The following is a 113,985-nucleotide window of genomic DNA, read 5'->3' on the forward strand; positions in this document are numbered from 1 at the left end:
TTGCGCCGGCCGCCGCCCCCCGAAACCTTTGTATATTTCATTATTATTAATCAGGGTTTTTCTTTTATTGTATTGGAGGTCAGATTTTTTTTATCGAAGATAGTGAATGAATTAAATTTCCTCCTCTTCCGTACTGGTAGGATAATCTTCTACATTCCCCATATCAAAACTTAAATTGTCATAAGCTAATAATTCTTCTTCCCTCTGCAGAATTTCTTTCGTTGTAAATAAAAGGATTTCGTCATCGTCGTATTTTGTTTTTGCCAGTTTCCGGATAGAAGCCTTATCAATAGCCATAAATCTCTGGCCGAGACGTCGTGCAGCATATTTTCTCATTCCCGTTTCATGGAGTACATCTACGGCCATATCCACCGCTGTTCCTAAAGTTTCCCGGTAAATATTAGTGATCCCGTTGTTGAGGTAATCATAAGCATCGATCCTGTTTTTCGCACGTACAAAGATTTTTACTTTCGGATAATGTTCGCGGACCAGATCGGCAATGAACTTGTTATCATCCGGATCATCAAGACACAGAACCAGAATTTCAGCATCTTCAATGCCGGCTGCCCTTAAAATAGGGATCCTTGTTGCATCTCCGTAATAAACTTTAAAACCATAGCTTCTCAGCAGTTTTACACGATCCGAATCCCTGTCCAGAACGGTCGCTGAAATTTTATTGGCTTTTAAAAGACGTCCTACGGTGCTGCCGAAGTGTCCGAAACCGACAATAATGATCTTCTTCTGGCTCACGTTACTGTCAAGAATATTATAGTCATGTTCTCCTTCCGGAATTTCTTTAATGAATTTCGGGGTAATGAATTTATCGTTAATGATCAGAAGAACAGGAGTGATGCACATAGTAATGGCGGTAACGGCCATCATCTGTGCATTGAGCTCCGGGCCTAAAAGATAAAGATCAGATGCATAATTGATCAGTACAAAAGCAAATTCTCCAACCTGCGACAGGGCAAAAGCATAAAACAGACTCTGTGGCGTATCTATCCTGAAAAATTTTCCAATAGTATATAATACCATAAACTTTACCAACAATACAGCCAGTACCGTACTGAAAATAAACAAAGGGTCATTCTGAATAATATTAAAATTAATCGTTGATCCCACACTGACGAAGAAAACAGCAAGAAGAAGCCCTTTAAACGGATTGATCTGTGCTTCCAGCTCATGTCTGAATTCACTGTTGGCCAGCATGACTCCTGCGAGGAAGGCTCCCAGAGCGGGTGAAAGCCCGATCGCAACCATCAGTTCAGAGACTCCGATCACGAGAAACAGGGAAGAGGCGGTAAGAAGTTCCGTCATTCCTGATTTGGAAACATAGCGTAAGAACGGCACGAATACATATCTGCCTAAAAGAATCAGAAAAGCAACGCCAAAGATTACGGTTCCGGCCTGAAGCCATTCCGGAAGTTTCTGAATCAGGATCTGGATTTCATTATCGTGATGACTGGCTTTATAATTGGCAATAATCGGCAGAACGGCAAGAATAGGGATCACAGCAATATCCTGAAAGAGAAGGGTAGAGAAGGAAGCTTCTCCTGCAGTTGTTTTAAGGTTGTTTTTCTCCTGAAGTGTCTGCAGAACAATGGCCGTAGAAGACAATGCAAAGCACATGGCAACGGCAACTGCTTTGTCTATCCTCCATCCGGCACTTATAAAAACAAGAAACAGCAGCGATATGGTCAGGACCATCTGCGTCAGCCCCAGACCCATGATTTTCTTCCGCATTTCCCAGAACTTCCGGGGTTCCAGTTCCAGTCCCACAAGGAAGAGAAGCATGATAACTCCGAATTCACTGGCATGCATAATATCGTTAACATCTTTTCCCGTAAGTCTTAAAACGTAAGGTCCGATAATGATGCCGCCCAGAATATAGCCGATCACAGAACTCAGCCCGAATTTCCTGGCAAGAGGAACCATAATGATGGCCACTCCCAGGAAAATTAATGTGTTCATTGCTAAGCTGGATTCCATAGGCTACTGATTCAAAAGTTCTGAAAATTCTTTTTTATGTAGGATAATTTGTTTTTTACTGAGCTTGTTGGCTTCGTATACAATTTTGATGTGTTTAATATCTGCTTTGAAAACCTTTAAAGAGACGATCAGTCCGCTGATCAGCTCATCAACAGTATACCGGTAGGTTCCGTTTTTGCTGAAAGATCTTTCTTTCCCCCCGGTGGTGACGAGGATATAAACTTCTTTGCCTTCCAGCGGATTTTCTTCATTCTCCTTCAGCCATTCCCTGTTGAAAACTTCATCAATCCACAATCTCAGCAGAGGAGGCATTCCGAACCAGATGAGCGGGAACTGGAAAATAAAGCGGTCATAGTTTTTCAGGCGTTTCCTTTCCCTGAAAGCGGCAATATGAAAGTCAGGGTATTCTTCGTAAAGGTCTCTTAAAGTATAATGCTGGTGGCGCACATAGAAATTAATGAGCTCCACATTCGAATTGGAGTGCTCCAGATAAGGATGGGCAAAAACTACCAGCGTCTTCTTCATAAACCTGTTTTCAGTAAATATAATGAAAAAAAATTGAATTAAAACCAGTTTTTGTATTGGTTTGTTAATTTTTTAATATATAAAACTGAATTTAATGTTAAAAAGAATAAAGAAAGTTTTGTTTTTTAGTATTTTAAATAAAAATCGGACTGTTTAGCCCGATTATGTTGAATTTTAAATAGTGTTAAGTTACCATCCGCCGGATGCACCTCCGCCACCGAAGCTTCCGCCTCCACCGAAGCCGCCGAAACCTCCTCCGCCACCTCCGGAACTTCCTCCTCCAAAACCGCCACCTCCGAAGCCTCCCGGGAAAGGAAAGAATCCGCCGGGATAATTTCTGCGCCCGCGTCTGGTGATAATCACATCATCGTCATCATAATTTCCGCCGCCACGTCCTCCTCCTCCTTTATTTCCGAAGAGAATGGCGATGATGATAAAAATAACAAATGCAATGATGAGTATTTTCAAGGCACTTCCGCTGCCGGAAGATGATGAGGGCTCTGCTGGTTTGAACTTTCCTTCAACAGCTTCCATGATTGCTGAAGTACCGCGGTTAATCCCTTCATACCAGTTTCCCTGTCTGAAATGAGGGGTTACGATATAATCAATGATCTGTCCTGCTACTGAAGCGGTAAGATACTGTTCTACGGCTCTTCCCTGCTGGATGGCCATCGTACGGTCTTCCGATGCGATCAGAAAGACAACACCGTTATCCACCCCTTTTTTCCCGATTCCCCATTTCTCACCGAACATTGTTGCCAGAAAATTAATGTCTTCTCCTTTGGTAGACCGAATGATGACAACTTCAATTTCCGTTGAGGTGGAGTCTGCAAATTTAATCAGCTTATTGTTCAGCTCATTGATTTCCTGCCGGGTAAGCAGCCCGGCTTCATCTACAACAGGGTAAAGAACTGCCGGCTTGGGGGGAATGGTATACTGTGCTGATACAAAAGTGTAAAAGCAGAGCAGAATAAATGAAAATACTATTTTAAGAGAACGTAATTTCATTGGGGAGCTGGTTGGGGTTTTCTCCCTGTACGGGAAAATATTTTTTTAACTCAATACCGGTTTCCAGGATAGCGCTTTTCAGTGCTTTGTAATAATTTCCTTTGGCAAATTCAGTGGTGATATAATCATGAAGATGATCCCAGTAGGATTGGTGTACTTTATCATGAATCCCGATATCCCCGATAATGGTGAGGTATTTTTTCTCAAAATTCACATGAAAGAGCACAGCATTCCTGTCGGCCGTTTTATTCATACAGAGTTCCTTGAAAACCTCAAATGCAGTCTGTGCATTCCGGTCTTCGGTATTGGAGTCTATGTGCACTCTGATTTCACCCGTAGAATGTTCTTCTGCCGACTGTATGGCTTCCACAAGGGAACCAATCTGCTGATGGGTCAGGAATTTATTCATCTTTGAATACTTCAGGCGCTTTATTAGCTCCGGCTTCTGCCTTGAAATAAGGTTTTTCTTTAAAGTTGGTAAAATTGGCCAGAATGTTATTCGGGAACGTTTTGATGGAAGTGTTGTATTCTTTAGCGGCATCATTGTAATAAACCGTTTCGGTTCTGATGCTGTTTTCAATAGCTGTATACTCTCTCTGGAAGTTGATATATTGTTGGTCAGCTTTCAGGTTTGGATAAGATTCCACTACAGCCATCAGCCTGCTTAATGCTCCGGATAATTCTCCCTGTGCTGCCTGGAATTTAGCCATATCAGCTTCAGTCATATTCGTAGGGTCAATATTGATAGAAGTTGCCTTAGAACGGGCTTCCACTACTTTTGTTAAAGTTTCCTGTTCGAATTTGGAATACGATTTAATGGTTCTTTCCAGATTAGGAATAAGATTGGCTCTTTTCTGGTAAACAGTCTCAATATTGGACCATTTGGCATCTACATTCTGTTCTTTGTTAACGAAATTGTTGTAGCCGCTTTTTCCCCAGAAGAAAATAACTGCAACAATGATAAGCAGCGCGATACCGATAGTTCCTGCGCTCAGACAGCCTTTATTTTTCATAGTTTATTTTTTTAATTTTTTGTGCTAATCAAATATACAAATTATGTGCTAATTTTGCAGAAAATTATTAGAATGACAACAATCGTGGTAGCGATGGGACAGAAGAATGAGATCGGCTTTGATAACAAACTGCTCTGGCATCTTCCTAAAGATCTGAAACACTTTAAAGAAATTACTTCAGGACACCCTGTAATTATGGGAAGGAAAACATATGAAAGTATCGGAAAACCACTTCCCAACCGTACCAATATTGTTGTTTCCAGAAAAAACGACTGGTTTGAAGAAGGGATTCTTATTGTGGGTAGCATCAAAGAGGCTGTAAAATTTGCAAAAAAGATTGATGAGGATATTTTCATTATTGGTGGAGGAAATATTTATGAGCAGACGATGAATCTGGTAGACAGACTTGAAGTTACTCTGGTGAAAGCAGATCTGGAAGCCGATACTTTTTTTCCAAAGATAGATCCGAAAATCTGGATGAAAACAGATGAAACCTGCTATGAGAAGGATGAGAAAAATTCGTACGATTTCTGTTTTCAGACGTTTGAAAGAATCAGGACTGAAGAAGTGTAAAAATTCTAAGTTCCAAGTTCTGGGTTCTAACCTCTAAATTCTTTATCTTTGCACTTCTAAAATTGAATAATGAATAAATACATAAAAATTGTAATTGCGGCAGTTCTTATCCTTTTAGGACTTTATATGATGAAATTTACGAGAAGTTTAGGCTGGGGAATCGTTGTATTCCTTATGGCTTCACTGCCGATCTTACTTTTCTTTAAAAACGAATATATTCTCCTTGCTTTCTGGCAGCTGAGAAAACAGAATATGGAAAAAGCCGCTGAATGGTTAACGCATATCACGAATTACCAGACACAGCTTCATAAGTCCCAATACGGATACTATCATTATTTATTAGGTCTTACGCAGGCACAGGCACATCCTGCCAAAGTAGAGCCTTTAATGAAGAAAGCTCTGGAATATGGACTGAATATGAAGCATGACAGAGCGATGGCTACCTTAAACCTGGCTGCTGCTGCGATATCCAAAGGAAGAAAACAGGAAGGTCAGAAACTTCTGGACGAAGCCAAAAGATTAGACAGTGCAGGAATGATGACGGATCAGATCAAAATGATGAAAGACCAGCTGAAAATGCCTACCATGCAGAAGCATATGCATAATCCAAACATGAGACAGAGAGGAAAATTCTTCTAACAAATAAAACAAAAGCACCTGGACCCCAGGTGCTTTTTTATTTTGATTACACTGTGAATTACATTTCCGAGTTCTGATCATAGCCGTAAAACTTAGGCATCTGCCACTGATATTTTACCGCCAGTGTTCTGATGGCAACAATCAGTATAATGGTAAAGATCTGGATGAATGTATAGGATAATGAGGTGAATTTAGTCATCAGAAGAAATGATGCCCCGCCTACAATACATGCAGTCGCATAAATTTCTTTTCTGAAGATCAGAGGAATCCTGTTCAGCAGAATATCCCGGATAATCCCTCCGAAACATCCGGTAATGGTCCCCAGGGCAATACATATTAATGGATGGATCCCGGCGTTTAAACCTTTCTGAACTCCGATAATGGTGAAAAGACCCAATCCGAAACTGTCGAAGATAAACAGGGTAACTTTAAAATTCTTTTCAATGGATTTGAATACCATAGCAAAAATTCCGGTAATCAGAATCAGGGCACAGGTGAGGAGATCATGCATCCAGAAAACAGGAATATCGAGCAGAAGATCCCTTACTGTTCCTCCGCCTACGGATGTGACGAACGCAATAATGAGCACACCAAACGGATCAAGACGTTTCTGCATCGCTGCAAAACTCCCTGACATGGCAAAGGAAATAGTTCCGAGAACTTCTATGGCAAAATTGAACTGTTCGTGCATATAATGATGGGTAATGAGCAATGGGTAATAAAAATTATGCCATTTCATTCGGTGATCATTAGAATGGAATATTTTATAACCTTTACATTCTGCTTTTAAATGTAAGATTTTTTTCGGAAAATTACTTATTGCTCATTACCGATTACCATAAATAATGAGTAATGAGGAATAAGTAATGGGTAATAAAAACGATGTGTCTTTATATCTTAGATAGTTTGAATTTGTATTTAGTCATCACTTTCACCAGTTCTTCACACTCTGTTTTTAAATCCAATATTTTTTCATGACTCAGATATTGCATTTCTTCAATAATCTCGAGCCAGAATTGTGTTTCATCGATTTCTTCAACGACAATACAGATTTTGGCAAATTTTTCTTTGTCAGATCTTGATCTGCAAACAGCTCTGTAATTCGCAGCAACTGAGGTAGCCGATCTTATTACCTGTTTTCTTATCACCGAAATATCATCAGAATAAGGAAGAGAAGACAAAGCCTTAATGATACAAATGGCAAAGCTTTTAGTTCTATCTCTGAAAATCTGATTATATTCCATATGATGACCTCAAAATTACTTATTGCTCATTACCGATTACTCATTTCTCTACTCTCACCGAGTCCGGAACCAAAAGTTCGTATTCTCCTCCGTGGTTGATGATCTCCCGGACAATACTGCTGCTGATGAAGGATTTTCCGGATGAGGTTAAAAGGAATACGGTTTCCAGTTTTTTGTGGGCGAGTGTCCGGTTGGTGTGAGCGATGGCTTTTTCAAATTCAAAATCGGCGGGGTTTCTTAATCCCCTGATGATGAACTGGGCATTTTTTTCAAAACAGTAATCTACTGTTAAACCTTCAAAATAATCTACTTCTACATTCGGAAATTCCGCTACCGAGTTTTGGATGAATTCCATTCTTTTTTCAAGAGGGAACATATATTTTTTTTGGGAATTCTGCCCGATTGCAATAATTAATTTATCAAAAAGCGGAGCCGCTCTTTCTATAATATCATAATGTCCCAGGGTAATAGGATCAAATGATCCGGGGAAAACAGCAATTTTCATGTTGTATGAGTTATGAATTTTGAGTGATAAAGAACGGGCTGCATGTGTTTTTTACAGCATACCTATAATTTATCCCTACTACTTTCTATTTTTTAAGTAAAGCTTTTTCTACTTCGTTTCCGCAAAGATCCATGATAGAGATTCCGTAATGTCTTGCCTGTTGCGGCAGGATGCTGGCCGGAGAAAAACCTGGATTGGTATTCATTTCAAGCATGTATGGAATTCCGTCCATCAGGATAAATTCACTTCTTGAAAAACCACTCATTCCTAATGAGTTATAGGCTCTTTTTGCGATTTCTTCCACTCTCAGTCTGGTGGCATCATCAATTCTTGCGGGGGTTATTTCTTCGGAAGCGCCTTCATATTTGGCTTCATAATCAAAGAATTCATTGGTAGGAACAATTTCAGTGATTCCTAAAACGATGGTTTCTCCCTTGAAGTCAATAACTCCTACGGAAACTTCCATTCCGTTCAGGAAGCTTTCGATAAGAATTTCGTTGTCTTCTTTGAAAGCAACTTCTGTGGCGGCAATCAGCTCAGATTTTTCCTTTACCTTGGAAATTCCGAGGGAAGATCCGGACTGGTTCGGCTTTACAAAAAGAGGAAGCCCCAGGCTTTCTGTGATCTCATCGATGTTGATGGCTTCTCCTTTTCTTAAATAGATGCTTTTGGCAGCAGGAATTCCGTATTTAGACAATACGGCCAGTGTGTCTTTTTTATTGAATGTTAAAGCACTCTGATAAAAGCCGCATCCGGTATATTTTTGTCCTATGGCATCCCAGTAGGCCTGAAGTATCCCGTTTTCACCCGGTGTACCGTGTATAATATTAAAGCAGACATCAAATTTCAGGATTTCACCGGTGTCTTCTGTTGTTACAGAGAAGTCTCCTCTGTTGATTTCATATTTTTTATCATTCTCGTCCAGGAAATACCATTCATCTTTAAGAATCACTACCTTATATACATTATACAGATTTCTGTCCAGAGAATCATAGATCAGCTGACCGCTTTTTAAAGAAACGACATATTCGTCAGAATAGCCTCCCATGACAACGGCAACACATTTTTTGCTCATAACCATATAGTATCAATTAAGGCAAATTTAAACATTTTATATATTGCAATAAGGGAAATCCTGAAATTTTAAAGACGAAAATGAAATGTGTTAAATAAAAAGCACATTCTAAAATTATTAGCTATATTTGCCGTTATAATTAAAGTATTTTTAAGTATGCTTAAATCACTTTTCAATTGGAAAGTTTTGCTGAACTTAGTAGTAGCCATCGGTGTTTTTGTGGGGTTGGTATGGCTTACGTTCCGCTGGCTGGAATACCACACCAATCATGGACAGGAGATTCCGGTTCCCAATGTTATTAATAAATCGGTATATGATGCTGTGAAAATATTAGAGGACACAGGCCTCGAATATGAAGTGGACAGTGCAGAATATAATCCTAAATTTAAGCCTTTTCAGGTTTTGAAGATGCACCCGCTATCCAGTTCCAGGGTAAAACCGGGATCATTGGTAAGAATTGTAGTGAACCCAAGAACCTGGGCACCTATTACCGTTCCGGATGTAATCAATAAGTATTCAGGACTGGCTTTCCAGAGACTGGATCAGGTGGGATTGAAGATCGGGGATACAATTTATGAGCCGAGTATTCAGAAAGATGCTCTTTTGAGGATATTATATAAAGGAAATGCAGTGAATCCGGGAGCCCGTCTTCCAAGATTCTCCATGATTGATGTTGTCGTAGGATCTGGTCCTATGAGAAATATCTCAATACCCAGCGTTATAGGATTAACTGTAAAGGAAGCAAGAGTGGTAATTGCAAAAAGCATGTTTGAAGTAGGTCTTGTGGAACATGAAGACGGAGGAAAAGACGAATCTGATATTATCTACTATCAGGATCCTGCATCCGGTGATGTAAGGGATCAGGGAATGCAGATCGATCTTTGGGCCAGTAAGAAAACACCTGCTGAACTGGGAGCTAAAATAAGCCAGCTGAATTCTATCTACCGCATGAAAGTGGATACTTCACTGCCGCCGGTACGTTATGAAGAAATTCCGGCTCATCCTACTCCTAGCTATGATGATCCGCCTGCGGCTGTTCCTGTTCCTAAAAGAGACGCGCCAAAGCCTGAGCCTGTGAAAACGGAGACTCCAAAAGCGGCAGCTCCTGCCAAACCGGCGGGATCTGCAACAGAGAAGCCTAAGACGTCTTCCGCTAATCCGTCAGCCGGAAATACAAATGCCAAACCGGCATCCTCTGCAACAGGGCAGCAACCCGCTCAAAAGCCAAAAGCTAAGAAGATGGTTATAGAATAATAATAACTTATTATAAAAAAATAGGGCTTCAACTGCAAAATGTTGAGGCCTTTTGCGTAAAAAATAAAACAATGGCAGAAGATAACGAAGATTTTTTTGACGAAGAATTACTGGATTCTGAAAATATAGACAGTGTTGAAAATATTGATATTGATGAAGAAAACAAAGGGCTGTATGAACATCTGAACATTACAGTAGACAGTAAGCAGGAACCTCTGCGTATTGATAAATTCCTGTTGATATACAGACAGAATTCTTCAAGAAACAAGATTTCCCAGACCTGCCGTGCCGGAAATGTGGTGGTAAACGGAACTCCGGTAAAACAGAACTATCGTGTGAAGCCCGGAGACCAGATTTCCGTATTGCTGGCGCATCCGCCAAGAGAAAATGTAATTATCCCGCAGGATATTCCTGTGAATATTATATACGAAGATGATGATCTTGTCGTTGTAGATAAAGAAGCAGGAATGGTGGTACATCCCGGTTTCGGAAACTGGGACGGAACACTGGTAAACGCACTGGCGTTTCATTTTGAAAAAAACGGAGAGAAATCTGATCTGGACAGGGTAGGACTTGTTCACAGAATTGATAAAGATACTTCAGGACTTCTGGTGATTGCCAAAAATGAATATGCCTTGAGCTTTCTGGCTAAACAGTTCTTCAACCGAACAACCAAAAGACTGTATTGGGCTTTTGTGTGGGGAAATATGCCGGAAGATGAAGGTACAATCAGAGGGCATATCGGAAGACATCCGAAAAACAGAATGCAGATGTCGGTATATGAAGACGGAAGCCAGGGAAAACACGCGGTTACCCATTATAAGGTATTGGAACGTTTTAAATATATGACCTGGGTGGAATGCAAGCTTGAAACAGGAAGAACACACCAGATCAGGGCACATTTCAGGCATATTGGCCATACTTTGTTTAACGATGAAAGATATGAAGGCCATACTCCTTTACGCGGTGTCAATCTGCCTAAGTATAAACAGTTTATAAAAAATGTTTTTGATATTCTGCCAAGACATGCGCTGCATGCTCATACCTTAGGTTTTATACATCCTACAACAAAGAAGGAATTGTATTTTGAAAGCCCAATGCCAAAAGATATGGCGGATGCTGTAAAAAAATGGAGAAATTATTTGGAAAACTAAAAATATATTGAGAATTTTTTTATATTTGTTGAATTGAAATCAAGATTTGTTATGAGAAAACTATATGCTATCGTATGTTTAGCTCTTTTGTCGAATGCATACAAAGCACAAGAATCACTACCATACTATCAGCAATATCTTTTGGATGGTGAGTTCCTGTTCAACCCAGCTCAATACGGAAAGACAGATTACGTACAGCTCAACGCCAATTATCACAAACAATTTGACAAGTTCAGCGACTCTCCAAATACGCAGTCTATCGGAATCAATGGAAACATTTTCGATAGAGTGGGAGCGGGACTTTCTATTTTCAGAGACAGCAACGGGCCTATCTCTGCAGGTGGTATTACTGCTGGTGCTTCTTACTTTATCCCACTAAGTAGTGAGGGGGAAAGAAAAGATCAGTTCTCTTTCGGTACCAGTGTAAGTTTCTATAACATGAATTTCGACTATACTTCAGTAAACGTTGAAGATGGCTATGATCCGTTATTGATTGGAAAAGAAGGAAATATCTTTATGGCTTATGCCAACTTCGGAGCTGCGGCTACTTATAGAAATATTTTTGCAGGAGTTTCTGTGAACGATATTGCTTTAAGTAACGATAAAGCAATCGTAAACGGAATTGAACCTTCACCAATCAAGTTCTTCCTTAATTTAGGATACAACTGGCATTTAGCAGATAATATTTTCCTGACACCGTCAGCTTTAATCAACTTAAATACGAACTCAACAAGAATGATCGATTATAACCTAATGGGTACATTCTTTAATGATATCAACTCTTTCTCTTTCGGGGTAAGCTATCGAACAGTACAGAACAGATTCGACAGCCAGGAACTTCAGGTTGCACCGGTAGTGAAAGTAAGATTTAATAAATTCATGGTTGGAGCAACCTATAACATCGGAATGTCTGATATCCAAACGTATGGAGGAAACAGCTTCATGATCAGTCTTGGGTATAACTTCGACAACTTTATTAATCATAGAGGATTTAGATATTAATCTGATTTAATTTAAATAAATTTGAGCTCTGAATTTTTTCAGAGCTTTTTTTATGATTTATATTCACGTTCCTTTCTGCAGACAGAAGTGCAGCTACTGTAATTTTCACTTTTCTACATCCCTGAACTTTAAGGATGAGATGATCCGTGCTATGAAAACGGAAATCATACTCAGGAAAGATGAACTTCAGGATAAAAATTTAAAATCCCTGTACTTTGGAGGCGGAACTCCTTCCATTCTTTCAGCAGATGAAATCGGTTCTCTGATTGATGAAGTGCTCCGGTATTTCAGTTTCGATAAAGATATTGAGATTACCCTCGAAGCCAATCCGGACGATCTGGACAAAAATTTTCTGAAACAGCTTTCAAAACTGCCGGTTAATCGTCTTTCCATTGGAACACAGAGCTTCTTTGATGAAGATTTAAAGCTGATGAACCGTGCACACAATGCTTCAGAAGCAGAAGGTTCCATCAAAAGAGCCCAGGATTCCGGCTTTGAAAATTTAAGCATTGACCTGATCTACGGCTCACCAACCTCTAATCTGGAAATCTGGAAAGAAAATTTAAATAAAACCATTGCTCTTGAAGTTCCTCACATTTCTTCCTACGCTTTGACCGTAGAACCTAAAACGGCCCTGGAAAACTGGATCTCAAAAGGAAAAGTGATCAGTCCGAAAGAAGAAGAACAGAACAGGGAGTTTTATTATTTATCCGATTTTCTGAAAGATAACGGATTTGAGCATTACGAAGTCTCGAATTTTGCAAAGCCGGGTTTTTATTCCAGACACAATTCTTCATACTGGAAATATAAAGAGTATCTTGGGATAGGTCCTTCAGCTCATTCCTACAACGGACATGATATCAGAAGCTGGAATGTAGCCAACAATCAGCAGTATATTAAAAAATTAAGCATTAAGAACCTTGCTAAAGAAGAGGAATTGCTTTCCCGGGAAGATCAGTTCAATGAAATGATCATGATCGGGCTTAGAACCATCTGGGGAGTAGATCTGGAAAGCCTTAGCAGTAAGTTTTCAGATCGTATTCTTGAACACTTTCAGAAAGAAATAAAAGCTAAACTGGAAGAAGGAATTTTAATAACAGAGAACAATCATCTGAAAATTCCTGAAAAACACTGGTTCATGGCAGACGGGATTGCTTCGGATTTGTTTATCGTATAATGGCTGATATATGCAGCCGTGCCATAAAATTCACTATTTTTGTATAAAATTTCAGTTCGTTTGAAAACTAAAAAACAAGATTACTCGCATCTTTCACCTGCCCAGCCGATCGGTATTTTCGACAGTGGGGTGGGTGGTCTTACCGTAGCCAAAGAAATTAAAAGACTCCTTCCGAATGAGGATCTGATCTATTTTGGAGATACCAAGCACCTTCCCTACGGCGAAAAGTCAAAAGAAGCGATCATAGAATATTCAACCAAGATCACCAGTTTTCTGCTGGAACAGAACTGTAAAGCGATTGTGGTTGCCTGTAACACCGCTACGGCCAATGCTCTGAACGAAGTTCTGCAGTCTGTTGCGGGAAGAGTTCCGGTAATTGATGTCATCAATCCTGTGGCTGAAAAAGTATCTTACGAAATCCACAATAATGTCGGGGTAATCGCTACGAAAGCTACCGTAAATTCGGGACTGTACAAAAAGAGCATCCGCAAGCATAATAAATGGATCAAAGTGGATGAACTGGCTACGCCGCTGCTGGTTCCTGCCATTGAGGAAGGTTTTAAAAACCATCCGATTACCCATGCGATCATCTATAATTATTTGAGCAACAGTAAGCTGAAGAATATAGAAACCCTGATCCTCGGCTGTACGCATTATCCGCTGCTGATTGATGAGATCAAGCAGTATTACGGAAACCGTGTCCGTGTGATTGATTCCCCGAATATCGTAGCCAATCATCTGAAGATCATTCTGGACAAATACAATCTCCTGAATGAAAATAATGTCAAACCTAATTATCATTTCTATCTTTCCGATCTTACCAAAAATTTTGAAAAGATCTCGAAAAAATTCTTCGGTAAGACGATCGATCTGGAATTGAAAGTATTATAAATTAAAAGGCTGTTTCATGATGAAAACAGCCTTTTTTGATTTTCAAACCCATTATTGGCTTACAGTGTTTCCAGAATGATTTTCTCCGCTTTCAGTCTGGACTTTGGACTGAATTTCGGCTGATTGGCATCCGTTTCCTCCTTAACTCCGATTGCTACGGCGAATAAGGTTTCATATTTTTCATTTTTCAGGATTTCATCGTACTGTTCCGGTTCAATCCCTTCCATCGGTGTGGAATCTATTCCCATATCGGCACAGGCAGAAAGCAGTATGCCTAATGATAAATAAACCTGATGGGCCAGCCATGATTTTACAGCAGCTTCGCCTTTGGGTTTCACCCTGTTCCGGTAATAATTCACGGCTCCTTCAGGAAGATTTTCTTCAATTTGTTTTTCAAAATCTTCAGTTTCCTTTATTACCTGGAAAATAATCAGATGGCTGCAGTCCAGCACTTTTTCTTTATTAATGAAAGAAACTTCTGCCAGCTGTTTTTTTAATTCAGGATTGCTGATGAAGATAAAATTCCATGGCTGGCTGTTGATGGAAGAAGGGCTCAGATTCAGAATTTCTTTCAGTTCACCAATTTGTTCTTCGCTGATGTTTGCCTGTGGGTTATACTTTTTTACTGTATACCTTGTTTTCATTTTTTCTAAAAAGCTCATAATTTATACTATCATTTTTATAGTTACAAAATTAATGTAAGTTTATTATCTTTGCAATAACGGTAAAAAAGGATAGTATAAAATGTATACGATAGACAATAAAAAATACCCGTGCTGTACGAGTGTGACCATGAGATTTATAGGGGGGAAATGGAAGGCTGTGATCTTATATCACCTGACAGACGGAGTTAAAAGATACAATGAGCTGCGAAAGCTCATTCCCACTATTACAGAAAGAACCCTGAGTCTCCAGCTGAAACAGTTGGAGGAAGATGACATTATCGAAAGAAAGGTCTTTACTGAAAAACCCCCTTTAATGGTGGAATACAGCCTGACCGGTTTCGGAAAAACACTGCTGCCGGTTCTGCATGCCATTACAGACTGGGGAAAAGAAGCTCCGGAGCTTACCAAAAAAATAATCAGGAATTAAAGTTCCTGATTATCATCTTTATTCGGTTTGAAAAAACTGAAACTCACATTTCCGTATTTCCGGGTATCCGTTAAATTGGGATGCTGAAGTTTCATACGGCTTTGGTGTTCTACGATCAGAACGCCGTTTTCTTTCAGGAATTTATTGTTGAGAACCAGGGAAATCAGTTCGTCATATTTTTTTTCCTCCATCTCAAAAGGAGCATCAGAGAATACAATCTCGAAACTCTTTTTATTTCTGAATTTCTTAAGCCAGTCGAATACATCTCCTCTCTGAACATTGATCTGTAAAGACATATCCAGTTCTGAAGCCGTAGAATTGATAAATCCGGTATGCTTCGGGTTCATCTCTACGGAAGTAACATCCTGGCAGCCTCTGGACGCAAATTCCAGTGAGATGGAGCCGATACCGGCAAAAAGATCCAGTACGGAAACAGACTGCATATCATACGTATTCTCCAGAATACTGAATAAAGCTTCCTTGGCAAAATCTGTCGTAGGTCTTACATCAAAATTTTTCGGAGCTGCTATTTTCTTGGCTTTCCATTTGCCGGATATTATTCTGAACATATTTTTTAGTTGTTAGCGGTCAGACCGCAGGCTGCTGAATCAGGGAATTCATTCCTGTACCCTGCCTGCTGGGTCTAGTTGAGTATAAAATTTTTATTGGGAACATTATCAAAAACAATTTTCAGGTTTCTGACGAATTTCTGAAGCTCAGAAATAAAAGTCTCATTTTCCGTTGTTTCACCATAAGCATAGAAATGGGTCTCATTGATACCAAACCCGATTTTACTTAAAGTAAACATAATGAAATAAAGAAAATCTACTTCCGAATTGACATCCAGGTTGTTATACAGGATGATTTTTTTATTGTCGATAGCAAAAAATTCACATTGATTATGATACAGATTGATGTGAATCTCCTTACCGGTTTTAATATTGATGGAATTTAAGAACTTTTCTCCTGAAAAATTAAAATGAACGGGAACTGCAATTTCTTTGATCTTTTTATAAAAGTTCTTCTGAAAAGTATAGTAAAACTGTACCCCGAATTTTTTATTGACGGAAAGCATAAGCTCCTCTTTATCCTTATCCGCGGGTGCATTGAATGCAATAAGATCAAACCCTGCCTCATGATCAGAATGTCCTTCCGGCATCAGGGTAAAATGATTCAGGGCCGAAACTACCTGTATTTCGTCAAATCTTTGCCTGATAAGCATTTCATCAAGCTTGTCCCCGATTAAATTTTCCGGCGTTTCTTCCGTAACGAAATAAGACTTTTCCTCCAGAACACTCTTGTTTTTAGTGATCTGGCAGATTAATCCGTCTTTGGTAAAAAGTAAATTAAGTACGTTCATATTTCTATTGGTGCAAATTTAGTGAAATTCTATCATAACGGCACCTGATTGATGGTGAAGTATTTCCTTATTATAGAAATCAATATCGGTCTGGCTTTCCAGAACGTTCCATACCATTTTCTGAAGGGTTCCGTCTCCGATGCCGTGAACAATTTCTAGTCTTTTCAAATGATGTTTTCTGCAGAATTCCAGAACTTCCGTCAGTTTTTCCTTTTGGATGAAAAGTCTTTCAAAACTGTCATAATCACCGGGATTTTTAACCAGATTATGAAAATGAAGATCCAGGACCATATGATTTTTCTGGTGTTTTTTGGAAATCATTTTCTCCGGTTCTGCTTTCTTTTCAATTCTTATATTCTCGTAAAGGTCAATATCTTTGGGCACAAGTTTTTCTTTTGGATACTGATGGGTGAATCCGTATTCATCCTTAAAAACCACAATATTTCCGTTCACGGAAGTAATAATCCCGCTTAAATCTTCATCTACAACAGAAACTTTGTTCCCGATCTTCATAATTCTTAACGTCTGTTTATCTTTAACCTCTGCTTCCCAGTTCAATCACTTCAAGATCCTTTACCTCCTTGCCGTCTACTGTAAAGCGCATCATGGTTCTCATCTTATGCCAGCCCTGCTGCCCGCAGGCACCGGGATTAAGGTGCAATAGGCTGTTCTTTTCATCATACATTGCCTTTAAAATATGAGAATGGCCTGAAATAAATAATTGGGGTGCTTTCTCAGCAATTTCTTTTTTGGTGAGCGGAGTATATTTTCCGGGATATCCGCCGATATGGATCATCAGAACCTCCAGATCTTCACAGAAAAACCTGTTCACTTCAGGGAATTCAGCCCGGATCCGGGCATTATCGATATTTCCGTAAACTCCTTTCAATGGTTTTATTTTTTCAAGCTGTTCAATCACGTCCATACTTCCGAAGTCGCCACAGTGCCATATTTCATCAGCTTGCCGGGCATATTCCAGGATTCTGTCATCTATATAGGAATGCGAATCGGAAAGGAGAAGGATTTTGGTCATAAAACTCTGAAATTTTTTGCAAAGTTAGGAAAGATTTAATTTTTCAATATTTAAAACGAAAAACTTTTATCATCCACAAAATAGGATCTCTTAATATTTAGTAAATTTGGGAGAAATATATAAAAAATGAAGCAGAAAATTTCTTTTTTCCTTTTTCTTTTGGCTGCGGGAATGTTTAATGCCCAGGTGGAAGAAAAAAAACTGGATGAACTGATCCTGAATACTCTTAAAACCTTCGATGTCCCTGGAATGTCTGTGGGAATTGTAAAAGACGGGAAACTGATCTATTCCAAAGGGTTTGGACAGCGTTCTTTAACGACAAAGCAGCCGATGGATGACCATACACTGGTAGGCATTGCTTCCAATTCCAAAGGTTTTACCTGTACGGCTCTGGCCATCCTGGCAGATGAAGGAAAACTGAACTGGGACGATAAAGTTTCTAAATATATTCCTGAATTTCAGATGTACGATCCGTATGTTTCCCAAAATGTAACGGTAAAAGACCTGGTAACCCACAGAGCAGGCCTGGGGCTGGGACAGGGGGATCTGATGTTCTTTCCGGAAGGAGGAAACCTGACCGTGAACGATATTGTTCACAACGTACGCTATCTGAAGCCGGAAAATCCTTTCAGAACAACATTGGATTATAACAATGTGATGTTCATTATTGCCGGTGAAGTGATCCACAGGATTTCCGGTTTAAGCTGGGCTGAATTTATTGAACAGAAAATCATGAAGCCGGTAGGAATGACTTCCAGCTACGGAAGCTATAACAGGGCGAAAGCAGTATCCAATAAGATTGATGCCCATGCTCCTGTAAACGGTAAAGCGGTAGCCGTTCCGCATGACTGGAATGAAACAGCCAATGCAGCCGGCGGAATTATGAGTAATATTAAGGACATGACCACCTGGGCTGAATGTCTTTTGAATAATTTCACCACCAGAGACGGTAAGAAACTGGTTTCAGATAAGAATGTACAGCAGCTTTGGAGTCTTCAGATCCCGGATAGGGTGGCGATGAAAAATCCATATGATACAAGCTTCTATGGATATGGGCTGGGCTGGTTTTTAAGTGATGTAAAAGGTCATAAGCAGGTACAGCACACAGGCGGACTGATAGGAACCGTTACTCAATTTACCCTCATCCCTGATCTGAAACTGGGAATTGTGGTACTTACGAATCAACAGTCAGGAGCAGCCTTCAATACCATTACCAATACCGTAAAAGATTCTTACCTGGGAATTGCAGACAGAAACTGGCTGAAAACTTACGGAGAAAGAATGGCAAAAATGAATGCCGAATACGAGAAGCAGAAAAAAGATGCTTTTGCGAAATCTGAAGCTTTCGGAAAAGATAAAACTATGCAGCCTAAAGCAGAGCAGTTTACCGGAAAATATAATGACCAATGGTTCGGAGACGTAGAAATTTCACAGCAGGGAGGCACATACAGAATCATCTGCAAAAACTCACCGAGGCTGAAAGGAGAACTGCTGCCTTATTCCAACAATACATTCATCATCAAATGGGACGACAGAAGTTATGATGCTGATGCCTACATTATTTTTGCCTATGATGAGAACGGAAAAGCAGAATCTGCAAAAATAAAGGCAATTTCAGATATTACAGATTTCAGCTTTGATTTTGATGACCTGGATCTGAAGAGAAAATAACAGAAAAGATTACCAGACTATTCAATAAAAACGGGCTTCGGTCCGTTTTTTTATATACTATTTCAATAGATTCCAATCGGCTTCAGCACGGGCAAGCTCGGTATTCAGATGTTGTTTTTCAAAGAATTGTTTCAGCCTGGTGAGACGTTTTTTAGGGTCGTAATGAATACTGGAGTTCAGTTTCTGCTGGCAAAGCGAACAGGCTCTTGCAAAATGAAAATCTGTTTCTGAAAGTGAATTGGTTCCGTTCATCACACAATTGGCATTCAGGCAGTGGCTGATGCCGAACATATGGCCGATTTCATGGGAACTTATTTTGATGAGTCTCAGAAGACTTTCATTAAAATTAGTATCTGTCAGGTTACCATTGGCAAACCTGTACAGGGAAGTCACGCCTACACCGTCTTCATAAGAGGCAAACCCGAAAACGTAATTCCATTCCGGTCTGGGATACAGGTCTTTTTCTGTGATCCCCATCAATATGACAGCGTCTTTGGGTTTTCTTCTGATCAGAATACTGTCCAGAACATAGCTTGCCAATACCTGTTCATGTCCATCCCGGGAAATTCTTCTGGCATTTTTGGCTATGATGGAATGGGGTAAAGCCGGAAGGACTTTTGTCTCCAGCTGGTAATAAGCATTTAAATAGTCCCGGGTAAGTTCTATTTCCTTTTGCTGGAGCTGATCGAAAGTTCCGACAGGCTGCAGGTAAATAATATTTTTGCCGGGTTCAGGGAGTATTTTTTTTGTTTTTTGAAAATCTTCAAATTTCTGAAATTTTTCATGGTGGCTGTACCGCCAGCTTCCAGGTTGGGGATAGGAAAGTTTTACATCATTACCGGCAATGGTTTCCAGATAAGACTGCTCCTTTTTCTGACAGGAAAAAAGAAAAATAAAAATAAAGGCATAAAAGACCGGTTTATATTTTGCCCGGTTCATAAAAAAACAGCAGCTTCTTTTTGGCGCCGTCGAATTCAGACCACGAATTGCAGTCTATCTCAAAGCCTGCCACTCCACAGGTTGGAAAGTGAAAAATATCTTCTGATATAGAATTGGCAAAATTAGAAATACCGTTGTTATGAGAAAACAGGGCAACAGAGTTCACCTGATCATCCAGACCGTAGATCACAGATTCAAAATTTCTTTCCGAAGGATTATACAGCTTATCGGCCGTGGAAATATTCAGCTGATAGGTTTGATTGAAAATTCTGCACGTATTCAGCGCACGTACTGCCGGACTGGATACGAAATAATCAATGGAAATGTTCTTGTCTTTCATGAATCTGGACATATTCATAGCGTCCTGCAACCCCTTGTCTGCCAGAGGTCTGTCAAAATCTTCCGTTTCTTCCGGCCAGTCGCTTTTCGCATGTCTTACGAGGATGAGTTTCTTCATACTTTCGTTTTTTGGAAGATTAAAATTATAAAAAAAATAATGGAATAAAACATGATTTTTATAAAAAAACTGCGTTATGAATAAAATCAGTAAATTTTACTAAATTTGCAGACTTATGGGACAGATCCTTGCAATAGATTATGGAAAAGCGCGCTGCGGAATTGCCGCAACAGATGATATGCAGATCATTGCGAGCGGTCTGGATACCGTGCAGACACCGCTGCTTATGGAGTTTCTGAAGACCTATTTCAGCGAAAACAAGGTAGATGAAACCGTGATAGGACTTCCCATAGATCTGAAAGGAAATATTTCCGAAGTGGAAACGGATATTCTGAAATTCATTGAAGGATTTCAACATGAATTTCCGGACATTAAGGTTCACCGCCTTGATGAAAGATTTACCTCGAAGATGGCTTCCTTTTTTATATCCCAGAGCGGGAAAAACAAAAAAAAGAGGCAGGAGAAAGGATTAATAGATAAAGTAAGTGCAACCATCATATTGCAGAATTTTTTAGAACAGAGAATAAGATGATTTTACCGATAAGAGCTTTTGGGGATCCCGTTTTGAGAAAAGTGGGGAAAGATATAGACAAAGATTATCCCGGATTACAGGAACTGATAGAGAATATGTTTGAGACGATGTACAGTGCCAATGGTATCGGACTGGCTGCACCTCAGATCGGGCTGGATATCCGTATGTTCGTCATCGACGTAACTCCGCTGGCTGAAGATGAAGATTATGAAGATATTAAAGATGAGCTGGCAGAATTCAAAAAAGTTTTCATCAATGCAAGAATCCTTGAAGAATCAGGTGAAGAATGGAAGTTCAATGAAGGATGCCTTTCTATTCCGGATGTAAGAGAAGATGTAAAAAGAAAGGGAACCATCGTTATTGAATATTATGACGAAAATTTTGTGAAACATACAGAAACTTTTTCCGATATTAGAGCCCGCGTAATTCAGCATGAGTATGACCACATCGAAGGGATCCTGTTTACCGATCACCTGAGTTCGTTGAAGAAAAAGCTGGTAAAAGGCAAGCTGACAAAGATTTCTCAGGGTGATGTAAGCATCAACTATAAAATGAGATTTCCAAAATAATTTTAAATAAGGATTAAAAAGAAAAAATAATACAGAGCAAAAAGCCCCGAGCTGATTGCAGAATTTACAAACAATATAATTATGCTGTTAGAAAAAATAATTTCAATTTCAGGAAAGCCAGGACTTTACAAATTAGTTTCTCAATTAAGAAACGGGTTTATTATTGAAGACGTTACAAACAAGAAAAAAGTAAGCATCGGAAACTCAAGCCAGGTAAGCTTATTAGACAATATTGCGATGTTTACAGTTGATAAAGAAGTTCCTTTGTTTGAAGTTTTTGAAAATATTGCAAAAAATCAGGATTACAAAGAAACAATCTCTCACAAATCATCCGATGCGGAGCTGAAAGAATTTATGACCGCTTCACTTCCTAATTATGATACGGAAAGAGTATATGCTTCTGATATCAAAAAGCTTGCTCAATGGTATAATATCCTTCAAAAGGCAGGCTATATTACTCCGGAAAGCTTCGTAAAAGCAGAGCCTGAAACTTTAGATCCTGCACAGGAAGAAGTAAGTATCGACAAGGATGCTCCTAAAAAAGCAGCTCCGAAAGCTGAAAAACCTGCCGCTCCGAAAGTAAAAGCTACTTCAGCAGCCAAAGCAGCTCCAAAAAGTACTCACAGAAAACAGGGATAATTAATCCTTACCTCTAAAAATATAAAGCCCCGTCAGTCCTGATGGGGTTTTTTGCTGAAGCTGCCTTATCCGGAATAATGGCAGACTGTTAAAAACCTGTATCTTTCATCTTTCACATTCCGGATTCATTCAATTTTAAATAAGAAGGTTTGCCGGAGAGTCCAAATAACCCTTACCTTTGTATAATATTGAACTCTCAACAAGTTATGAATACCAGACAGGAAAAATTAGAAGCTTTCGGAAGACTGCTTGATATTATGGATGATCTCCGGGAAAAATGCCCCTGGGACCGGAAACAGACCCTTCAGACTTTACGTCACCTCACGCTGGAGGAAACCTATGAACTTTCGGATGCTATTCTTCAGGAAGACTTACACGAGATAAAAAAAGAACTGGGAGATGTACTGCTTCACCTGGTCTTTTATGCTAAAATAGGTTCCGAAAAAGAGAGTTTTGATATAGCAGACGTTATTAATTCACTGAATGAGAAACTGATCTTCCGCCATCCTCATATTTATGGGGATACAGAAGTAAAAGACGAAGAAGAGGTAAAGCAGAACTGGGAAAAACTGAAACTGAAAGAAGGAAATAAATCCATCTTGGGCGGTGTTCCCAAAAGCCTTCCGAGCCTTGTAAAAGCTTACAGAATACAGGATAAGGTAAAAGGCATCGGGTTTGAATTTCATGATGCGGAAGATGCATGGAAAAAAGTGGACGAGGAGATACAGGAGTTTCATGAAGAAACAGATCCTGTCAAAAAGGAACAGGAGCTTGGAGATGTATTTTTCTCACTGATCAATTATGCAAGAATTTCAGGGATCAACCCGGATTCGGCATTGGAAAGAACGAATCTGAAGTTCATTTCGAGATTTCAGAAAATGGAGGGGCTTGCTGATGAAGCGGGACTGAAACTTGCTGATCTGTCGCTGGAGGAAATGGATGTTCTTTGGGAAAAGGCTAAACGCCTGCCTTAGACAGAAAAATTTATTTCGTTATCAGGAGATAATTAATAACTTAGATTAAAAATATAGGATCAGGCCTGAAAAAGGGTTAAGCGGGGAAAGTATTAATCAGATAAATGTATTACAATGAAAGCAGGGAAAGATGCAGGGCAACACCAGGTTTTGCATTACAAAAATAAGCGAAGCGGCTTTGTTATCTTAAAAAACATTCAGTTATTTTTTGTCCTTGCCTATCCTGTAATTAATTAGAAAGAATCAATTTTCCTTGTCTCCTGTCTTAAATATTCAGTATTTGTATTTCACTTTAAAAAATAAAATAGATATGTTACGGACTCTTATATTTTCAGCCTGCATTTTGTGGAGCTGTAATCCTAAGGCTCAGGATGCCCCTAAAAACGATGAATTAAAAGTGGAATTCTCTTTACCCAAAAAACTCAAGGAAGTTTCCGGAATAGCATTATCCAAAGATAAACAGACGATCTGGGCTATTGAAGACCAGGGAAATAAGAATAGGGTGTACGGCCTGGATATGAAAGGGCAGCAAGTTGCCGATGTTCTGGTAGAAAATGCAGAAAACACAGACTGGGAAGATATAACAGCCGATACACAGGGAAATATCTATATCGGTGATTTCGGAAATAATGACAATAACAGACAGGATCTTGCTATTCTGAAACTGGATCTGCAGAATACAGGACAAAAAACAACCAAAGCAGTGCAGACCACCAGGTTCCACTACGAAGGACAGACAGAATTTCCGCCTAAAAAATCGAACTGGCTCTACGATTGTGAAGCTTTTGTAGAAATGAACGGTAATTTCTATCTGTTTACGAAAAACAGAAGCAAAGGTTTTGACGGAACATTTCTGGTATTCCAGGTTCCTAACAGGGAAGGGGATTTTGAAGCTAAATTAATAGGAAAACTGAAGCTTAACGGAAAGTATAGCGATGCCGCCATCACATCCGCTGCCATTAACAGCACAAAAGATAAAATTGTTTTGCTGTCCCATAAGAATATTCATGTTCTTTCCGGATTTAAAGCGGATGATTTCAATACAGCAAAGATTGAAAAAATTTCTTTAAATCATAATTCCCAGAAGGAGTCGGTGGTGTTTCTCAATGACAAAACCCTGCTGATTGCTGACGAAAAAGACAAGGATACCGGAGGGAAGGTGTACCGGTTTTCTTTTTAGATGATAACAGACTTTTACGGAGTTAAATAGGAAATATGGATATTACCGGATGATAACCTGAAATTCTGCGTATAGACACACTGTACCCTAAAGGTTTCTCCGGTATTGAAATAGGTAATCGAAGAAAGGTTATGGTTGACTGCAAGGGTACGTTCACCGTGGCCGGTAGAGCTTGAAGCCAGTGTTTCTGTTGCCGGATTTATTTTCTGAACCGAAGACTTTGCTGTTCCTGCCGTATAACCGTTCCCGTTTAAGCTGAGATCATAAGTAACGTATGGAACGATATTATAAAACCCTGGCTTCACAACTGTGAACAATCCATTGGTAGAATTGTAGTTGAGGTAAGCATTGTCAATTTTATTGCTTACGTTATACACATAGGTCTTTACATAGCTTCCGTGGGTACTCACGGGGCTGCTTCCTGTTCCGGTATAGCTTCCGGATGCCGGGCTGATATCTGTTTTATTGCCCACAAAAACAACTTTTAAAAAATTCTCAGACTCGATATTCCGCCATACAGGAGGGGTTCCTGATCCGTTTGACATCAAAAATTCACCTCTGTTTCCTGAATTTCCTTTTGTTCCCGCGTCCCCTCCGATATTAATGTCTTTTACAACCTGGAGGCTGCCGTTCACGTGAAGTGTGTTCTGGGGAGTAGGAGTATGAATACCAATCTGAGCGTTTGCACTTAATGACATAGCAAATAAGGCCATGTAAAATAGCTTTTTTTTCATCGAAATGTTTTTTTTATTAAATAATTTTAATGCAAATATATATTCTTTTGAAAAAAATGAATTTTTTGAAAATAAATAAGCATATTAATCTATGGCTATTTACCGGCTGTATTGCAGTATATATGTTTCTTATTTTAAAACCGTATTTGTTTTATCTGTAATGATCTGCTAATCAGAATGGTCGGATATTAAATTTTCTTTATTTACATTTTTTATAAGAAAATGTTTTTTGTAGTTTAAAATTCAGGAGTTACAGGTCATAAAAACAGGAAAGGCTGCAACGGAATTGCAGCCTTTTTTTATATTTTATTTCAGGGAATCAGGGAGTCCGGAAGCAGATTTTTAGAAAGTCATCCCGACTCCGGCTGAAACTCTTCCGCCGTCTGAACCGTAAAAATAATTCAGCCTCGCGGAAAGCATCTCTACAACGCTCATCCAGAAACCTGCACCTACGGATTGATGCCATTTGGTGGAATTTTCGTTGTCGTTCCATACGCGGCCTATATCATATCCGATCAGTACGCCCATATTGGCAGGAACAATATTGTTTCTTACCCTTCCGAAATCCCAGCGAACCTCGGAATTGTTTGTGAAATAAGACCTTCCTGAGAACCTGTCGTTTCTGAAAGCCCGCATTCCGTTATTGCCTCCGATGCTTGCAGCCTGGTAGAATTCAAAATTATTATTGTTGATCCACATCACATTACTGGAATTGGCAAAAACGAAATTTCCTTTTTTATCAATCCTGTGGTCAATAGTCAAAGTTCCGTTTAAAGTGACGAAATTCTTTTCAAAGTTAGAGGTATTGGCTTTCCAGTCTGCATTGACAATGAACTCCAGTCCTAAAGTCGGGAACGCATTATTATCCATATTTTTGTAGCTGAACGTATAATTCGCTCCTAAGAATTCCTGACTTTTGAAGACTTCAGGGCGTACATCCGGTGACTGGTCTACAAAACGGTTACCTTTCCGCTGTACTTTATTGTCCTCAAACGTAAGCTGGAACTGATGCTGAAGATTCAGCCAGCTCTTTCTGGAGATGGAAGGGGCAAAATTGAATCTGGAAATTCTGGCCCGGTTGTATTCTCTTTCCGTATTTTCTTTATCGTAAGGACTCTCATTGGAAAGGCCAAAAAAGTTCCGGGAAAATCTCGGGGTCGTATAGCCTGCATCAATATTGAAATCCCATCCGGAAATGACTTTTTTAAAGATTCCTTTATACACCAGGTTAAATCCGGCCGTTGCCGTATAGAAATTGGCTTTAAGGCTGTGTTTCTGGGTATACGGATCGCGGATGAAATTGTTAACGGTATAATTGGCCAGAAAGCCGATAATCACTCCATCGTCAGGGTTGTAGTCAGCATTCGGATATCCTGCAAAATAATTGAATTTCGGATGCTTGTAATTGTAGGTATTGACGTCATAGTCATCAGAAATATTTTTTGTTGCAGATGCTGCATTATAGGTGTTTTTCTGAGATTTGAAATCATAAATTTTTACCCTGCTTCCGTTGGAAACATTATACACATCATGGTTGTAGCCACCTATCAGCCTGATCGTCATTTTAGGTTTTCCCTCTCCTGAAACTTCATAAATATCATCATCTTCCAGCCCATAAATCCAGAGTTCCTTTGTCTTGGAATCATCATAGTTTTTTTCGAAAACCAGTTCAGGATTTTCTTTGTTTTTATCTAATTTATACTGTTTTACATTAACGGAATTACCGGTTTTTGTGACTACGAATTTATCAGGATTCACAGTTCCGGCCAGCGGTACTTTTTTCTGAAGCACATCATAATACTGAGCGGCATAATTTTGCAGTCTTGTTTTCCGTATTTTCAGCTTGCTCTGAATATCGGCAATGGTTTCGTCTTTTACCTCTTTCGGGAGATTGTTAAAAGCTTCATCAATATCAGCGTCCGTAAGATGATCCTGGATGTATCTGGCCTGGGCTGCCCATTCCTCCCGGGTAGAACCTTTCAGGAAAATCAGATCCAGCGGATAAGGTTCCATATTCATCCATTTTACATTTTTAATATCATCTTTGAAAGTTTTCATATGCCGGATGGCCGGAACATTCATTATGATCCTGAATGCTGCCCCGTCATATTTGCTGAATGCCTGATCTCTGTCTTTCGGGACCGGTTTATAGACTACTTTATCGCCATCCTGGTATTCTGCCCATTTCCATTGGTCGGAATGTCTGTCCCAGTCACCGATAAACATGTCAAATATTCTGGCCCGGATGTAAGATTCACGGTCTACGGAGTATTTGTAATTTTTGGTGAAGTTTTTCAGAACATCATCTGTGGAAACAATGTCTCTGGCATTGTCCAGTGAGGCCAGGGTTTTAGGATCAGAAGAAAAGCGTTCTTCAATCATGTACATTTCATCCCCGTAATTTTTATTGTACTCTCCCAGAGTATACTGTTTGGGGATATAATATAATTTCGGATTGCTGTGGAAAATCCCCACTTTATCTGCCATATTCCCTACTGAAAAGGGGGTGAACGGATGGTTGGTCGTATAAAAATCCAGCAGGAACTTTTCCGGGAATGTGTTATTCAGTTCATTTCCGAAAGTGCTTTTTTTGAAAGCCATATTATTCAGAAAACGGACTGCACTTTTCTTCACGCCCCGCATTACAAATTCCTGGCCGTCTGCTGCCTTCAGTCTCAGGCTGTTCGACTGGTTTCCTCCGCCTTCCCGGAAAGGGGTAAAGCCTCCGTTCAGAGTGGCGAGATCAGCAGTAGGTGCTTCAACAGGAATTCCGTAATATTTTCTGTAATGCTCTCCCCACAGCCATCGGTAAACACTTCCTTTTTGGGTCAGTTCCACGGGATAAACCGTTGAGGTAGCCGTAGCGGGAAAAGTGCGGGGATAGTTATTGATGAATACATCGGGTTTCGAGATTACGGAAATATGGGTAAGCTTTTTAAGGCTGTTATCTTTGGTGGAAAAATATTCAACATCGGTGCTCTGGTCTTTTCTGAAATTCAGGACTGCAAAGCCGCTGCCTCCGTAAGAAAAATCGGTCTGCAGGGCAATTGTGGCCGGATCTGTTTTGGAGCCGGCCCCACTGATGATCTGCCGGATATTCCTGTCTTCATGATACTGAAGGTTATGATCATGCCCGGAAACAAAAATAATATTCTCTTTATCCTGAACAATACTTTTCAGACGGTTGGCCAGGTCAGCATAATGCCGGTTATTGATATCTTCGGGACTGGCACCGGAAGAGCTTCTCAGAATATTGATAAGACTTGCGACACCGGGAACAGGGATTTTGCTTTTCAGCGGGAAAAGATGGGATTTTGCCGAATTGAATCCGGCGTGGGTACCACTGCTGATGATGGGGTGATGCAGGGCAACGATGATCCTTTTATCCTGATTTTTGGTAACCAGATCCTTAAACTCCGTGAAAAAGTCTTCACGGGTTTTGATGGTACAGTTTTTATTTACCCCCGGGTAATTATCCCAGTTGGCCAATGCCCATTCCGTATCGACAACGATCAGCTTGATGTCTTTGGACAGATTCACATCATCAATAGGGCAGGAGTTTTTAGGCAGGAAAGCTTTTTTGTCGTTAAAATAGTTTTTCACGAAATCTTCCTGGGCCTTTAGGCCGTCCATTCCGTTATACCAATCGTGGTTTCCGGGAATGACGAGGGTTTTTCCTTTAAAATTTCCGGTAATGGCCAGCTGATCTTCCAGCTTCTGTTTGGCCAGTGCATAGTCTTTGTCGGACTCTTTCGGCATTCCGTTGGGGTAGATGTTATCTCCCAAAAAGATCAGCATCGAATTGCTGTCTGCAGAATCCAGTTTGTTTTTAAGGAGACCGAGTGTCTGCTGTGCCTGAATTTCATCTGCATTTCCGGCATCACCAATCAGGAAAACTTTAAAGTCATTTTCAGATTTTATATCAGAATTTTTTACTTCAAATAAGTTTTTACCCTTTTTTACGTTATATGTTGCGCAGGAATAAAGAACTCCGGCCGACAATACTGCTCTAAAGGCAATAGAAGTATTTTTTAGATGAGTTTTAAAGGATAAATTCATAAATTTACATTAACAAAAATTCAGGGATGAGTATTTTACACAAAGCCAAAGATTATGTTGAAATCTTATTCAAAGATAAGTTATCTTCTGTTTACTTTTACCATAATTTTATCCATACCACCTATACGGTCAACAAGGCTGAAGAGATTATGAAGAATACCCCGGTTTCGGAAGAAGACCAGGAAAAAGTGCTGCTTGCTCTCTGGTTTCATGATACCGGCTATATAGAGTGTGCCCAGAACCATGAAGAAAGAGGTGTTGAGATTCTGAAAGATTTTTTACAGAAGGAAAATTACCCTGAAGACTATATCCGCGATGTTTCCCAATTGATTCTGGCAACAAAAATCACTTATGAGCCGCAGAATCTCCTGGAAAAGATAGTAAAAGATGCAGACTGCAGTCATTTTGCAAGCCATGATTACAGTGATATTTCCGACTGCCTGAGAAAAGAATGGGAGCTGACGAATGTAAGATGTTTTTCCAATGAAGAATGGAATGCGGGAAACCTTGATATGCTGAAAAACAAGCATCACTACTACACGGAGTATGCAAAGGAAAACTGGGAACCTTTAAAGAAAAAGAATATTAAAAAAATAGAGAAAAAGCTGGAAAAAGAAGAGGATAAAAAAGATAATTCCGAGAATAAAAAAGAAAAGGAACCTAAATCTGACCGCAGTGTGGATACGCTGTTCAGGGTAACTCTGAATAACCATACCCGGCTGAGTGATATTGCCGACAGCAAAGCGAATATCCTTCTTTCCGTAAATGCGATCATTATTTCCGTATGTCTTTCCGTACTGGTTCCTAAGCTGGATACACCGAAAAATTCACACCTGATTATCCCGAGTTTTATTCTTCTGCTATCCAGTGTGCTGACGATTATATTTGCGATTTTATCCACAAAGCCGAATGTTACAAAAACGGTATTCACGGCTCAGGATATTGCAGACCGAAAAGTGAATCTGCTGTTTTTCGGGAACTTCCATCAAATGCTTTTCAATGATTATCATGATGCGATGAGGGATCTGATCAAAGACCGGGACTATATCTATGATTCTATGGTGAAAGACCTTTACTTCCTGGGAAAAGTGCTGGACAGGAAATATAAGCTTCTATCCATTACCTATAAGATCTTTATGGCCGGAATTATTATTTCTGTGCTTTCTTTCGGATATGCGTTTCTTTCGCTTTAACTGAAGGCTGAGGGAGGAATTGCAAAAGGTTATGATTCATCAACCGCCAGTGAAACCCTCAGGGCCAGCAGTCCTGTGATTCCCTGGAGATCCTCTACTTTCAGGAATTCCACGTCATGCTGCAGAATTCCTTTTTTCTGAAGTTTGGTAATGTATTCCAGGTATTCTTTCTGGTTTTCCATACCGAAATAGACGATGGTAATCTTTCCTGGACAGGTGATCCTTTCTGTGGAGTCTTTTATATGGGATTTGTCGAGACGTTTTTTAACAATTTCATAATAGGAATTGTAGGCACCGTCTACATCAAAGCGTTTTTCATCCATTCTGAAACGGATGTCTATTTTTTCGTTGTATACAAAGATCAGGGAAGCAATATCCAGCCGGATCGGAAGATCCTTTTTGAAGGTCTGGAATTCGCGTTCCATATTGCAGATGGTTTTCAGCTGCCAGTATCTTAATTTGTGAACGACTTTGGAGGAATAATGAAGATCCGGAGCAATCGTTTGCCCGATGTAAAGGTTATGTTCTACACCATCCGACTTGAATCTTTCATAGTAATGAGGAAAGATCTGCTGCGCTTTAATCTGGCTTTCATCCAGCATATCTGCCAGTTTCCTGTTGAGAAGGGTGATGGAATCGTCCAGACTTTTTCTGTTGGCGTAAAAGAGATCGGTCTGGGGAAATACCATTGAGAAATAATCTTTGATTTTAGCCTTTGCTTCTCCGGTGACTTTTACTTCCAGTTTCCCCTGCAGATAAGGATGAATTTCTTCTCTCAGAATTCTTTGGAACCGCTGTTCCGTATCGGCTTTGATCTCATTGTTCAGCTCATTTTCAAAAACGTCCAATGCCAGCAGGTATTTCTCCGAATCGGAGTTGATCAGGGTGAAAATATCATGAAGGGCCTCAATCTGCTGGTTGAGGTCTTCCAGCATCAGGTTAAAACGTTTGTCTGAAGAAGAACGGATATCTGAAAACCCAAACAGCGGAGTGAGATTTTTAAAAGAGATCTGCTTCAGGGTGTACATCTTTTTTGCCAGATAAGCATTGAAATACTTTTCCGCTTCGTTCCGGAATTTCCACACCACACTGTTGTGGATGGAAGTATATTCACGCTGAATAATGGCTTCTATCTGGTAATTTTTTTCAAAACTGAACCGGGTGAGGGAGAAGAGGATCATATCGGTAAAAAATTCCATTTTTTTCAGCTTCAGACCATTGAAGCTGTTGGCATGATGGGACGTAAATTCCATGATAGCCAGCAGTTCATTGTCTTTCATGATGGGGATCACCATAAAGCTGTTGATATTGTTATCCTTTAAAATACTGAATGAAGGAAGTGATTTTATATTTTCATCCAGATTGTTGACATTGGAGACGACAATCGGTTTTGAATTATGGCTTAAATTGTTGAAGGTGCTGATGCGTGTTTCTTCATCAAAGGCATTGATCCAGAAATCAAGAATATGGTTGCTGAAAAGACTTTCGTAGATCGGTAGTTTTTCCAGTTTCCGGCCTTTCTGGTCGAAAAGCATCAGTCCGAAGCTAAGGTCTGCCACATCAAAGTATGATTTGAAAATTTCCGTGAGGTTTTCGTCCGGGTTCAGATCTTCAGGATCGATTTCTATCATGCTTGATTTGAGATCGGATAATGCCACTTCCGAAGTACAGTCTACCAGCGAGATAATGGCAAATCCTTTCAAAATCCACGACTGTGAAGGGAAATATCTTTTCCAGAGTTTAAAATCATCGAGATTTTCCAGCAGCATATCAAGAACATCATCTTCAGGAATTTTTGCCTTTTCTGTGGGATATATTTCCGTAAAATCTGAATTGACCGTAATTTTATAATGTTTCATGATTCCCTGTTTATTCGGGATATCATAGTAAAACGGGATTGAACTTTTGATGTCTCTGTTGAAATAGGTCTGAAGGATCAGGCAGCAGCAGAATACATAAAACTCGTTGTCATCAATATTTCTGAGCTCTATTTCAAAATCCTTACCTGCATCTTTAAGGATGCTTTTAAATCTTTCGGTGTAATTGAATGTAATATTGGAAAGCGGAATACTGGCCGCCTTAATTTCGTTATGGGTAAGCCCGGTAGGGAAGAGGTCCGCAAGAAGCATCCTGATGAGGTCTTCATGTTTGTCCAGAAGGGAAACGTCCTGGAATCCGTCTCTCAGTTCCTGAAAATTTTTGGTACTGTCGATCAGAGATTCAGCGTAATTGACCCGGTATTCCAGGCGGTCGTTGTACCGGATATGTTCCAGCACATCCAAATATTTTTTGAATGAAATGTAAACCTGAAAGGGTGAGTCTTTTTTGTAAAGATTGGCCAAAAGCTGAAATTTAGAGTAAAGTTATGAAAAAAACAGAACTTCCCAACCGGATGGTATTGGCTAAAAATGAAGTTTTGAACCAGTTTCGCTTAATACCATTAAAAAAATTCCTGAAAGGATAAAAACATTATCTGTTTCTTCTTTTCTTTTTAAAAAAATCAACAGTTTTATGCAAAAGATTGGGATAAAAGTCTGCGGTTCCGATCTTTAATTCTTTGGTGACGGGAAACAGAAATTTCATCACAGGAATGGATAGCATCACCATACAGGGTAACAAAAGTATACCCGGGCCATTATTTTCTGCCGGATCCTTTTTTAGAAAAAGAACAAAAGCGGCTACCGATATGGAGATGAATAATGTGATAAGTATTTTTTTCATAAGATGATCAGCTTCTCAAATGTAGTGAATTTCCGGGACAGGCCTGCCATAAGTAAGGTGTTATTTTGCCGTAATACCACATAATTCTGTTATATCTGCCTTGTCCGGAAGGGTGGTGTCATATTTCAGAATTTCCGGTTCTTCCGGATCGAAGGTAATGTCCTGAAGCTTTTTTGTAGCAGGGAAAAATTCCAGCCAGCCCACAGCGTGATCGGTCATTTTTTTTACAGAGGCATCTTCGGAGGTATCATTGGTGACATACAGCTCAATAATGATTTTTTCTGAAGTTACTTCTTCTATTCTGATGTTAACATCTTTAAACGTTTTCAGCGAAGAAACATTGCTGGATTTTACCAAAGCTGTGATCAGTTCTTCGCATGATCTGAATGTTTTTTCTTGTTGAGCAGGAGCTTTCTTTTGAGCAGGCTGAGTTTTTTCAACTGCAGGTGACGCTGGTACTGAAACTGCTGTCTCCCTTTTCTTTTCACATGAAAAATTAAATAAAACTGCTGCTGTGAAGATCAGAATACGGTAGATTTTCATTGGGTTTTAAAAAGATTAAAGATAAGAGGTTTTATTGTGTTTCCGAACATCTAATTTTCCTGTTCCTCCATTATAGTTATCAGTATTTTTACTTCAGTCATATTTCTGTTAAAAAATAGAGGACATATTCTGTTTTTTATCTGAACGATGTTTTACGGATGATGAAACGGTATCCGGAAGATGGCTTCATTGTATACAGTTCCGTATCATAATACTGACCGGTGAGAATAACAGGGATGATGTTTTGTTTTCCGTTTTTAAATGTAATAAATTTATTGATTTCCATGGTATCTTCAATAGGTGCGATGTTTAGAATGGTTTTTTTTACCAGTTTTTCGTTGTCGAAATAGTAGAGTCTGTATCCATAGATGCCGGATTCGTCTTCTTCCTGAAGTAAAAGTATGCTTTCAGGGCCGTCAGTAAAAAGAAAAGGAGTGAAGACATAAGCATCAGATACAATAAAATCGGTTTCCCGGCTGTTAATATACAGTTTTTTTCCACCGATGTTTTCAGATTCGTTCAAATAACTTTTTAACTGTACCGTTAATCCTGTTTTCTGATAGGTTCCTTCTGCGTTGTCTGCTGTATTCCATTTTTCGTAAATGAAATAGGAATTATTCTGGTTTTCAGATTGATGAATATCTACCTTAGAAACCTTATTTTTTTCCGGGGAGGTATTGCCGGTGGGCTTTATACGGTCAGAACCTGATGAGGGCTGATAGGTTTGCTGCTTTGTTTCTTTGCAGGAGAATAAGCATAGAATTCCGGTTATAAAAAATATCTGTGCTTTTATCATTTTAGTGACATGGTTCAAGAATTAACGGGAGTTTACCGCCGTTTTCTTTTATGAGGAGAAAATCGTTACCCACAAACTCCAGTTTTTGTTTTTTCATATTATATAGGCCAATCCATTGCAGTTCAGCCTTTCCATTTTTTTGTAGAATCAGTTTTCCAATTACTTTATCTTTTGAGATTTCTCCATCTACGATTTTCAAATTCTCCTTATAATAATCTTGCTGAGAGGCCAAACCTGCATATTTTAGAAGATATTCATTTTTATTGGAGGATCTTTCTACTTTTAGGTTGATGTAAATAGCATTGAAATCATATAGTGACAAATAACCTTCGTTTTTATTGATCTCAAGTATTGTTAATTCATTCTGACAAATTACAGCCCATGTTCCTTTTAGGTCCGAAAGATATGTTTTTTCTTCAAGAGTCGCTTTATCCCTGTTTTTGTTTGAGTTTATTAAGTGAGCTGAACTATTTTTCTGTGTAATATTATTTATAGGTTGAAAGTTCCCCTTGAACTGATAAGAACCAATTTTTAATAAATATGAATTATTTTGTTCTGATAAAGTAGCTTTAGAGTCCACATATAATTGATGGATATCATCATGGGTTTCAAAATAAAAATGGCTCTCAGAAAACGTTTTCTTTAATTGATCATATTTTAATATCTGAAATGTTAAATACTCTTCAGTAATTGACGGAAATAAAAAAATGAGATTATTTTTATCATTGGCGAGAAGCTTAATTTCATCAATAGCATCTTTAGCGGTGATGTCATAGGTAAAATTAAGATCAGTAGTAATTTTTTGATTATCAATCTCTAAAATTGAAGTTTCCTTTTCTGAATCTAAGTTTAGAAAAATTTTCCCTATCTCTGAGGTCTTTAATTCATAGAGAATATTTTTTGAGTCTTCTTTTATTTTAACCTTTTCAACTTTAATTTCTGAATAAATATTGGAAACAGGGATGATCTTTTTAGTATCTATTTTATGCTCTTCTTTTTTACAGGAGAATAGGCATAGAATGGTAATTATAAAAAATATTTGTTTCTTTATCATTTTAGTGACTATGAACATTTTTTTAATAAAATCGGATTTTTACCACCACTTTCTCTAATTAGTGAGAAATCTTTATCACCATATATTGTATTTTTCTTTTTCATATTGTATAGACCGTTCCAATGCAGTTCTACATTACCATCTTTTTTTAAAAAGAATCTACCGATTATTTTATCTTTTGAGATGTCTGATTCACTTATTTTCAGAGATTCTTCAACCCAATCTTCCTGTGTCGCTATATTTTTGAATTTTAACATATATTCACTATCAGATACCTTCTCCACGAGTACATTAATAAATATTGAGTTTCCATACAATGATATAATATTTTCTTCTTTACCTATACTGAAGGTTGTTAGTCCGTTTTTACAGTCCACGGCCCATTCGCCTTCTAAATCAGATGGAAATGTTTTTTCATTCTTATTGAGTTGATTTTGTTGTGGAAATAAATTGGAAAAATGTGAAATAAAGAATTTATTGTCAGCATACGGAGGTAAGATTTCAGATGATTCCTTTTTTACCAAATCCCATTTTTTACTTTTTGAGTTATACAGATATATTTCAGCAACGGTATTTTTATTCAACCATATGTTTTCTAATGTACAATCATTATTAGAGCTTAGATATTCCTTTTTCACAAAATAAGAGAAAATGTTATAAGCCTCTAAATTATTTTTTATCAGAGACTCAATTTTTTTATTGTCTCTTTCAAATTCATAAGTATTAAAATCTGTGTTTTCATAATAGTCTTCTGACCAGAATAGTTGTAATTTTTTTTCCTTAGGAATAAAATGAACACTGAAGTATCCTTCATTTTTGCAATCTAAGTAACTGAAGTAAGGATGATCAGATAGGTTTGACTCGTCTATCGCTAAGTGATATCCAGTAAAATACTTTTTATTGAAAAAATTAATCTGTTTATCAATGGATTTGACGCTTTGATCATTTAGTGTTGATTGAATATTATCTTGCGCTGTTCCTTTGCAGGACAATAACAATAATATTCCGATTGTATATAATATTTTACTTAATTGCATTCCCATTGGTATCAAATTTTGTTTTCATATAATCTTCTGGTTGTAATCTGTCTTTTCCAAAGAAGGTTACTAAGTCGGCTCCGTTGGCACATGCTTCAATATGAACTTTATAAATGCCAATTATCATTTTAAAATGCTACTATTCCAGATTTATATTCCCGTGTATTTTTACAGGAGAATAAGATTAGAATATCAATTATAAAAATACATTACTTTCTAGGGATAAGATGTTTTTACCAATTTACCATCTTTAAAAAAAACAATTTTATCTACAGGGCCATCAGGAGAATAATTCCATTCTCCATTTTTTATTCCATTAATGTAATTACCATCTTCAATTACCGTTTTACCATAATCTGTTGAATATCTTTTTTCAATCCAATAACCATTTTTTAAATGGCCATTTGTTTTACCTTTTAATTGATATTCATATACAGTGTTAGAATGAATTACTTTTTTATTTCCCCATTGTCTATCTATGTTTTGAGTATCAAAGTAATCTAAAAACAGCCCATTATTAACTTGAAATTCTAAGTTTTTTGAAATTTTTTCTCGGGTAAATTCCAATATTACTTTATTACCCAAAATTCTGGTAATCCGTTGATATTTCTCTTCAGAAATGAGGTCTTCATATATAATCATACTGTTATAGATATTGTCTAAGGCTTCATTAACAAGCAATATACATTGGTATTTAGCATCTTCATAATGAATAGTTATGTAATATGACTTAAATAAAGTATTATTTATCATAAAATTTTTATAACGATGAAACTGTAATAAAGTATCATTGGATGAAGTGAAAATATCCCACATATATGGTCGCTCCACTTCTCTGTCAAAAGCCTTTGATAATAAATTTTTTAAACGATTTATGTTATTCGGATCTTCTATCCGGTCTTCTATAGCAGTTTTATCTACATTATTTATGGTATAATCTTCTATAATTTTATCATTTTGGGGTATATTCTGCGATATTTTTTTTTGAGTTGGGAGGGTTTCAGATTTACAGTCCACAGTCCATTCGCCTTCTAAATCAGATGGAAATGTTTTTTCATTCTTATTGAAGGATAACCATAAAAATCCGATTATAAAAAATATCTGTGCTTTTATCATTTTAGTGACATGGTTCAAGAATTAACGGGAGTTTACCGCCGTTTTCTTTTATGAGGAGAAAATCGTTACCCACAAACTCCAGTTTTTGTTTTTTCATATTATATAGGCCAATCCATTGCAGTTCAGCCTTTCCATTTTTTTGTAGAATCAGTTTTCCAATTACTTTATCTTTTGAGATTTCTTCATCTACAATTTTCAAATTCTCCTTATAGTAATCTTGCTGAGAGGCCAAACCTGCATATTTTAGAAGATATTCATTTTTATTGGATACCTTTTCAACCTTTAGATTGATGTAAATAGCATTGAAATCATAGAGGGATAAAAAGCCCTCGTTTTTATTAATTTTAAGTACTGTTAATTCATTCTGACAAATTACAGCCCACATTCCTTTTAAATCCGAAGGGGTTGTGTTAGTATTATAATCGGTGTTAGGTACTGCATCTTTTTTAGAAGAGCTATCATTTCCCAGAGTAGAAATATCATAGTTTTTATTATATAAGAATTTATTTCCTAGATAAATTGCACATTTTAATTCATCATCTTTTTTTATGATTTCTGCTTTGGGTAATTTAAATCCTTTGGTTTCCGGATTATCTTGAGTATAGTTGAGTGTATCATCTATTTCAATGATTTTATTTGTTTTGTTTTCGATGTAATATACTCCTAAATTACTACCATAGTAATCTCTACCTTCAATTAAGAGAACAATATCGTCAAGATTAGACTTATAAAGATGAAAAACAATTTCGGGATTTTCATAATAAAATTTCAATGTTTTTCTCGTTTCAATATTCCCCTTTTTAAAGATAAGTTCCTGATTGGAGGTGTTTGATTGTATTGAAATAGAATAACCGTTATATAAAGTTGTATACAATGGTTCTTCAGGTTTGTTGTTTGGTTTTACTAAACTGAAAATTTCTTTAATTTCAGTTTGTTTTACAGCCTTTTGCGGCTCGGATTCTTTTAATTTGGTGTTATTGCAATTTAATAATAAACCAAAAAAAGCAAATAGAAAAGTTAAATAAGTCAATCTCATTGTTTCCAGAATTTTGAATTTTTTCTTGCATCTTCCTGCTCAGCAATATCAGATGGTGTTAAACTATCTTCGTCTTTATAGGTTAAATATACGCCAGGATTACATTTTTTATTTAATCCTGACTGTCTTTCCACATTCATTATTTCAAAATGTAAATGTGGGTTTTTTGTTGAAAACGGAACACCATTATTACCCGATGTCCCTGTTAAGCCAATGACTTTACCAGCATCAACAGTATCACCTACATTTACTTTCCTTTCTTTTAAATGGGCATATACAAGATAAAATGGGCCATTATGATCAAAGTTCTGTGATTCAATTTCTGATTTGTGAGCATACTTTAAAGCAAAAGGATTTTTCCTTCTTGATTTTATAACGTCTACACCTTCATCAATAACTTGAAGAACTATCATCTGACCAAACATTGAGCTGTTAATTTCACTTCTTACTACTTTACTTTTTACACAAGCGTATACCTCTGCTCCTGGTTTTGCAAATAAATCCATTCCTGTATGTTTATTTACACCATCTCTAATAGTAGGACCAAAAGAACCATGCCATGGTTTTTTTGATTCTCCACCTTGTGAATATAAGCATAATTGAGGATTATCGACAGGATCATGCCATTTACCGTCTGAAGGAGCCTTTTCTACAGGACTACACTCATTAACCTTAAATACTTGTATCCCTTTTTCGAAATATTTTTTTGCATCTTTCCATCCAGCAATGCCTCCATTTACCTCCCCTCTAATCTTTTGAATACTATTATCATCAGACTTTTTTATTTCGTCTGCTACTTTCCAGACTTTATTGTTTTCCCAATAAGCGAGTGCCGAAAGAACCGCATATTTTACTTCTTTTACTTTATCAGGATTGGCTTCTAAATCAATATAATCTTCCGGGAATATTTCTTTAAGTTTAAGGGATGCTTTTCGGTAGTTTCCTCTTCCTGTTAACTGCTTCAGTCCTCTGCCCCTAAATTTATATCCATCTCCACTTGCCTCGTTTCCATTTCCGTTACCTTTTCCATTTTCAAGAGCATATAGGAAATTTAACAATTTTATTTGCGGTCTTTGGGCACAAAACTGTTCAATTTGCCCTCTCCTTTCTAACTTGCCACTTCTATCCCCAAATACACCTGTATTCCGAATGTTCGTTGGAGTGTATGGATTGATATCAGTTTCAACAATCCAGTCTGTATTAATTCCTAATGTTTCAGCTCCGACTTGGGCAAAGAAATGAGCTTTCCGTAAGCATGTATCCAAATGGATAGGTTGGTCTGTATTTTTTCTCTGTTGGATATACTGGTTGAGGTATTTTGCTACCTCTTCACGATAAGTAGTAGAGGCTGCATGAACTCCAAAAAGATCTTCTATCTGTTTCAGTGTAATCTCTGCTTCACATCTAGGACATTTTCCTCCACCTATCTGAAAATACGCCCCCTCCTTATTCAGAAACTCCTTATCATGTTGCTTCTCTCCCTGCGCTTTGGCGTGAAGATACAACAGTTCCGGAACTTTTTTCAGTAATTTAAAAGTAATCGTTTTTCCGGCTTCATAATTTTTTATTTCTAAAACTTTTTCTATTTCTTCTACACTGGAAGTTTTACCGTTTTCTATTTTAGGATTTTTAGAGTTGCCTTTTTTGGCATTGTCGAGGATAATCTGGGCAATGGATTTCTTTTTAGCTTGATCCGCAATGTTGGTGTTGCTTCCGAATGTATAGGTATACGTTCCGTCTTCTTTTCCTTTGGTGATTTTTTCTTTCCACTGTTTCAGTTCGTCGTCAGATTTTGGACGGAAATGGATTGGTATTTTAACCATATTGTTTTTTACAGTTCCTGAAAATTCGGCTTTTTCGGTTCCCGGTACCTGTCCGGCTGGGGCTTTCTGTTCCATCTGCTGTTCAGTTATTTCCAGGACCGGGAGAACTGCGCCTGCAGCACCTTTGATGACACCGTCTTTTTCTTTGATAGAAATTGTAACTTGCTTTCCATCAAGAAGCATTGTTCTCGCAACCAGATACAGTTTGTCTTCGAGTGGAGCATTGTCCACTCTTTTAAATTCGGGACCTAATTTAAAGGTCTTGAAGGTAACTGTCTTCGCATTGGTGGTGTCCTTGCCATAAGCGTCAGCCGTTAATGCAGCGGTAATTATTTCAGGTGTGGTATATTTTTTCTGGATTTTCAGGCTGTCTTTAATTTTATTGATAATGGTCCGGGCCACTTTGTTTTTCTCTTCGGCAGTAGATGTTTTATTATTCTGTTTGCTTCCTCCGAAGGTATAAGTGTGGGTTCCGTCTTCTTCTCCCGTTAGTTTTGTATATTCTTTTTTAGCAAAATATGCGTCAAGAAGATCTTCTGTTCTCTGTTCGTTAATGGTAGTAGGAGAGATTGCTCCCGGTGGTGGAGAAGCTGGCGGCTGGATAGCACTAGCTTGTCCGTGAGCTGTTTGAGGCTCAGGTAATGGAGTCGGCTGTGGCTGAACCGGTGGTTGTTGCGGACGGGGTTGAGCTGGCAGCTGTTGTGATTGTCCTGGTGAAATCCGGATCTCATCAGGTGTACTGACATTCACGTTATCCGTCGCATGCTTTTTATGAGCGTAATACTCCACAGTAACATAAAACTCCAGCTGCTTGGGATCAGTTTCGCCTTCCATAGCTTTTTTCATCAGCGCTTTGGTGAGTAGAAATTCGGTTCTGGCCACACCGTTTATCACCTTTGCTTTTTTGCTGTCTATTAAAAGGTTGGTGTTGCTGTGCCCTGAATTGGCGGCATCATCTTCCCAAAGTGTAAATTGCAGATACTGGCCTTCCAGATTCATGCATTTGGCTTCTGCCACCAGCTTTTCAGTGAAGCTGAACACTGTTCCGGGGGTATCGTCTATGTATTTCAGTTCAACTTTATTGATTCTTGGAACGTCGCTGGGCTGGGGTTGTATCTCAAGAGCCATAGGAGTTTTTCCTTCAGGATTATGAAGATAGGCTTCAATTCTGAAAGTATCTTTGTAAGCTGTTGTATTAAAGGTAAAGCTGCTTACTCCTTTTTTCCTGATATTGGTGGGAACAAATTTCCCGTTTACCCTTTTGAAAAGATGCCAGGTAACGAGTGCCGGATTTCTTTTTTCCAGCGGAGTGGCAGGATACCATTCATCAATTTTATAAGTAACCCGTTCTCCTACCTTTGGTTTGGTATTTCCCGATATTTTATAAATTCCTTGTTTAGACATGGCCGAAAAGTTTTTAATTAGTAGGCATCTGGTTCAGTATCCAGCATTTCCTTCTGAAATTCCTTGAAATTGATGAAAGGATTGATATGATGCTGTTCCTGGGGATCTGCTTTTTTTACATTTTGCTGAGTCATGGCTGCTGTTTGTCCATGTTCCATAATGGTGATCTTTCCGCCTGTGTAGCACATAAGTTCAGAGATTTCTGTAACACAGCTTTTGTTCATTACCTTTACTTTTTCATAAGTTTTCTGCCATTTTCCTGCGGGAGCGTAAGCGCAGGGAAGGTACCCTCCGGATGAAGGTTTCAGTTTGCATCTTCCGAAACTTGGACCCGGCGGATTGAACTGAAGATCATCTTCGGTTACGGCCAGATAATCGGTTTGGCCTTCTTCATTATTCCAGTAATGTTTCTGGTGAGAGGTTACTTTAAATTGCGGAAACTGGTCTCCCTGGTTACATTGAGCCTTTCCTTTCTGTATGACGAAGTGTTTTCCGTCATGTGGTGATGCGGGTCCGGACATATTTTGCGTTTTTTTGGTGTTGTTTCAAAGATAGTAAATTATTTTAATTGCTTTTCCAGTGTAAATACTTCTTTTTCAGTTACATTTCCGATCCGGATTTCAAAATTTCCCGTAATTTTCTGTACTTCCAGATCATTCCGGTTAATAGAGTATTCCGCTTCATGACGGCATACCACTGAATGTTCATGGAGAGATAATGATTCATGATATTCATCTTGAGTATCATACAACTGATCAAGGTTTCTGTAATCACAGGAAGTTCCTCTCTGGATAATCTTTAATACTTCGTGTGTATCCGGTTCTTTGGGTAAAATCCTGTTGTACAGCTCGAAACGGATGGGAGAAGCATTGGTAAGCCAGGGAAAAAACTCATGGTATATCCCGGAGTCTGTCCAATCTCCATATTTTGCTTTGTAGAAAGAGCCAAAGAGAAAGTGTACAGGCAGCATATGACGGATGTTTTCAAGAATCCCTGTCTTATCTTCTGCTTTCTTTTTCATCTGATCAATATAAGAGGCAGACCATTGATCTGTAAAGTATTTTTTTAATAATTCGAGTTCATTTTTAACCGCTGTTTCCGGCCGGCAAAATTCTGCACTGATAAGTTTTCCTGTTTCATTAGTCCTGATTTCCAAAGGAAAGATAATGGCTGCACAGGCTTTGGCGAGACTGGAAATCTTGCTGTCTGATTCGTGGCCGTCTTTCATAGAACCGAATATTTTTACTGTAAAAAAATGCTGATCTTTTTCACTTTTCAGATATTTCAATTCGGTCTCATATGAATAATTGTTCAGCAGGGTACTGTCCAGATATTTCTGATGTCTGATTGTATAACTGCCTTCCAGCAACGCGATCTTAAAAGGAATTTTTCCGTAAGGCGGATGATAGTAAAGGCTGTCACCGTTTTCGCTGATCTTCCTGTTGAGTTTTTTAATATCATCTCCGAACGGGATATGAAGAAGCATTCCGGCATGCAGCTGTACAGGTTCGGTTAGTCTGTCATGCAGGGCACAACAGGTATTGTGAAATTCCTTGAGATATACCGGATTTTCTACTTTCAGATCAGATGCAATCTTCTCTAAAGTATCGCCCGGAAGCGTCATGTAGGTAATCATGTGATGAGGTGTTTAATGTTTGATCAATCTCCGTTATAGTTCCATATAACAGGATTTATTTCTTACGATGTAATTTATAAAAAATCACACAAAAAAACCGTCCAACTCATATGAAAGGTTTATTAACAGAGCAATTATCCCTGAAAACAGGGAGTAATTTTATACATTGGACCTGCTTAACGCGGGTAGACATTTTCTTTATTTTGATTTATTTACCCAATAGTAATTTTTGGCTTCCACTTTAAAAAACAAATCAAAGATAAAAACTAATGGATACAAAAAAACCTCTCAGCTGCCTGAAAGGTTTTGTATTTTATATGTACTCAATATCCATTTATAATCCGAACTGCTTTGCAAACAGATCCGGGAAAACTCCCAGAAGGATAATGGATACAATAACGAATGCTGCTACAATATTATAAGTAACGGTTACTTTTTCTGAAGACTTGAATGTTGAATCTTTAAAGAAAAACATGGCAATAATCAGTCTCAGATAGTAGGCAATAGAAAGGGCGGAACCCAAAACTGCTACCAATACCAAGAAAACTCCGTGCTTTGAATTCATTGCCTGGGAGAACAGGGCAAATTTACCCATGAAACCTGCCGTTAAAGGAACTCCGGCCATAGACAGCATAGAAATAGCTGCTGCTGTTGCTAGTAAAGGTTCAGATTTAGCAAGACCTTTGAAAGCTCCGAATGACGTTTCTCTCTTCAGTTTTTCTACCCAGATCAGGCACATGAAAACACCTACGGTGGATAACGAATAGGCAAACAGGTAAAATGCAAGGTTATAGGTAGAAAGGGTGGTCATTCCGAAGAAAACCAATCCTATATATCCGGCGTGGGAAACAGAAGAATAAGCCAGCATTCTTTTTGCGTTGGTCTGTGCAAGCCCCATCACGTTGGCCAGAAGTAAGGTAATGATCAGGAATACTCCCAATACATTGATCCAGTCCTGGGTAACTCCTTCAAAACCGATGGTCATCAATCTGAACAGGGCAAAGAATCCTGAAATTTTTACCACACTCGCCATAAATGCCGTAATCAGGGAAGGAGAACCTGCGTATACATCAGGACTCCACATATGGAAAGGAGCTAAAGCTACTTTAAATGCCAGTGCACAAAGGATGAGTAATACCCCTAAAATAAACATAACATCGGTAGTATGAGCCATTCCGAATTCATGGATCTTATATAAATCAAAGCTTCCGGCACTTCCGTAGATGAATGCAATTCCGAAAAGCAGGAAACCTGTTGCGAATGCACCCATTAAGAAATACTTGATTGAAGCTTCATTGGATCTTAAATCAGTTTTGTTGGCTCCGGCCATCACATATAACGGGATGGAAAGGATTTCAACACCTAAGAACATCGTTACCAGGTTCTGGTATCCGAAAAGAACGATTCCACCACATAATGCAAACAGCATCAGGGCATATAATTCCGACTGGTGGCTTCTGTGGTTGCTGAATGCAAAACCTCCGAGGAAGAATAACAATAAGGTGGTTACGATTGATATTTTAGTGAACAACGCTGTATTAGCCGTGTATTCATACATATGTCTGTACTTTTCAAAGAAAGCACATTCTGGCATGAAACTTACGTACAATGCGACGATCAATCCCAAAATCCCAATGTATCTTGCGAATTTTCCCTGTTCAAAAACTCCTGAAAATAACGCAACAACTGCCGTTAGGAAAACAATAATTAAAACACTCATAATATAGATTTGAGATGTGAGATTTAAAGTTTAAAGTTTTGGGTTCAGAGTTAAAAGTTTCAGTTTCAAAAGTTCCTGTCTCTTATCTCTTCGTCTTTTATCTTTATTCTCTCTAATCTCTTATTTTTTAATTTTTAAATCTTTTAATTTTTTTAGTTAGCCATCGCTGTGTAGATAAACTTCACCGAACTGCCCACCATATCGATCACCGGCTGAGGATAAATACCCAACAGGATCACGAAAACCGCTAAACTTGCCAATACAGAGAATTCTACACCGGAAAGATCTTTTGCTGTGCTTAAAACCGCTTCATTACCTTCACCGAACATTGCTTTTCCGTAGAATCTCAATAAGTATACAGCACAAAGGATTACCGTAAGACCGGCAATTACCGCTGCCAATCCGTTGAAATCATATACTGCTTTTAACAGGATAAATTCCCCGATGAATCCATTGGTCAACGGAACTCCCATTGAACCTAATATAATGATCAGGAATAACACCGCAAATTTAGGAGCTACTTTCGCCAGCCCTCCCATCTGTCTGATGTCTCTCGATTTAAATCTCTTGTATAAAATATCACAGCAGTAGAATAGTCCCGCTACGTTGATACCGTGAGCAAAAGTCTGTACCAGAGCACCTTCAGCACCTTCAATATTAAATGTTCCCCTTAAAGTAATCACTGCTGAAGCAAAGATACCTGCTACCATCAATCCAACGTGTGAGAAAGATGAATACGCGATGATTCTCTTCATATCGGTCTGGATAATCGCGATCAGTGCTCCGTGAACAATTCCTACAATAGCAAGAATAATCACGATCTGTCCTGAAATTCCAGCAATCGGAACCGGGGTGATCGGAAGCAGATAACGCATTACCCCATACACCGCCATTTTAAGCATGATCCCTGATAAAAGCATGGATCCCTGGGTAGGAGAGTAGGTGTACGTATCAGGCTGCCAGGTGTGGAAAGGAAATACCGGTAGTTTCACAGCAAATGCAAAGAAAATGAACCAGAATACCACAGTCTGCTGGGTTTCGTTAAGCTGTGCATTATACAGGTCTGTTAAAGCGAATGATGCAGAGTGGTTGTACACATAGATCAATCCTGCCAGCATGAATAATGACCCAACGAATGTATAAACGAAGAATTTCGTAGTGAATTCAAATCTTTTATTTTCCTGGCCCCAAAGTCCGGCAATAAACCAGATTGGAATCAAGGTTACTTCCCAGAAAATGTAGAACAATAGTCCGTCTAAAGAAGTGAACACTCCCACAAGGCCGAACTGCATCAGCAGGATCAGACCATAGAATGTATTTCTGTAACTTACATTTTCGTTGAAAGATGATAAAATAATGATCGGCGTTAAAATGTTCGTCAGTATCAGAAGCAGCATGCTCATTCCGTCTATTCCGAAATGAAGGGTACTTTTAATGAACTGAGACCACGGGTATGTGATTTCGTACTGCAGCTTGCTGTCTACCGTCGGTGTAAAATCAAAATCCGACAGTGCATAGAAGGTAAGCAGCATCTGTACAAGAGCAATGCCCAGCGCCAAATATTTGCTGGATTTATTCTTCCAGGCAAAAACTAATCCCGAACCTACAAGAGGTAATAGTAATAATGTTAATAATAAACCAGACATTATTGTAATATAAAGTTAACAATCAGTATAATTCCCACAGCTAAAGACATGATAAGGATATAAGTCTCTACATTTCCGTTCTGGATACGCTTCATTGCTTTTCCGCTGTCTTCAGCGCCTTCGCCTACGAAGTCTACAAAACGGTCTAAGATCCCTTTATCAAACATCTTTCCTCCGCGTCCTAATCCTTCAACAGTTTTTACAATCAATGCATTGTAAAGTTCGTCTACATATAGTTTTTTAGCAGAAAGCTTTTCCCATCCGGTATAGCTTTCTTCGGCAAGAGCCATTTTTTTCTTTTTCACGTAGGTATTTCTTACGATAAACCATACGGAGAAGAACATAAGGACTGTTGCTGCCAGTAAGATCATTTCAGTATTGAAAGGTACTCCTGAAAGGGTAGCCTCCATCTGCTTGAAGCTTTGCTCGGTAAGAACCGGCTTCAGCCATTCCATCAGTCTGGCATAATGTCCGTGGCCGATGAAGTGCGGAAGGTTGATGAAACCTCCTACTACGGAAAGAATAGCCAATACGATCAATGGTAAGGTCATATTGGAAGGGCTTTCGTGTAAATGGTGTTTCTGTTCTTCAGTACCTCTGAATTCCCCGTGGAAAGTCAGATAATACAGTCTGAACATATAAGTTGCCGTCATTGCCGCTAAAACAAACAGGATCACCCAGTAGACTGGATTTTTAGCAAAAGCAGCGACTAAGATTTCGTCTTTAGAGATCATCCCCGATAATAAAGGGAAACCAGAGATGGCTAATGTTCCGATAAGGAAAGTAGCATGGGTAAGAGGAATATATTTTTTAAGACCTCCCATGAAACGCATATCCTGCTCGTTGCTCATGGCATGGATCACAGAACCGGCTCCCAAGAACAGTAAAGCTTTAAAGAACGCGTGTGTCATTACGTGGAACATCGCTGTTGTATAAGCTCCAAGACCTAAAGCAATGAACATGAATCCAAGCTGTGAAACGGTAGAGTAAGCCAATACTTTTTTGATGTCGTTCTGACGCAGTGCGTAGAACCCGGCCAAAGCAGCCGTTAAGAATCCGATGAATAAAATTCCTCCCTGTACCGTAGGGGCTAATGTAAATAAGAAGTTAGATCTTACTACCAGATAGATCCCTGCTGTAACCATCGTTGCCGCGTGGATCAGTGCTGATACAGGAGTTGGTCCGGCCATCGCGTCCGGTAACCAGGTATATAAAGGAACCTGAGCCGACTTACCGGTTGCACCGATGAATAAACTCGCTGTAATAAAGATAATTACTGTTCCGTCCAATTCAAAATTAGAAGAGTTCTGTGCTACCGTAAGATAATCCACAGCATTGGTCTGAGAAGCGATCATAAAGATACCGATCAGTAACGCAAGGTCACCGATTCTGTTCATGATGAAAGCTTTTCTTGCCGCTTTACCGTATTCTTCGTTGGTATACCAGAATCCGATCAGTAAATAAGAGCAAAGACCTACACCTTCCCATCCGATAAAAAGAATAAGGTAGTTGCTTCCCATTACCAAAAGTAACATAGAGAAGATGAAAAGATTCAGATAAGTAAAGAATTTATAGAACCCTTTATCGTGGCTCATATATCCGATAGAATATAAGTGGATCAGGGAACCGATACCTGTGATGATCATGACCATCATTAAAGAAAGCTGGTCGATCTGGAATCCGAAATTGATCTGAACCCCGTTTACTCTGAACCATTCAAAAGCTCTTACAATAACCGGCTGACTTTCTGAATCGAAATTCATGAAAAGGCTCACCGCAATACAGAATGATCCGAAAACCACTGCTGTTGCCAGAGATCCAACCACCATTTTGGGAAGATGTTTTCCGAATAAACCGTTAATAAGAAACCCTAAAAGTGGTAAAAGTACTATTGCATACACTAAATTTTCCATTCCTTATCCTCTTAATTTATTAAATATACTTACATCCACAGAACGGGTATTTCTATACAGCATAGCAATAATTGCAAGACCTACCGCTACTTCCGCGGCAGCCACTACCATAATGAAGAAAACTAAAAGCTGTCCGTCTCCGTTTCCTTTATACGCTGAAAAAGCAGCCAGTAAAAGGTTTACAGAATTCAGCATAAGCTCTACACAGCCCAAAATAACAATAGCATTTTTTCTCAGCAATACTCCAAGCACTCCCAGACAGAATAATACTGAACAGAGAATGATGAAATAATTCAGAGGGATGCTTTGTATAAATGTATTTACTTCTCCCATAATTTTATAAATCTTTTTTACCGATTAATACCGCACCTACAATACCTGCCAAAATCAGGATAGAAGCAAGTTCAAACGGTAAAACATATTCATTAAACAAAAGTTTTCCCAGATTTTTTGTAAGCCCAACTCCCTTATCTACATTTTCCAGTACGATATGGTTGTCACTTACTCCTCTGAAAACTCCTAAAACTCCTATTAAAAGAAGACCTGCCGTAAAAACTCCAACAAACTTTAAAGTATTGTTCTTCTTACTTTCGTCTTGTTTATTAAGGTTAAGCATCATCAGGATATAAAGGAATAATACCATGATGGCACCTGCGTATACTATAATCTGAATGATTGCCAGGAACTGGGCATTCAGAAGAATGTACATTCCTGCAATGGAAAACATCGTAACAATTAATGACAGAATAGCATAGAGAGGATTTCTTGCAAACACAAAGTATACCGCACTTGCCACTGCTAAAAACGCCACCAAGAAAAATAAAAACTGATCCATTATTTTACCGCATTTTTTTGTTTCTCGGATTGTCTTGTCGTGATGTCAATCCTTTCATTTATTTTTTCCACTAATTTATCTTTTCCGTAAATGAAAGAACCTCTGTTGGTTTCCACATCCACCAGTCTGTCGGTAAGATAGATGGCAGATTTCGGACAGGCTTCTTCACACATACCGCAGAAAATACATCTCAGCATATTGATTTCATATACTGATGCATATTTCTCTTCTCTGTAAAGATCTTTTTCTTCTTTTGTTCTTTCTGCAGCAGTCATAGTGATGGCTTCTGCAGGACAGGCTACGGCACAAAGTCCACAGGCTGTACATCTTTCTCTGCCTTCCTCGTCTCTTTTCAGAACGTGCTGGCCTCTCCAGATGGAAGCTCTCGGTTTCTTTACTTCCGGATAGGAATATACTGCGGGAGCACCTTTTATCACGGTTCTTACAGCATGCTTAAATGTAATCCCCATTCCTGTAAAGATGGCAGGAAGGTAGATTTTTTCAGCAAGGGTCATTTCTTTATTGGAAACAACTTTTGATCTGTTAGTTAATTTCATTATATAATTTGAAATTTGAAGTTTGAGATTTGAAATGTATTGAAAATTTTATCTCTCAAACCCTTAATTATTAATTATTATTTCTTTTAAATTTATTTCCGTTGTGTTCTGTCATTTTCAGATAACTGATAAATCCTGACAGTTTTTTAGTCAAAGATATTGTTTGGCTTTTTAAAAAATTAAAAACTTCTTCGTCTAAATAATCTCGGTCAAAAGCTCTGATTAATTGAGAACGAACTTCTCCTGCAGAACCTTTAGACATGGTAAGAAAGTTTATCAATTCTTTATTACCTTCTCTTTCAAACCCTTCAGCTATATTGTCCATAATTGATGCAGATGATCTGTCAATCTGGTTTTTATCATGGTTTAGAAATTTGGGATTCAATAAACATTCTTTCTGAATCAATTGGCAAAGACTTCTTGACTGCTGCCATATTTCTAAATCTTCAAAATTATTTATCGTTGCCATATTTGATATTTGAAATTATTACTCTTAAAATTACTAATTTAAAGTCATTTCGCTGAATCTCAAATTTCAAACATCAAATCTCAAATTTACTGGAACGCTAAAATTACAGCACCTGTAATTAATAGGTTTACTAATGCCATCGGGATTAATGTTTTCCATCCTAAGTGCATTAACTGGTCATATCTGAATCTCGGAAGCGTCCATCTGATCCACATAAAGATCAGGATTCCGATTACTGTTTTCGTTAAGAAAGCAACAATACTCAGGATTCCGGCTGCATTTTCTCCCCAGTTCTGCGTTACCCATTCAATTCCAGGATAATTGTAACCTCCGAAGAAAAGAACAACCATGAATGCATTGGAAATAAACATGTTCACATATTCTCCGAACATATAAAGTCCCAGTTTCATGGAAGAGTATTCCGTAGAATATCCTGTAACAAGCTCGGATTCACATTCAGGTAAATCGAACGGGTGTCTGTTGGTTTCTGCCAGAGCAGCTACAAAGAATACGAGGAAAGCGATCGGCTGGTAGAAAATATTCCAGTTCATTCCGGAACCCCAGGGAATAATTCCCCATAATTTTCCGCCTGTCTGGCTTTCTGTAATTTCTTTTAAATCTAAACTTCCTGTCATCATAATGATAGAAAGAAGGGCCAGTCCCATTGCCAGTTCATAAGAGATCATCTGTGAAGAAGCACGGATAGCACCCAGTAATGAGTATTTGTTGTTGGAAGCCCAGCCTCCGATCATGATTCCGTATACCCCGATAGAAGCCATTCCGATGATGAAAAGAACTCCCACGTCAATATTGGCCACCTGAAGATCAAAGGACGTTCCGGCGATATTTAAACTTTTACCCCATGGAATAACGGCTCCTGTAATGAGTGAAATAAACATCACTAAAGCAGGTCCCAGTACGAAAAGGAATTTTTCTGCATTGGCAGGCGTAAAGTCTTCCTTAAAGAAGAATTTTCCACCGTCAGCAAGAGGCTGCAGCAATCCGAAAGGTCCGGCTCTGTTAGGACCGATTCTATCCTGCATAATAGAGGCCACTTTTCTTTCCGCCCAGGTAGAGTAGGCTGCTATCGTAAGAGACAGCAGGAAAAGCGCTAGTACAAGTATAAGTTTAAATGTTAGTAAATCCATTCTGAATTTTAGATTTTAGATTTTAAATTATAGATTAATGAATTCATTTAAAATTTATAATTTAAAATTTATAATTTTTATAAATTTTCGTCTTTTTCGCTGATTTCTTTTGCCATCGGATTATCCAGAACTCTCAGCTCGTCTTTAGGCTTTTCATAGTGGTTCAGTGAAATCACCGAATGTCTGTCGATATGTCTTGGTCCTTCAAGGTTCCAGTCAGACAGTTCTTTTCTTTCGAAACGGCAGGTATCGCAGATAAATTCTTCCACTTCTCCCCACTGGTCTTTTCTGGCGGTAACTCTTACCACTTCGTCACCTTTCATCCATACCACAGCTTTTCCGGAACACTTATCACATTTACATGAAGCATTCATTGGTTTTGTAAACCATACTCTGCTGGCAAAACGGGCCGTTCTGTCAGTTAAAGCTCCTACCGGGCATACGTCGATAACGTTTCCGATGAAGTCATTATCCAAAGCTTTATTTAAATAAGTAGAAATTTCAGCGTGATCTCCTCTGAAAAGGATTCCGTGTTCTCTTTGACCTGTCAGTTGATTGGCGGCTAATACACATCTTGCGCAAAGGATACAGCGGTTCATATTCAATTTGATATTCGGGCCAAGATCGTCAGCTTCATAGGTATTTCTTTCGAACTCGGTTCTCGTGTTTTCTACACCATGCTCGTATCCTAGATCCTGAAGGTGGCATTCTCCGGCCTGGTCACAGATAGGGCAGTCCAGCGGGTGGTTTACCAATAGGAATTCGGTTACCGCTTTTCTTCCTTCCTGAGCCTTTTCGGAGGTAAGGTTTTTCACTTCCATTCCGTCCATTACATTGGTTCTGCAGCTGGCTACCAATTTAGGCATCGGGCGGGGATCTGCTTCAGATCCTTTAGAAACTTCCACAAGGCAGGTTCTGCATCTTCCTCCACTGGTTTCCAATTTGCTGTAATAGCACATTGCAGGAGGTACAGATTTTCCGCCGATCTGTCTTGCCGCTTCCAGAATAGAAGTTCCAGGCAGTACTTCGGTGGTCTGTCCGTCTATCGTTATTTTGAATTTTTTAACCTCTTCGCTCATATTCTATGCTTTTCGCTTATGCTTTTAGGGCGTTAAGCTCTATTTTAATTATACTTCTTCGTGTTAAATGTATATCCTACTCCCGCAAGAACCTGTCCGAAAACAAAGTCCTGTCTTGCTTTATCAGGTTTATTATTCAATGTGGTTTTAATATCCCACATATTAATATATCCTGCTTTGGCTTCTGCTCTGATCATCCAGTTTTTCCAGAAAACCAGGTTAAGGCTGGATCTTAAATCGGCTCCCATCCCTGCAACATGAAACCGGTCGCTTCTTTCATTTCCAAAAAGCTTGATATTACTTTTCGGAAACATCACCCCGATTCCTGCTCCATATGACCATACCAGATCTATATTTTTCTTATGAATCAGGTTTTTATATTTTTCCAGACCTAAATTCTCATAATTAAGTCCGTCCGTATGCTCGAAAGTCAGGAACTGGGAGTCTGATAAGTCCACCTGCCCGTTCTGTACCATTCCTGCATATTTAGGATCTGAAATAGTTCCTGAAAAATCAACCGTCTGATTCTGCTTCATTACATATTTCATGTGGTCTATTCCTAAAACAAGCGCCAGATCATCTTTTATAAAATATCCGAGTCTGAAATTATACTGTGTTACAGTAAACCAGCTTGGATCGATATAAACGATTCCGAATTTGGTAGGCTTATCCCTTGCCTGCACATTATTCAGTTGAAAATCATAACCGTTTCCTGAAAAATGGATGTCAGAATTGCTGAAAGCTCCTCTGTTCCATCCGTAGAAAATAAAAACCTGACCTTTTTTACTCAATGGCAGAGGCTTTTCTTTCTTTTCAGCTTTATATGGAGTTACCTCCAGTTTATATTCTTTGTCTAATGTATCCTTTTTAATCTGCCCAAAAGCAAACCCCGACATCATTAAGCCGACAACTAATAACTTCTTCATTTTTTTAGCTACGCATTTTTTTCAACAGCCGGGATCGGGTCGGCATAATTTGCCAATCCATAGTTTTGAGTCTGAGATAACTCAGGGTTTTTCACGTGCCATTCAAATTCATCTCTGAAGTGGCGGATCGCTGCTGCAACAGGCCACGCTGCGGCATCACCCAGCGGACAGATCGTGTTTCCTTCAATTTTTCTCTGGATATCCCAAAGAAGATCGATATCTTCCATTTTTCCCTGTCCGTTTTCTATTTTTTTCAGGATTTTATACATCCACCCGGTACCTTCACGGCAAGGTGTACACTGGCCGCAGCTTTCGTGGTTATAAAATCTTGCTAAAGTCATGGTGTGTTCCACGATACACTGGTCTTCATCCAAAACGATGAAGCCTCCTGAACCCATCATGGTTCCGGTAGCAAAACCACCATCTGCAAGGGATTCATAGTTCATGTATCTGGGTTCTCCGTTTACGGTTCTCAACAGTAAGTTGGCCGGAACAATCGGAACGGAACTTCCTCCCGGAATACAGGCTTTTAATCTTTTACCGTCTTTAATACCGCCGCAGTATTCATCAGAATAAATGAATTCTTCTACGGTGATGGTCATATCGATTTCATACACTCCAGGTTTGTTGATGTTTCCACAGGCAGAAATCAGTTTTGTACCCGTAGATCTTCCTACCCCGATTTTAGCGTATTCGGCTCCTGTCATTTCAATGATGGGAACGACTGCCGCGATAGATTCTACGTTGTTTACCACCGTAGGTCTTTCCCAAAGTCCTTTTACAGCCGGGAATGGCGGTTTCAGTCTTGGATTTCCTCTTTTTCCTTCAAGGGATTCAAGCAATGCGGTTTCTTCTCCGCAGATGTATGCTCCACCTCCTCTCTGAACATAAATTTCAAGATCGAATCCTGTACCTAAAATATTTTTACCTAAAAATCCTGCGGCTTTGGCTTCTTCAATGGCTTCTTCCAGAATATCAGGAATCCATGAGTATTCTCCACGGATGTAGATATAGGAAACATTTGAACCTAAGCAGTATGAAGAAATCAGCATTCCTTCGATCAGTACATGAGGAAGGAATTCCATCAGGTATCTGTCTTTGAATGTTCCGGGTTCAGATTCATCCGCATTTACCACAAGGTGTCTCGGAACGCCTTCCGGTTTTGCCAGAAAGCTCCATTTCATCCCTGTCGGGAATCCTGCGCCTCCACGTCCTCTCAGTCCTGAAGCTTTTACTTCTTCAAGAATTTCGTCAGGGGTCATTTTCAGGGCTTTTTCAGCTGCGGTGTAACCTCCCTGTTTACGGTAGGTTTCAAAGTAGCGGATGCCTTCTATATGTGCGTCTTTAAGTAAAAGTTTTTTACTCATTGTTATTGGCTTATTGCAGTCTGCTTTCGGCTTTCTGCATTAATTATGATTAAACGTTAAGTGAATAATTTAAATTCTAAAATGTAGAATTTAAAATTTCTATTAGTCTAAAGCAACCTGTCCCTGTCTGCAAAGATCAAGGATTTCGTCTACTTTTTCTATCGTTAAATTTTCATGAAAGAATTTTCCAAGCTGCATCATCGGGGCATATCCGCATGCTCCCAGACATTCAGCAGGTTTCAGGGTAAACATTCCGTCTTCGGTAGTTTCTCCGTCCTTAATGTTCAGTTTGGTTCTGATATGATCCAGGATTTTTTCGCTTCCACACACCATGCAGGGTCCGGTACGGCATACTTCCAAAACATATTTACCCACCGGCTTCATGTTGAACATCGTATAAAAAGTAGCCACTTCATATACTTCAATCGGCTTGATACTTAATAATCCGGCAACATAATCCATTACAGGAACATCCAGCCATCCTCCGAATTCTTTCTGTGCCAAATGCAGAACAGGAAGAAGGGCAGATTTCTGTCTTCCTTCAGGATATCTTGCGATAATTTTGTGTACCTGTGCTAAACTTTCCGGTTTAAAAGCTATTGTTTCGCTCATTTTTGAAATTTTAGATTTTAGATTTTAAATTCTAAGAGAATAACGGTCTAAAATCAATTTATAATTTATAATTCAAAATTTATAATTCCAGTTATGCGTCTAATTCTCCCGCAATAATATTCATACTACACATGGTAACGATCGCGTCTGATATTACAGAACCTGTGATCATTTCAGGATAAGCCTGATAGTAGATGAAGCATGGTCTTCTGAAGTGAAGCCTGTACGGGCTTCTTCCTCCGTCACTTACTAAATAGAAACCTAATTCTCCGTTTCCACCTTCTACGGCATGGTAAACTTCACCTTTCGGAACATCTGTTTCTCCCATTACAATTTTGAAGTGGTAGATCAGTGCTTCCATTTTCTGATATACATCGGCCTTTTCAGGAAGATAGAAGTCAGGAACGTCTGCGTGGAACGGACCTTCCGGAAGGTTTTCGTATGCCTGTTTGATGATTTTAATAGATTCCCAGATTTCCTGCTGACGGACCATGAAACGGTCGTAGGTATCTCCTGAAGTTCCTACAGGAATAATGAAGTCGAAATCTTCGTAGGAAGAATAAGGCTGTGCAACTCTTACATCGTAGTCTACACCGGCTGCACGTAGGTTAGGACCTGTAAATCCGTAGCTCAATGCTCTTTCTGCAGAGATGGCTCCGGCACCAATCGTTCTGTCCATGAAAATTCTGTTTCTTTCCAGTAAAGTACAGAATTCTTTGAATCTCGGCGGGAATGTTTTTAAGAAGTCCTGTAATAACTCATGGAATTTCGGGGTGAAATCTCTCTCAAATCCTCCGATTCTTCCCATATTGGTCGTCATTCTGGCACCGCAGATCTGTTCATACATATCATAAATGCGCTCTCTTTCGATGAACATGTAGGTAAGCCCTGTGATAGCTCCCGAGTCCATTCCGGTTACCCCGTTACAGATCAGGTGGTCACCGATTCTTGCCAGTTCCATCAGAATCACACGCATATAGTCTACACGTTTTGGAACTTCTACACCGATCAGTTTTTCTACTGTCATGTGCCATCCTAAGTTGTTGATAGGAGCAGAACAGTAATTCATACGGTCGGTAAGAGTTGTGATCTGAGAATAGTTTCTTCTTTCAGAAATCTTTTCAAAGGCTCTGTGAATATATCCTACCGTTTGCTCTGCATGAAGGATTCTCTCACCGTCCATAGTAAGGACATTCTGGAAGATTCCGTGGGTAGCAGGGTGGGTAGGTCCTAAATTGAGGGTATACAGCTGCCCGTCAATCTGTTCCTTACTTTCGTACTGGTTGAGTATATTAGATAATGAGTTATCTTTCATAATGTTTGCTTTTAGCTATTTGCTTTTGGCTAATTGCCTTCCGCGTTTTATCTTCCGAACATGCTGTCGTTCTTGTCTGTTCTGGTACCGTCTTCAAGGCGGTATTCCTTCAGCATCGGGTGGTATCCGAGATCTTCCATATTCAGGATCGGTCTCAGATCCGGATGTCCTTTGAATTTAATTCCGTAGAAATCGTAAGTTTCTCTTTCCATCCAGTTGGCTCCGGCGTAAAGTTCTACCAATGAATCCACTTCAATATTTTCTCTGGACATGAAGATTTTCAGGCGAAGCCTGAAGTTGGTCATCATATTCTGAAGATGGTATACCACTCCGATTTCTTTTTCAGGAAATTCAGGATAGTGGATTCCGCATATGTCGGTAAGGAATTTGATTTCTAATGATGAATCTCTCAGGTAGTGAACGATCTTTTTGATGTCTTCTTTTTTTACTTCAATAGTCAGCATTCCATAAGGTTCTGAACTTGAAATAACAGATTCCGGAAATTCTCTCGTGATTGCTTCTAATACAAATTCGTTTGTCATTTCCGTTTAGTTGCTTATGTTGTAAGAATCCAATAATTTCTGATATTCGGGCATATCTCTTCTTCTGATGCTTTCGCTTTCTGCAAGAGCCTGCACCTGCATTACGCCTTCAATGATCTGCTCCGGTCTCGGAGGGCATCCCGGAACGTAAACGTCTACCGGAATAATCTTGTCGATCCCCTGAAGTACAGAATAAGTGTCGAAAATACCGCCGCTGGAAGCACAGGCTCCAACTGCTACCACCCATTTCGGTTCTGCCATCTGGGTGTAAACTTCTTTCAGGACTGGTCCTAATTTTTTTGATATAGTTCCGCAAACCATCAGCATGTCTGCCTGTCTCGGTGAGAAAGAGTTTCTTTCCATACCAAATCTTGAAGCATCATAGGTTGGGTTCAGGGTAGCCATAAACTCGATACCGCAACAAGAGGTGGCAAACGGAAGCGGCCAAAGAGAGAATTTTCTTGCCATCCCGATTACACTGCTCAGTTTCGTTGCGAAAAACCCTTCTCCTTCATATCCTTCGGGAGCAGGTGCATCTGTTCTTATTACTGGTTTTTTATCTGACATCTCTTAGATTTTAGATTTTAAATTTTAGATTGAAACTTCATCTAAAATTTATAATTTTTAATTTATAATGATCCTACTTGTCCCAATCGAGTGCGCCCCGTTTCCATACATAGAAAAACGCCACGAAGAAGATCGCAACGAATGTCAGTACGGCAAGGAATCCTTCCATACCGAATTCTCTGAAGTTTACGGCATACGGATAAAAGAATACGATTTCGATGTCGAAAAGGACGAACAATACCGCAGTCAGGAAGTACTTGATAGAGAATGGTGTTCTTGCGTTTCCTTCCACAGGCACCCCGCATTCCCAGCTTTGGTTTTTCACAGAATTTCCTTTCTTCTGCTTTGGACCCAGAAAATGTGCTCCAAGCAGAGAAACGGCTACAAATCCTATGGCAACACCCGCTTGAATCAGGATTGGAATATAACTTTCAGGTAAATTCATTTTTGCATTATTATCTCAATTTGCAAATTTAGCGAATAAACAAGAAAGCATGAAATTTATCAGCTTAAAAGTCGGTTCAAAATAGGGAAAAGTGATAATTTAGAATCAATAAAAATAACGATTATTTCTTCATTTTTTTGAGGAGTGTGTAGGCCATAATCGAGATATATCCGAAAAGGATACTGGCAAACATTATGTTAATTATAGTGTTGGTTCTGTCGTCCTCAATCTGGAAAAAGAAGTTATAGATAAGGAACGCGGCAATCAGAACGGCAAAAATAATTAGCTGTGGTTTCATATGGTAAAGGTAAGATTTTAATCGCTGACAAAAATAGTTGAGTTATTACCGGTTATTCGTTACTCATTATTAATATCCTTTGTGTAAGTTCTTCTTCTTTTGTGATTCACCGGGTTATAATCCTGCCAAAGGAGCTGGATGCTTTTGTTTTCTTCCAGTTCGGGATTGGTTTCAAGAAATTTCACTCCTTTTTTTCTGAAGGTATCGAAAATTTCTTTGAAAATAATTGAGGTAACGCCTCTTCGCTGATAATCCGGATGAATACCGATCAGGTAAAAATTGGCTCTGTCATTTTTCTTTCCGGCCTGAAGAAGATGCCACCAGCCGAAAGGCAGAATTTTTCCTCCCGACTTCTGAAGAGCTTTGGAGTAGGAAGGCATGGTGATGGCAAATGAAACCAGATTGTTGTGTTCATCGGCAATACACACGATAAAATCCTTATCGATAAACTTGAAATATTTTTCTTTATATGTTTTACGCTGCTCGTCTGAAATAGGGGTATAGGTGGAAAGGTGCTTGTAGGTTTCATCCAGGAGATCAAACATTGCATCTACATATTGAAGGATCTCTTCTTTTGTTTTGAATTTTAAAACCCTGAGATGGTATTTCTGTGAGATCAGTTCGTTGAATTTATAAATCTTTTCCGGTAAGGTCTCCGGGAACATGATCTCAAATTCTACCCATTCTTTTTCTTTTACCATGCCTATTTTCTCAAGGTGTTCAGGATAATAGGAATGGTTGTAAATTCCGATCATGGTGGCGAGTTTATCAAAACCCCGGGTAAGCATTCCTGCTTTGTCAAGATTGGTGAACCCCATCGGGCCTTCTATTTTATCATATCCTTTTTCCTTAGCGTAATCTACGGCTTTCTGAATCAGGGCTCCGGAGACTTCTTCATCATCAATGAAATCAATCCATCCGAAGCGTACTTTTCTGATGCCCAGTTCTTTTTCTTCTTTATGGTTGATCATTACAGCAATTCTTCCCGCTATTTTATCATCTTTGAAAGCCAGGTACTGCTTTGCTTCAGAATATTGAAGCGCAGGATTTTCCTTAGGATTCCAGATGTTGATTTCATCATTGGCAAAAGGGGGTACATAATAAGGATTGCCCTTATACAGATCCATAGGGAATCTTGCAAATTGTTTAAGCTGGCCGGCTGTTTTTACTTCAACGATTGATACTTCAGACATAGTGGTTTTGAAGGAGAATTAATAGACAAATATAAATAATAAAATCTTATACTTTGGCACAGTTTTTACATCAATATGCTTAAATTTTAAACACAAAATCTATATAAAATGACGGGTTATTATATCATTATCGGTATTTCAATGCTGGTGAGCTGGTGGGTTTCATCCAGGCTGAAATCGAAATTTGAATACTACTCCAATGTGCATCTCAGAAATGGCCTTTCCGGGAAAGAAGTGGCAGAAAAAATGCTTAGAGATAACGGAATCAATGATGTACAGGTAATTTCTGTTCCGGGCCAGCTTACGGATCATTATAATCCGGTTGATAAAACAGTAAACCTTTCAGAAGGTGTATATATGCAGAGAAATGCGGCAGCAGCGGCAGTAGCAGCTCATGAATGCGGCCACGCGGTACAGCATGCGGTAGGATACTCTATGCTGAATCTTCGTTCGAAACTGGTTCCTATTGTAAATATAAGTTCTAACCTGATGCAGTTTGTCCTTATTGCAGGGATTGCTGTAATGGCGGCTACAAGATCGATTGATAATCCGAATGGAAATATGACTGTCTTAGCCATTGGTGTGGCAATGTTTGCAATGACTACACTATTCGCCTTCGTAACCCTTCCGGTAGAATACGATGCGAGTAACAGGGCTATGAAATGGCTTAAGGATACGGGAACCGTAACCAAAGAAGAATTTGTAGGGGTACAGGACAGTCTTAAATGGGCAGCCAGAACCTATCTGGTAGCAGCTATCGGATCGCTCGCACAGCTGCTGTACTGGGCATCTATGCTTCTTGGAAGCAGAAGGGACTAATCTTTGAATTCAAATGAAACATACTGCATCTCGGACAATTTGTCTGAGATGCTTTCTTTTTGAGCCAGTTTTAAAGAAGCTGTCAGAATGCAGTTTTCATCGGCATCGAAATTCAAAACTTTAGCATCAAATTTAGAAAGAAGCGTAAAGATGATGTTCTGCTGGTTGAAGTTAAAACGGATTTCAATTTCGGTTTCCAGTTCTCGGGTGATGATGACGGCTTCATCAAGGGTAATCTTTGCAGATTCTTTATAGGCTTTTACCAGCCCAGATACACCCAGTTTGGTTCCTCCGTAATACCGGATGACAACGACCAGAATATTGGTGATTTCATGAGCCAGCAGCTGATTATAAATCGGAAGTCCTGCGCTTCCTGAAGGTTCACCATCGTCATTCGCCCGGTAATTTTCGCCCTGAAGTCCCATTCTGAAAGCATAGCAGTGATGGGTGGCTTTGGGATGTTCCGTTCTGAGTTTTTCCAAAGCGTTTTTTAGTTCTTCTTCATTATTGACCGGGTAGGCAAATCCGATGAATTTGCTTCCTTTTTCTTTTAGTAAAGTATTTTCAATGGGGTTTTGTATCGTTTTGTATTCGAACATGCTTCAGTGAACGCTTTTAAACTGCAAATTTACAGTTAATATACTACAAAAAAAAGAGCGTTGCCGCTCTTGTATGAATGATTCTGTTAACACATTGTTGTTGCAGGTATGCATGGCCCTTTGGGTTCACATCTGTGGAATCCGGGTCTGCATGGGCAGATTGTCATCCACGGTTCGCAGGACTGTATGCCTCCCTGAATTGATTTTAGTTCTCTTTTTGAAAGTTTTCTTAAATTTTTCATGATTGTTATGGTTTTTGACGGTTGTTTTTTAGTCACACAGATCCATTGGGATCAGGCACATATAGCTTGTTGGTCCGCAGAAATCTACCGGGCAGTAATCCCTGCATCTAGTAGGTTGTCCGTTCGGTAAAGTACAGGTTACAAAAACTCCGCCTGTAATGGATCTCAGGTTACTTCTTGAAATTTTTTTCAGATTTTTCATGATCATTGATTTTGATTTTTCCTACTCTAAAACTTTTCGGATTCCGTTTAATCAGTATTAAATATAGGTAAAATATTTCAATTGATGATGAAATATTTAAAAGATTTCATTTTTGTTTGTGTAAAATGAAATGGAGCTGTCTCTGATCATTTCAGTTGATCTGAATGTTAATCGAATTTCAGGGTATTGGTGTGGTTTTCCGGTTTTTATTTTTTAATAATGATGTACTGATTCCAGATGTGCAGATTAAAAAAATATCTGAAAAATGTAATTTAAGTGTTTTATTTTTAATGATATATGGCTTGTGATGTATTTTGTTCTCGGATTCTATAAATATTAATCCTGCTTTTATAATGCCTTGAATATTTAAGTATATTTAAATACACCCTGAGAGGTTCTGAAGAAGTTTTTTATAAGTTAATTATAACAAAAAGGTATTACAATCCGGTTATTAAAAGATTCAAATATGGAAAAAAAAATATCTCTGTTATTAAGTTGTCTTTTAGGATTTTTACTCATCCGGGCTCAGACTGAAATTTATGTGGCTCCTAATGGCAGTGATCATAATACCGGAAGTATTGCCCAGCCTTTTAAGACTCCCGAACGGGCAATACAGGAAGCTCGGAAAGCGGTAGAGAAAGACCTTGTTATTTATTTCAGGAAAGGAATATATTATCTTCAAAAGCCTATCCTTTTAAATCATGAAACGGTAAAAACCAGATCTCTCATGATCAGTTCTTATCCGGGAGAAAAAGCTTACATAAGTGCAGGACAGTTGCTAAAGCCAAAGTGGAAAATTTTTAAAAAGGAAATATATGTGACAGCAGTTCCTGAAAATATTCACTTTGAGAGACTTTTTGTAAACGGAAAACTCCAGACACTGGCCCGCTATCCTGATTATGATCCTGCTGCGAGGGTATTTAACGGGACTTCAGCTGATGCTATCGCTCCTGAACGTATCAGGCAATGGAAAGATCCGGCAGGTGGCTATGTGCATGGCCTTCATTCAGGAGAATGGGGAGGTTTTCATTATAGGATCACAGGTATTGATGAAAAAGGTGAGCTTAAACTGGAAGGTGGATGGCAAAATAACCGTCCCTCTCCACTACATAAAGAATTTCGTTTCGTAGAAAATATTTTTGAAGAACTGAACGCTCCGGGGGAGTGGTTTCTGGACAGAAATAAAAATATGCTCTATTACTATCCCCCGGCAGACACGGATTTATCACTGGCAAAAATAGAAGTTTCCCGTTTCAGAAACAGTATTGAAATACAGGGTAAGGATAGAACCCCTGTATCTGGGATTGAAATTAAAAACATTGTTTTTCTGCATAATGAAAGAAGCTTCATGGAAACTAAAGAGCCTCTTTTACGGAGCGATTGGACTATTTACAGAGGGGGGAGTATTTTTATGGAAAATACCCGGGATATAAAAATAACAGGCTGTCAGTTTACTGATGTGGGAGGAAATGCTGTGATGCTAAGTGGATATAATAAAGGAAATGTAATCCATAGCAACCATATCTATGGGGCCGGAGCAAGTGGAATTGCTTTTGTGGGAAAAACAGATGCTGTAAGATCTCCTTCTTTCGGATATGAAAATGATGTCCTTTACGAGCATCTGGATAAAACGCCGGGGCCAAAATCAGATCATTATCCACAGGAATGTACAGCAGACAATAACCTGATCCATGATATAGGGCAGATTGAAAAGCAAGTGGCCGGTATACAGATTGACATTGCGGCCAATATTAAAGTAATACATAACAGTATATACAATACCCCCAGGGCAGGTATTAATATAGGAGACGGGGCCTTCGGCGGACATATTCTTGAATTTAATGACGTATTTAATACAGTACTTGAAACCGGAGATCATGGTGCTTTTAATTCCTGGGGAAGAGACCGTTACTGGAGCCCTTCCAGAAAATATATGGACAGTATAACAAGTGCACACCCTGAGCTTATTTTACTGGATGCACTGGAAACTACAATCATCCGTAACAACAGGTTTCGCTGTGATCATGGGTGGGATATTGATCTGGATGACGGTTCTTCCAATTACCACATTTACAATAATGTTCTTTTAAACGGCGGGCTTAAGCTTCGTGAAGGATTTAAACGGGTTGTAAATAATAATATTATGGTTAACAACAGTTTTCACCCTCATGTATGGTTTAAAAACAGCGAAGACCGTTTTGCGAATAATATTGTTATGACAGCGTATGCTCCTATTGGTATTGATGACTGGGGGAAATATATTGATTATAATCTGTTTCCAAATACTGAAACCTTACAGGTGGCCCAAAGCAGGGGAACCGATCAGCACAGTATTTCAGGTAATGCGGATTTTATCAGTCCTTCAACAGGAGATTACAGAGTGGGCAACCAATCTTTGGCCTTAAGTATCGGATTTAAAAATTTTTCAATGGATCAGTTTGGAGTTCAGGTTCCCGAACTGAAAAAAATCGCTGCCAAACCCCAGTTCCCCGCCTTGATCAATAATAACGACAGTAATGACAAAAGGGCAACAGCAATCAGTTTTTTGAATGCCGTGGTCAAATCAATAGAAGGTCCGGGTGAAAGATCTGCCTATGGATTAGCTGACGAAAATGGCGCTGTCATTGTGAAACTCGAAGCAGATAGTCCACTGAAAAAGAGTGGGCTGATGGAAAAAGATGTGATCAGATCTATGGATGGCACAGTGGTGAAAAAAGCTGCTGATCTTTTGAATATTTATCAGGCTTCAAAATGGAAAGGGAAAATAAAAACTGAAGTCATGCGGAATCAACAGCTTGTACAGGCAGAAGTATCTTTAAAATAATCTGCCTGCTATACCGTGAGATTTTTCATATCCGCTCACCGGCATGAATAATGAAAGCTTAAAATGTAAAAAAAGATATTGAATTATCCCTGAATTTTGTCGTTCTATCAGGTATATATCCAAAATCCGGAGCTTTTGTTCCGTTTTCCAGCTTCAGGTTTTCGTTTTTGATGATAATGGCTTCATCCCAGAGTTCAGCATCAATAAACTGCTGTAAAGTGAATCGTCCTCCTTCAATAATAACAGACTGGATCTGTTCTTTGTATAATGCTGTCATCAGTTCAGGCAGGAAATTTTCTTTTCTTATCCTGATGAACCGGATATTTCCTTCTGTTTCTTCTTTTTCAGTATTAAAAATAAGGGTTGTAGCTTCATTATTGTAAATCTTGAAATCCCGGGGTACTTTCAGGCTGAAATCGATCAGAATTCTTACAGGATTGTTTCCTTCCACATGCCTTACGGTAAGTCCTGGATTATCTGTCAAGGCTGTTTGTGTTCCTACCAGAATGGCATGTTCGTCAGCTCTTAACCGGTGAACGAACTGGCTGGCTAATGTATTGGATACAGCGGTTGGTTTAAAATCTTTATCCAGGAATCCGTCTGCGGACTGTGCCCATTTTAAGATGATATAAGGCCTGTTTTTTTCGTGGTAGGTGAAGAATCTTTTATTCAGCTGAATGCATTCTTTTTCAAGAACTCCGGAAACGGCTTCTATACCGGCATCCTGGATGATCTTTTTTCCTTTTCCGTTTACTTTATCATGAGAATCCATCGCGCCGATCACCACTTTTTTGAAGCCCAGTTCTTTAATCTTTAAGGCGCACGGCGGTGTTTTTCCATAATGGGCACACGGTTCCAGCGATACATAAATGGTGGATTCCGGAATAAGGCTTTTATCTTTAACAGAATTGATCGCATTAATTTCCGCGTGGTTTTCTCCGGCTTTATGGTGATAACCTTCCCCGATGATCTTCCCGTTGTGAACGATCACGCTGCCAACAAGCGGGTTAGGGTAGGTGCTTCCCAAAGCTTTCTGAGCCAGTTCAATGCATCGTTTAATATAGAATTCGTCGTTGTTCATAAGGTGAAAAAGAAAAAGCGAAGACAAATTTCTTTGCTCCGCCTGTTGATGTTTTTTAATGGGTTAGTCTCCAGCGATGATGTTGTGAAGGTTCTGTTTTAAAGTTTCCAGATGGGCCTTTTTCTCATCAATGGTGTTGTAGGTATCTCTCAGAAGAGGATTTTCTCTGGACGGCTTGTTGAAGAATGCTAAATTGTTTTCAAGTTTTACAATTTCGGCTTCAAGGTCAGAGATCTGGCTCTTCATTTTTCTTGCCTTGTCGGTAAGCTGGGTTTCAGTTAAGCCTTCTTCTTTCAGTTCAAGCTCGTTGATCTTATTCAGTTTCAGCTTCTCTCTCAGTGTTTTGTTGAATTCGGAATTGATGGAGATCTTATCTCTCGGCACTTTTCCGATATTGTTCCATGCTGTTTTAATGGCTTCAATTCTTTCGATGCTGCCGTCTTCATTGGAAACGGTTTTCAGTTCATCGAGAAGCTCTTTTTTGTGCTTGTAATTTTCTTTCCAGTTATCGTTGGAAGTATTGTTCTTCTCTCTGTAATTGTTGAAGAAGGTATTACAGGCATCACGGAACTCGTCCCAGATCTTGTTGGTCATGCTCTTTGGAACATGGCCGATCTTTTTCCAGTCTTCCTGAAGCTTTTTGAATAACGGAACGGCAATATCCCATTCTTCGTTGTTCATATTGTCCTGAGCAGTCTGGATAAGTTTTAGCTTTTCTTCCAGATTGGCCTGCTGTGAGCCTTTCAGGGACTTATAATAGTTGTTTTTTGTTGTGTTGAATCCTCTCAGGATGGTTTTGAAATCATTCCAGTTCTGGTTGGAGAGTTTTCTCGGAACACTTCCTGTTTTTAAGAATTCGGAACGCAGATCTTCCACTTTTTTGATGGCATTCTGCCAGTAATTGTGGTTAGGGGTTTCAGAAGGTTCAGAAAGTTTTTTGATTTCTGCAATGATCTGATTTTTCTTTTCCAGATTGGCGCTCTGTTCTGTTTCTATTGCGGCTGAAAGTTCAGATTTTCTTTCGTGAATCTTGTTGGAGATCTCTTTAAACTCCTCCCATGTTTTTTCACGGAATTCTTCTGCTACCGGTTCTGCTTCTTCTTTCCATAATTTGTGAAGGTACTGAAGCTCGTTCAGGGCTTTCTGGATTACAGGCTCGTTTTCAAGTTCTTTGGCTCTCGCAATAATGTGCTGTCTTTTTTCCAGATTATGGCTGAATTCCTGTTCCAGGAACTCTTTATTCAGGTCCAGCATCTGATAGAACTGATTCAGATGGTGGAAATAGTTGTTGTTGAGGATTTTGAATTCCGATTTGGCAACCTGTCCGGCTTTTGACCAGTCTTCTTTGATCTCACGGATGGATTTGAAAAGATTGGTTCCTGCTTCAGAGTTGGTATAAAGGTTTTTAAGTCTTTCAATAATGCTTTGACGGTGTTCCAGGTTTTTCTTCTGTTCTTCGTCCTGAGATTTCTGATAAGCATCATGTTTTTCTCTGAAGATATTGACCAGAGCAGAGAATTTAGCCTGTGAAGGATGCTCATAGCTGAAATTTTCGGGAGCATTTCCTGCTTCTGTGTACTCATGTTTTTTGTCTTCCACTTCATCATGGATGTGGTGACTTGCTTTATCTTTTAACAGATTGAATCTTTTGAAGTTTTCCCCGGCATTGTCTGTGTTGATGATCTTTTCCATTTCTTTCAGGGCATCGGCCAGGCTAATATCCGTATCAGCATGCTCTTCTTCATGATGTTCCGTATCGTCATCATGATGTTCATCCTGAGGAGGGGTATTTCCAGACGTTTCTTCTTGAGATACTTCTTGAGGATTTTTGTTTTCTTCGTTTTCAGAAAGATTGTTTTCTGTAGTCATAGCAAATCTTTTATGTGAGTGGCGTTAATATCCTTTCTATATAGCTCCAAAGCCAATTTGAGTACTAATTTAGTTTATTTTTTTTGAAAATTCCAAATTTCCCAGGCTTTTTCTGCTTGCTGTTCAAGCATATAATAGCCGTTCACGGTTTTTGCTCCTTTTTCAGCCGCTTTTATAATGAACTGAGTGTAATTGGGATTGTAAATAAGGTCTATGATCAGGTGCTCCGGAGAAATTCCGTCAAAAGGAAACTCCAGGCAGTCTTCAACATTGGGAAACGTACCTACCGGTGTACACTGAACGATAATTTTATGCTCCTGTACGGTTTCTTTGCCCAATGTATCAAACGTAATTTCAGATTTTCGGGAGATGGTTACGGAAGGAATTTCAAGTTTGTCCAGAACATATTTCACTGCTTTTGCCGCCCCTCCGTCTCCTAAAATCAAGGCTTTGTCGTGATGGGCCTTTTTATGCAGAAGCAGGGTTTTTTCGAATCCGAAGGCATCGGTATTGTAACCCGTCTTTTTTCCGTCGCGGATCAGTACGCAGTTTACGGCTCCTATTTTCTCAGCTTCATCACTCAGTCCGTCAAGATAACTGATGATTTTTTCTTTGTAAGGGATTGTCACGTTGAAACCCAGGAGTTCCGGATCGTTGAAAAGTTTCTCAGCATCATGAATGTCATTCAGGTCAAAAATATCGTAAGAATAGTCTTTCAGCATCAGCTTCTGAAACTTGTCTTCAAAGAATTTTCTGGAAAAGGAATAGGAAATATTCTTTCCTATAAGTCCTAATTTTTTGTTGGAATCCATGATATCAAAAATAAAAAAAAGACCGAAGAAATCGGTCTTTGTTGTAAAATATTTTTTAGGGTTTTAATCTACCATGAATTTTGTGGAGAAATTGTCTGTTTTCAGAATGTAATTTCCTTTAACAAGCCCTTTAAGGTTAATCTTATTAGAATTTTTGAATGGATTGGCAATCACTTCAATAAGCTTTCCTGAAAGGTCATAGATTTCAGCTTTTGAAATTTTGTTCAGGTTTTCACCTTTTACAAACAGTTCATTGTTTTTTACCGGGTTAGGGTAGATGGTGAACGCTGCTTTATCTTTTTTGATCTCTGAAGTTCCTAATGAACCGAAACACGTCCAGCTTAAATCATCCATTGTCACCCTGTTGGAGCTTGGATTGGTGAATTTGATGACCACATCTCCGTCAACATTGATGTTGAGAGTTGTTGTAGCAGCTGTCTGAGTATATGGAATAGTACCTACCACAACATCGTTAACCAATACATTTACAGAGTTGTTTGAACCACTGAATTTTCTTTGAGTAGTCACTGTTAACGTCTGAATACCTCCGGATATGGTTGTGCTGGTAAGAGTTCCATTTCTGAGAGTGATTGCTCTGGTGGTGTTGATTTTCTCATCTATTTTTGTGTCTGTTGCCGTCCAGGTGATATTATTATTGGTCCAGGTTCTGGTGTCATAACCATTATCTGTTCCTACAATACTGTTGAAGTTTTCTGTACCACAGCTTGTATTTCCTCCGGACTGTCCCGGTAAAGTGGTTTCACTTGCTGTGTTACTCTGAGGTGATGAGTTTCCGGCTGCATCTCTGGCAATCACATAGAAACTGTATAAAGTGGAAGGAGTAAGTCCCGGAACGGTAGTAGAGGTTCCTGATACTGTGGTTTTTAATGTTCCGTTAGCATAAACATCATAGCCTATTACTCCGATATTATCTGTTGAAGCAGTCCAGCTTAAAGAAATGGTGTTAGAAGTAGGGTTTTGCGCTGTAAGGTTGGTTGCAGCCGTTGGAGCCTGATTGTCAGGAACCGGACTTCCCCAGATCATTTCAACATAAGCAGGATTGTCAATAAAAGGATTCCTGTTTCCCTGGTATGTATAGGAAGCATTGTTTCTTCCTCTTTCAGCATCTGAAACCGGATCCATGGCATGCCATGCCATAAGCTGATTCAGTTCCCACAGCTGTAATCCCGGGAATGAAGATCCTCCCAGTATATTTCCTGAGCTGAAAGAAGGAAGTTCTACTTCATATCTTGTTACAAAATAAAAAATCATTCTGGCTACATCTCCCTTGAACTCATCGATAGGCTCAAATACTGTTCCTGAATATCCCGGAGATACAGAATTCCCTAACTTGGAGCCATTCATAGAAGTGAAAGTGGCATTTCCTACTTTTCCGAAAGGATAATTGGATCTCATTCCGTTTACTTTTCCATCGGTAGCGCGGATAAAATGAATATCTGCAACCATTGGGCTCTGCTCATTGAAAAAACTCTGAGGTATGATGTGTTCTCTGTTGTAGCACTGGCCTTCAGCCGTGTAGTTTCCACACTGATTCGTTCCTACGGTATATGAGTACGGATCCGGACCGGAAGGGTTTTCAGAGTAAATATCAAGGATTTTTCCGTCATTATCGTAGTAATAATCGCGGTCAGTAGTTGCATAAGCCGTCCATAAACCGTTGTAGCCTTTGTCCTGATGACCATTCTTGATGATGTTTTTTAAAGCTGTTTTAAGGGGGGCTCCTGTTAGGCCTGCGGCGCTATTATAATAACCGGCAGGTGCCTGTGCTGCAGCATTGATGAACAAGATGCTCAGCATTAAAAAAGATAGAATTCGTTTCATTTCTAAAAAATTGGGGGCGTAAAGGTACGAAAAAATGAAAACGAAACGTGTTAATTTTTAGTAATATACTCTTTGCTGATTTTTGAAAAGAACCACGAAATAGCAATCCCGAACAGGGAAGCGGTAAGGGCTACAATGAAATAATTTTTCCCGACAATTTTTACAGGGAACGGAAGGATAGAATTAGCCCTGAAGAATTCGGTATACAGCTGGAAATAACAAAGGATCGTTCCCAGGATGAGACCGGAGATAACTCCTGAAACCACAATAAGAATCCCGGTATAGAAGTACGTCATCCGGAGATGGCTTAAAGGAAAACCTAGTGATATAAGGGATTTGGCCTGCTCTTTTTTATCCAGCTGAAGGATAATAATTGCTCCGGCCAGGTTGAATGTAGTAATGAAGATGACAAGGGCAAAGATCAGGTAAATGAACATTTTCTCTGTATTGATCATTTTCCAGAAGGCTGCATTTTCCTCTTCTTTGGTCTTTATTTCAAATTTTTTTCCGAGGGTATTGAGGAGATTTTGCTTAACAGCGTCTGCACTGTCCGGATTTTTTAATTTGATAACGATCTCGTAAGCGGATTTTTTGGGAAGACTAAGCAGTTCTTCAGTCAGCTCAATTGGAGCTATGATGTAGCTGTCGAGCTGTTCTTTTCCCGGGAAAAGTCCGGTAACAAGAATATCTCTTTTGTTGTAAATATCTTCTTCTTTATTGATGATCCCGGTTCCGGGCTTCGGCATAAATACTGTTGCATAATTGTCGGTAGAATCTACCGGAATAGAGAGCCTGTTGTCCAGGTTGGTCTCCATGAAAACTTCATTGGAGTACTTGAAACCCGGATAGGTACCGTAGATTACTTCCTTATCAATCGGATTTACTTTTGTGTAGGCTGAATCTACTCCTCTCAGATAGGCTATATCCCCTTTTCCGCGGAAGCTGATGTATACTTTTTCTTCAATAATCCGGGAAAAGCTGCTGATGGCTTTATTATTTTTTAAAGCGGTATTTACTTTATCCAAGTCTTTTATCGTCTTTCCGGAGACACTTTTAAGGGTAAGATCTGCATGCAGATTGGAGATCAGGTCTTTGTTAAGGTCTTCAAGTCCTGAAAAAACAGAGATAATCACGAACATTGCGGTTACAGCAACCATCATGGCACCCACCGAGAGCCACGTGATGAACGTAACTGCGGTACTGCCTTTTTTAGCCAAAAGGTATCTGGATGCTATGTAAAATGCAATATTCTTCAAAATTCTTATAAAACAGGATTGTCGCCTTCACCTCTTAATTCTCTTTCCAGTCTTTCAACGTCGTCAAGAGCGGTGTCTAAATAAAAGTTAAGCTGTGGAATGATACGTACCTGTTTAGCCATTTTCTGGCCGATAAAATTTCTGTACTGAGCTTTGTTTTCCTCTATTTCCTTCATTACTGCAGAACGGAACTCCTGCGGGAAAATGCTTAAATAAATTTTAGCGATACCCAGATCGGCCGTTACTTTTACATCTGAAACGGATACCAGGATACTCTGCTTGCTTTCTGCAGCCTGTTTGCGGAAAAGCTCCGCGAAGTCTTCCTGAATGATCTGTGCTACTTTTCTTTGTCTGTTACTTTCCATAAGTTGTGCAAATTTAGTACTTTTGTTTGAATTGATACCGGAAATTTGGCTCCGGTATCAAATTTACGATTTAATTATATTTATCCGTATTTATGAAGCTAGAACATATTGGCATAGCCGTAAAATCTTTGGGCGTTTCTGACGACCTTTTTGCCAGACTTTTGGGCAAAGAATCCTATAAACAGGAAACCGTGGAAAGGGAAGGAGTAGTTACTTCCTTCTATGAAACAGGAGAAAGCAAAATAGAACTTCTGGAAGCAAGCAATCCCGAAAGCCCGATCTCTAAATTTATCGATAAAAAAGGTGAAGGCATCCATCACTTGGCTTTTGGCGTGGAAAATATCCTCGCAGAGATCGAAAGACTAAAAAAAGAAGGATTTCAGTTTATCTCGGAAGAACCGAAAGAAGGTGCTGATAATAAATTAGTTGTCTTCCTTCATCCGAAATCCACCAACGGAGTACTGGTAGAATTGTGTCAAGAAAAACCATAAAAAATTTTGTAGTGAAAGAAATTTTACTATTTTTGCAGTCACAAAATTTAACCAAGTTTTGAGGTCCTATAGCTCAGTTGGTTAGAGCACCTGACTCATAATCAGGTGGTCCCTGGTTCGAGCCCAGGTGGGACCACATAAATCAGACACTTACAAGGATGTGAGTGTCTTTTTTATTTTATTGCAAGGTTGTGTAAGCTATCAAATTTTGGATCAAGCGCAAAAATTGTGGATTAAGCAAAAAGTTTGGTTAATCTGAAGAGGAAACAGTTCTATTTCAACCTGAATTTTTAAAGAGTGATAATAATGGTTAAAGACCAAATAGCTTAATAAGTCTTCTGGAATTGACCTACAATATAATATTTGAAATTCATTGAAAATTTTTTGCAAGATTTCTTTGTAATAGCCACAACCTGCTCTGGCAGCTAAAGGTTAAAGATGATTAGCAGTTATTCAACATTGTCCTTGCAATTTAATTACAATAAAAAACAGTCCTTTTTCAAGATGAAAAATAAGAAAGAGGTTATAATCAGCATCATTTTCCAATTTTGATTTTCAGAAATAATTATCTAAATTTGTTGCTTATAGTCAACCGTTAAAATAATGAAAAAAGGAGTATTGAGTGCCTTAATTAAAAGCCAGGATTTACAGGAACTTGAACAGCATTTAGTATACTCTTATTTGAAGAACAGGCATATTGACTATATTAAAAGTCCGATATTGCGTGACTATTTCCAGGATTTCGAACAGAATGAAGCGTTACTTTCACGTATATCCACTTTAGAAATAAATACCATAAAATCGCTTGAAAGCCACCTTGAGCTTATTATTCCTCCGGATGACAGGAAGCTGAACGGAACTTTTTTTACCCCCGATTATATTATTGATTTTATCATCAAAGAAATTCGACCTGAATACGATCATAAAAACCTGGATCCAAGCTGTGGATGTGGAGCTTTCCTGATCGGTTTGGTAGATTATTACAAAAATCACCTGGGAAAAAGTATCCGTTCGACGGTGCAGGAAAATATTTACGGTTCGGATATTCTCAATTATAATATTCACAGGACCCAGCTGATCCTTACGGTTTTTGCCCTTCAGAATGATGAAATATTGGAAAAAACCGATTTCAATTTATACTGTCAGGACAGTTTAAAAGCCAAATGGAACCTGAAGTTTGATAACATTGTAGGAAACCCTCCTTATGTGAAATTTCAGGATCTTACAGAAGAGAGCAGAGACTATTTGGTTAAAAACTGGAAAACTGTTGAAGGAGGAACGTTCAACCTCTATTTTGCCTTTTTTGAGTTGGGGTATCAGATTTTGAAGCCGGCAGGAAAATTAGGATATATTACCCCCAACAATTATTTTACTTCCTTAGCCGGCGAATCAATCCGACGTTATTTCCATGAGAAAAAATGTGTTTCAAAAATTGTTGATTTTAGCCACAAGAAAGTATTTGATGCCCAGACTTATACAGCCATTACATTTTTAAATAAAGAAAAAAATGAAGCCATAAGTTTTGACAGGATTAAAGAAGGCTATACTCCGGAAGATTTTCTGTCTGTTGTGAATGGTTCTCCAAATTATCTGAAAAACCTGAACGTTAAAAAATGGCAGTTATTGAAAACGGATGAGCAGAAAAATATCAAAACCCTTGAAACGATTGGGACGCCCATCGGAAAGCTGTTTGATATCTGTGTAGGCATTGCCACCTTAAAAGATGATGTCTTTTTTGTAGACGGAAATCAGGAGAAAAACGGATATTACATAAAAAGTACGGATAACGGAATATTCAAGATTGAAAAAGAAGTAACCAGACCTGTTTACAAAATATCAGATTTTAAAAACCAAAAGGAGACGGAGCAGAATACAAGAAAAATCATATTTCCATATGATATCAAAGATGGAGTGGCAACAGCTATTGCTGAAGAAGATTTCAAAATACGCTTCCCTAAATGCTATGCTTATTTGGTCTCTGAAAAAGAAACCTTAGTTTCAAGAGGTAAAGCAAAAAAGAAATTTGAACCGTTTTTTGTCTGGGGAAGAACACAAGGGCTGACACGGACAGGAAAAAGAATCATGAATCCTACTTTTAGCCAGAGTCCGAGATTTTTATTGGTGGAAGAGGAAAATGCGTATTTTACAAATGGTTATGGAATTTTTTTCAAAGATGGAAAGCATAAAAATCTTTTTTTTGATGAAGCGCTAAATCCTATAAGTAAAGTTGAGAACATTGATGTCGTTCAAAAAATCCTCAATTCATATTTAATGGATTATTATGTAAGTAAAACAAGTGTGGCGATTGAAGGAGGCTATCCCTGCTATCAAAAGAATTTTATTGAAAAATTCTCTATTCCTGTACTTTCGGAAAGTGAAATAAAATTACTCCGCTCCCTGAATGACAAACAGGAAATAGATGAATTTTTATTTGAGAAATATCATCTGAATGAATTATCAGGAAACCTCGTCTGATATATATCCAATAAATCCTGGGTAAATGTTGAATATGATAAATGATCAATATTGGCCGGTGAATCTGCTCTTAGTAAGCCATCCTGTATCAATTCCTGGGTTGTATTATAAATTTTAGGTGTTTGCCTGTCAAAGTCAACCAAAAGAAGACAGCATCTTTCGTACTTATAATTTTCCAAGTCGGGGGTAATTCTATTGTTTATGGACTGGAAAGCGTTAATGTATTTTTCTATATTTACTCTTTTAAAGGCAATATTTCCAAGCTTTGCCTCATCTGTATCATATTCTTTTACAGGAAGCATATAAACTTCACCAAGAACCATATTAGGAAACCTTAAATGCAGGTTTAGAGACTCTGCAAATGTTCGCTCGTATAAAGTATCGAAATTTTTATTTAAACTGTTTAGCTGACTGCGTACATTGATTGATAATATACTTTCGGTAAAAGTTGAACCATAAATATCATCGGAGTTATTTAAAAAAGTCGGAAATGTTAATACTTCTGGTAAAATAGTTATATTTCTCGGAATAACACATATGTCTTGTTTTTTAGTTTTTAAATAACCAGACAATTTTAATTCTTTGTCTTTTAAAATGACAGGCCCATTAGTAATTCTTTTGGATGGATTAATTACCTTTAATAATCTGGCTTTGTCAGGATTTATGAGACTTGGATGAATTCCTTTGTTAAAAAGGTCTGTTTTTACTGCACAATGTATTAATTTAATAAGCTTACTGGCTCTGATTATATTAGCTTTTGTTCTATTTACAATGGCCAATTCATAAGCCGTTTTAATGTCGGCCAGTGCCTGCTGCATTGTGATTTCATCAAATGCAATACCTGTATGATTATTATTGATATTGGGCATTTATTTATAAATCGTTTTGGGCACCGAATCTTTCCTTGTAAACCGATAACAAATCAGGTACGAAATTATTCCAGGACAGTTCACTGATGTCGATCTTTGAATCATCAGGTATTAATCCTGCCTCTTTCAGCTCATCATTTGTATTGTAAATTTTAGCAGGAGTCTGACTGAAATCAACAATCAATAAACAAACCTTCTCGTATTTGTAAAAGTTCTTTTCCGTTCCCTTTCTGTTGTTAATGGCCTGAAAAGATTTTATGTATTTAAGTACTGTTGCCTGATTAGGATTTTTGAAAGCAATCCTGTTGTCTTTAACTTTTTTGTCGTCGTATTCAGGAACTGCAATCATATAAACTTCACCTAAAACCATTTTAGGGCAGCGGTCGTGCAAATTGATCGCCTCTGAAGTTGTTCTTTCATAAAGCGTATCAAAATTTTTCTGGATACTGCTTATCTGGCTTCTAACATTTATAGAAATTGTTCTTTCTGTAAATTTTTCACCATATTCGTCTACAACATCCTGTAGTAGCCCCTCTTCTAAAATTTCTTCGGCTTTATCAAGATTTGAAACGATACAGACATCTTGGTTTTTCTGCTTACGGGAGCCAGCAAGTTTTAATTCAGGAGTTCGGTAGTTTAAGGGAGGGAAAATCAGTTCTTCATTTACTCCTGCTTCAATCAATTCAATTTTTACGGCTTCGTGGATATTTAGAATCGGTCGGGAAGATCTGATCATTGCTTCTTTTCCCGGTGCCCCTTTCTCAATGATAGAAGTTTCTATTAATTCCTTAAAATTATCTATCGCCTTTTGTATGTTTTTCAAACTCATGATGATTAAAAAATTCTTTAAGTGTTACATTTAATGCTTTTGCTATTTTTTCAATATTGATTATAGAAACATTACGCTGTCCATTTTCAATACTTGCAATGTAACTTCTGTCTAAATCAGCAGTATATGCCAAATCTTTTTGAGACATACCGGACTGCTCCCTCAATTCTCTTATGCGCTGACCTATTTTTATTTTTATATCCACAATGGCAAAGATCAAAATTTGTTGACTATAAATCAAAGACTATAAGTAACATTGTAAGTCATATTCCCGATTTATTGAAACTGAATGCAAAAGAATGACCCGAAAGATAAAGCTTACAATACTGCTTTTATAGATTTTCTTTTTTAATCTGTGGAATAATTCCACAAAAAACTACCCAAAAGTAGTATTTCAAACCCATAAAAAGGAGACTAACTTTGAGGTGGAAATAAAAACATATCTCATAAACTTTTCTACCATGGGAAATTCAGGAATCTTAATCAAAACAAAAATTGTCAGGCTCAGTCATCCGGTAACGAACAGCATTGTTCAGGAAGCCACGCAGATTTTAAATAAGGTATTTAATCTTGCTGAGTTTGAAGAAGAACTTTCCAGGCAGTCTTTTGTCTGTACCAACAGACCAGAGTTTTGCCGGAATGGAAAAGAAATAGCAGGGGTGGATGTTTTTTCGGACTTTATCTCGAAAGAGAGTATTGAGGTTCTGGTTTCTGTGAAAATTCTCAGGAACTGGTGGAAACGCTATGTTTCAAAAACGATGGGTGAAACCAATCCCAATGGAAATTCAATCATAACATACAACTGGTGGCTGAAAAATGACCGGAATTTAGCTGTTAATTATGCCATTCATCTTGGGCATGAGATATTTCATACCCGGTATTTCGGATATATCCATGATCCTGAAATCAATGATAAAGATTTTGTGAACGAAAAAGATGTGACTTATATGATTGACGATATCCTGGAAAGATTAATCAAAAAATATAATCCAATGGAGTCCAGAACCCATTTAAAAAAACGGGGCGAAACCGAAAAGCCAGACGAGTAGGACAAAAATTAATAATGATGAGTTTAAAACAATATCTCCGAGATGCCGGTTATGATCTGATAGACGGACCGGTAAGAAATCATAACCTTTTTCAGCTATGGGTGAAAAAGACTTTTGATAAAATTGAACTGTATTATGCCAATGTTGATCACGCATTCATAAATGATGAGGTTAAGCTTAGTGAAATTACAAGTGATGCCTTGAATGTAACGTCCGCCCAGAAAGATGAATATGGCTTCAATATCGGGATTACCTTTTTGGAAAATATTCTGGAATCTTTGGGAATGGGGAATTTAGGACTGTCTGTAAAAATTAATAAAGGAAAAAAAGTAACGATAAGTTATGATAATTCTATAACCAAAGAATGCCCGACAGGTGAACTTGAAAATTATTTTTCAGGTGCAGACTTCAGACACAGTAATCCGGCTCTTCTTAAAAATGCCAACCGCAACAATATTATCATTGTTTCAGGCGTTGTTTTTGCTAAAAATCTGATAGTAGATATTGAAACGGATTTTAAGCTGACGGCCGAAATGGTAGCCAGCCTTAATGATGCCGCTGAAGGAAAACTGGATTTCAGTATGGGAAGTACCACTAAACTCAAAATGGTTTCCGCAGGAACAGGTTTTTTCCCGATTGCAGCAAAAGCAGACAGGGTCAACTTTAATAAAGGAACATTCAAAAGATTAAAACTTCTTACAGATTCCAGAGATATTTTTTAAAACTGTGCATTCTGAATGTTGAAACTGATGATACCCGCCACTTACATTTTGTAGGTGGTTTTGTTTTAAATCCGATAAAAAAAGAATTGTCTACCATCTTGATTATTTCCTGATAACCGGAGACTTAAAAAAAATATATATATATTTGAAAATTAGCTGGAAATCTTAAAGTTTTGGTTCAAAAGCTCATCTATATTGATTGTTTCGAAATACGATGGAAATTAAGTAATGAGGCTTTATTACAGTTAATACTACAAAAAAGGGGATCTTTTCCATATCTCTGAAACTTTATCAGTACCATGAAAACAAAAATAACAGAAATCGTTCAGGGAATTAAAAAAAAGCATGTGAATGATCCCACAGTTTCATCAGACAAGGATCTCATTGCAGAAATGTTGATATCGGACGTTCCCCAGGCAATCGAAGCGCTTAATCAGTTAGATCTCGATACCCTTGAATGGATCTCTTCCCGTTTTGAAGAAATTTCTTACCGGCTTCAGAATAAAGAATGGGTGGAATGCCTGAAAAGATTGTTAATCAAATTTCCAGACAGCCAAACGCTGAAAGAAGATGTTTATGATGCCCTTGAAGCTTATTATGGAGAATAATCATGGTGACGAAAAGTTCAGCTGTATCCGGAAAAGATTAATTCCTTAACTTTGTAATTCTGAACGGATAGCAGACCGTTCCCAACTATAAAGCCATCATTATGTCTATAACGAACGAAAGCGAATTAACCGGAATGCAGAAAGTGAGCGAAGCAGTTGCCTTTACCCTGAGGGAAATGATCAGCTATGCTCAGCCCGGTATGACCACGAAAGATCTTGATGAATACGGAGCAAAGATCCTTTCAGATTTCGGGGCCAAATCCGCACCGTATTTAACGTATGGATTTCCGGGGTGGACGTGCATCAGCGTAGACAACGAATTCTGCCACGGGATTCCTTCCGAAAAAAGAACTCTGAAAGAAGGGGATCTGATTAATATTGATGTTTCAGCCGAACTTAACGGATACTGGGCAGACAACGGCGGCTCTTTCGTGGTGGGAAAAGATATTCACGGACATCAGAAGCTGGTGAATGCTTCCAGAGAAATTTTAGAAAAAACAATCAACAGGATAAAAGGAGGTGTTAAAATAGCAGAGATCGGTGCCCTGATGGAAACCGAAGCCAAAAAAAGAGGCTTTAAAGTCATCAGAAATCTTGGCGGACACGGAGTGGGAAGAAGCCTGCACGAGCAGCCGGATGAACTGCTGAATTATAAAAACCGTTTCGACTCCAGAAGATTTAAAAAAAACTCGGTGGTGGCTATTGAAACTTTTATTTCCACAACCTCCAGTCTTGCCGTAGAACTTAATGACGGCTGGACGATGGTAGGAAATAAAGGCGGTTATATGGCACAGCATGAACATACCATTATGATCACAGACGGTAAGCCTGTTATCCTGACTGAAATGAACGGAATATTGAACTGAGTTCATTCCTCTCAATAAAAAACAGACACTTGCAGCGATGCGAGTGTTTTTTTGATCAATATTTTCTTTAAAACCCTTCACACGTATTTAAAAAAACTGTATTTTAATTCATTATTTGAAGAATTATGTATTATAGCGGTGCAAATTGCGACATCTATATAGGCCGGGGAGCCGGAAAAAAACTCCTTGAAGATATTTCCTATGCCAGGAAAAATGTGAAAATCGTTTCCCCTTATTTATCGGCACACCTGGTAAGGCAGCTCATCGCTTTAAGATCGAGAGGGATTCAGGTAAACCTGATCACAACAGATAATATCGAAGATTTCTATGGCGAATATGAAAAAAATATTCATAAAATGATCATTCAGCAGAAAGTGGTTGATGAACATGCACAGGCCGTCCGCAACAGCTGGATAAGTCTGGAGAAAATGCTGCTTTACATCATGCTGGGATCAGCAGCTTTGCTGATTGTTTTGCTGTACTCCATGAAAGACCTGAAAATACTGTACGGTCTTTTCCCTTTACTTGTCTTATTTTTTATCAGAAATTACTATCTCACCAAAATAAAAACCAAAAGGATCTACAATTACCATTACCGGCAGCTGTTCCCTTTTAAAGTATTTGTTTCCGACCCGGGAAACAGCAGTTTTATCCACAGTAAAATTTATATCATCGACGATGAGATTGCCTATATGGGATCCCTGAATTTTACAGGGAGCGGTCTTAAAGGGAATTATGAAACAAGAATCAGAACCACAGATCCCAATGCAGTCGGCCGGATTGTTACCGAATTTAATGAGCTTTTTCATTCAGAGCTCAGGCAGAGAGATATTCAGGCATGGGGAAAACACCTGTATCCGGAACCTGCCAATTAAAAGTGTTACCACAAAAGCATCCGGATGGGTGCTTTTTATTTTCGGAATCTCCGATAATGTATTGACTGTCAAATACAGAAATTCCCTGAAAATAGCTCATCATTTTCCAACCTTTATTCTTTTTGAAGCATCTTAATTTATATTGAGTTTTTTTATTAAATTTCAAAAAAACAACTGATTATGAAAAATATATTTTCCATACTACTTACTTTATGTCTTCCGGTTCTGTTCTCTGCACAGATTCCGGTGATTGAGATCCCTGATGACAAAGGAGGTTTCAGGAAAGATAATCAGGTAATTCTTCAGAAACTGGATATAGAAACTAAAATTACAGGCAATATTTCCACCAATATCATCACTATGGTTTTTAAAAATAAAGCCAGCCGCCAGATGGAAGGAAGAATGACCTTTCCACTTCCTGAGGGAGTAAGTGTGAGCGGCTATGCGTTGGATATTGCAGGAAAACTGAGAAATGCTGTTCCCGTAGAAAAAGAAAAAGCCAAACAGGTCTTTGAAACCATTGAAAAGAAAAATATAGACCCGGGAATCCTGGAAAAAGTGGAAGGAAACAGTTTCAGAACAAGAATTTACCCGATTGAGGTCAATGGGGGCGAAAGAACCGTGCAGATCACTTATCATTACGAATTGAAGAGATCAGGAAATAATTATCAGTATTTTCTGCCGCTCAGTTATTCATCTTCCATCCCGGAATTCCATCTCCGGACCATTGTTTTTAAAGATCATACAGTTCCTCAGCTGGAAGAAAAACCGGACGGAAGCTTTTCCTTTGTCAGAAACGGAAACAGCTGGATAGCAGAAACCCATAAACGCGATTATAAACCGGGACAGAACCTTAAAATCAATATTCCTCAGGAAAACACCGGTCAGAATATACTCATCCGAAAAGAACAGGATGGCTCATCCTATTTCCTTGCTGCAATGAACATAGACCCCAAAGAAAGAGCTAAAAAACTTCCCGGTAAACTGGCCATAGTCTGGGATAATTCCTTAAGCGGAATGAAAAGAAACCATCAGAAAGAATGGAAACTGCTTGAAGAATATTTTAAGGCAAATAAAAGCCTTTCCGTAAAAGTATATTTCCTGAACAATACCTTTGATGAAGGAGATACCTTTACCATAGAGAACGGAAACTGGAGCGGGCTGCAGAAATATCTTTCAGGAACGGTGTATGACGGAGGAACAGATTTCGGAAAGCTGAAACCGATTAAAGAAGAGGAGATTTTATTTTTTACCGACGGAATGTCAACTTTCGGGAGCCCGGATTTTGTCTGGAAAAACCCGGTATTTACCATTTCTTCATCCAATGCCGCCAATTTCAGCTATCTGAAATTCATCAGCAGCAAAACCGGAGGTGAATTTTTAAATTTAAATGAAAACGAGCCTGAAAAAGAAGTCAGAAAGCTGCTCTATCAGCCCCTGAAATTTTTAAGAACTGAAGACAATACTTCCGTTACAGAAACTTATCCTTCCACAGCACAGACGGTTACACAGGATTTCATACTGGCGGGATTAGTAAAAGAAAACCGTGCTTCAGTAAAAGTACTGTTCGGGTATGGCAATGAAGTGACAGAAATCAGGGAACTTCTGCTGGATGCCGGTTCACAGTCTGTTCAGGATTGGGATATTTCACAGTTCTGGGCCCAGAAAAAATTAAACGAACTTGAAGCTTTTGATACAGAAAACAGGGACAAAATTAAAGAACTCAGCAGAAAATATGGATTGGCAAGCCATAATATGAGCCTGATGGTATTGGAAGATGCTTCAGATTATGTAAAATATAAAATCAGGCCTCCGGCAGAATTACAAAAAGAATATGACATGATCATCAAAGGATACGGGGAAAGGAGAGACTGGCTGGTCAACAATATCATGGAGGAGGCCGAAAAGACGGTTGAAAATCTCAAAGATTGGTGGAAAACAGATTTTCCGGTCAAAAAAGATCCCCGGATTAACCCGCCCAGAAAGTATGATACAGTAGTTTCTGAGCCGGTACGTTCCGCGAACGCATATGAAGTGGCGGAAGCAACAGCCTCTAATTTTGCCCAGCGTAGGGGAGAAAGAAGGACGAGAGAACCTAGAAGTCGGAGTTTAGAAATACAGGAAGTTACAGTGTCAGATCTGAACATCCAGAAAAAAGGAAAGATGACAATAGTTGATGTAAAATCAGATGCTGATTATATGAAGTTTTTTGCTTCGGCTGAAAAATCCTCAGAGATCTATAATATCTATCTTCTCCACAGGAAAGACTATATAGAAACCTCTCAGTATTATTTTGACATTGCCGGGCTGCTCTTTAAAAATAATGATAAAAAATCAGGACTGAGAGTACTCAGCTCAATTGCTGAACTGGACATTGAAAATGAAGAACTTTACAAACTGCTGGCCTACAAACTGAAACAGGAAGAAATATATGATAAAGAACTCTGGATCACTGCAAAAATTCTGGAATTAAGACCTTTTGATCCGCAAAGCTACAGAGATTATGCATTGGCACTGGAAGATAACAAGCGGTACCAGGAAGCTCTCGACAATTTGTATAAAGTGCTTATCCAATCCTATTCCCCTGAACAGTCAAACCGAGATAGAGGTATTGAAGAAATAATCCTTATGGAAATCAATCAGCTGATCACCAGATACAGGAGTGAACTGGACATCAGCAAAATCAATCCTAAACTTATTGCTGATCTTCCGGTCAACATCAGAGTGGTCATCAACTGGAACAAAGACGATACAGATATTGACCTTTGGGTAACAGATCCCGATAAAGAACGCTGTATGTATTCCCACAACAAAACAGAAGCCGGAGGAAGGCTCAGTAACGATTTTACCGCAGGATTTGGCCCGGAACAGTTCCTGCTGAAAAAAGCGGTGAAAGGAAAATACAGCATAGAAACCAACTTCTTTGGCGAAAGACAGGTCTATATTTCAGGCCCTACCGCAATTATGGCGGAAATATACATCAATTACGCCACCGGAAAACAGGAAAGAAAAACAGTGGTTTTCCAGAATCAAAAAAAAGAGAATAATGAAGATAAAGAAGGAATCCTGATCGGTGAATTTGAATTTTAAAATACCGGAAATAAGTTCATGTATACATTTTCAGATTGGCCTTTCTCAGATATTTTCCGTATCTTGAACAGATGCAGGATGAAATAAGAAAAGAATTTCCCGTATTGGTTTCCAGACCCAACTGGACAATGACCTGGCTGATAAGGATTTTAGCCGGAACTTTCCTGCTCTCTTTATTGATCATACTGTCAGTATTTCCTTTGATTTTTGCCGGATGGTCCGTCGTTTTTATCGCTGGAGCCATTATGTATTACTTCATATGGGGTACCACACTCTTTTTTTTATCCCGGCATATAAAAAGAAACGCGGAAAAAAGGATCAGAAGAATTGTGGTGGATGACCAGGGAATTCACTATGAAAAAGCAGACGGAACCACAGATGAGGTACTTTACAGCAGGATCAGAAACCTTAATCTGCCGGATACCTTTGATGTACAGATAGCCAGCCAGAACAAAACCTGGCTTATCGCTGTATTTACAGACACCGGATATGAAAAAATCAATTTCAACAACCTCGATCCGGCCTTGTCTTATTCCCTCAAAAACAGCAGAGCCCTGAGAGCTGGTTTTATACAAAGAATCAGACATTTCAGGCCCGATCTGAAAGTTGATCCGCGGATATATGAAGAATTCTGCATCCATCCGGATACCTTTCAGTTTGATCCGAAAGCATTCTGGAAATTAGTGATGATCTCTGCTGCTATTATATTGGGAATACTAGCGTTCGCTGGGGTTTTTCTACTCGCAGTATTGTATTTTTCCGGACAGATGAAATAAAATAAACCGTAAAATGTATCCGTTTTTCCTTAATTTGTATCCTTAAACCGCCGGACAAACTTTTTAATTTTGCTGAATATCGGAGAGCACAATGAAAACAAAAATACTCAACATTCCCGAATTTTCCCGGTACCTGAACGTAGGTAACGTAAAAAGCGACGATCTTCATGTGATTAATTTTGAAGATAAAAAAGACATCAGATTACAGTCCGATCCCGTAACCATCGATTTTTACCTGCTTGCAATCAAGCCTCCGATTGATGACCGGCTAATAACAGAACAGCTGCTGGAAGACCAGTCAGATTCTTCCTATATGTACGTAGACTGTCCGCAGAACACCCTGGAATGGGAAATTGCCTCACCGTTATCAGGCTACACCATCATGGTAAGTGCCCGGTACCTTGAAAAATATGCCAAAGACTACAACTTTGTTCATTACAACAACCACGAAGCCCTTTTTCTCACCAAAGAAGAAGAAAACATCCTGTGGGACCTGTTCAGAAAGGCAGAACATGAATTCAGCAAAGAAAATTACTCCAGAACCGTAATCATTTCATACGTTAATTTAATTCTCACTTACGTCAAAGAATTTTACGACAGGCAGTTTGATACCAGAAGCAATATCTACAACAGGGTAATCTCTGAATTTCACCAGAACCTCGAAAATTATTTCAATCAAAATGAAAGTGTGGCAGGGCTTCCCTCAGTAGCCTATTTTGCTCAGAAAAGTAATCTTTCCCCCAATTATTTCGGAGACCTCATCAAGCATTTTACCGGAAAATCACCATTAGACCACATCCATGATTACGTCGTAAGACAGGCCAAAGACAAACTGAAAAATACAGCCCTCTCCGTAAGTGAAATATCCTACAGCCTCGGATTCGATTATCCCAACTATTTCGCCCGCTTCTTCAGGAAAAAAACCGGGCTTTCACCCAAAGTATTCAGAAACCAATAAAAGACAGTTCCCATGAGCTGTCTTTATTTTTTTTCAGGAGCTTTATCCTGCTATCCACTCATACTCCTCACACCAGGGCTTTCCACCTTCAATCCTCCCGCTTTCCGGCTCTTGCTGCGGGGTAACCGTTGCTATCAGGGCTATGAATAATGTCATTATTTCAATATGATTCCTTTCCGGTCAATAGGGGCTCTCATAACAAATCCCAATAAATCTCTGCCAACATTTGAGGTTGAATGCAAAAAGGTAAAATGTATCTGTTTTCGAGTAATATGTCTCCGTTTTGAAGCCATACCTCTCCATACCTTTGGTATATCAAAAAAGAAGAGAATAGGATTGAGAAATAATAGATAAAAAGACAAATCGAAAAATAACAGAATATCAAGTCTTCCATCTCCCATTCCTCCATCTTCCATCTCATTATTAACTCATAAAATATAAAGTCATGTCACAGGAAAAAATCAGCATTAAAAATCAGAACGGACAGGGAATCATCTTATCAGCAATTATCAATTTCCCTGAAGGATTCGATCAGAACAAAAAATACCCCGCAATAGTGGTTTCCCATCCGGGAGGAGGCGTAAAAGAGCAGACGGCAGGCCTCTATGCCGGAAAACTTGCCGGAGAAGGTTTCATAACGGTTGCTTATGATGCCTCTTATCAGGGAGAAAGTACGGGAGAGCCCCGCCAGCTGGAAAATCCTTACATCAGAACAGAAGATGTAAGCGCAGTAATCGACTATCTTACCACACTGTCATATATCGATACCGGTAATATTGGCGCTATGGGAATCTGTGCGGGAGCAGGATATACAGCCAATGCAGCCATCAACGACCATAGAATTAAGGCTGTCGGAATGGTAAGTGCCGTAAATATCGGTTCTATGTTCAGAAACGGCTGGGAAAACAACGTAAAAGATGCAGATGCACTGCCTTATTTAATCGCTGGTTCCAATGCCAGAACAGCAGATGCAGGCAGCCCTGAAGTGCAGACCATTCCATTGGCACCGATGAAAGAAGAAGATGCCCCTAACGAAGAACTCAGAGAAGCCTGGGAGTATTACCATACAGACCGCTGTCAACATCCTGCCGCGCCGGGATTTGCCACGGCAAGAAGCCTTACCCAGATCATTTCCTATGATGCATACAACAAAGCCGAAGCCTTTTTCACACAACCGTTACTGGCCATAGTAGGAAGTATGGCAGGAAGCGCATGGATGAGCGATGACCTTCTGGAAAGAGCGGCAACATCCGATAAAAGAAAATATATCATAGAAGGAGCCAACCATATGTCTTTATACGACAGGGAAAACTACGTCAGCGAAGCAGTTGCCCGATTGGTACCGTTCTTTCAGGAAAAGCTGGTTTAATAAGGCCCCTGAATTCATCAACGGAAAAGACTCTTAATATTTGAGAATCTTTGATTCTCAGCTAAAGTGAACTTCTCTGCATAAAATATTAAACTCAATAAAATTAAGGGTAAAATCTGTTACAGCTAATCCTTCTACATAGATTTCACCCCTATTAAAACTCAGTCAGATAAAAAATAGTTAAAATGAACATACAAGCAGTAAAATTTAAAAATATTGCCTGGGACAACGCAGGAATTTTTCTTTTCCCGGCAGATTTCGATGAAAATAAAAAATATCCGACTGTAATATCCATGCATCCCATCGGAAGCTGCAAAGAGCAGACCGCAGGAAATGTCTATGGAAAAGCCCTGGCCGAAGCAGGATTTGTAGTATTGGCATTTGATGCCTCCTTTCAGGGAGAAAGCGAAGGTACACCAAGATATATCGAAAACCCGTACCAGAGAACAGATGACGTTCGCTATGCCATTGATTATCTGGAAACCCTTCCTTACGTGGATGCCGATAGAATAGGAATCCTGGGAATTTGCGGCGGCGGAGGATATTCCCTGAATATTGCCATGACGGAACGCAGGATCAAAGCAGTGGTTTCCATTACCGGGGTGAACTTCGGCCGTTTACTGAGAGACGGTTTTGCAGGTGGAAGTCCAATGGATGTGCTTAATAATGTTACAGCACAACGTTCAGCAGAAGTCAGAGGAGGGGATCTGCTGACCATCAATATGCTTCCGGATTCGGTGGAAGCAGGAAAACAGGCAGGAATTGAAGATATAGACGTGCTGGAAGCCACAGATTATTACAAAACCCAACGAGGGCAGGCCCCCGGTGGGGCAACCAGTGCAGTATATTCCCGTATGGCCGCAGGAATGGGCTGGGATGCTTTCTATTTAAGCGAAACCTTATTAACGCAGCCTATTCTGGTGGTAATAGGAGATAAGCCGGGAGGTTTCGGTGCTTACAGAGACGGATACGGAATCATAAGAAGAGCCGCATCCGAAAAGAAAGAATTGCTGGTTATCAAAGGATATTCCCATTACCAACTGTATGATCAGCCCGAACCCGTAAAACAGGCAATGGAAAAAGTAATTCCTTTCTTCAGAGAAAACCTTTAAACTGAAAATGCGGCTCTATAAAAGAAAAGGCCGCATTTTTATCACCCTGTTTTTATTTAATCCGATGTTATGGTGGCTTTTAATGCCTGTAATTAAAAGTAACTTCCAGCCACTCCTTAACCCGAACTCAGATTAATACAAAAAATATTTCCATACATCCCTGTCAATTCTTATATTTATTTAGAAAAAATCCGTTTTCATAAAATAAACTTGTTTTAAGCTTAACCACAAAGAAACAAAAGCTATTTGCACAGATGTTAGATATGATAAAAATTCTCAAAAGAATAAAAATCAAAGTTTTTTGAAGACTTATGTGAACTTCTGTGCGCAAAGTATTTAAACTTAAAAATCACTAAAGTTTTTTAAATAAAGCTTTTGTGACTTTTGGCTACGTGGAACCACCGGTTTGTGGTTTAATAAAAAGGTTTAAACAGCTTTAATTAAAAGACGACTGGATTCAAAATAAATTAAAAACAATGGTGGAAAATTTTATTTATTATCTGGGACTGGTTATGGTAATTATCAGTTCAATTATGCTGGCAAACCGCCTGAAAGTGGCTTACCCGATCATTCTGGTGATTGCCGGGCTTCTGATCAGTTTTATCCCCGGTTTGCCCGTTCTGAAGATTGATCCCGAACTCATTTTTATCATTTTCCTGCCACCATTGCTATATGAAGCCGCCTTTGCCGTTTCATGGAAAGAAATATGGAAACTTAGGCGGATCATTACCAGCTTTGCTTTCATTGTAGTATTTCTTACCGCTATATCGGTAGCTTTGGTAGCCAATTCATTTATTCCCGGATTTTCGCTGGCATTAGGATTTGTGCTGGGAGGAATTGTTTCCCCGCCCGATGCTGTGAGTGCCGGAGCTATTCTGAAATTTGTGAAAGTTCCCAAAAACGTATCCACAGTATTGGAAGGAGAGAGCCTTTTCAACGATGCCTCCTCACTTATCGTCTTCCGGTTTGCTATGGTAGCGGTAGCTACGGGACAGTTTGTGTGGCAGGAGGCCGCATTAAGTTTTGGATGGATGATATTCGGAGGGCTGGGAACAGGCCTGGTACTGGCATTTTTATTTTTGAAAATTGAAAAAATATTTCCTACCGATGTCAATATGGATGCCATATTGAGCCTGGTGGCACCCTATGTCATGTATATTGCGGCTGAAGAAGTTCATGCTTCCGGTGTACTGGCAGTGGTAAGCGGAGGACTGTATCTCTCCGTCAGGAGACATGAAATATTCCGTACCTCAGAATCACGGCTCAAAGGCTCCAACGTTTGGGAGAGTTTTGTATTTCTCATCAATGGAATCGTATTTCTGCTCATTGGGCTGGATTTACCGGAAATTATGGTCGGGTTGAAAAAAGAAGGAATCAGCCTGTCTGAAGCAGTCGGTTATGGAGTACTGGTGACAGCAGTTTTGATTTTAGTCCGTTTTCTGGCCTCTTTCGGAGCCGTATTGGTTACACTCATCATGAGAAACTTCATCAATGTGGCAGACAGGGATCCGGGAATGAAAGCACCCCTGCTGATGGGATGGACCGGAATGCGGGGAGTGGTTTCCCTGGCAGCAGCACTGTCTATTCCGGTAATTATGGAAAACGGGCAGCCTTTCCCGCACCGGGACCTTATCCTCTTCATAACATTCGTCGTTATTCTGATGACATTAATTGTTCAGGGGCTCACACTGCCTGCGCTGATAAAAAAACTCAGACTCTCCGAATCTGAAAGCAGTTACATGTCCGAAGAAGAATCAGAACACTTTTTAAGAAAAGGAATGCGCCGTGTAGCCTTAGACTATCTCAATGAAAATTATAATGAAAGACGCAGTGAAAACGAATATTTCAACAGGCTGATGGACCGCTGGGAGCAGGAAGATAAAGAAGATTCCACCCACACGCTTTCCGATAAAGCCAAAGAAATTTATTTTGAAACCCTGGAACAGCAGAGAATCTGGCTCAGAGAGGAAAACAGACGGAATTCCCATATAGACGAAGAATACATAAGACATTATCTCACAAGGCTCGATCTGGAAGAAGAAAGGCTCAGAATGTAAAAAAATACAGCTATGAATTTAGTAAAACAGCTCGGGCAGTTCCCGGACGAAAAAAGAAAAGAATACTTCGGTACCCTTCCCAATTATCTCAACGGAAGATTTCAGAATATACTTCCCACACCCGCTTTACTGGAAGGAGAAAGCATGACCAAAGCACTCCTGAACAGTTTGTGCAAAACAGAAAATACAACCCCGGCAGCACCGCTTCCGTTTATTACAACAGACCTTAAAAATCTCAGGCCTGAAGAAAACATATTGGTATGGTTCGGGCACAGTTCCTATTTTATCCAGATTGATGGTAAAAAGTTTCTGGTAGATCCCGTATTCAGTGGTAACGCATCACCCATGCCGGGTTCCATAAAAGCGTTTCCGGGAGCAGATTACTACAAACCGGAACATATGCCGGATATAGACTTCCTGCTCATCTCACACGATCATTGGGACCACCTGGATTATACAACCGTTCAGGCCCTGAAAGATAAAACAGGAAAAATAATATGCGGTTTGGGAACCGGCCAGCATTTTGAATACTGGGGATGGCCTGCTGATAAAATCATTGAAAAAAACTGGTGGGAAAGTATAGATATTGCCGAAGGTTTTAGGCTTACCCTCACTCCGGCAAGACACTTTTCAGGAAGACTGCTCAACAGAAATATCTCGTTATGGACCTCCTTTGTTTTAAAAACTCCATCCGGAAATTTTTTCCTGGGCGGCGACAGCGGTTACGGAAGCCATTTCTCCGAAATCGGGGATCAATACGGCCCCTTCGATCTGGCTGTAATGGAGTGCGGACAGTATAATGAAAAATGGCCTTATATCCACAGCCTGCCCGAACAGATCCTTCAGGAAGTAAAAGAACTGAAAGCCGAAAACTTCATTCCTGTTCACAATTCAAAATTTAAATTAGCCCAGCATCCGTGGTATGAACCCCTGGCTCTTGTTTCAGAATATGCGGAAGAACATAACCAGCCGGTTACCCTTCCGATGATCGGTGAAAAAACGGACCTGGATCAGTTGGGAAAAGTGGACTGGAAAAAATGGTGGGAAGATTGCAAATAGCTATAAAAAACGGAAGCCTGCTCCGGAAAGCAGGCTTCATCATTCATCATCAACTAACTTAAAAAATATCTATGGTTCCAGATGGTTTACCTTCGTATGGATAATATCATAATATACGGAAGGGTTCGCTGCATCAGGAGTAATTCTGTAAGTAAACTCATTACTGTTTAAGGTAAGAATATCAACTATACGGGTGAAAAGTACATTCCCTGCATCATCCAGAGCTGTGATGGTTCTTTTCTTTCCGTCCGCGGAAATAGACCATGTTCCTTTAGATCTTAAAACATTATTTAATCCGTAAATAGTGTAAGTTCCATTGGCTTTGAAATAAGAATATCCTACAAACCCGGCAACACTTGCATCACTTAAAGCAACCGGCTGCCCGCTGCTGTTCTTGGCTCCGGTAGTTTCCCAGGGAGTGGAAGCAAGCGTAAGCTGTCCGTTAGCAGGCTCGGCATGTGGTGTTCTGGTGTGGATAATGTCATAATAGATTGACTGATCTGCCGCATTTGGACGGATTCTGTATGTAAATTCATTACGGTTAAGAACAAGAATCTCTACATCACGGGTGAAAATTGTTGTTCCGTCCGGATTCAATGCCGTAATCGTTCTCTTGGTTCCCAAAGCATCTACCGACCAGGTACCTCTCGATCTGATCGCATCATTAAGCCCGTAAATTACAAAACTGCCGTCACCTTTAAAGTAAGCAAAACCTACATAGCCGTTTACACTGGCGTTGTTCAGATCAACAGATTGCCCGTTTCTGTCCTTAGCTCCCGTAGTTTCCCAGGGAGTGGAAGAAAGAGTCTGTGAGGGAGTCAGCTGCTCAGTGATAATCTCATCATTATCAGAGCATGATACAAAAGCAGCAGAAAAAAATACAGCTGCAAACAGGTAAAATAATTTTTTCAATGTATTCATAATTGGATTTTTAAATCTCTGCAAACTTATTCCTTTATGAATATCAAAACTTTGTACGAAATATCTCTTTTTTTGTAAAAAATATCACTGAGGATTATTAGAGTTATTAATCTTTGGATAAAGTTGAAAAATCAGAATATCACCATCCGCTCACCAGCAGGTTTCTGGCCGCTTTCTCACTGCATTTCTGATATTTGGAGTAGGCGGAAGCTGCACGGGTTCTGATCTGTTCCCCCGATTCGTCTTTTACATATCCTGTCAGGGCATCATGCAGAATATAAGCCTCCGGAGCCATGAGATGAGTAGTCCATAGCAAAGGATTAGCATGGGTATCTTTTAGCTGAGGTGAAAAAAACTTCTTGCTGTAACAGGCTAGAATAATACAGTCCCGGGTTTTTCCGTCTATGTTTTTAAAAGATTCCGGTAATTGAAAATCCATCAGCCCGTCATGTCCGATATATGAAACCAGTCTTGAATTTCCATAGATCCCGATCCGTTTTCCGTTTATATTCATTACATCTTTCAGCTGTCCGGAACTGCTGTGGAAAAAATCCCGGGTACAGTTTTCAATATATTTACCGTCATAGGCATCTGCTACCAGATAGTAATTTTTATCAGGAATATTCTGAAAAATAAGCCTCTCCATTCGTACAGAATCCTTTTTCTCCGACTTTAAAAGCTTCCATTCTTTACTCTTTTTAAAATAAGTACGGACTCCGTAAGCAGCTCCCCAATACAGATTCTGATCAGGATCCTGCCCGTTTCCGATCTTCTCAGGAACAGGTACAATTCCCTGGTATTTGTTATCACATAAAGCCACAAGAACGTGAATGGTTTTTGTATTTTCATCAAAGTTCTTTACATTTTTCAGTACTCTTTTATCAGAATCTTCCTTTGAACCGGATCTGTTTCCTTTCACCTTATATTCACAGCTTAAAAGAAACAGAGCAGGAGAAAAAAATAAGAGAAAAAACAAAATTGAATAACCCCTTTTCATATCAGAAATGCATTTCCGCTAAAAATACAAAATATCTGAAAGCAATCTTTCTTTATATTACTTATCTCAGTTTACGCCCTTATTTACTTTAAAAAAAGCATTTGAGCCTGTTTAAAATCAGAAAAAACACTGATGCTGAAAATTTTTCTCCCTCGGATTCAGCAGAATGAGCAGATTTTTTTGAATCTTTAAACTTAAATAGAGAGGACATTATTACTTTTATAGGGATATTTTAAGATCTGCGTAATATGCCGGATCAGCGAGAAAATAAAAATAAGCTGATTGGCCGAAGCGTATGGATAAGCACTGCTTCATCAGCGACGAAGTCGCATCCCTTTGACCACTTAAAATAAAGTGGAATTATTCATAAACTTTGCGTGAATCTTTATTAATCATTTCAGAAAAGAAAAAAACTTCCCATTGCCATAAAAATTCTATTTTTGAGCATGAACAACAGAAACCGTGGAAAAAATACAGGAGACGATGCCCTGTTCGGATCAGAAAAACAGATTGACAAACTGAAAATGGCCGTTCAGGATATGCAGTATCTGTTAAGCAGAGGTTATGCCGAAAAAGCCTCTTCCGAACTGGCAGGAAACCGGTACAGACTTAAAACCCGTCAGATACAGGCATTCCGTGGAGCTTCAGCATCCGTAGAACAGATCCGGAACAGGAAACATAAAGAGTTGCAGGTTGTCGAACTTAAAGATAAGACCATTTACCTGGATGGGTTCAATGTACTGATCCTGTTGGAAAGCCTGCTCTCCGGAGCTTATCTTTTTGAAGGGGTGGATGGCTGTTTCCGTGATCTGTCAGGAGTTCATGGTACCTATAAAAGAGTGAACCAGACACAGAAAGCGCTGGAACTTGTTGCTTTTTTCTTTCAGAAAGCAGAAGTTCAGAAACTGATCTGGATTTTCGATAAGCCCGTTTCCAACAGCGGAAGAATCAAACAGATGGTTCTTGATTTTGCCGTTGAAAATAAAATGGACTGGGAGGCAGACCTGCAGTTTAACCCGGATCAGTTTCTGGCGGAACATGCGGAAATTTCGGTTTCTTCAGACGCATGGATTCTGGACCACTGTAAAACATGGTTCAATCTCATCGGTTATCTCATCGCAGAAGAAAAGCTGGACGTAAACCTGGTAAAAATGTATTGAAAATGAAACTGTTTGAGCCCATTATTCCCTTACTTTCAGATTCGTGGAAACAAAAATACCGGCCAATCCTGGCTGAAGAACATATCGGTAACCTTGAACATAATATCCTGAATTTTCAGGAGAAAATGGCAGACTGGCAGCTGCCGTACTTTAATGAAGAAATAAAAATCAGCAGAAAAGACAGTTTTGATCTGTTCACCGATATATTCCGAAGCAATATTCGTGATGAGGTTAAAGCGGTCCGGCTTGAAAAAATTCCGTTTGAACACTGGCTGAATATCCTGGGCCAGCGCCTGACTTCCGCCAGCATCCGTGATGAAAATGCAGTTCCTCCACTTAGAGAAACACTGCTTGAAGCGTGCCAACAACCTTTTAACAGTGAAATAACCATTGCCCAGAGAGCCTGGGAAAAACATGCCGGAAGGATGGATGATGAATTCTGGGGTGAGATCAAAGGAAATAATACCCAAAAGCAGGAAAAAGTGATGGAAAAGATTACTTATATTCTCGACAACAGAACCTGGTGGAATGTTTTTTTTCATTACAAACACGAGCTGGTATTTGAAGTCCGGGAAAAGGAAGGGCATGGTATCCGGTGGGGCCACGGAGGCCATAAGCTGATCGGGTTCCTGGAAAAATTTATTAACGAATAATTGATCTTTTTTCTGCTGCGTAAAAAGATTGCGCATTTAGAAAATAGTTTTGCAGACATAAAACTGAAGCAATGGAACTTTCGGAGCAAAAATTTTCAAAAAACGAATGGGAAACATGTCTCAAGGTATTGAATGCCCTGAAGGACGAACCCTTCCTCAATCCGGATAACAGAACGTTTTCAGGACTGATCACGAAGATTCATAAAAATGCGAAAAAACAGAACCGTCAGGAAAGCTATTCCCGGATGAAAACACATGATCTGGAGATCAGCTCAGAAGCCGTACTCGTGAAAAAAGCACTGGCTGGGGTTTCAGGCTTTTATGATGATGAAAAAGACGAAACGAAATTAACGAAACTTCAGATCCCTAAAAACTGCTACTGCTGTAACCGGAGCTATCAGTACGCCCACTCCTTCTATACCCGGATGTGCCCGGAATGTGCCGGAGAAAACTATGAAAAACGTTTTCTGACAGCCGATCTTACCGGGAGAAATGCCATTCTTACCGGAGGAAGAGTAAAAGTAGGCTTTGCCACGGCGTTGAAGCTGCTGAGAAACGGAGCCAATCTGGTTTTGACAACCCGTTTCCCCGCACTGGCCCTTCAAACTTTGCAGCAGGAAGCAGATTACAGTGAATGGAAAGACAGACTTTGGATATATGGCCTGGATTTGAGAAACTTAAAAGCCATTCAGGAATTTGTAGATTTTTACCGGTTACATTTTGATACGCTGGATATCCTGATCAATAACGCCGCCCAGACCATCAAGTACCCGGATGAATACTATCTCCCGATCATCAAAAAGGAAAAAGAAAAAGAACTGGAATTTAAACATATTCCGAATTTCATTCCGAACCGGACAGAAATTTCAAAAGAGATCGCCAGACTGGAATATGCGGAGAATGAAGAATCACAGATTGCACTTACGCGATTCGGACAGCCGGTAGATAACCGTGAGAAAACAAGCTGGAATTCTACACTGGAAGAAGTTTCCATGTACGAACTGGTAGAGGTGAACCTCATCAATCATATCGCTCCGTATTTTCTGATCAAGGAACTGAAACCCCTAATGAAAAACTCTTTGTTTAAAGAAAAATTCATCATCAATGTCACCTCATCAGAAGGAATTTTCAGCTACGAAAATAAGACGGTTTTTCATCCGCATACCAATATGACGAAGGCTGCTTTGAATATGATGACCTTTACTTCCGCAAGAGAATTTGAAAAAGATCAGATCTACATGAGTGCCGTGGATGTAGGATGGATTTCCACGGGCGCAAAAGAAAGTTTAAGAAAAAAACAGTTTGAACAGGGGTATATTCCGCCGCTGGATTCCGTAGACGGAGCTGCAAGAATTCTGCATCCGGTGGCAGAAGGAATCAAAGGAAATTACCTGAGCGGGGTTCTGCTGAAAAATTATAAAATTCATACCTGGTAAAACCGGACGGAGATAATAGTAATAACTGGAAAAACACATTTTGCTAAGATGAATTGCAGGTTCGAATCCTGCTTATCTCCCAAAAAACGAAACGTTAGTTCAATGGAAGAACACTGGCTTTCCTCGCCGGAGGATGCGGGTTCGAATCCCGCACGTTTCACAGGAGTACATAGTTCAACAAGAAGAATACGTCTGCAGCATGGACGAGGTTGTAGGTTCAAATCCTGCTGTACTCCCTTTAATCCCGGAGATAATAGTTTAACTGGAAAAACGTATTCCTACCCCGAATCGATACGGGTTCGAGTCCCGTTTATCTCCCAATTGAAACAGTAAAAGAAATAGTTTAATCTGGAAAAACTTATTCTTAAAGAGTACATTACCGGTTCGACCCCGGTTTTCTTTTACTTTAAAAAATAATGTTATGCTTAAAAATCTATTGCTTTTTTTCCGGATTGTTGATGAAATTTATACTCCAGCTCCCATAGTCAGGGGCGAAAAATCAGTGAAAGATCCTGTAAAGCCGGAGGAAACTTCAATTTCTGAAGAAAAACCGGTAACAGCATCAAAACTAAAAATAATGCCGGTCAGCACAAAAAAAATTACAGAACTGGAAGAACATACAGAAGATTACAAAGAATACTGTCTTGAAAATACAGGTAATCAGCATTTGATGAAAACACCGGACTATAAAGTAATCAGCCGTAAAGACAGTACAGAAACATTCTTTATTCCGGATGATGCCTTTATTACGCATGACGAACATAAGATGCTTCGCATAGAAAGCAGGTATTTTGTAAAATATATCCAGCAGGAATACAATCCCATAACCCAGCTCAACGAAAATGTATACGATTAATCCTGTAAAAAGATATAAAATATTTTCCGGGGCAGACCTTGAGAATATCCGTTTTGATGAATATGCATCCATAGAGATCTATGCTGAAAACATGATCTTTGATGTAAGAGAAATAGCGGGTAATCTGCTGTTGAGGGGAGAAGGATGCCGTTTTCCGGAATTGGTGAATATCCGGGGAAACCTTTCCGTGGATGCAGCAGGCTGTGCATTACCGGAGCTAAGATCCGTAGACGGTCATCTGGCCATGCATTATGAAACACAATTAAGCCGGCTGGAAAAAGTAAACGGAAACTTCAAATGCATCGTTGATTTCAATTTTAAAGATCCTGTACAGATAGGCGGAAGCATCAAGGTAAAGAACGCCGGAGTATATTCAGGAAGCAGAAAACTGACGGATAGAAGACAGGTCATTGAGATCAGTCACCAGGATCAGGCTGATGCTTTGCCTGTGGACGGGAATTTCAACATCAGTATTGTGGCGAATAATATTACATTCAGACAGCGGGAAATCCGGGGTAGAATTAATATTTACAGTAAAAATGTTTCCTTCCCCAATCTTGAATATATTCACGGACGGCTAAAAATAGAATGTCAGGATAAGACACAGGCTCATTTCAATTATGATTTTCCGGTTATGAAAAAAATAATCGGAAACCTGAAAATAAACCGGACCAGAGTGGATTTTCCCGGACTTGAGGAAATTTCGGGAAATATTGAGATCAGTAATAATTCTTATGCAGCATTTCCGCTTCTGGAAAAATCAGGAAGTATTCAGATCGGACAGTATGCAGGAGCAGGATTTCCTTTCCTGAAAGAAATAAACGGAAACTTTCAGAACAGTGGATTTGAAACCTGTTACCTGACAGAGCTGCAGAAGGTACAGGGAAGTCTGAATACCCATCAGGTTCTGGCAGAAAACGTACTGGAAGTAGGAAATCTGATAATGGGGAAATACTGTGAATTCAATCATTTAAAGAAGATCAATGGATATGTAAGCTCTAATGGAAGTTTTAACTTCAGATCACTGGAGTATATCGGATCTATGGTCAATGAAAAGCAGAAAAACTCAGAACTGCCTTCATTAAAGAAGATAGGTAATTACCTGTTCGATGAAAATGACGGCTTGGAAGACTTTGCAGAACATATCCATTTTAATGTAAGGGAAAACCTGTTTGTATCAAAAAACAGGTGTTATATCGCCAGACTGCATGCGGGAGTGATGTATGACTGTTTCAGCTATCCGCTTAAAAAACTGGTCTCTATTTTAAAACTGCGGCATAAAAGCTTTCAGAACTTTGTCACCCGTGAATATGAAAGAGAGTGGATCAATTACAATTCACCCAACTTTAAAAAAGTTTTACATCAGATTGAAAGAGTATGGACTCAAACAGACCCCATCCGTTATGAAGAGTTTTTTACCCATTACGACAGGGATTTTAAACTTTTCTGTTTCAGCTATCTCGGGGTGGGAACATTAATGAAAAAACTTGATGCCGGAAAAATCTGTCAGGACGAAATTCAGGTCAATTACTTTGAATACGATGAAAACGGAAACAAAAACCGGATACAGAGAACCAATTATTACGAAGTATATGAAGTGGAAAATGAGAAATTCAGACTGTCCCTGTGGGGAAGAGAACGACATTCTTATGCCGTGAAATGCTGGTGCCCTTCTACCTCGGAAGAACACTGGCTCTGGATAGAATCCCGGTATAAAGATAACGCATTAACCGCGATAGCATCTACCTTCAGGATTCACGAGAATATCATTCCTCATATTAAATGTCTGAAAAGGCAGGGCGATGTGCTGATCTGTGAATTGAAAAAGGAAGTCCGCCCGGAAGGAAATGTGAGACCTTTAACCGCTGAAGAATATTTCAGTCTTCTGGAAGCAGAAGCATAATCATAGGACAGAAGCAGTAGTTTAAGCTGAAAAACGATCCCGACAAGGAGCTTTACAGGTTCAAATCCTGTCTGCTCTGTCTTTTTAAACCAAAATAAAATAACGAAAGAACCAAAAAAAAGAAATTAAGAAAAAAATAAAAAATATTATGAACACATATATCGATATTGGCATTAACCTGACCAATAAACAGTTCCACAACGAACACGACGAAATCATCAACCGTGCCCTGGACAACGAAGTAGATCACATGATCCTTACCGGAACCAGCGTAAGAGGAAGCCGGGAATCCGCAGAAATCGCGGCAGACTACCCTGAAATCCTGTATTCCACAGCAGGAATCCATCCCCACGACGCTAAATCTTTCAACTCAGAAAGCATCCCCGGACTCAGACAACTATTAAAGCTGGATCATGTCATCTCAGTAGGAGAGTGCGGACTGGATTTCGACAGGGACTTTTCACCAAGACCTGTTCAGGAAAAATGTTACAGGGCTCAGCTTGAATTGGCCATTGAAGTCCGTAAACCGCTTTTTCTGCATGAAAGAGCTGCATTTAAAAGGTTTAACGAAATTACGGATGAGTATCTTTCCAAATTACCGGAAGCAGTCGTACACTGTTTTACAGGAACTCTGGAAGAAGCGAAAATATACCTGGATAAAGGCTTTTACTTAGGATTTACCGGGGCAATAAGTGATGAGAAAAGATTCAGCCATCTGGAAGAGGTGATCAGATATACCCCTCTGGACCGGATGATGATTGAAACAGACGCTCCGTTTATGCTGCCGAAAAATATGCCGAGAACACAGAACCGCCGCAATGAACCTTCTTATCTTCCGTACGTGGCGCAGACAATTGCCCGCTGGAAGAAGATCAGTATTGCTGAAGTTGCAGATGAAACCACAGAAACGGCCGGGAATTTTTTCAAAATATAAAAAAGAGCCCTACTGTAAAGTAAAGCTCTATTATTTTTACAACACAAAGTTTCATGATTAATATCGTAGATTTAAGAAGTATTGATTCAATGAAACGTACGTTATCACACCGCTTCATCAGCGACGAAGTCGCCACTCTTTGTCTTCTCAAAATAAAACATCAGGTTATCCAAGCTTTGCGTTTATTTTAAATTTTTGAAATATCAAGCCAGATCAGAAATAGTCAGTCTGTTGATGAATTCAGATTCTAAAGACTTTTCAAAGCAGCTTCCAAAGCAAGCTCCATCATCGGCTTCAGGGCTTTTTCCCTTTCGTCAGCTGAAATTTTTTCGTGAGTAGGAATAATATCAGTAACGGTAAGGATCGTTGCCGCATTTTTCCCTAAATGCCGGGCGTTGGCAAATAACCCGAAAGCCTCCATTTCTACCGCAGGACAGTTGTATTGGGTTGCGATAGCAGGAATATCAGGATTTTTTCGGTAGAAAATATCGCTGCTGTGTACGTTGATCGCTTTGGCATTCAGAGAAAGCGCTTTAGCCGTTTCATTGATTGTTCCAAAGATATTACCCTGGTGAGAAAGGATTTCATCTTCAATTTCCCAGGCATATTTGGCATAGGTACTTTCGCTGGCTGCATTTTCGATATTTAAAATATCAAAAAGTTTAAGATCCGTGGTATAAGCTCCGCAGGTTCCGATTCGGATGATGGTATCTACCTCATATTCGGTGAAGAGCTCAAAAGAATAGATCCCGATACTTGGGAACCCCATTCCGCTGGCACCCACAGTGATTTCTTTACCTTTATAAAGACCGGTGTAATAAAAAATTCCTCTTGTTTTGCTTACCAGTTTAGCATCTTCCAAATAATTTTCAGCAATATATTGTGCACGGAGCGGATCCCCCGGCTGTAATACTACTTTAGCAATTTCTCCTTTTTTTGCACTGATGTGAATACTCATAATTTTATTTTGAATGTGGACAAAGATACTAAATATGTGGATTATGAACTGTCAATGGTGAATAGTCATCCGCTTCGCTTGTGAATTTTTTAAGCTCAATTCACTGTTGACTTGCAAAGCAAAATTGACCATTCACCAAAATAACATTGCCAATCCGGAGCAACGATAGCATAATACAGAGCAGGTGTCCGAACGTTCCGGCAGTTACTTTTGTAAAATAATTAAAATTTTTAAAAAAAATGAAAATTGAACATATTGCCATCTGGGTAAAAGACCTCGAAAAATCCAGAATGTTTTACCGGAAATATTTCGGAGCTGTCTCCAATGAAAAATATCGTAATCCGGTAAAGAACTTCGAATCCTTTTTTTTAAGCTTTGAAAACGGATGCCGCCTTGAATTAATGACCAGACCGGACATTCAGGAGAACGAAAACTCTTTTGAAGCACAGAAGTATGGAATTATACATCTGGCTTTTTCAACGGGAAGCCGTGAAAAAGTAGACCGGCTTACGGAAATTTTAAGAAAAGACGGATACAGGATCGCAGGAGAACCGCGTACAACAGGGGACGGTTACTATGAAAGTGTCATTCTGGACCCGGAAGGTAACATTATAGAAATAACTGAATAGAAATAATGTAAATGGTGAATAATGAATCCGTTTTGCTTGTGAATTTTTTCACGGTTGTTTCAATTCATCATTGACTTGTGCAGCAAAATTGACAATTCACTGGTAATATTCCTAAAAAGTTTTATTCTCAGAGAAATAATTTTATTTTTGTTCAATGATGGAAAATAAATCCGCATTTTTAGATACCTTATTTCTGCTTCGGAAGGATGAATGTATTACAATCTTCACAGATCTTTATGAAATCTCTAAAAAAGAGGAACAGGAGGCTGCAGATTATTTCGAATCCGAATTTGAAAAAGAAAGACTGGAGTTTTTATCAGATCAGATCAGCTGTGACCGCGAAACAGCCGTCTGGGCTGCAAAAATTCTCTACCACAGCGCACAGTTATACCTGATCAGAAAAGACACTGAAAAGGATCTGGACAGATTAATTCCTCCGTTTAAAGGCAAAAGAAATATTTCGGCCTTATTATCGGCAGACCTGTCACTGCGGTTTTTGCCACAGACGATTTCCGCTTTGCAGTTTGCCGATCCGGAAGACCCGCTCATCAGAATGCTGGAAAATATCCTCCTTCAGTTTCATTATTCAGGGATCGGATTTGATCTGGATCTTGAAAACGTAAACTGGGAAGAAGAATTAAAAGATAAAACCTACCGGAAACTGTATCTGGAAAGAATTGTAGAAAAAAAATCTTACAGACTGGCCGAAATTCCATACATCAACCAACTGCTGATCGCGGAATTTGGGATGTATAAAGACATTTTCTGGAGAGAACTAAAAACAATAACCGAAAACCATGGGAAGAGCTAGTGAAATATTTGAATTTTTAAAAGACCCAACGAAAGAAAGTTTCCTGAAGAGCAGGGAGATCGTAATTAATGATCCTGAATATAATCCGTATTCGGATGATACCGGAAATTTGCTGGAATTATTAAATGAAGGGAAGTTTGAAGAAGTCATCCGGTATGTGAACGTTAACATCTTATTAAGTCCCGGCGCTCATATCTATAAATATTTTGCCTATAAGGAATTAGGGGATGAGAAAGGGATGAGAATGGAGATGATGATTGCACAGGGCATTTTTGAAGGCCTTGAAAAAACAGGCGACGGAACCAGAGATTCACCCTATATTGTCACCCGCATTTCTGATGAAAGAGATCTGGTAAGGCACCATTTTGATAAACAGGATACAGGGCAGAGACTGTTCAACGACGGAGACAGGATCATGGACGTACTCACGCTTGATGACGGAACAGAAATGTATTTTGATATAAAAGATATTTATCAGAGAATTTCTTTCTCCTTCAGTAAAAACAGTGAGCAGGAAGAAAATGGAGAGGAAAAACCCAAAAAGAAAAAATGGTGGAAATTTTAATTTTTTAAATCAATGAATCATAATATTACAAAACTCAATACCGTTCTTAATTACGTAAAAGATACCTTCGTAGGAAAAAATGACGTGGTGGATCTTCTGGGAATCTGTCTTCTGGCCAGAGAAAATGCCTTTCTGTACGGACCTCCGGGAACCGCAAAATCGGCAATCGTAAGAACGCTTTCCAAAACCGTAAAAGACGGTAAAAATTTTGAATACCTTTTAACCCGGTTCACAGAGCCGAACGAAATTTTCGGCCCTTTCGATATCAGAAAATTAAAAGAAGGTGAACTTCTTACCAATACAGAAGGAATGATGCCGGAAGCTTCCATGGTGTTCCTGGATGAGATCTTCAATGCCAACTCAGCGATCCTGAACTCCCTGTTGATGGCTTTAAACGAAAAAATCTTTAAAAGAGGAAAAGAAACCAGGCATTTACCGGCTCTGATGTTCGTTGGAGCGAGTAACGTACTTCCGGAAGATGAAGCGCTGAATGCATTATTCGACCGTTTTCTGATCAGGATCAATGTGGATTATGTAAATCCTGACCTTCTTCAGCAGGTACTTTTAGCCGGAAGAAAACTGGAAAACCCGGTGGAAACGGAAACTCCTGAAATCCTTTCCGGTGAAATCAGGGAACTGCAGGAATTATGCAGAACCATTGATCTGAAACCGGTGTATGAAGTGTATTTAAATACCATCATCAGTCTCAGAAATACAGGAATTGCTATTTCCGACCGTCGTGCCGTGAAATTACAGAATCTGATTGCCGCAAGTGCCCTGATCTGTGGAAGAAACGAAGCCATTCTTTCAGACCTCTGGGTACTCAAACATATCTGGGATACCGAAGAGCAGATTGAAATTCTGGAAGGGATTATCAACAGGACCATTGAAAAAGATGAAAATCCTAAATCCCATCCGCAGGCCATGCAGAACAAAACTCCGGATCCTGAAGAAGTGATGAAAGATGTAAAAATCTTAGTTGAAAAATGGAATGAAGGAACGCTGAGTTTTGAAGAGCAGAACGTGATCAAAGATAAGCTGAGATACCTCCAGACCCGCTGTGACTGGATCAGAAATCCGGAACAGAAACAATATATTCAACAGGAAATAGAAAGCTTATGGCAGAAGATCCTTCAAAGCGTGTAAAAGAATTCTGGGCAGAACTTCCCCGTGCAGATGAAGATTTTTTAGGCTCGATCCGGGACTGGAAAAACGTGCAGATCGCATTGGAAGAAGACGTGATCTGGCTGAAAGGCTTTACCGGAGAGCAGGCTGTTTCACCGGAAATCCAGCAGCTGCCGGATTTTTTACTGTACGAATTGAGAGAAGGCCTTTTATTCCGGAAAGATGCCCTGGTTCCCAGTAAAAAAGTGAGAACCGCGTTACTATGGACACCGATTGATAAAGCGCTGCGGCTTACTTTTCCCTCTTCCAATCAGAATTTTTTCGGAATTGATGAAAAAGTAGAGGTCAGATTGGTGCCCGGTGGAGAGGAGCAGCCTGCTGTTGCTCTGTTAAGCCTTATTGATGAGATTAAAGAAAAAATAGTAACCTTTCCAAAATTCAGGCTGGAAAAAACAGACTGGACGGTTATTAATGATAAAGCCCTGTTTTTGGGAACCCCATTATTAAGCCTTCCGGGGAAAACCTTTTGGATGAAAGACCACCATCTTCTTCCGGCAGGTTTTGATTTTGAATTTAAAAACTTAAGTGCTCTGTTACAGAGAAAATATAATGCAGCTCAGGACCAGTGGCTGTTATGGAACGAAGACGGAAGCGTTTTACCTCTTGATAAAACCGGTTTCCGGAAACTTTCCGTAAGCTCATTTCGCCTGACCGAAAAATCTAAGGAATGGATATAAACGAATATTTCCAGTCATACGAAAACTATTTCTGGGAATGGAGTACCGATAAAGATATTCCCGATCCCACAGGCTATCAGGAAAACAACCTTATTTCAATTCCGAATGTAGGGGCGGTAGCATACAGACCTTATGTAATGGAGATTCTGAAGGAACTTCAGCTGCAGGGTTTTCCGCCTTTCGGAGCATTATTGCTGGTGTTGTATGCCTCTCAGGATGGATACCTCAATTTAGACGGGGTCTATTATTACCTGAATAAAATCCAGACCGAAAGTAAAGAGGAAGTCCGTTTGGATATAGAGTCAGGATTTAAGTTCCTTCAAAACCTTAAAAGTTTGGGCACGCGATATAAAACCGGACAAAACCGGATTATTCTTTTACAGACCCTGTTCAGACATGTTCCACGTCTGGTTAGATCCTCCGTAAGTGCAGAAATGATCTTAAAAGGGTTTGCCAGAAGACCTCACAGCCTTGCCGGATCAGCAGAGAAAAAAGAACTGACGGATGCCGTTAAAATAAAAGACATCCGGACGTTAGCGATATTAAATGAGAAATTTCCGTCGGTAGAATCCATCATCAATATGATGAAAGGCACCGTTGATATTCCTGAACTGGAAGATGAAGTAGCCGAAGATGAAACCACCGTTGAAACCGGTGACGACTTCATCCGGGAACTGATTGAAGAACCGAAAACCTTTCAGGTAGGAAGCCTGATCAAAAGAATATGGAGCGGCCTGAAAATTCCTATGCGTCATCTTTCTCCCGGAGAACAGCCGATCGGAGGAATTTCCGACATGACGAATAAAGGAGAATTTCACCGGATGCTTTTATCAGAATTTGCCAATGAGGATGATGTTTTTATGAACCGTGTGGCCAATAATGAAGCCCTGTATATCCAGCGTGAAATCCCGCCTGAAGAAAATATCTTTGAGAGAATTATCTTAATTGATACTTCTATAAAAAACTGGGGTACTCCAAAAGTACTGGCATTTGCTTCAGCTATTGCGGTGATCAAACATCCCAAAGCCCATTCCGAATGTAAAGTTTTTGCATTGGGACAGACCATTGTGCCCGTTTCCCTGGACAGGGTGGAAGAAGTGGTGGAAAACCTGAACCATGTAAGCCCCGTGCTGGAATCTTCCCAGGCTCTGGAAAAGTTTTTTGAAGAAGACCACAGAGAGAAAGATCTTGAAGTGTTTTTCATTACCCATCAGGAAAATCTGGCTAATCAGAAACTGCAGAAAGTAATTAACGAAAACAGAGACCGTCTCAAGTTTCTTGTAACGACATCGGCAGACGGAGAACTGAATTTTTATAAACATCATAAAGGAACCAGAAAGCATATCCAGAAGATCCTGCTTCCGCTGAAAGAGCTGTGGGCCAATCCTCCACAGAGAAAATCAAAAACTCCTCAGGATTCCCGGAACGGAAAAAAAACAGATCTTCCACTGAATTATCCCATCCTGTTTCCGGCTCCGGCCAACCAGATCGCACAGTTTATGTACGAAGGGGAATTCTTTATTTTAAGCAGCAAAAAACAGCTGCTGAGAACCTATCTTTCCGATAATTATTATGACAGAGAATATTATGACCGCCATAAGACCCATCACGGATGCGAAGTGCTGTTTGAAAATATCTCTGTAAAGCCCAAAGGACAGTTTAGCCTGGCAAAAAATAAACAGCAGCAGTTCATCCTGTGCCAGTATCAGCCGGATAAAAAACTGATTTCAAAGCTTAACCTGAATACCAGAGAATACTCAGAGCTGAATATTTCGGAAAAAATTATTCCACAGGAATTTAAACTGGTTTATTTTAACAGAAATTTTTATCTGTTTTTCCCGAAAGCACCCTGGATTTCGGAAATTAACCTCGAAGGAAATATCTCTATTGAACAGGTGAAAAATGATGAAGATATTGCGAAAAGCGATGCCAAGATCCAGTTAGAACTCAATAAACTGTCATATGGAATAAGAGTGGTAAGCAATTTTACGAGAATTGGCATCAATACAGAGGGGAAGCTGGTGATTTCACAGAGTGAATTACATAAAAATTATGTCAATACACTCACCTTGCGTAAAAATAAAAATCAGATAAAAATTTTCGCAGCTAAAAATAAAAACAAATTCAGTTTTTCTGACGGAAGCGATATTATCACAGATGCCAGGGGAATGCTTACATTCAAAAGCAGTAACAAAAATATTCCGGAGTTTTATATCCCCTCTACGGAAAACGGTTTCCTGGCACTGGCTACGGATACAGAGTTTGGAGGTTCAGAATATTATCTGCCGGATCATACCCTGCTGAAGGTGAGAAAAATGGACGATATGTATGAAGAGTATTTAATGAGATTTATAGATCAGATTGTGGAATATGGAGCTTAGAATAAAACCTTTTCCGAAAAATAGCTATCCTAAAAAAGGACTTTTAATAAAAGGTTCCTCACCCTTTATCTGGCTTCATGAAATGGAAATATTAGGAACAGACCTTGATGAGGTCCGTTCTTTTGCAATTCCTTCCGATGAACCGAACGGAATATATGGATGCTTTCTTGTATTTAACGGTGCTGCTCCTGATGAAATCGGAAGAAATGCCTATTTCCAGTGTGTGGATAACAAGCTGTTTATCCCCGAAAATACAGTTTTCTATCCCAAAGTAAATCCTGAAGACTGGCTGAATACAGATGCGGAATTCCTGATCATGCACCCTGAATTCGGGTTGGTGAAATTGAATGAAGAAATCGACTGGTTCTCATTAATCCGGCATCCGGAACAGACAAAAGATACAGTCCGAAAACCATCCAACGGCGTGAAGATTCCTCAGAACATTGAGAGTTATACCGTAGAAATGGATGATGACAAAGTTCTGGAAGATCTTGAGAAACCGAAAACCGAAGAAGAATGGATGAAAGACCTGCCTTTCGACCTTAAAAAAGTAATGGCCGGTAACAAAAAAGAAATCGAAAAATACCTGAGCTATATAGAAAAATATCCTGACAGGGCCGTAGATCTCGGAGTTCCGCTCGATGTGATGGGAACCTCAAGAGGAGATGGTTTCGCGAATTTTCAATTCGGGACACCCTTGCTGGATAGGCTGTTTGGAGGAAAAAAAAATGCAGACGGTTCCGGGCGGGATTACCGCTGGGTTTTCTGGGTAATTTTACTGACACTTGGCTTGGTAAGCATATTTAGGCATTGGAGTGAAGATAAGTCTGCAAAAACCTCAACAGCCACTTCAGGTGAAATTTATACAGGGCCGGGCAAAGAGGAGGATCCGAATCTGATGAAACCTATGGTAGCCTATCAGTCGGGGGTTACTGATATTGACATGAAAATAGATTCCATGTACGGCCGGAAAAGACGTGAGCTGATGGAGGAAAGTGTTCTGGCCAACATGATGTACCATAATCCGAAAAAAGAAACCACCTACAAGGAGTATCTGGATAAGGGAGGAAGACCTATTGAAAACATTTATAAAGATATTGACGGCATAAAAGCTAAAGTAAAGACATCAGAAGATTCCCTTAAAAAAGTATACCGCAAGAGGATTACAGAATATATCGGACAGAATGAAGCGGGCTACCGGCAGAAAATCAAAGACTCCATCAAAAAATCGAATCCCGGAAAAGCGGTGGATAACGGTACCGTAAAAAAAATCTGGAAGAAAAAGCAGGTTTTGGTGGAAGATTCACTGGGCCGTCTTTACGGAACAAAAGAATATGCTGATACACCGGTTTATAAGAATGAAAATTCGGATATTGGCGAAATAGAAATCAAAAAGCCGCGTCAGAAACAGGATATTTCCCTTTCGGATATTTTCTGGCTGATTGTGGCGATGGCAGGTGCCGTTGGCCTCTATTCCTTTATTATCAAGAAAAGATCACTGAGCGTAGGTGGAGATCATGTTCCGCCAGGAGTCAAGATTTTTCTGATGATCGTTCTGGTAGTGATGCTGGCTTATATCTTTTATCCTTTGATCGAAATGTACGGCTACAACTGGTTCGTATGGATTCTTATCATTTGCGTTATACTCCTTCTTTACCGTTTGTTCAGTGAAGATAAAACCATTTTAAAATCAGATAAAGATGAATAGGCAGAAGTTTACAGAAAAATTCATGGCGGCATTTTTCATTCTGGCGATCCTTAAGATCATCGGAATTCTGGCGCAGCTTTTTCATCAGAGTTTTTGGGAGGTGATATGGACCCTGGTTGTTTTCACTTTTGTGGCCATTATGATTTTTGCCGTTCTGCTTCGTCTGCAAAAAAAAGAAAAAGGACAGAACTTATCAGGAGGAAAAAGCAGGGGAGGAAGCTTATATGTGGAAACCTCTCTTTTCGATAAAATCAGGAACAAATACGAAGAACTCGCGGAAAAGTATATTGCAGAAAAGGATTACAAAAAGGCGGCAAAAGTTTATATGAACCTCCTTCAGGATCATTACAGGGGAGCAAAGACACTGGAAGACGGAGGCTTTTATACCGAAGCGGCGGTCATCTATCTTAAAAAACTGAAGAACAAATCAGATGCAGCCGTCTGCTATGAAAAAGCAAAACAGTACAAAAAAGCGATTGACCTGTATAAGGAGCTGGGACATAAAGAAAAAGTAGGGGATCTGTACAGAACCATCAATGATATTAAAAACTCCAATACCTATTATCAGATGGTAGTGGATGATTATGTAAGCAACAGCCAGATGATAAAAGGTTCCCTCATCTACCGCAAAAAAATGGAGATGCCGGAAGAAGCTCAGAAAATCCTTCTGAAAGGATGGAAAGAAAATAAAGACGCTTTCAACTGCTTAAATAATTATTTCGCCAATATTTATGATGTGAAGCAACTTGGAAATTCCATTCAGGAACTGTATAAGGAAACGCCGGAGGATAAAAAGATCACCTACCTTGATGCCATGAAGTACGAATTTAAAAAAGATCCTCAACTTCAGGAAGTAACCCGGAACATCGCTTACGAGATCATCACTGAAAAAATTTCAGAACATTCTGAAATTGTCAACGAACTGAAACATTTTAATCCGGATGATGAGGTGATCCTGAAAGATATTTCCAGATATAAAACAGGACGGAATAAGATGTTCAGGAATTAATTGATCTTAAAAACTTTACAGAATCTTAGTAATTCAATTAAAACAGCCTTTAAAAATAAAATGGATCACACCAACAAATATCTTTATTTAAAACACGAAGGCAAAAATGCTTACGAGATCGTTCTTGAAATGACCGGTGATGGGAAATCACCTTTATATGGTATAAAGAAAATCAGGGAAATATTTCCGTTTCTTTCTTTAGCCGAAGCCAAAGAAGTGTTTGTTATTGCTACTTCCGGGTACAAAAGTTTACATAATTACCAGGGAAGCTTACCTAAAGACCTGGAAAAATCAGATATTTCAAAGGGGGAAGCTTCAGAGAATTATTGATGAAAAATAATAAAACGGACAGAAGACAATCAAAATTAAATGCTTAAAAAATTACAGATTATACTTATAGGAACAGGAATTCTTTTTTCAGGAACTGTTCTTTCACAAAACAGAAACGCAGCACTTATTCCTTACAGGGCAGGCAATGTTTATGGCCTGTCCGATACTTTGGGAAAAGTAATAGTGAAGCCGGAATTCAGTGATATCAAAACTTTCGGATACTATTTCGATAAAAAAGCCAAGACATTATCTGAAGCCCGGTTTGTAGTAAAGAAAACAGGTAAATATTTTTTAATAGACCATAGAAATCAGTCCGTAATTCCACAGAACAATAAATATGATTCAATAGCCATTGATAAGGATGACTGCCGGATCGCCTATGTATATTCCCAGGGTAAAACCGGAGTTTTCTTTAAAAATAAGGAAATCATATCACCTGTATACGATAATATACAGCCCGAAAAGAATACCTCTTTCAAAGTCGTAAAAGAAGATAAAAAAGGAATATTCAACAGTGCCGGAATTCCGGTTGTACCTATCGGAAATTATGCTTATCTCTCTTATGGGGACTATGAAAAAGGGAAAATAGAATGGCTGACAAGAGGATCATATGGCGAAAGTCTTAAACATTTTTACGATGTTCCGGTGGAAATACCCCAAAAAGAAGACTATATTTCGCGATATAACGATAATTACCAGTTTCCTTTCGAAAAAGAAATTCCGGATCTGCAGGCAAAAAAGAGAAAAGTGGGAAGCCTGTATAAAACAACAGCGGAATATTCTTTCATGAAAAGATATGTTGAAGTGGGAAAAGACGGCCTGTATACTTTTTATGATTTTTATCTGGATAAAGAACTGTTTCCGCTTCAGTACGAAAAATTCAATGTAATGGGAGCGGATCACAATACCATTTTATTTTCCGCTCTGAAAAACAGAAAATACGGACTTTTAAACCTGGAAGGGAAAATCATACTGCCGGTACAGTATGATGAAATCATTAAGAATGATGATGGAGCTGTTCTGAAAAAAGACGGTAAATACGGACTTTATATTCTGAACACTGTATATAAACCTATCGAAGCAAAATACACACAGGCTGTGAAAAAATATAAGAGCATTCCGGTGTCCGGATCATGGCAGTTTTCCATCTGCAAAACAGGAAAAGATTATATCGGAGAAAACGGAATTGAATATTTTAAGCAATAATTTATTTATCTTTGCACCAGAAAAATATGAAACTACAAAGAACACATATCAATGCAGAACTATGCGGAAGCCCTTCAATAAAGGGATTATTCGTGTATGATTGGATGATATTACATGAGGCGAAATGTGCATTCTTTGGAAATTATTTACAGTAAACCCGTAAAAATTTTATCAAAATATAAGCAAAAACGCCTCGGTTGCCGGGGCGTTTTTTGTGTTTTCAAGGCAAAAATTATTTAGAACGAAAAAAAATAACCATAAAAGCGAAAATTTTTTAATCAACAATGAATAATTAATAAGAAAATAAAGCGTGATAAGTAACCCGATGAGAGACAGTCATTTAGGTATTTAAGAAATCTGCAGGCTACTGCGGACAGGAATTTTCTATTCTAAATTTTCAATATAATTAATTGATTTTCAAATAGTTAATTGAAAAATAAATTTGCAGGTTTCAAAATTTCATATTTACTTTGCAACCGAAAATTGAAAGCAACAGGTTTTCAGGATTCATCTAATAATTTAAAAACAAACAGTACAATGCTACAATTACATAACATACAAAGTCAGTTTTCAAAATTACACGGACAGGAGCCGATGGAGCTGTGGTATGCGAATATTCTTGATTGTGGATTTGTGGATAAAAAGGTGCTTATATACGTAGGTCTCTCGTGACCTGACACGTAAAAATATAGTAAGCGCCTCCCAAAAAGAGGCGCTTTTTTTATGGTTTCTTTAGCTTATTTGGTAAAGCGCCGGTCTGTGGAACCGGAGAACAGGGTTCGACCCCCGGAGATACCCCAAATAATAAGATCCCATAGCTCAATTGGTTAGAGTGCCGGCCTGATACGTCGGAGGTTGAAGGTTCAAGTCCTTCTGGGATTACAAAAAATGGTCTATTGAGGTAATGGCTAACCTGCCCGACTGTCTCTTGGGCACTGCGGGTTCGATTCCCGCATAGACCGCAAAGGTTCACGGAAAATTTCAGCTCCGGCTGTCTCCCGGAAAAGAAATCATACTGAACCTGAAAACTGGAAAGATAACGGTGGTTGTTTACCCGTCTTGGACGCGGGAGGACGCAGGTTCGAATCCTGCTTTCCAGACCAATGCTCCATTAGCATAGTGGCGAGTGCATCCGGCTTTCTACCGGAAGATAAGGGTTCGATTCCCTTATGGAGTACAAAAAGTGAAGTGGTTACAGCCATTCACAAATGGTAAACGATTTCGTAGCTCAAGTGGTTAGAGTATCGGTTTCATAAGCCGAAGGTTGAAGGTTCGAGTCCTTCCGAAATTACAAAAATGATTCTGTAGCTCAATGGTAGAGCGCTGGTCTGTTAAACCAGAAGTTGAAAGTTCGGGTCTTTCCGGAATCGCAGATAACTAAATGTTAATTGTTTCAAAAGAGAAAAAGAAAAGGTTTGTCAAGCGCAGAAGATCTTTACGCCAAAAATACGGTATCATACAGACAGACTTTTTCTTACCTCAAAAAATGATGGTTCGCCGAAGTGGAAGAGTCGGGGCGGTCTGCAAAACCGTTGCGTTAGCTGAGTGGGTTTGACTCCCATAACCATCTCAAAGAAGAAGGAGAAGAATGAAGAAAGAGAAAAATAAGGCTGAATGATCTTCAGCAATGATGAAAACTAGTTAGTTCGAAAAAATAAAAGTCTGTCAGGCGCAGAAGTTCTTATATCAAACACAAAAAATTAAGACAGGCTTTATTTTTTTAGAAAAAGGAAGTGCGCCGGAGTTGGAGAGCCGGGGCAGACTGTAACTCTGTTGCTTTATAGCTGAGTAGGTTCGAATCCTGCCACTTCCACTAAAAACCACCGATAATGTAACGGCAGCATGCAGGAACTATACTCTTGTTGTTCAGGTTCAATTCCTGGTCGGTTGGTTTTTTTATAAAAGATAAAAATTGATGATAGGTTTCAGAAAAGAAATCTTGATCAGTAAACATACATTACTCATGGAAGGAGAAACGTTTGTCAAGCGCAGAAGATCTTTACAAACACTAACAGGCATAGTTTATTTATAGACAGACTTTCTCTGACCTTTTATAACAATGATCAGTAATGAGCAATGAGCAATAAGTAATGAGTACTTTCAACTATTACCAATTACTCATTACCGATTACCCATCATATAATTACGCGGGAATGGCGGAACTGGCAGACGCACTTGATTTAGGCTCAAGGTATTGGGGGTTCGACTCCCTCTTCCCGTACAGAATGATCAGTAATGAGCAATGAGTAATAAGTAATGAGTACTTTCAAA

At 39.1% G+C, this 113,985-nt stretch carries 110 protein-coding genes and 15 tRNA genes; 62 read left to right on the forward strand and 63 right to left on the reverse strand.

What is annotated here, in order from left to right:
- Positions 1-111 precede the first annotated feature (111 nt).
- From AC106S_RS07350 to AC106S_RS07370, 5 genes are all read right to left on the reverse strand, one after another.
- Positions 112-1,989 carry a monovalent cation:proton antiporter-2 (CPA2) family protein gene (locus tag AC106S_RS07350; RefSeq protein ID WP_482438450.1) on the reverse strand — a complete coding sequence of 626 codons (1,878 nt, stop codon included), beginning with the start codon at positions 1,987-1,989 and terminating at the stop codon, positions 112-114.
- Between the two features lie 3 nt (positions 1,990-1,992).
- Positions 1,993-2,514, reverse strand: a complete 522-nt coding sequence (locus tag AC106S_RS07355; protein WP_482438451.1) for an NAD(P)H-dependent oxidoreductase — start codon at positions 2,512-2,514, stop codon at positions 1,993-1,995.
- Positions 2,515-2,703: 189 nt separating this feature from the next.
- Positions 2,704-3,522 carry a TPM domain-containing protein gene (locus AC106S_RS07360; protein ID WP_482438452.1) on the reverse strand — a complete coding sequence of 273 codons (819 nt, stop codon included), beginning with the start codon at positions 3,520-3,522 and terminating at the stop codon, positions 2,704-2,706.
- On the reverse strand, positions 3,503-3,931 hold the full coding sequence (locus tag AC106S_RS07365; protein WP_482438453.1) for a TPM domain-containing protein: 429 nt from the start codon (positions 3,929-3,931) through the stop codon (positions 3,503-3,505). The genes AC106S_RS07360 and AC106S_RS07365 overlap by 20 nt, the downstream gene beginning before the upstream one ends.
- Positions 3,924-4,535 carry a LemA family protein gene (locus AC106S_RS07370; protein WP_482438454.1) on the reverse strand — a complete coding sequence of 204 codons (612 nt, stop codon included), beginning with the start codon at positions 4,533-4,535 and terminating at the stop codon, positions 3,924-3,926. The genes AC106S_RS07365 and AC106S_RS07370 overlap by 8 nt, the downstream gene beginning before the upstream one ends.
- 72 nt (positions 4,536-4,607) lie before the next feature.
- On the opposite strand from AC106S_RS07370, the gene AC106S_RS07375 reads away from it, so the two are divergent.
- Both AC106S_RS07375 and AC106S_RS07380 read left to right on the forward strand, forming a co-directional pair.
- Positions 4,608-5,108 (forward strand): dihydrofolate reductase, encoded by a 501-nt coding sequence (locus AC106S_RS07375; protein WP_482438455.1) that lies wholly within the window; start codon positions 4,608-4,610, stop codon positions 5,106-5,108.
- 69 nt (positions 5,109-5,177) lie between these two features.
- Complete coding sequence (locus AC106S_RS07380) at positions 5,178-5,747, forward strand: DUF2892 domain-containing protein (RefSeq protein WP_482438456.1); 570 nt, start codon at positions 5,178-5,180, stop codon at positions 5,745-5,747.
- A 58-nt stretch (positions 5,748-5,805) separates the two neighbouring features.
- Here the strand turns inward: AC106S_RS07380 and AC106S_RS07385 are convergent, their stop codons facing one another.
- The 4 genes from AC106S_RS07385 to AC106S_RS07400 all read right to left on the reverse strand — a co-directional run bounded on the left by AC106S_RS07385 (position 5,806) and on the right by AC106S_RS07400 (position 8,571).
- Entirely contained in the window at positions 5,806-6,438 is a 633-nt protein-coding gene (locus AC106S_RS07385) for a trimeric intracellular cation channel family protein (protein WP_482439563.1), read from the reverse strand.
- A gap of 199 nt (positions 6,439-6,637) precedes the next feature.
- On the reverse strand, positions 6,638-6,991 hold the full coding sequence (locus AC106S_RS07390) for a four helix bundle protein (protein WP_482438457.1): 354 nt from the start codon (positions 6,989-6,991) through the stop codon (positions 6,638-6,640).
- 40 nt (positions 6,992-7,031) lie between these two features.
- Positions 7,032-7,496 (reverse strand): pantetheine-phosphate adenylyltransferase, encoded by a 465-nt coding sequence (gene coaD / locus AC106S_RS07395; protein ID WP_007844215.1) that lies wholly within the window; start codon positions 7,494-7,496, stop codon positions 7,032-7,034.
- An 85-nt stretch (positions 7,497-7,581) separates the two neighbouring features.
- Entirely contained in the window at positions 7,582-8,571 is a 990-nt protein-coding gene (locus AC106S_RS07400; RefSeq protein WP_482438458.1) for a D-alanine--D-alanine ligase, read from the reverse strand.
- 156 nt (positions 8,572-8,727) lie between these two features.
- On the opposite strand from AC106S_RS07400, the gene AC106S_RS07405 reads away from it, so the two are divergent.
- From AC106S_RS07405 to murI, 5 genes are all read left to right on the forward strand, one after another.
- Entirely contained in the window at positions 8,728-9,825 is a 1,098-nt protein-coding gene (locus AC106S_RS07405; RefSeq protein ID WP_482438459.1) for a PASTA domain-containing protein, read from the forward strand.
- Positions 9,826-9,896: 71 nt separating this feature from the next.
- Positions 9,897-10,979 (forward strand): RluA family pseudouridine synthase, encoded by a 1,083-nt coding sequence (locus AC106S_RS07410; RefSeq protein WP_482438460.1) that lies wholly within the window; start codon positions 9,897-9,899, stop codon positions 10,977-10,979.
- 51 nt (positions 10,980-11,030) lie between these two features.
- Entirely contained in the window at positions 11,031-11,981 is a 951-nt protein-coding gene (locus AC106S_RS07415; RefSeq protein WP_482438461.1) for a PorP/SprF family type IX secretion system membrane protein, read from the forward strand.
- 52 nt (positions 11,982-12,033) lie between these two features.
- Positions 12,034-13,158 carry a radical SAM family heme chaperone HemW gene (gene hemW / locus AC106S_RS07420; RefSeq protein WP_482438462.1) on the forward strand — a complete coding sequence of 375 codons (1,125 nt, stop codon included), beginning with the start codon at positions 12,034-12,036 and terminating at the stop codon, positions 13,156-13,158.
- A 60-nt stretch (positions 13,159-13,218) separates the two neighbouring features.
- Positions 13,219-14,049, forward strand: a complete 831-nt coding sequence (gene murI, locus AC106S_RS07425) for a glutamate racemase (protein WP_482438463.1) — start codon at positions 13,219-13,221, stop codon at positions 14,047-14,049.
- A 59-nt stretch (positions 14,050-14,108) separates the two neighbouring features.
- Here murI and AC106S_RS07430 read toward each other — a convergent pair whose 3' ends face one another.
- Positions 14,109-14,711 (reverse strand): nitroreductase family protein, encoded by a 603-nt coding sequence (locus AC106S_RS07430; protein ID WP_482438464.1) that lies wholly within the window; start codon positions 14,709-14,711, stop codon positions 14,109-14,111.
- An 82-nt stretch (positions 14,712-14,793) separates the two neighbouring features.
- On the opposite strand from AC106S_RS07430, the gene AC106S_RS07435 reads away from it, so the two are divergent.
- Positions 14,794-15,141 (forward strand): winged helix-turn-helix transcriptional regulator, encoded by a 348-nt coding sequence (locus tag AC106S_RS07435; RefSeq protein WP_482438465.1) that lies wholly within the window; start codon positions 14,794-14,796, stop codon positions 15,139-15,141.
- Here the strand turns inward: AC106S_RS07435 and rsmD are convergent.
- The 4 genes from rsmD to AC106S_RS07455 form a co-directional block, all read right to left on the reverse strand.
- Positions 15,138-15,710 (reverse strand): 16S rRNA (guanine(966)-N(2))-methyltransferase RsmD, encoded by a 573-nt coding sequence (gene rsmD, locus AC106S_RS07440; RefSeq protein ID WP_482438466.1) that lies wholly within the window; start codon positions 15,708-15,710, stop codon positions 15,138-15,140. The genes AC106S_RS07435 and rsmD overlap by 4 nt on opposite strands.
- Positions 15,711-15,784: 74 nt before the next feature.
- Entirely contained in the window at positions 15,785-16,501 is a 717-nt protein-coding gene (locus tag AC106S_RS07445) for a DUF3822 family protein (RefSeq protein ID WP_482438467.1), read from the reverse strand.
- Positions 16,502-16,519: 18 nt separating this feature from the next.
- Entirely contained in the window at positions 16,520-17,014 is a 495-nt protein-coding gene (locus AC106S_RS07450) for a Smr/MutS family protein (protein ID WP_482438468.1), read from the reverse strand.
- Positions 17,015-17,036: 22 nt separating this feature from the next.
- The gene (locus AC106S_RS07455) at positions 17,037-17,534 is read right to left on the reverse strand and encodes a metallophosphoesterase family protein (protein ID WP_482438469.1); all 498 of its coding nucleotides are present in this window, start codon (positions 17,532-17,534) and stop codon (positions 17,037-17,039) included.
- Positions 17,535-17,660: 126 nt separating this feature from the next.
- Here AC106S_RS07455 and AC106S_RS07460 point away from each other — a divergent pair, with 126 nt between their 5' ends.
- Positions 17,661-19,205 carry a serine hydrolase gene (locus AC106S_RS07460; RefSeq protein ID WP_482438470.1) on the forward strand — a complete coding sequence of 515 codons (1,545 nt, stop codon included), beginning with the start codon at positions 17,661-17,663 and terminating at the stop codon, positions 19,203-19,205.
- 57 nt (positions 19,206-19,262) lie between these two features.
- Here AC106S_RS07460 and AC106S_RS07465 read toward each other — a convergent pair whose 3' ends face one another.
- Together AC106S_RS07465 and AC106S_RS07470 are read right to left on the reverse strand one after the other, a co-directional pair.
- Positions 19,263-20,144 carry an archaemetzincin gene (locus AC106S_RS07465; protein WP_482438471.1) on the reverse strand — a complete coding sequence of 294 codons (882 nt, stop codon included), beginning with the start codon at positions 20,142-20,144 and terminating at the stop codon, positions 19,263-19,265.
- Positions 20,125-20,601: a SixA phosphatase family protein gene (locus AC106S_RS07470; RefSeq protein WP_482438472.1), complete on the reverse strand. Its 477-nt coding sequence runs from the start codon at positions 20,599-20,601 to the stop codon at positions 20,125-20,127. The genes AC106S_RS07465 and AC106S_RS07470 overlap by 20 nt, the downstream gene beginning before the upstream one ends.
- A 115-nt stretch (positions 20,602-20,716) precedes the next feature.
- Between AC106S_RS07470 and ruvX the strand changes: the two genes are divergently transcribed.
- The 5 genes from ruvX to AC106S_RS07495 all read left to right on the forward strand — a co-directional run bounded on the left by ruvX (position 20,717) and on the right by AC106S_RS07495 (position 24,495).
- A complete protein-coding gene (gene ruvX / locus AC106S_RS07475; protein ID WP_482438473.1) occupies positions 20,717-21,133 on the forward strand; it encodes a Holliday junction resolvase RuvX in 417 nt (138 codons plus the stop codon).
- Positions 21,130-21,702: a peptide deformylase gene (def, locus tag AC106S_RS07480; RefSeq protein WP_482438474.1), complete on the forward strand. Its 573-nt coding sequence runs from the start codon at positions 21,130-21,132 to the stop codon at positions 21,700-21,702. The genes ruvX and def overlap by 4 nt, the downstream gene beginning before the upstream one ends.
- 81 nt (positions 21,703-21,783) lie before the next feature.
- On the forward strand, positions 21,784-22,341 hold the full coding sequence (locus AC106S_RS07485; RefSeq protein ID WP_482438475.1) for a DUF5606 family protein: 558 nt from the start codon (positions 21,784-21,786) through the stop codon (positions 22,339-22,341).
- Between the two features lie 206 nt (positions 22,342-22,547).
- Positions 22,548-23,315, forward strand: a complete 768-nt coding sequence (mazG, locus tag AC106S_RS07490; protein ID WP_482438476.1) for a nucleoside triphosphate pyrophosphohydrolase — start codon at positions 22,548-22,550, stop codon at positions 23,313-23,315.
- 310 nt (positions 23,316-23,625) lie between these two features.
- A complete protein-coding gene (locus AC106S_RS07495) occupies positions 23,626-24,495 on the forward strand; it encodes a hypothetical protein (protein WP_482438477.1) in 870 nt (289 codons plus the stop codon).
- A gap of 14 nt (positions 24,496-24,509) precedes the next feature.
- Here AC106S_RS07495 and AC106S_RS07500 read toward each other — a convergent pair whose 3' ends face one another.
- On the reverse strand, positions 24,510-25,229 hold the full coding sequence (locus AC106S_RS07500) for a hypothetical protein (protein WP_482438478.1): 720 nt from the start codon (positions 25,227-25,229) through the stop codon (positions 24,510-24,512).
- 342 nt (positions 25,230-25,571) lie between these two features.
- On the reverse strand, positions 25,572-29,288 hold the full coding sequence (locus AC106S_RS07505; protein WP_482438479.1) for a metallophosphoesterase: 3,717 nt from the start codon (positions 29,286-29,288) through the stop codon (positions 25,572-25,574).
- Between the two features lie 26 nt (positions 29,289-29,314).
- Here AC106S_RS07505 and AC106S_RS07510 point away from each other — a divergent pair, with 26 nt between their 5' ends.
- Complete coding sequence (locus tag AC106S_RS07510) at positions 29,315-30,481, forward strand: Pycsar system effector family protein (protein ID WP_482438480.1); 1,167 nt, start codon at positions 29,315-29,317, stop codon at positions 30,479-30,481.
- Between the two features lie 29 nt (positions 30,482-30,510).
- On the opposite strand, the gene AC106S_RS07515 is transcribed toward AC106S_RS07510, so the two are convergent.
- From AC106S_RS07515 to AC106S_RS07660, 30 genes are all read right to left on the reverse strand, one after another.
- Positions 30,511-32,757 carry a GAF domain-containing protein gene (locus AC106S_RS07515; RefSeq protein WP_482438481.1) on the reverse strand — a complete coding sequence of 749 codons (2,247 nt, stop codon included), beginning with the start codon at positions 32,755-32,757 and terminating at the stop codon, positions 30,511-30,513.
- Positions 32,758-32,950: 193 nt separating this feature from the next.
- On the reverse strand, positions 32,951-33,202 hold the full coding sequence (locus AC106S_RS07520) for a hypothetical protein (RefSeq protein ID WP_482438482.1): 252 nt from the start codon (positions 33,200-33,202) through the stop codon (positions 32,951-32,953).
- A 60-nt stretch (positions 33,203-33,262) separates the two neighbouring features.
- A complete protein-coding gene (locus AC106S_RS07525; protein ID WP_482438483.1) occupies positions 33,263-33,745 on the reverse strand; it encodes a hypothetical protein in 483 nt (160 codons plus the stop codon).
- Positions 33,746-33,881: 136 nt separating this feature from the next.
- A complete protein-coding gene (locus AC106S_RS07530; protein WP_482438484.1) occupies positions 33,882-34,541 on the reverse strand; it encodes a hypothetical protein in 660 nt (219 codons plus the stop codon).
- A 1-nt stretch (position 34,542) separates the two neighbouring features.
- Positions 34,543-35,595 carry a hypothetical protein gene (locus AC106S_RS07535; protein WP_482438485.1) on the reverse strand — a complete coding sequence of 351 codons (1,053 nt, stop codon included), beginning with the start codon at positions 35,593-35,595 and terminating at the stop codon, positions 34,543-34,545.
- Positions 35,596-35,603: 8 nt separating this feature from the next.
- Positions 35,604-36,638, reverse strand: coding sequence for a hypothetical protein (locus AC106S_RS07540; protein WP_482438486.1), 1,035 nt, complete (start codon positions 36,636-36,638; stop codon positions 35,604-35,606).
- Positions 36,619-36,759 (reverse strand): hypothetical protein, encoded by a 141-nt coding sequence (locus tag AC106S_RS07545; protein ID WP_482438487.1) that lies wholly within the window; start codon positions 36,757-36,759, stop codon positions 36,619-36,621. The genes AC106S_RS07540 and AC106S_RS07545 overlap by 20 nt, the downstream gene beginning before the upstream one ends.
- An 89-nt stretch (positions 36,760-36,848) precedes the next feature.
- On the reverse strand, positions 36,849-37,748 hold the full coding sequence (locus tag AC106S_RS07550) for a hypothetical protein (RefSeq protein ID WP_482438488.1): 900 nt from the start codon (positions 37,746-37,748) through the stop codon (positions 36,849-36,851).
- Between the two features lies 1 nt (position 37,749).
- Positions 37,750-38,784, reverse strand: coding sequence for a hypothetical protein (locus AC106S_RS07555; RefSeq protein ID WP_482438489.1), 1,035 nt, complete (start codon positions 38,782-38,784; stop codon positions 37,750-37,752).
- Complete coding sequence (locus AC106S_RS07560; protein WP_482438490.1) at positions 38,781-42,011, reverse strand: peptidoglycan DD-metalloendopeptidase family protein; 3,231 nt, start codon at positions 42,009-42,011, stop codon at positions 38,781-38,783. The genes AC106S_RS07555 and AC106S_RS07560 overlap by 4 nt, the downstream gene beginning before the upstream one ends.
- 17 nt (positions 42,012-42,028) lie before the next feature.
- The gene (locus AC106S_RS07565; protein WP_482438491.1) at positions 42,029-42,532 is read right to left on the reverse strand and encodes a DUF4280 domain-containing protein; all 504 of its coding nucleotides are present in this window, start codon (positions 42,530-42,532) and stop codon (positions 42,029-42,031) included.
- Between the two features lie 38 nt (positions 42,533-42,570).
- The gene (locus tag AC106S_RS07570; protein WP_482438492.1) at positions 42,571-43,647 is read right to left on the reverse strand and encodes a hypothetical protein; all 1,077 of its coding nucleotides are present in this window, start codon (positions 43,645-43,647) and stop codon (positions 42,571-42,573) included.
- Positions 43,648-43,981: 334 nt separating this feature from the next.
- Positions 43,982-45,367, reverse strand: a complete 1,386-nt coding sequence (locus AC106S_RS07575) for an NADH-quinone oxidoreductase subunit N (protein WP_482438493.1) — start codon at positions 45,365-45,367, stop codon at positions 43,982-43,984.
- 152 nt (positions 45,368-45,519) lie between these two features.
- Entirely contained in the window at positions 45,520-47,013 is a 1,494-nt protein-coding gene (locus AC106S_RS07580; protein ID WP_482438494.1) for a complex I subunit 4 family protein, read from the reverse strand.
- Positions 47,013-48,926: an NADH-quinone oxidoreductase subunit L gene (gene nuoL / locus AC106S_RS07585; protein WP_482438495.1), complete on the reverse strand. Its 1,914-nt coding sequence runs from the start codon at positions 48,924-48,926 to the stop codon at positions 47,013-47,015. The genes AC106S_RS07580 and nuoL overlap by 1 nt, the downstream gene beginning before the upstream one ends.
- Before the next feature lie 3 nt (positions 48,927-48,929).
- Positions 48,930-49,259 (reverse strand): NADH-quinone oxidoreductase subunit NuoK, encoded by a 330-nt coding sequence (nuoK, locus tag AC106S_RS07590; RefSeq protein WP_062702146.1) that lies wholly within the window; start codon positions 49,257-49,259, stop codon positions 48,930-48,932.
- 4 nt (positions 49,260-49,263) lie between these two features.
- Entirely contained in the window at positions 49,264-49,761 is a 498-nt protein-coding gene (locus AC106S_RS07595) for an NADH-quinone oxidoreductase subunit J family protein (RefSeq protein WP_482438496.1), read from the reverse strand.
- Positions 49,761-50,318 carry a NuoI/complex I 23 kDa subunit family protein gene (locus AC106S_RS07600; RefSeq protein WP_062702150.1) on the reverse strand — a complete coding sequence of 186 codons (558 nt, stop codon included), beginning with the start codon at positions 50,316-50,318 and terminating at the stop codon, positions 49,761-49,763. The genes AC106S_RS07595 and AC106S_RS07600 overlap by 1 nt, the downstream gene beginning before the upstream one ends.
- A gap of 70 nt (positions 50,319-50,388) precedes the next feature.
- Positions 50,389-50,787 (reverse strand): four helix bundle protein, encoded by a 399-nt coding sequence (locus AC106S_RS07605; RefSeq protein ID WP_482438497.1) that lies wholly within the window; start codon positions 50,785-50,787, stop codon positions 50,389-50,391.
- A gap of 86 nt (positions 50,788-50,873) precedes the next feature.
- Positions 50,874-51,935 (reverse strand): NADH-quinone oxidoreductase subunit NuoH, encoded by a 1,062-nt coding sequence (nuoH, locus tag AC106S_RS07610; RefSeq protein ID WP_482438498.1) that lies wholly within the window; start codon positions 51,933-51,935, stop codon positions 50,874-50,876.
- A 77-nt stretch (positions 51,936-52,012) separates the two neighbouring features.
- A complete protein-coding gene (locus AC106S_RS07615) occupies positions 52,013-53,014 on the reverse strand; it encodes an NADH-quinone oxidoreductase subunit G (protein ID WP_482438499.1) in 1,002 nt (333 codons plus the stop codon).
- Positions 53,015-53,058: 44 nt separating this feature from the next.
- Complete coding sequence (locus AC106S_RS07620) at positions 53,059-53,940, reverse strand: hypothetical protein (protein WP_482438500.1); 882 nt, start codon at positions 53,938-53,940, stop codon at positions 53,059-53,061.
- Between the two features lie 8 nt (positions 53,941-53,948).
- Positions 53,949-55,307: an NADH-quinone oxidoreductase subunit NuoF gene (gene nuoF / locus AC106S_RS07625; protein ID WP_482438501.1), complete on the reverse strand. Its 1,359-nt coding sequence runs from the start codon at positions 55,305-55,307 to the stop codon at positions 53,949-53,951.
- A gap of 102 nt (positions 55,308-55,409) precedes the next feature.
- Positions 55,410-55,919: an NADH-quinone oxidoreductase subunit NuoE family protein gene (locus AC106S_RS07630; RefSeq protein WP_002983545.1), complete on the reverse strand. Its 510-nt coding sequence runs from the start codon at positions 55,917-55,919 to the stop codon at positions 55,410-55,412.
- 91 nt (positions 55,920-56,010) lie between these two features.
- Positions 56,011-57,234 carry an NADH dehydrogenase (quinone) subunit D gene (gene nuoD, locus AC106S_RS07635; protein ID WP_482438502.1) on the reverse strand — a complete coding sequence of 408 codons (1,224 nt, stop codon included), beginning with the start codon at positions 57,232-57,234 and terminating at the stop codon, positions 56,011-56,013.
- Positions 57,235-57,281: 47 nt separating this feature from the next.
- Positions 57,282-57,776, reverse strand: coding sequence for an NADH-quinone oxidoreductase subunit C (locus AC106S_RS07640; RefSeq protein WP_482438503.1), 495 nt, complete (start codon positions 57,774-57,776; stop codon positions 57,282-57,284).
- A gap of 6 nt (positions 57,777-57,782) precedes the next feature.
- Positions 57,783-58,343 (reverse strand): NADH-quinone oxidoreductase subunit B, encoded by a 561-nt coding sequence (locus AC106S_RS07645; RefSeq protein WP_002983540.1) that lies wholly within the window; start codon positions 58,341-58,343, stop codon positions 57,783-57,785.
- A 73-nt stretch (positions 58,344-58,416) separates the two neighbouring features.
- Positions 58,417-58,788, reverse strand: coding sequence for an NADH-quinone oxidoreductase subunit A (locus tag AC106S_RS07650; RefSeq protein ID WP_062702165.1), 372 nt, complete (start codon positions 58,786-58,788; stop codon positions 58,417-58,419).
- 121 nt (positions 58,789-58,909) lie between these two features.
- Complete coding sequence (locus AC106S_RS07655; protein ID WP_482438504.1) at positions 58,910-59,086, reverse strand: hypothetical protein; 177 nt, start codon at positions 59,084-59,086, stop codon at positions 58,910-58,912.
- Positions 59,087-59,145: 59 nt separating this feature from the next.
- The gene (locus AC106S_RS07660) at positions 59,146-60,279 is read right to left on the reverse strand and encodes a GNAT family N-acetyltransferase (protein ID WP_482438505.1); all 1,134 of its coding nucleotides are present in this window, start codon (positions 60,277-60,279) and stop codon (positions 59,146-59,148) included.
- Positions 60,280-60,387: 108 nt separating this feature from the next.
- On the opposite strand from AC106S_RS07660, the gene AC106S_RS07665 reads away from it, so the two are divergent.
- Complete coding sequence (locus AC106S_RS07665; protein ID WP_482438506.1) at positions 60,388-61,098, forward strand: zinc metallopeptidase; 711 nt, start codon at positions 60,388-60,390, stop codon at positions 61,096-61,098.
- On the opposite strand, the gene AC106S_RS07670 is transcribed toward AC106S_RS07665, so the two are convergent.
- The 3 genes from AC106S_RS07670 to AC106S_RS07680 form a co-directional block, all read right to left on the reverse strand.
- A complete protein-coding gene (locus AC106S_RS07670; protein ID WP_482438507.1) occupies positions 61,095-61,697 on the reverse strand; it encodes an IMPACT family protein in 603 nt (200 codons plus the stop codon). The two genes, AC106S_RS07665 and AC106S_RS07670, sit on opposite strands and share 4 nt — an antisense overlap.
- Before the next feature lie 86 nt (positions 61,698-61,783).
- Positions 61,784-61,939: a bacteriocin-like protein gene (locus AC106S_RS07675; RefSeq protein WP_482438508.1), complete on the reverse strand. Its 156-nt coding sequence runs from the start codon at positions 61,937-61,939 to the stop codon at positions 61,784-61,786.
- 28 nt (positions 61,940-61,967) lie between these two features.
- Positions 61,968-62,141, reverse strand: coding sequence for a bacteriocin-like protein (locus AC106S_RS07680; protein WP_482438509.1), 174 nt, complete (start codon positions 62,139-62,141; stop codon positions 61,968-61,970).
- Between the two features lie 466 nt (positions 62,142-62,607).
- On the opposite strand from AC106S_RS07680, the gene AC106S_RS07685 reads away from it, so the two are divergent.
- Complete coding sequence (locus AC106S_RS07685) at positions 62,608-64,965, forward strand: right-handed parallel beta-helix repeat-containing protein (RefSeq protein WP_482438510.1); 2,358 nt, start codon at positions 62,608-62,610, stop codon at positions 64,963-64,965.
- Between the two features lie 58 nt (positions 64,966-65,023).
- Here AC106S_RS07685 and ribD read toward each other — a convergent pair whose 3' ends face one another.
- The 6 genes from ribD to rbfA all read right to left on the reverse strand — a co-directional run bounded on the left by ribD (position 65,024) and on the right by rbfA (position 72,190).
- Entirely contained in the window at positions 65,024-66,046 is a 1,023-nt protein-coding gene (gene ribD / locus AC106S_RS07690) for a bifunctional diaminohydroxyphosphoribosylaminopyrimidine deaminase/5-amino-6-(5-phosphoribosylamino)uracil reductase RibD (RefSeq protein WP_482438511.1), read from the reverse strand.
- A gap of 63 nt (positions 66,047-66,109) precedes the next feature.
- Positions 66,110-67,915 carry a DUF349 domain-containing protein gene (locus AC106S_RS07695; protein WP_482438512.1) on the reverse strand — a complete coding sequence of 602 codons (1,806 nt, stop codon included), beginning with the start codon at positions 67,913-67,915 and terminating at the stop codon, positions 66,110-66,112.
- A 74-nt stretch (positions 67,916-67,989) separates the two neighbouring features.
- On the reverse strand, positions 67,990-68,727 hold the full coding sequence (locus AC106S_RS07700; protein ID WP_482438513.1) for a shikimate dehydrogenase family protein: 738 nt from the start codon (positions 68,725-68,727) through the stop codon (positions 67,990-67,992).
- A gap of 63 nt (positions 68,728-68,790) precedes the next feature.
- Positions 68,791-70,569 (reverse strand): endonuclease, encoded by a 1,779-nt coding sequence (locus tag AC106S_RS07705; RefSeq protein WP_482438514.1) that lies wholly within the window; start codon positions 70,567-70,569, stop codon positions 68,791-68,793.
- Between the two features lie 50 nt (positions 70,570-70,619).
- On the reverse strand, positions 70,620-71,825 hold the full coding sequence (locus AC106S_RS07710; protein WP_482438515.1) for an ABC transporter permease: 1,206 nt from the start codon (positions 71,823-71,825) through the stop codon (positions 70,620-70,622).
- A 5-nt stretch (positions 71,826-71,830) separates the two neighbouring features.
- Positions 71,831-72,190: a 30S ribosome-binding factor RbfA gene (rbfA, locus tag AC106S_RS07715; RefSeq protein WP_482438516.1), complete on the reverse strand. Its 360-nt coding sequence runs from the start codon at positions 72,188-72,190 to the stop codon at positions 71,831-71,833.
- A gap of 92 nt (positions 72,191-72,282) precedes the next feature.
- Between rbfA and mce the strand changes: the two genes are divergently transcribed.
- From mce to AC106S_RS07730, 3 genes are all read left to right on the forward strand, one after another.
- Positions 72,283-72,681 carry a methylmalonyl-CoA epimerase gene (mce, locus tag AC106S_RS07720; protein WP_482438517.1) on the forward strand — a complete coding sequence of 133 codons (399 nt, stop codon included), beginning with the start codon at positions 72,283-72,285 and terminating at the stop codon, positions 72,679-72,681.
- A gap of 62 nt (positions 72,682-72,743) precedes the next feature.
- A tRNA-Ile gene (locus AC106S_RS07725) sits at positions 72,744-72,817 on the forward strand.
- Between the two features lie 467 nt (positions 72,818-73,284).
- The gene (locus AC106S_RS07730) at positions 73,285-75,156 is read left to right on the forward strand and encodes an Eco57I restriction-modification methylase domain-containing protein (protein WP_482438518.1); all 1,872 of its coding nucleotides are present in this window, start codon (positions 73,285-73,287) and stop codon (positions 75,154-75,156) included.
- On the opposite strand, the gene AC106S_RS07735 is transcribed toward AC106S_RS07730, so the two are convergent.
- Genes AC106S_RS07735 through AC106S_RS07745 form a run of 3 tightly spaced genes read right to left on the reverse strand, consistent with a single transcriptional unit; the run spans position 75,123 to position 77,074 of the window.
- Entirely contained in the window at positions 75,123-76,025 is a 903-nt protein-coding gene (locus AC106S_RS07735; RefSeq protein WP_482438519.1) for a hypothetical protein, read from the reverse strand. The genes AC106S_RS07730 and AC106S_RS07735 overlap by 34 nt on opposite strands.
- Before the next feature lie 4 nt (positions 76,026-76,029).
- Positions 76,030-76,848 carry a hypothetical protein gene (locus AC106S_RS07740; protein WP_482438520.1) on the reverse strand — a complete coding sequence of 273 codons (819 nt, stop codon included), beginning with the start codon at positions 76,846-76,848 and terminating at the stop codon, positions 76,030-76,032.
- On the reverse strand, positions 76,820-77,074 hold the full coding sequence (locus AC106S_RS07745; protein ID WP_482438521.1) for a helix-turn-helix domain-containing protein: 255 nt from the start codon (positions 77,072-77,074) through the stop codon (positions 76,820-76,822). The genes AC106S_RS07740 and AC106S_RS07745 overlap by 29 nt, the downstream gene beginning before the upstream one ends.
- 241 nt (positions 77,075-77,315) lie before the next feature.
- Here AC106S_RS07745 and AC106S_RS07750 point away from each other — a divergent pair, with 241 nt between their 5' ends.
- From AC106S_RS07750 to AC106S_RS07805, 12 genes are all read left to right on the forward strand, one after another.
- Positions 77,316-77,903 carry a hypothetical protein gene (locus AC106S_RS07750; RefSeq protein ID WP_482438522.1) on the forward strand — a complete coding sequence of 196 codons (588 nt, stop codon included), beginning with the start codon at positions 77,316-77,318 and terminating at the stop codon, positions 77,901-77,903.
- 14 nt (positions 77,904-77,917) lie between these two features.
- Positions 77,918-78,625 carry a gasdermin gene (locus tag AC106S_RS07755; protein ID WP_482438523.1) on the forward strand — a complete coding sequence of 236 codons (708 nt, stop codon included), beginning with the start codon at positions 77,918-77,920 and terminating at the stop codon, positions 78,623-78,625.
- 299 nt (positions 78,626-78,924) lie between these two features.
- The gene (locus AC106S_RS07760; RefSeq protein ID WP_482438524.1) at positions 78,925-79,233 is read left to right on the forward strand and encodes a hypothetical protein; all 309 of its coding nucleotides are present in this window, start codon (positions 78,925-78,927) and stop codon (positions 79,231-79,233) included.
- Positions 79,234-79,334: 101 nt separating this feature from the next.
- A complete protein-coding gene (gene map, locus AC106S_RS07765) occupies positions 79,335-80,099 on the forward strand; it encodes a type I methionyl aminopeptidase (RefSeq protein ID WP_482438525.1) in 765 nt (254 codons plus the stop codon).
- 125 nt (positions 80,100-80,224) lie between these two features.
- Complete coding sequence (locus AC106S_RS07770; RefSeq protein ID WP_482438526.1) at positions 80,225-80,974, forward strand: phospholipase D family protein; 750 nt, start codon at positions 80,225-80,227, stop codon at positions 80,972-80,974.
- A gap of 180 nt (positions 80,975-81,154) precedes the next feature.
- Positions 81,155-84,064: a VIT domain-containing protein gene (locus AC106S_RS07775; RefSeq protein ID WP_482438527.1), complete on the forward strand. Its 2,910-nt coding sequence runs from the start codon at positions 81,155-81,157 to the stop codon at positions 84,062-84,064.
- Between the two features lie 35 nt (positions 84,065-84,099).
- Positions 84,100-84,840 (forward strand): hypothetical protein, encoded by a 741-nt coding sequence (locus AC106S_RS07780; RefSeq protein ID WP_482438528.1) that lies wholly within the window; start codon positions 84,100-84,102, stop codon positions 84,838-84,840.
- A gap of 91 nt (positions 84,841-84,931) precedes the next feature.
- Positions 84,932-85,798 (forward strand): helix-turn-helix domain-containing protein, encoded by an 867-nt coding sequence (locus AC106S_RS07785; RefSeq protein ID WP_482438529.1) that lies wholly within the window; start codon positions 84,932-84,934, stop codon positions 85,796-85,798.
- A gap of 445 nt (positions 85,799-86,243) precedes the next feature.
- Entirely contained in the window at positions 86,244-87,167 is a 924-nt protein-coding gene (locus tag AC106S_RS07790; RefSeq protein WP_482438530.1) for an alpha/beta hydrolase, read from the forward strand.
- A 185-nt stretch (positions 87,168-87,352) separates the two neighbouring features.
- A complete protein-coding gene (locus tag AC106S_RS07795; protein ID WP_482438531.1) occupies positions 87,353-88,279 on the forward strand; it encodes an alpha/beta hydrolase in 927 nt (308 codons plus the stop codon).
- Positions 88,280-88,755: 476 nt separating this feature from the next.
- On the forward strand, positions 88,756-90,336 hold the full coding sequence (locus AC106S_RS07800) for a Na+/H+ antiporter (RefSeq protein WP_482438532.1): 1,581 nt from the start codon (positions 88,756-88,758) through the stop codon (positions 90,334-90,336).
- A 12-nt stretch (positions 90,337-90,348) separates the two neighbouring features.
- Entirely contained in the window at positions 90,349-91,395 is a 1,047-nt protein-coding gene (locus AC106S_RS07805; RefSeq protein WP_482438533.1) for an MBL fold metallo-hydrolase, read from the forward strand.
- Positions 91,396-91,464: 69 nt separating this feature from the next.
- Here AC106S_RS07805 and AC106S_RS07810 read toward each other — a convergent pair whose 3' ends face one another.
- A complete protein-coding gene (locus AC106S_RS07810) occupies positions 91,465-92,316 on the reverse strand; it encodes a DUF4822 domain-containing protein (RefSeq protein ID WP_482438534.1) in 852 nt (283 codons plus the stop codon).
- 139 nt (positions 92,317-92,455) lie between these two features.
- Entirely contained in the window at positions 92,456-93,235 is a 780-nt protein-coding gene (locus AC106S_RS07815) for a hypothetical protein (protein WP_482438535.1), read from the reverse strand.
- A gap of 524 nt (positions 93,236-93,759) precedes the next feature.
- Between AC106S_RS07815 and AC106S_RS07820 the strand changes: the two genes are divergently transcribed.
- The 11 genes from AC106S_RS07820 (at position 93,760) to AC106S_RS07870 (ending at position 100,255) form a co-directional block, all read left to right on the forward strand.
- Entirely contained in the window at positions 93,760-94,473 is a 714-nt protein-coding gene (locus tag AC106S_RS07820) for a DUF434 domain-containing protein (RefSeq protein ID WP_482438536.1), read from the forward strand.
- Positions 94,474-94,475: 2 nt separating this feature from the next.
- Positions 94,476-95,126, forward strand: coding sequence for a hypothetical protein (locus tag AC106S_RS07825; RefSeq protein WP_482438537.1), 651 nt, complete (start codon positions 94,476-94,478; stop codon positions 95,124-95,126).
- A 71-nt stretch (positions 95,127-95,197) separates the two neighbouring features.
- On the forward strand, positions 95,198-96,562 hold the full coding sequence (locus AC106S_RS07830) for an SDR family NAD(P)-dependent oxidoreductase (protein ID WP_482438538.1): 1,365 nt from the start codon (positions 95,198-95,200) through the stop codon (positions 96,560-96,562).
- A 9-nt stretch (positions 96,563-96,571) separates the two neighbouring features.
- Positions 96,572-96,642: transfer RNA gene (locus AC106S_RS07835), tRNA-Ser, on the forward strand.
- A gap of 8 nt (positions 96,643-96,650) precedes the next feature.
- A tRNA-Gly gene (locus tag AC106S_RS07840) sits at positions 96,651-96,722 on the forward strand.
- Between the two features lie 3 nt (positions 96,723-96,725).
- A tRNA-Ala gene (locus AC106S_RS07845) sits at positions 96,726-96,798 on the forward strand.
- 11 nt (positions 96,799-96,809) lie between these two features.
- Positions 96,810-96,880: transfer RNA gene (locus AC106S_RS07850), tRNA-Gly, on the forward strand.
- 103 nt (positions 96,881-96,983) lie between these two features.
- Entirely contained in the window at positions 96,984-97,418 is a 435-nt protein-coding gene (locus tag AC106S_RS07855) for a hypothetical protein (protein WP_482438539.1), read from the forward strand.
- Positions 97,405-99,321: a hypothetical protein gene (locus AC106S_RS07860; RefSeq protein WP_482438540.1), complete on the forward strand. Its 1,917-nt coding sequence runs from the start codon at positions 97,405-97,407 to the stop codon at positions 99,319-99,321. The genes AC106S_RS07855 and AC106S_RS07860 overlap by 14 nt, the downstream gene beginning before the upstream one ends.
- A 10-nt stretch (positions 99,322-99,331) precedes the next feature.
- Positions 99,332-99,400 (forward strand) — tRNA-OTHER (locus AC106S_RS07865).
- Positions 99,401-99,469: 69 nt separating this feature from the next.
- The gene (locus AC106S_RS07870) at positions 99,470-100,255 is read left to right on the forward strand and encodes a TatD family hydrolase (RefSeq protein WP_482438541.1); all 786 of its coding nucleotides are present in this window, start codon (positions 99,470-99,472) and stop codon (positions 100,253-100,255) included.
- Positions 100,256-100,502: 247 nt separating this feature from the next.
- Here AC106S_RS07870 and deoD read toward each other — a convergent pair whose 3' ends face one another.
- The gene (gene deoD / locus AC106S_RS07875) at positions 100,503-101,213 is read right to left on the reverse strand and encodes a purine-nucleoside phosphorylase (protein WP_482438542.1); all 711 of its coding nucleotides are present in this window, start codon (positions 101,211-101,213) and stop codon (positions 100,503-100,505) included.
- 239 nt (positions 101,214-101,452) lie between these two features.
- Here deoD and AC106S_RS07880 point away from each other — a divergent pair, with 239 nt between their 5' ends.
- The 19 genes from AC106S_RS07880 to AC106S_RS07970 all read left to right on the forward strand — a co-directional run bounded on the left by AC106S_RS07880 (position 101,453) and on the right by AC106S_RS07970 (position 113,935).
- Positions 101,453-101,842 carry a VOC family protein gene (locus AC106S_RS07880; RefSeq protein WP_482438543.1) on the forward strand — a complete coding sequence of 130 codons (390 nt, stop codon included), beginning with the start codon at positions 101,453-101,455 and terminating at the stop codon, positions 101,840-101,842.
- A gap of 154 nt (positions 101,843-101,996) precedes the next feature.
- The gene (locus AC106S_RS07885) at positions 101,997-102,653 is read left to right on the forward strand and encodes a hypothetical protein (RefSeq protein ID WP_482438544.1); all 657 of its coding nucleotides are present in this window, start codon (positions 101,997-101,999) and stop codon (positions 102,651-102,653) included.
- Positions 102,640-103,218, forward strand: coding sequence for a hypothetical protein (locus AC106S_RS07890; protein WP_482438545.1), 579 nt, complete (start codon positions 102,640-102,642; stop codon positions 103,216-103,218). Before AC106S_RS07885 ends, AC106S_RS07890 begins: the two co-directional genes overlap by 14 nt.
- A 12-nt stretch (positions 103,219-103,230) precedes the next feature.
- Positions 103,231-104,364, forward strand: a complete 1,134-nt coding sequence (locus AC106S_RS07895) for an AAA family ATPase (protein WP_482438546.1) — start codon at positions 103,231-103,233, stop codon at positions 104,362-104,364.
- Positions 104,337-105,080: a hypothetical protein gene (locus tag AC106S_RS07900; RefSeq protein ID WP_482438547.1), complete on the forward strand. Its 744-nt coding sequence runs from the start codon at positions 104,337-104,339 to the stop codon at positions 105,078-105,080. The genes AC106S_RS07895 and AC106S_RS07900 overlap by 28 nt, the downstream gene beginning before the upstream one ends.
- Positions 105,071-107,461 (forward strand): hypothetical protein, encoded by a 2,391-nt coding sequence (locus tag AC106S_RS07905; protein WP_482438548.1) that lies wholly within the window; start codon positions 105,071-105,073, stop codon positions 107,459-107,461. The genes AC106S_RS07900 and AC106S_RS07905 overlap by 10 nt, the downstream gene beginning before the upstream one ends.
- A complete protein-coding gene (locus AC106S_RS07910; protein ID WP_482438549.1) occupies positions 107,451-109,169 on the forward strand; it encodes an APC family permease in 1,719 nt (572 codons plus the stop codon). Before AC106S_RS07905 ends, AC106S_RS07910 begins: the two co-directional genes overlap by 11 nt.
- On the forward strand, positions 109,162-110,178 hold the full coding sequence (locus tag AC106S_RS07915) for a tetratricopeptide repeat protein (RefSeq protein WP_482438550.1): 1,017 nt from the start codon (positions 109,162-109,164) through the stop codon (positions 110,176-110,178). The genes AC106S_RS07910 and AC106S_RS07915 overlap by 8 nt, the downstream gene beginning before the upstream one ends.
- A 60-nt stretch (positions 110,179-110,238) precedes the next feature.
- A complete protein-coding gene (locus AC106S_RS07920) occupies positions 110,239-110,508 on the forward strand; it encodes a hypothetical protein (protein WP_482438551.1) in 270 nt (89 codons plus the stop codon).
- 39 nt (positions 110,509-110,547) lie between these two features.
- Positions 110,548-111,714: a WG repeat-containing protein gene (locus AC106S_RS07925; RefSeq protein ID WP_482438552.1), complete on the forward strand. Its 1,167-nt coding sequence runs from the start codon at positions 110,548-110,550 to the stop codon at positions 111,712-111,714.
- A 725-nt stretch (positions 111,715-112,439) separates the two neighbouring features.
- A tRNA-His gene (locus AC106S_RS07930) sits at positions 112,440-112,512 on the forward strand.
- Positions 112,513-112,522: 10 nt separating this feature from the next.
- Positions 112,523-112,596 (forward strand) — tRNA-Ile (locus AC106S_RS07935).
- Between the two features lie 8 nt (positions 112,597-112,604).
- Positions 112,605-112,676 (forward strand) — tRNA-Asp (locus tag AC106S_RS07940).
- Between the two features lie 66 nt (positions 112,677-112,742).
- Positions 112,743-112,817 (forward strand) — tRNA-Pro (locus AC106S_RS07945).
- A gap of 2 nt (positions 112,818-112,819) precedes the next feature.
- A tRNA-Glu gene (locus tag AC106S_RS07950) sits at positions 112,820-112,891 on the forward strand.
- Positions 112,892-112,931: 40 nt separating this feature from the next.
- Positions 112,932-113,005, forward strand: a tRNA-Met gene (locus AC106S_RS07955).
- A 7-nt stretch (positions 113,006-113,012) separates the two neighbouring features.
- A tRNA-Asn gene (locus AC106S_RS07960) sits at positions 113,013-113,084 on the forward strand.
- Between the two features lie 359 nt (positions 113,085-113,443).
- Positions 113,444-113,527: transfer RNA gene (locus AC106S_RS07965), tRNA-Tyr, on the forward strand.
- Between the two features lie 334 nt (positions 113,528-113,861).
- A tRNA-Leu gene (locus AC106S_RS07970) sits at positions 113,862-113,935 on the forward strand.
- Positions 113,936-113,985 lie beyond the last annotated feature (50 nt).

The organism is Chryseobacterium sp. FR054 (genome assembly GCF_056844565.1).

Bases quoted from the DNA above. Each gene is read 5' to 3' on its own strand.
- AC106S_RS07350 (WP_482438450.1), bottom strand. From the start codon at position 1,989: ATGGAATCCAGCTTAGCAATGAACACATTAATTTTCCTGGGAGTGGCC.
- AC106S_RS07355 (WP_482438451.1), bottom strand. From the start codon at position 2,514: ATGAAGAAGACGCTGGTAGTTTTTGCCCATCCTTATCTGGAGCACTCC.
- AC106S_RS07360 (WP_482438452.1), bottom strand. From the start codon at position 3,522: ATGAAATTACGTTCTCTTAAAATAGTATTTTCATTTATTCTGCTCTGC.
- AC106S_RS07365 (WP_482438453.1), bottom strand. From the start codon at position 3,931: ATGAATAAATTCCTGACCCATCAGCAGATTGGTTCCCTTGTGGAAGCC.
- AC106S_RS07370 (WP_482438454.1), bottom strand. From the start codon at position 4,535: ATGAAAAATAAAGGCTGTCTGAGCGCAGGAACTATCGGTATCGCGCTG.
- AC106S_RS07375 (WP_482438455.1), top strand. From the start codon at position 4,608: ATGACAACAATCGTGGTAGCGATGGGACAGAAGAATGAGATCGGCTTT.
- AC106S_RS07380 (WP_482438456.1), top strand. From the start codon at position 5,178: ATGAATAAATACATAAAAATTGTAATTGCGGCAGTTCTTATCCTTTTA.
- AC106S_RS07385 (WP_482439563.1), bottom strand. From the start codon at position 6,438: ATGCACGAACAGTTCAATTTTGCCATAGAAGTTCTCGGAACTATTTCC.
- AC106S_RS07390 (WP_482438457.1), bottom strand. From the start codon at position 6,991: ATGGAATATAATCAGATTTTCAGAGATAGAACTAAAAGCTTTGCCATT.
- coaD (WP_007844215.1), bottom strand. From the start codon at position 7,496: ATGAAAATTGCTGTTTTCCCCGGATCATTTGATCCTATTACCCTGGGA.
- AC106S_RS07400 (WP_482438458.1), bottom strand. From the start codon at position 8,571: ATGAGCAAAAAATGTGTTGCCGTTGTCATGGGAGGCTATTCTGACGAA.
- AC106S_RS07405 (WP_482438459.1), top strand. From the start codon at position 8,728: ATGCTTAAATCACTTTTCAATTGGAAAGTTTTGCTGAACTTAGTAGTA.
- AC106S_RS07410 (WP_482438460.1), top strand. From the start codon at position 9,897: ATGGCAGAAGATAACGAAGATTTTTTTGACGAAGAATTACTGGATTCT.
- AC106S_RS07415 (WP_482438461.1), top strand. From the start codon at position 11,031: ATGAGAAAACTATATGCTATCGTATGTTTAGCTCTTTTGTCGAATGCA.
- hemW (WP_482438462.1), top strand. From the start codon at position 12,034: ATGATTTATATTCACGTTCCTTTCTGCAGACAGAAGTGCAGCTACTGT.
- AC106S_RS07430 (WP_482438464.1), bottom strand. From the start codon at position 14,711: ATGAGCTTTTTAGAAAAAATGAAAACAAGGTATACAGTAAAAAAGTAT.
- AC106S_RS07435 (WP_482438465.1), top strand. From the start codon at position 14,794: ATGTATACGATAGACAATAAAAAATACCCGTGCTGTACGAGTGTGACC.
- rsmD (WP_482438466.1), bottom strand. From the start codon at position 15,710: ATGTTCAGAATAATATCCGGCAAATGGAAAGCCAAGAAAATAGCAGCT.
- AC106S_RS07445 (WP_482438467.1), bottom strand. From the start codon at position 16,501: ATGAACGTACTTAATTTACTTTTTACCAAAGACGGATTAATCTGCCAG.
- AC106S_RS07450 (WP_482438468.1), bottom strand. From the start codon at position 17,014: ATGAAGATCGGGAACAAAGTTTCTGTTGTAGATGAAGATTTAAGCGGG.
- AC106S_RS07455 (WP_482438469.1), bottom strand. From the start codon at position 17,534: ATGACCAAAATCCTTCTCCTTTCCGATTCGCATTCCTATATAGATGAC.
- AC106S_RS07460 (WP_482438470.1), top strand. From the start codon at position 17,661: ATGAAGCAGAAAATTTCTTTTTTCCTTTTTCTTTTGGCTGCGGGAATG.
- AC106S_RS07465 (WP_482438471.1), bottom strand. From the start codon at position 20,144: ATGAACCGGGCAAAATATAAACCGGTCTTTTATGCCTTTATTTTTATT.
- AC106S_RS07470 (WP_482438472.1), bottom strand. From the start codon at position 20,601: ATGAAGAAACTCATCCTCGTAAGACATGCGAAAAGCGACTGGCCGGAA.
- ruvX (WP_482438473.1), top strand. From the start codon at position 20,717: ATGGGACAGATCCTTGCAATAGATTATGGAAAAGCGCGCTGCGGAATT.
- def (WP_482438474.1), top strand. From the start codon at position 21,130: ATGATTTTACCGATAAGAGCTTTTGGGGATCCCGTTTTGAGAAAAGTG.
- AC106S_RS07485 (WP_482438475.1), top strand. From the start codon at position 21,784: ATGCTGTTAGAAAAAATAATTTCAATTTCAGGAAAGCCAGGACTTTAC.
- mazG (WP_482438476.1), top strand. From the start codon at position 22,548: ATGAATACCAGACAGGAAAAATTAGAAGCTTTCGGAAGACTGCTTGAT.
- AC106S_RS07495 (WP_482438477.1), top strand. From the start codon at position 23,626: ATGTTACGGACTCTTATATTTTCAGCCTGCATTTTGTGGAGCTGTAAT.
- AC106S_RS07500 (WP_482438478.1), bottom strand. From the start codon at position 25,229: ATGAAAAAAAAGCTATTTTACATGGCCTTATTTGCTATGTCATTAAGT.
- AC106S_RS07505 (WP_482438479.1), bottom strand. From the start codon at position 29,288: ATGAATTTATCCTTTAAAACTCATCTAAAAAATACTTCTATTGCCTTT.
- AC106S_RS07510 (WP_482438480.1), top strand. From the start codon at position 29,315: ATGAGTATTTTACACAAAGCCAAAGATTATGTTGAAATCTTATTCAAA.
- AC106S_RS07520 (WP_482438482.1), bottom strand. From the start codon at position 33,202: ATGAAAAAAATACTTATCACATTATTCATCTCCATATCGGTAGCCGCT.
- AC106S_RS07525 (WP_482438483.1), bottom strand. From the start codon at position 33,745: ATGAAAATCTACCGTATTCTGATCTTCACAGCAGCAGTTTTATTTAAT.
- AC106S_RS07530 (WP_482438484.1), bottom strand. From the start codon at position 34,541: ATGATAAAAGCACAGATATTTTTTATAACCGGAATTCTATGCTTATTC.
- AC106S_RS07535 (WP_482438485.1), bottom strand. From the start codon at position 35,595: ATGATAAAGAAACAAATATTTTTTATAATTACCATTCTATGCCTATTC.
- AC106S_RS07540 (WP_482438486.1), bottom strand. From the start codon at position 36,638: ATGGGAATGCAATTAAGTAAAATATTATATACAATCGGAATATTATTG.
- AC106S_RS07545 (WP_482438487.1), bottom strand. From the start codon at position 36,759: ATGATAATTGGCATTTATAAAGTTCATATTGAAGCATGTGCCAACGGA.
- AC106S_RS07550 (WP_482438488.1), bottom strand. From the start codon at position 37,748: ATGATAAAAGCACAGATATTTTTTATAATCGGATTTTTATGGTTATCC.
- AC106S_RS07555 (WP_482438489.1), bottom strand. From the start codon at position 38,784: ATGAGATTGACTTATTTAACTTTTCTATTTGCTTTTTTTGGTTTATTA.
- AC106S_RS07560 (WP_482438490.1), bottom strand. From the start codon at position 42,011: ATGTCTAAACAAGGAATTTATAAAATATCGGGAAATACCAAACCAAAG.
- AC106S_RS07565 (WP_482438491.1), bottom strand. From the start codon at position 42,532: ATGTCCGGACCCGCATCACCACATGACGGAAAACACTTCGTCATACAG.
- AC106S_RS07570 (WP_482438492.1), bottom strand. From the start codon at position 43,647: ATGATTACCTACATGACGCTTCCGGGCGATACTTTAGAGAAGATTGCA.
- AC106S_RS07575 (WP_482438493.1), bottom strand. From the start codon at position 45,367: ATGAGTGTTTTAATTATTGTTTTCCTAACGGCAGTTGTTGCGTTATTT.
- AC106S_RS07580 (WP_482438494.1), bottom strand. From the start codon at position 47,013: ATGTCTGGTTTATTATTAACATTATTACTATTACCTCTTGTAGGTTCG.
- nuoL (WP_482438495.1), bottom strand. From the start codon at position 48,926: ATGGAAAATTTAGTGTATGCAATAGTACTTTTACCACTTTTAGGGTTT.
- nuoK (WP_062702146.1), bottom strand. From the start codon at position 49,259: ATGGGAGAAGTAAATACATTTATACAAAGCATCCCTCTGAATTATTTC.
- AC106S_RS07595 (WP_482438496.1), bottom strand. From the start codon at position 49,761: ATGGATCAGTTTTTATTTTTCTTGGTGGCGTTTTTAGCAGTGGCAAGT.
- AC106S_RS07600 (WP_062702150.1), bottom strand. From the start codon at position 50,318: ATGAAATTAACTAACAGATCAAAAGTTGTTTCCAATAAAGAAATGACC.
- AC106S_RS07605 (WP_482438497.1), bottom strand. From the start codon at position 50,787: ATGGCAACGATAAATAATTTTGAAGATTTAGAAATATGGCAGCAGTCA.
- nuoH (WP_482438498.1), bottom strand. From the start codon at position 51,935: ATGGATTTACTAACATTTAAACTTATACTTGTACTAGCGCTTTTCCTG.
- AC106S_RS07615 (WP_482438499.1), bottom strand. From the start codon at position 53,014: ATGAGCGAAGAGGTTAAAAAATTCAAAATAACGATAGACGGACAGACC.
- AC106S_RS07620 (WP_482438500.1), bottom strand. From the start codon at position 53,940: ATGAAGAAGTTATTAGTTGTCGGCTTAATGATGTCGGGGTTTGCTTTT.
- nuoF (WP_482438501.1), bottom strand. From the start codon at position 55,307: ATGAGTAAAAAACTTTTACTTAAAGACGCACATATAGAAGGCATCCGC.
- AC106S_RS07630 (WP_002983545.1), bottom strand. From the start codon at position 55,919: ATGAGCGAAACAATAGCTTTTAAACCGGAAAGTTTAGCACAGGTACAC.
- nuoD (WP_482438502.1), bottom strand. From the start codon at position 57,234: ATGAAAGATAACTCATTATCTAATATACTCAACCAGTACGAAAGTAAG.
- AC106S_RS07640 (WP_482438503.1), bottom strand. From the start codon at position 57,776: ATGACAAACGAATTTGTATTAGAAGCAATCACGAGAGAATTTCCGGAA.
- AC106S_RS07645 (WP_002983540.1), bottom strand. From the start codon at position 58,343: ATGTCAGATAAAAAACCAGTAATAAGAACAGATGCACCTGCTCCCGAA.
- AC106S_RS07650 (WP_062702165.1), bottom strand. From the start codon at position 58,788: ATGAATTTACCTGAAAGTTATATTCCAATCCTGATTCAAGCGGGTGTT.
- AC106S_RS07655 (WP_482438504.1), bottom strand. From the start codon at position 59,086: ATGAAACCACAGCTAATTATTTTTGCCGTTCTGATTGCCGCGTTCCTT.
- AC106S_RS07660 (WP_482438505.1), bottom strand. From the start codon at position 60,279: ATGTCTGAAGTATCAATCGTTGAAGTAAAAACAGCCGGCCAGCTTAAA.
- AC106S_RS07665 (WP_482438506.1), top strand. From the start codon at position 60,388: ATGACGGGTTATTATATCATTATCGGTATTTCAATGCTGGTGAGCTGG.
- AC106S_RS07670 (WP_482438507.1), bottom strand. From the start codon at position 61,697: ATGTTCGAATACAAAACGATACAAAACCCCATTGAAAATACTTTACTA.
- AC106S_RS07675 (WP_482438508.1), bottom strand. From the start codon at position 61,939: ATGAAAAATTTAAGAAAACTTTCAAAAAGAGAACTAAAATCAATTCAG.
- AC106S_RS07680 (WP_482438509.1), bottom strand. From the start codon at position 62,141: ATGAAAAATCTGAAAAAAATTTCAAGAAGTAACCTGAGATCCATTACA.
- AC106S_RS07685 (WP_482438510.1), top strand. From the start codon at position 62,608: ATGGAAAAAAAAATATCTCTGTTATTAAGTTGTCTTTTAGGATTTTTA.
- ribD (WP_482438511.1), bottom strand. From the start codon at position 66,046: ATGAACAACGACGAATTCTATATTAAACGATGCATTGAACTGGCTCAG.
- AC106S_RS07695 (WP_482438512.1), bottom strand. From the start codon at position 67,915: ATGACTACAGAAAACAATCTTTCTGAAAACGAAGAAAACAAAAATCCT.
- AC106S_RS07700 (WP_482438513.1), bottom strand. From the start codon at position 68,727: ATGGATTCCAACAAAAAATTAGGACTTATAGGAAAGAATATTTCCTAT.
- AC106S_RS07705 (WP_482438514.1), bottom strand. From the start codon at position 70,569: ATGAAACGAATTCTATCTTTTTTAATGCTGAGCATCTTGTTCATCAAT.
- rbfA (WP_482438516.1), bottom strand. From the start codon at position 72,190: ATGGAAAGTAACAGACAAAGAAAAGTAGCACAGATCATTCAGGAAGAC.
- mce (WP_482438517.1), top strand. From the start codon at position 72,283: ATGAAGCTAGAACATATTGGCATAGCCGTAAAATCTTTGGGCGTTTCT.
- AC106S_RS07730 (WP_482438518.1), top strand. From the start codon at position 73,285: ATGAAAAAAGGAGTATTGAGTGCCTTAATTAAAAGCCAGGATTTACAG.
- AC106S_RS07735 (WP_482438519.1), bottom strand. From the start codon at position 76,025: ATGCCCAATATCAATAATAATCATACAGGTATTGCATTTGATGAAATC.
- AC106S_RS07750 (WP_482438522.1), top strand. From the start codon at position 77,316: ATGGGAAATTCAGGAATCTTAATCAAAACAAAAATTGTCAGGCTCAGT.
- AC106S_RS07755 (WP_482438523.1), top strand. From the start codon at position 77,918: ATGATGAGTTTAAAACAATATCTCCGAGATGCCGGTTATGATCTGATA.
- AC106S_RS07760 (WP_482438524.1), top strand. From the start codon at position 78,925: ATGAAAACAAAAATAACAGAAATCGTTCAGGGAATTAAAAAAAAGCAT.
- map (WP_482438525.1), top strand. From the start codon at position 79,335: ATGTCTATAACGAACGAAAGCGAATTAACCGGAATGCAGAAAGTGAGC.
- AC106S_RS07770 (WP_482438526.1), top strand. From the start codon at position 80,225: ATGTATTATAGCGGTGCAAATTGCGACATCTATATAGGCCGGGGAGCC.
- AC106S_RS07775 (WP_482438527.1), top strand. From the start codon at position 81,155: ATGAAAAATATATTTTCCATACTACTTACTTTATGTCTTCCGGTTCTG.
- AC106S_RS07785 (WP_482438529.1), top strand. From the start codon at position 84,932: ATGAAAACAAAAATACTCAACATTCCCGAATTTTCCCGGTACCTGAAC.
- AC106S_RS07790 (WP_482438530.1), top strand. From the start codon at position 86,244: ATGTCACAGGAAAAAATCAGCATTAAAAATCAGAACGGACAGGGAATC.
- AC106S_RS07795 (WP_482438531.1), top strand. From the start codon at position 87,353: ATGAACATACAAGCAGTAAAATTTAAAAATATTGCCTGGGACAACGCA.
- AC106S_RS07800 (WP_482438532.1), top strand. From the start codon at position 88,756: ATGGTGGAAAATTTTATTTATTATCTGGGACTGGTTATGGTAATTATC.
- AC106S_RS07805 (WP_482438533.1), top strand. From the start codon at position 90,349: ATGAATTTAGTAAAACAGCTCGGGCAGTTCCCGGACGAAAAAAGAAAA.
- AC106S_RS07810 (WP_482438534.1), bottom strand. From the start codon at position 92,316: ATGAATACATTGAAAAAATTATTTTACCTGTTTGCAGCTGTATTTTTT.
- AC106S_RS07820 (WP_482438536.1), top strand. From the start codon at position 93,760: ATGAACAACAGAAACCGTGGAAAAAATACAGGAGACGATGCCCTGTTC.
- AC106S_RS07825 (WP_482438537.1), top strand. From the start codon at position 94,476: ATGAAACTGTTTGAGCCCATTATTCCCTTACTTTCAGATTCGTGGAAA.
- AC106S_RS07830 (WP_482438538.1), top strand. From the start codon at position 95,198: ATGGAACTTTCGGAGCAAAAATTTTCAAAAAACGAATGGGAAACATGT.
- AC106S_RS07855 (WP_482438539.1), top strand. From the start codon at position 96,984: ATGCTTAAAAATCTATTGCTTTTTTTCCGGATTGTTGATGAAATTTAT.
- AC106S_RS07860 (WP_482438540.1), top strand. From the start codon at position 97,405: ATGTATACGATTAATCCTGTAAAAAGATATAAAATATTTTCCGGGGCA.
- AC106S_RS07870 (WP_482438541.1), top strand. From the start codon at position 99,470: ATGAACACATATATCGATATTGGCATTAACCTGACCAATAAACAGTTC.
- deoD (WP_482438542.1), bottom strand. From the start codon at position 101,213: ATGAGTATTCACATCAGTGCAAAAAAAGGAGAAATTGCTAAAGTAGTA.
- AC106S_RS07880 (WP_482438543.1), top strand. From the start codon at position 101,453: ATGAAAATTGAACATATTGCCATCTGGGTAAAAGACCTCGAAAAATCC.
- AC106S_RS07885 (WP_482438544.1), top strand. From the start codon at position 101,997: ATGATGGAAAATAAATCCGCATTTTTAGATACCTTATTTCTGCTTCGG.
- AC106S_RS07890 (WP_482438545.1), top strand. From the start codon at position 102,640: ATGGGAAGAGCTAGTGAAATATTTGAATTTTTAAAAGACCCAACGAAA.
- AC106S_RS07895 (WP_482438546.1), top strand. From the start codon at position 103,231: ATGAATCATAATATTACAAAACTCAATACCGTTCTTAATTACGTAAAA.
- AC106S_RS07900 (WP_482438547.1), top strand. From the start codon at position 104,337: ATGGCAGAAGATCCTTCAAAGCGTGTAAAAGAATTCTGGGCAGAACTT.
- AC106S_RS07905 (WP_482438548.1), top strand. From the start codon at position 105,071: ATGGATATAAACGAATATTTCCAGTCATACGAAAACTATTTCTGGGAA.
- AC106S_RS07910 (WP_482438549.1), top strand. From the start codon at position 107,451: ATGGAGCTTAGAATAAAACCTTTTCCGAAAAATAGCTATCCTAAAAAA.
- AC106S_RS07915 (WP_482438550.1), top strand. From the start codon at position 109,162: ATGAATAGGCAGAAGTTTACAGAAAAATTCATGGCGGCATTTTTCATT.
- AC106S_RS07920 (WP_482438551.1), top strand. From the start codon at position 110,239: ATGGATCACACCAACAAATATCTTTATTTAAAACACGAAGGCAAAAAT.
- AC106S_RS07925 (WP_482438552.1), top strand. From the start codon at position 110,548: ATGCTTAAAAAATTACAGATTATACTTATAGGAACAGGAATTCTTTTT.